At 37.3% G+C, this 107,702-nt stretch carries 108 protein-coding genes and 3 pseudogenes (1 of these 111 running past the window's edge); 17 read left to right on the forward strand and 94 right to left on the reverse strand.

Annotation, left to right across the window (positions count from 1 at the left end; translation table 11 throughout):
* From EUBELI_RS12910 to EUBELI_RS12960, 11 genes are all read right to left on the reverse strand, one after another.
* Positions 1 to 2,841, reverse strand: partial view of an ABC transporter permease gene (locus tag EUBELI_RS12910; RefSeq protein ID WP_012740824.1) — the 5' portion only. It extends 15 nt beyond the left edge of the window; the window shows 2,841 of its 2,856 coding nt (coding positions 1–2,841); it begins with the start codon at positions 2,839 to 2,841; the stop codon falls past the left edge of the window.
* A 65-nt stretch (positions 2,842 to 2,906) separates the two neighbouring features.
* Entirely contained in the window at positions 2,907 to 3,587 is a 681-nt protein-coding gene (locus EUBELI_RS12915; protein ID WP_041688977.1) for a response regulator transcription factor, read from the reverse strand.
* A gap of 56 nt (positions 3,588 to 3,643) precedes the next feature.
* Positions 3,644 to 4,819 carry a sensor histidine kinase gene (locus tag EUBELI_RS12920; RefSeq protein WP_012740826.1) on the reverse strand — a complete coding sequence of 392 codons (1,176 nt, stop codon included), beginning with the start codon at positions 4,817 to 4,819 and terminating at the stop codon, positions 3,644 to 3,646.
* Positions 4,820 to 4,863: 44 nt separating this feature from the next.
* Positions 4,864 to 5,994 carry a YibE/F family protein gene (locus tag EUBELI_RS12925; RefSeq protein ID WP_012740827.1) on the reverse strand — a complete coding sequence of 377 codons (1,131 nt, stop codon included), beginning with the start codon at positions 5,992 to 5,994 and terminating at the stop codon, positions 4,864 to 4,866.
* Positions 5,982 to 8,087, reverse strand: coding sequence for a purple acid phosphatase family protein (locus tag EUBELI_RS12930; RefSeq protein ID WP_041688979.1), 2,106 nt, complete (start codon positions 8,085 to 8,087; stop codon positions 5,982 to 5,984). The genes EUBELI_RS12925 and EUBELI_RS12930 overlap by 13 nt, the downstream gene beginning before the upstream one ends.
* Before the next feature lie 177 nt (positions 8,088 to 8,264).
* Positions 8,265 to 9,617: an aspartate aminotransferase family protein gene (locus tag EUBELI_RS12935; RefSeq protein WP_041688981.1), complete on the reverse strand. Its 1,353-nt coding sequence runs from the start codon at positions 9,615 to 9,617 to the stop codon at positions 8,265 to 8,267.
* 148 nt (positions 9,618 to 9,765) lie between these two features.
* Positions 9,766 to 11,286, reverse strand: coding sequence for an extracellular solute-binding protein (locus EUBELI_RS12940; protein ID WP_012740831.1), 1,521 nt, complete (start codon positions 11,284 to 11,286; stop codon positions 9,766 to 9,768).
* Entirely contained in the window at positions 11,279 to 12,088 is an 810-nt protein-coding gene (locus EUBELI_RS12945) for an ABC transporter permease (RefSeq protein ID WP_012740832.1), read from the reverse strand. The genes EUBELI_RS12940 and EUBELI_RS12945 overlap by 8 nt, the downstream gene beginning before the upstream one ends.
* Positions 12,088 to 12,873: an ABC transporter permease gene (locus EUBELI_RS12950; RefSeq protein WP_012740833.1), complete on the reverse strand. Its 786-nt coding sequence runs from the start codon at positions 12,871 to 12,873 to the stop codon at positions 12,088 to 12,090. The genes EUBELI_RS12945 and EUBELI_RS12950 overlap by 1 nt, the downstream gene beginning before the upstream one ends.
* Before the next feature lie 12 nt (positions 12,874 to 12,885).
* Positions 12,886 to 14,328, reverse strand: a complete 1,443-nt coding sequence (potA, locus tag EUBELI_RS12955) for a polyamine ABC transporter ATP-binding protein (protein WP_012740834.1) — start codon at positions 14,326 to 14,328, stop codon at positions 12,886 to 12,888.
* A gap of 152 nt (positions 14,329 to 14,480) precedes the next feature.
* The gene (locus tag EUBELI_RS12960) at positions 14,481 to 14,825 is read right to left on the reverse strand and encodes a HEAT repeat domain-containing protein (RefSeq protein ID WP_119220123.1); all 345 of its coding nucleotides are present in this window, start codon (positions 14,823 to 14,825) and stop codon (positions 14,481 to 14,483) included.
* Positions 14,826 to 14,933: 108 nt separating this feature from the next.
* Here EUBELI_RS12960 and EUBELI_RS12965 point away from each other — a divergent pair, with 108 nt between their 5' ends.
* A complete protein-coding gene (locus EUBELI_RS12965; RefSeq protein WP_012740836.1) occupies positions 14,934 to 15,821 on the forward strand; it encodes a LysR family transcriptional regulator in 888 nt (295 codons plus the stop codon).
* On the opposite strand, the gene EUBELI_RS12970 is transcribed toward EUBELI_RS12965, so the two are convergent.
* The gene (locus EUBELI_RS12970; RefSeq protein WP_022098909.1) at positions 15,818 to 17,248 is read right to left on the reverse strand and encodes a sensor domain-containing diguanylate cyclase; all 1,431 of its coding nucleotides are present in this window, start codon (positions 17,246 to 17,248) and stop codon (positions 15,818 to 15,820) included. The genes EUBELI_RS12965 and EUBELI_RS12970 overlap by 4 nt on opposite strands.
* 139 nt (positions 17,249 to 17,387) lie before the next feature.
* Positions 17,388 to 17,732 carry an Hpt domain-containing protein gene (locus EUBELI_RS12975; RefSeq protein ID WP_012740838.1) on the reverse strand — a complete coding sequence of 115 codons (345 nt, stop codon included), beginning with the start codon at positions 17,730 to 17,732 and terminating at the stop codon, positions 17,388 to 17,390.
* A 639-nt stretch (positions 17,733 to 18,371) separates the two neighbouring features.
* Here EUBELI_RS12975 and EUBELI_RS12980 point away from each other — a divergent pair.
* Positions 18,372 to 19,694, forward strand: coding sequence for a sodium-dependent transporter (locus EUBELI_RS12980; protein ID WP_012740840.1), 1,323 nt, complete (start codon positions 18,372 to 18,374; stop codon positions 19,692 to 19,694).
* A 113-nt stretch (positions 19,695 to 19,807) separates the two neighbouring features.
* On the opposite strand, the gene pdxR is transcribed toward EUBELI_RS12980, so the two are convergent.
* Positions 19,808 to 21,199, reverse strand: a complete 1,392-nt coding sequence (pdxR, locus tag EUBELI_RS12985) for a MocR-like pyridoxine biosynthesis transcription factor PdxR (RefSeq protein ID WP_041688983.1) — start codon at positions 21,197 to 21,199, stop codon at positions 19,808 to 19,810.
* 153 nt (positions 21,200 to 21,352) lie between these two features.
* Between pdxR and EUBELI_RS12990 the strand changes: the two genes are divergently transcribed.
* Complete coding sequence (locus EUBELI_RS12990; protein ID WP_012740842.1) at positions 21,353 to 22,141, forward strand: SDR family oxidoreductase; 789 nt, start codon at positions 21,353 to 21,355, stop codon at positions 22,139 to 22,141.
* An 18-nt stretch (positions 22,142 to 22,159) separates the two neighbouring features.
* A complete protein-coding gene (locus EUBELI_RS12995) occupies positions 22,160 to 22,492 on the forward strand; it encodes a nuclear transport factor 2 family protein (RefSeq protein WP_012740843.1) in 333 nt (110 codons plus the stop codon).
* Positions 22,493 to 23,074: 582 nt separating this feature from the next.
* Here EUBELI_RS12995 and EUBELI_RS14150 read toward each other — a convergent pair.
* The 5 genes and pseudogenes from EUBELI_RS14150 to EUBELI_RS14515 form a co-directional block, all read right to left on the reverse strand.
* Positions 23,075 to 23,212 (reverse strand): annotated as a pseudogene (locus tag EUBELI_RS14150) (AzlD domain-containing protein); the annotation flags it as partial.
* 112 nt (positions 23,213 to 23,324) lie between these two features.
* Positions 23,325 to 23,786 (reverse strand): NUDIX hydrolase, encoded by a 462-nt coding sequence (locus EUBELI_RS13000; protein ID WP_012740846.1) that lies wholly within the window; start codon positions 23,784 to 23,786, stop codon positions 23,325 to 23,327.
* A 37-nt stretch (positions 23,787 to 23,823) separates the two neighbouring features.
* Positions 23,824 to 24,774, reverse strand: a complete 951-nt coding sequence (locus EUBELI_RS13005; RefSeq protein WP_012740847.1) for an N-acetylmuramoyl-L-alanine amidase — start codon at positions 24,772 to 24,774, stop codon at positions 23,824 to 23,826.
* Between the two features lie 4 nt (positions 24,775 to 24,778).
* Positions 24,779 to 27,262 carry a glycosyl hydrolase family 95 catalytic domain-containing protein gene (locus EUBELI_RS13010; RefSeq protein WP_012740848.1) on the reverse strand — a complete coding sequence of 828 codons (2,484 nt, stop codon included), beginning with the start codon at positions 27,260 to 27,262 and terminating at the stop codon, positions 24,779 to 24,781.
* A gap of 16 nt (positions 27,263 to 27,278) precedes the next feature.
* Entirely contained in the window at positions 27,279 to 27,680 is a 402-nt protein-coding gene (locus tag EUBELI_RS14515; RefSeq protein ID WP_012740849.1) for a hypothetical protein, read from the reverse strand.
* 277 nt (positions 27,681 to 27,957) lie between these two features.
* On the opposite strand from EUBELI_RS14515, the gene EUBELI_RS13020 reads away from it, so the two are divergent.
* A complete protein-coding gene (locus EUBELI_RS13020; protein WP_012740850.1) occupies positions 27,958 to 30,135 on the forward strand; it encodes a sodium-translocating pyrophosphatase in 2,178 nt (725 codons plus the stop codon).
* Positions 30,136 to 30,200: 65 nt separating this feature from the next.
* Here the strand turns inward: EUBELI_RS13020 and EUBELI_RS13025 are convergent, their stop codons facing one another.
* A complete protein-coding gene (locus EUBELI_RS13025) occupies positions 30,201 to 30,995 on the reverse strand; it encodes an AAC(3) family N-acetyltransferase (RefSeq protein ID WP_012740851.1) in 795 nt (264 codons plus the stop codon).
* A gap of 121 nt (positions 30,996 to 31,116) precedes the next feature.
* Between EUBELI_RS13025 and EUBELI_RS13835 the strand changes: the two genes are divergently transcribed.
* Positions 31,117 to 32,070: a M15 family metallopeptidase gene (locus EUBELI_RS13835; RefSeq protein ID WP_012740852.1), complete on the forward strand. Its 954-nt coding sequence runs from the start codon at positions 31,117 to 31,119 to the stop codon at positions 32,068 to 32,070.
* A 35-nt stretch (positions 32,071 to 32,105) separates the two neighbouring features.
* Here the strand turns inward: EUBELI_RS13835 and EUBELI_RS13035 are convergent, their stop codons facing one another.
* The 10 genes from EUBELI_RS13035 to EUBELI_RS13080 all read right to left on the reverse strand — a co-directional run bounded on the left by EUBELI_RS13035 (position 32,106) and on the right by EUBELI_RS13080 (position 45,843).
* Complete coding sequence (locus tag EUBELI_RS13035) at positions 32,106 to 34,958, reverse strand: ABC transporter permease (protein ID WP_012740853.1); 2,853 nt, start codon at positions 34,956 to 34,958, stop codon at positions 32,106 to 32,108.
* On the reverse strand, positions 34,955 to 35,641 hold the full coding sequence (locus EUBELI_RS13040) for an ABC transporter ATP-binding protein (protein WP_012740854.1): 687 nt from the start codon (positions 35,639 to 35,641) through the stop codon (positions 34,955 to 34,957). Before EUBELI_RS13040 ends, EUBELI_RS13035 begins: the two co-directional genes overlap by 4 nt.
* A gap of 60 nt (positions 35,642 to 35,701) precedes the next feature.
* Positions 35,702 to 36,865 (reverse strand): sensor histidine kinase, encoded by a 1,164-nt coding sequence (locus EUBELI_RS13045; RefSeq protein WP_012740855.1) that lies wholly within the window; start codon positions 36,863 to 36,865, stop codon positions 35,702 to 35,704.
* A gap of 18 nt (positions 36,866 to 36,883) precedes the next feature.
* Positions 36,884 to 37,555, reverse strand: coding sequence for a response regulator transcription factor (locus EUBELI_RS13050; RefSeq protein WP_012740856.1), 672 nt, complete (start codon positions 37,553 to 37,555; stop codon positions 36,884 to 36,886).
* Complete coding sequence (locus tag EUBELI_RS13055) at positions 37,552 to 37,911, reverse strand: hypothetical protein (protein WP_041688985.1); 360 nt, start codon at positions 37,909 to 37,911, stop codon at positions 37,552 to 37,554. The genes EUBELI_RS13050 and EUBELI_RS13055 overlap by 4 nt, the downstream gene beginning before the upstream one ends.
* A 5-nt stretch (positions 37,912 to 37,916) precedes the next feature.
* On the reverse strand, positions 37,917 to 39,527 hold the full coding sequence (locus EUBELI_RS13060) for a cellulase family glycosylhydrolase (protein WP_012740858.1): 1,611 nt from the start codon (positions 39,525 to 39,527) through the stop codon (positions 37,917 to 37,919).
* Between the two features lie 85 nt (positions 39,528 to 39,612).
* Positions 39,613 to 40,959: a citrate/2-methylcitrate synthase gene (locus tag EUBELI_RS13065; RefSeq protein WP_041689145.1), complete on the reverse strand. Its 1,347-nt coding sequence runs from the start codon at positions 40,957 to 40,959 to the stop codon at positions 39,613 to 39,615.
* Between the two features lie 41 nt (positions 40,960 to 41,000).
* The gene (locus EUBELI_RS13070) at positions 41,001 to 42,365 is read right to left on the reverse strand and encodes an MATE family efflux transporter (protein ID WP_041688986.1); all 1,365 of its coding nucleotides are present in this window, start codon (positions 42,363 to 42,365) and stop codon (positions 41,001 to 41,003) included.
* Positions 42,366 to 42,572: 207 nt separating this feature from the next.
* Positions 42,573 to 44,408: a beta-glucuronidase gene (uidA, locus tag EUBELI_RS13075; RefSeq protein ID WP_012740861.1), complete on the reverse strand. Its 1,836-nt coding sequence runs from the start codon at positions 44,406 to 44,408 to the stop codon at positions 42,573 to 42,575.
* A gap of 34 nt (positions 44,409 to 44,442) precedes the next feature.
* Entirely contained in the window at positions 44,443 to 45,843 is a 1,401-nt protein-coding gene (locus EUBELI_RS13080; protein WP_012740862.1) for an MFS transporter, read from the reverse strand.
* Positions 45,844 to 46,195: 352 nt separating this feature from the next.
* On the opposite strand from EUBELI_RS13080, the gene EUBELI_RS13085 reads away from it, so the two are divergent.
* Positions 46,196 to 47,407, forward strand: coding sequence for a helix-turn-helix domain-containing protein (locus tag EUBELI_RS13085; RefSeq protein ID WP_012740863.1), 1,212 nt, complete (start codon positions 46,196 to 46,198; stop codon positions 47,405 to 47,407).
* A gap of 53 nt (positions 47,408 to 47,460) precedes the next feature.
* Here EUBELI_RS13085 and EUBELI_RS13090 read toward each other — a convergent pair whose 3' ends face one another.
* The 12 genes from EUBELI_RS13090 to EUBELI_RS13145 form a co-directional block, all read right to left on the reverse strand.
* Positions 47,461 to 48,123 carry a GntR family transcriptional regulator gene (locus EUBELI_RS13090; RefSeq protein ID WP_012740864.1) on the reverse strand — a complete coding sequence of 221 codons (663 nt, stop codon included), beginning with the start codon at positions 48,121 to 48,123 and terminating at the stop codon, positions 47,461 to 47,463.
* A gap of 45 nt (positions 48,124 to 48,168) precedes the next feature.
* Positions 48,169 to 49,776: a mannitol dehydrogenase family protein gene (locus tag EUBELI_RS13095; protein WP_041688988.1), complete on the reverse strand. Its 1,608-nt coding sequence runs from the start codon at positions 49,774 to 49,776 to the stop codon at positions 48,169 to 48,171.
* A gap of 39 nt (positions 49,777 to 49,815) precedes the next feature.
* Entirely contained in the window at positions 49,816 to 50,883 is a 1,068-nt protein-coding gene (gene uxuA / locus EUBELI_RS13100; RefSeq protein WP_041688990.1) for a mannonate dehydratase, read from the reverse strand.
* A 136-nt stretch (positions 50,884 to 51,019) separates the two neighbouring features.
* On the reverse strand, positions 51,020 to 52,234 hold the full coding sequence (locus tag EUBELI_RS13105; protein WP_012740867.1) for a VanZ family protein: 1,215 nt from the start codon (positions 52,232 to 52,234) through the stop codon (positions 51,020 to 51,022).
* 3 nt (positions 52,235 to 52,237) lie between these two features.
* Positions 52,238 to 53,422, reverse strand: coding sequence for a pyridoxal phosphate-dependent aminotransferase (locus EUBELI_RS13110; RefSeq protein ID WP_012740868.1), 1,185 nt, complete (start codon positions 53,420 to 53,422; stop codon positions 52,238 to 52,240).
* Between the two features lie 48 nt (positions 53,423 to 53,470).
* Entirely contained in the window at positions 53,471 to 54,145 is a 675-nt protein-coding gene (locus tag EUBELI_RS13115; RefSeq protein ID WP_012740869.1) for a PBECR4 domain-containing protein, read from the reverse strand.
* 538 nt (positions 54,146 to 54,683) lie between these two features.
* Positions 54,684 to 55,103 (reverse strand): hypothetical protein, encoded by a 420-nt coding sequence (locus EUBELI_RS13120; protein WP_012740871.1) that lies wholly within the window; start codon positions 55,101 to 55,103, stop codon positions 54,684 to 54,686.
* Entirely contained in the window at positions 55,096 to 55,683 is a 588-nt protein-coding gene (locus EUBELI_RS13125) for an HD domain-containing protein (protein WP_012740872.1), read from the reverse strand. Before EUBELI_RS13125 ends, EUBELI_RS13120 begins: the two co-directional genes overlap by 8 nt.
* Before the next feature lie 34 nt (positions 55,684 to 55,717).
* Entirely contained in the window at positions 55,718 to 56,020 is a 303-nt protein-coding gene (locus EUBELI_RS13130) for a Dabb family protein (RefSeq protein ID WP_012740873.1), read from the reverse strand.
* Positions 56,021 to 56,032: 12 nt separating this feature from the next.
* Positions 56,033 to 56,842: a HipA domain-containing protein gene (locus tag EUBELI_RS13135; RefSeq protein ID WP_041688992.1), complete on the reverse strand. Its 810-nt coding sequence runs from the start codon at positions 56,840 to 56,842 to the stop codon at positions 56,033 to 56,035.
* A gap of 17 nt (positions 56,843 to 56,859) precedes the next feature.
* Positions 56,860 to 57,396 (reverse strand): helix-turn-helix domain-containing protein, encoded by a 537-nt coding sequence (locus EUBELI_RS13140; protein WP_012740875.1) that lies wholly within the window; start codon positions 57,394 to 57,396, stop codon positions 56,860 to 56,862.
* A 204-nt stretch (positions 57,397 to 57,600) separates the two neighbouring features.
* Positions 57,601 to 58,884 carry an O-acetylhomoserine aminocarboxypropyltransferase/cysteine synthase family protein gene (locus EUBELI_RS13145; RefSeq protein ID WP_041688994.1) on the reverse strand — a complete coding sequence of 428 codons (1,284 nt, stop codon included), beginning with the start codon at positions 58,882 to 58,884 and terminating at the stop codon, positions 57,601 to 57,603.
* Positions 58,885 to 59,056: 172 nt separating this feature from the next.
* Here EUBELI_RS13145 and EUBELI_RS13150 point away from each other — a divergent pair, with 172 nt between their 5' ends.
* From EUBELI_RS13150 to EUBELI_RS13160, 3 genes are read left to right on the forward strand one after another with little or no spacing between them, the layout of a single operon-like run.
* Positions 59,057 to 60,457 carry an MATE family efflux transporter gene (locus EUBELI_RS13150; RefSeq protein ID WP_012740877.1) on the forward strand — a complete coding sequence of 467 codons (1,401 nt, stop codon included), beginning with the start codon at positions 59,057 to 59,059 and terminating at the stop codon, positions 60,455 to 60,457.
* Positions 60,458 to 60,516: 59 nt separating this feature from the next.
* Positions 60,517 to 60,711, forward strand: a complete 195-nt coding sequence (locus tag EUBELI_RS13155) for a hypothetical protein (RefSeq protein WP_012740878.1) — start codon at positions 60,517 to 60,519, stop codon at positions 60,709 to 60,711.
* Between the two features lie 29 nt (positions 60,712 to 60,740).
* Positions 60,741 to 61,214, forward strand: a complete 474-nt coding sequence (locus EUBELI_RS13160) for a GGDEF domain-containing protein (RefSeq protein ID WP_081458333.1) — start codon at positions 60,741 to 60,743, stop codon at positions 61,212 to 61,214.
* Positions 61,215 to 62,053: 839 nt separating this feature from the next.
* On the opposite strand, the gene EUBELI_RS13165 is transcribed toward EUBELI_RS13160, so the two are convergent.
* From EUBELI_RS13165 to EUBELI_RS13175, 3 genes are all read right to left on the reverse strand, one after another.
* A complete protein-coding gene (locus tag EUBELI_RS13165; RefSeq protein ID WP_012740880.1) occupies positions 62,054 to 62,623 on the reverse strand; it encodes an ECF transporter S component in 570 nt (189 codons plus the stop codon).
* A gap of 222 nt (positions 62,624 to 62,845) precedes the next feature.
* A complete protein-coding gene (locus tag EUBELI_RS13170; protein ID WP_012740881.1) occupies positions 62,846 to 63,160 on the reverse strand; it encodes a type II toxin-antitoxin system RelE/ParE family toxin in 315 nt (104 codons plus the stop codon).
* Positions 63,150 to 63,443, reverse strand: coding sequence for a type II toxin-antitoxin system RelB/DinJ family antitoxin (locus EUBELI_RS13175; RefSeq protein WP_041688996.1), 294 nt, complete (start codon positions 63,441 to 63,443; stop codon positions 63,150 to 63,152). The genes EUBELI_RS13170 and EUBELI_RS13175 overlap by 11 nt, the downstream gene beginning before the upstream one ends.
* A 143-nt stretch (positions 63,444 to 63,586) precedes the next feature.
* Here EUBELI_RS13175 and EUBELI_RS13180 point away from each other — a divergent pair, with 143 nt between their 5' ends.
* Positions 63,587 to 63,871, forward strand: coding sequence for a hypothetical protein (locus EUBELI_RS13180; protein WP_012740883.1), 285 nt, complete (start codon positions 63,587 to 63,589; stop codon positions 63,869 to 63,871).
* Between the two features lie 19 nt (positions 63,872 to 63,890).
* On the opposite strand, the gene EUBELI_RS13185 is transcribed toward EUBELI_RS13180, so the two are convergent.
* The 5 genes from EUBELI_RS13185 to EUBELI_RS13205 are packed head-to-tail and all read right to left on the reverse strand — an operon-like array spanning position 63,891 to position 68,221.
* On the reverse strand, positions 63,891 to 65,033 hold the full coding sequence (locus EUBELI_RS13185; RefSeq protein ID WP_012740884.1) for a Gfo/Idh/MocA family protein: 1,143 nt from the start codon (positions 65,031 to 65,033) through the stop codon (positions 63,891 to 63,893).
* Positions 65,034 to 65,056: 23 nt separating this feature from the next.
* Positions 65,057 to 66,136: a Gfo/Idh/MocA family protein gene (locus tag EUBELI_RS13190; RefSeq protein ID WP_012740885.1), complete on the reverse strand. Its 1,080-nt coding sequence runs from the start codon at positions 66,134 to 66,136 to the stop codon at positions 65,057 to 65,059.
* Positions 66,126 to 66,749: an MBL fold metallo-hydrolase gene (locus EUBELI_RS13195; protein ID WP_012740886.1), complete on the reverse strand. Its 624-nt coding sequence runs from the start codon at positions 66,747 to 66,749 to the stop codon at positions 66,126 to 66,128. Before EUBELI_RS13195 ends, EUBELI_RS13190 begins: the two co-directional genes overlap by 11 nt.
* A 3-nt stretch (positions 66,750 to 66,752) precedes the next feature.
* Complete coding sequence (locus EUBELI_RS13200; RefSeq protein WP_012740887.1) at positions 66,753 to 67,313, reverse strand: carbonic anhydrase; 561 nt, start codon at positions 67,311 to 67,313, stop codon at positions 66,753 to 66,755.
* Positions 67,314 to 67,354: 41 nt separating this feature from the next.
* On the reverse strand, positions 67,355 to 68,221 hold the full coding sequence (locus tag EUBELI_RS13205; protein ID WP_012740888.1) for a deoxyribonuclease IV: 867 nt from the start codon (positions 68,219 to 68,221) through the stop codon (positions 67,355 to 67,357).
* A gap of 272 nt (positions 68,222 to 68,493) precedes the next feature.
* On the opposite strand from EUBELI_RS13205, the gene EUBELI_RS13210 reads away from it, so the two are divergent.
* From EUBELI_RS13210 to EUBELI_RS13220, 3 genes are all read left to right on the forward strand, one after another.
* The gene (locus EUBELI_RS13210; RefSeq protein ID WP_012740889.1) at positions 68,494 to 69,552 is read left to right on the forward strand and encodes a GGDEF domain-containing protein; all 1,059 of its coding nucleotides are present in this window, start codon (positions 68,494 to 68,496) and stop codon (positions 69,550 to 69,552) included.
* Positions 69,553 to 69,693: 141 nt separating this feature from the next.
* Entirely contained in the window at positions 69,694 to 70,401 is a 708-nt protein-coding gene (locus tag EUBELI_RS13215) for an AzlC family ABC transporter permease (protein ID WP_022098841.1), read from the forward strand.
* A gap of 17 nt (positions 70,402 to 70,418) precedes the next feature.
* Entirely contained in the window at positions 70,419 to 70,730 is a 312-nt protein-coding gene (locus EUBELI_RS13220) for an AzlD domain-containing protein (RefSeq protein WP_012740891.1), read from the forward strand.
* A 27-nt stretch (positions 70,731 to 70,757) separates the two neighbouring features.
* Here the strand turns inward: EUBELI_RS13220 and EUBELI_RS13225 are convergent, their stop codons facing one another.
* From EUBELI_RS13225 to EUBELI_RS13335, 23 genes are all read right to left on the reverse strand, one after another.
* Positions 70,758 to 71,474, reverse strand: a complete 717-nt coding sequence (locus tag EUBELI_RS13225) for a phosphatase (protein ID WP_012740892.1) — start codon at positions 71,472 to 71,474, stop codon at positions 70,758 to 70,760.
* A 2-nt stretch (positions 71,475 to 71,476) separates the two neighbouring features.
* Positions 71,477 to 72,082, reverse strand: a complete 606-nt coding sequence (locus tag EUBELI_RS13230; RefSeq protein ID WP_022098838.1) for a cytidylate kinase-like family protein — start codon at positions 72,080 to 72,082, stop codon at positions 71,477 to 71,479.
* A 38-nt stretch (positions 72,083 to 72,120) separates the two neighbouring features.
* Positions 72,121 to 73,479 (reverse strand): ArsB/NhaD family transporter, encoded by a 1,359-nt coding sequence (locus tag EUBELI_RS13235; protein WP_012740894.1) that lies wholly within the window; start codon positions 73,477 to 73,479, stop codon positions 72,121 to 72,123.
* Between the two features lie 199 nt (positions 73,480 to 73,678).
* A complete protein-coding gene (locus EUBELI_RS13240) occupies positions 73,679 to 74,143 on the reverse strand; it encodes a YhcH/YjgK/YiaL family protein (protein ID WP_012740895.1) in 465 nt (154 codons plus the stop codon).
* A 159-nt stretch (positions 74,144 to 74,302) separates the two neighbouring features.
* The gene (gene iolB, locus EUBELI_RS13245; RefSeq protein ID WP_012740896.1) at positions 74,303 to 75,118 is read right to left on the reverse strand and encodes a 5-deoxy-glucuronate isomerase; all 816 of its coding nucleotides are present in this window, start codon (positions 75,116 to 75,118) and stop codon (positions 74,303 to 74,305) included.
* 70 nt (positions 75,119 to 75,188) lie between these two features.
* Positions 75,189 to 75,917 carry a tRNA 2-thiocytidine(32) synthetase TtcA gene (locus EUBELI_RS13250; protein WP_012740897.1) on the reverse strand — a complete coding sequence of 243 codons (729 nt, stop codon included), beginning with the start codon at positions 75,915 to 75,917 and terminating at the stop codon, positions 75,189 to 75,191.
* An 85-nt stretch (positions 75,918 to 76,002) separates the two neighbouring features.
* Positions 76,003 to 76,521, reverse strand: coding sequence for a hypothetical protein (locus tag EUBELI_RS13255; protein ID WP_012740898.1), 519 nt, complete (start codon positions 76,519 to 76,521; stop codon positions 76,003 to 76,005).
* 254 nt (positions 76,522 to 76,775) lie between these two features.
* Complete coding sequence (locus tag EUBELI_RS13260; RefSeq protein ID WP_012740900.1) at positions 76,776 to 77,684, reverse strand: radical SAM mobile pair protein B; 909 nt, start codon at positions 77,682 to 77,684, stop codon at positions 76,776 to 76,778.
* A complete protein-coding gene (locus tag EUBELI_RS13265) occupies positions 77,672 to 78,361 on the reverse strand; it encodes a radical SAM mobile pair protein A (RefSeq protein ID WP_012740901.1) in 690 nt (229 codons plus the stop codon). Before EUBELI_RS13265 ends, EUBELI_RS13260 begins: the two co-directional genes overlap by 13 nt.
* Positions 78,358 to 78,795 carry a radical SAM mobile pair system MarR family transcriptional regulator gene (locus EUBELI_RS13270; protein ID WP_012740902.1) on the reverse strand — a complete coding sequence of 146 codons (438 nt, stop codon included), beginning with the start codon at positions 78,793 to 78,795 and terminating at the stop codon, positions 78,358 to 78,360. The genes EUBELI_RS13265 and EUBELI_RS13270 overlap by 4 nt, the downstream gene beginning before the upstream one ends.
* Before the next feature lie 115 nt (positions 78,796 to 78,910).
* Positions 78,911 to 79,387: a pyridoxamine 5'-phosphate oxidase family protein gene (locus EUBELI_RS13275; protein ID WP_041689150.1), complete on the reverse strand. Its 477-nt coding sequence runs from the start codon at positions 79,385 to 79,387 to the stop codon at positions 78,911 to 78,913.
* A gap of 103 nt (positions 79,388 to 79,490) precedes the next feature.
* On the reverse strand, positions 79,491 to 79,799 hold the full coding sequence (locus EUBELI_RS13280; protein ID WP_012740904.1) for a hypothetical protein: 309 nt from the start codon (positions 79,797 to 79,799) through the stop codon (positions 79,491 to 79,493).
* 127 nt (positions 79,800 to 79,926) lie between these two features.
* On the reverse strand, positions 79,927 to 80,367 hold the full coding sequence (locus EUBELI_RS13285) for an XRE family transcriptional regulator (RefSeq protein WP_228003396.1): 441 nt from the start codon (positions 80,365 to 80,367) through the stop codon (positions 79,927 to 79,929).
* Between the two features lie 97 nt (positions 80,368 to 80,464).
* Positions 80,465 to 80,674 carry an NUDIX hydrolase gene (locus EUBELI_RS14785; protein WP_012740906.1) on the reverse strand — a complete coding sequence of 70 codons (210 nt, stop codon included), beginning with the start codon at positions 80,672 to 80,674 and terminating at the stop codon, positions 80,465 to 80,467.
* Positions 80,675 to 80,686: 12 nt separating this feature from the next.
* Complete coding sequence (locus tag EUBELI_RS13295) at positions 80,687 to 81,199, reverse strand: O-acetyl-ADP-ribose deacetylase (protein WP_012740907.1); 513 nt, start codon at positions 81,197 to 81,199, stop codon at positions 80,687 to 80,689.
* Positions 81,192 to 81,791, reverse strand: coding sequence for a hypothetical protein (locus EUBELI_RS13300; protein WP_012740908.1), 600 nt, complete (start codon positions 81,789 to 81,791; stop codon positions 81,192 to 81,194). The genes EUBELI_RS13295 and EUBELI_RS13300 overlap by 8 nt, the downstream gene beginning before the upstream one ends.
* A 624-nt stretch (positions 81,792 to 82,415) precedes the next feature.
* Positions 82,416 to 82,859, reverse strand: a complete 444-nt coding sequence (locus EUBELI_RS13305; protein ID WP_012740909.1) for a flavodoxin family protein — start codon at positions 82,857 to 82,859, stop codon at positions 82,416 to 82,418.
* The gene (locus tag EUBELI_RS13310) at positions 82,856 to 83,104 is read right to left on the reverse strand and encodes a hypothetical protein (RefSeq protein WP_012740910.1); all 249 of its coding nucleotides are present in this window, start codon (positions 83,102 to 83,104) and stop codon (positions 82,856 to 82,858) included. The genes EUBELI_RS13305 and EUBELI_RS13310 overlap by 4 nt, the downstream gene beginning before the upstream one ends.
* Before the next feature lie 44 nt (positions 83,105 to 83,148).
* Positions 83,149 to 83,685: an RNA 2'-phosphotransferase gene (locus EUBELI_RS13315; protein WP_012740911.1), complete on the reverse strand. Its 537-nt coding sequence runs from the start codon at positions 83,683 to 83,685 to the stop codon at positions 83,149 to 83,151.
* Between the two features lie 74 nt (positions 83,686 to 83,759).
* Positions 83,760 to 84,284: a GNAT family N-acetyltransferase gene (locus EUBELI_RS13320; protein WP_012740912.1), complete on the reverse strand. Its 525-nt coding sequence runs from the start codon at positions 84,282 to 84,284 to the stop codon at positions 83,760 to 83,762.
* Positions 84,285 to 84,306: 22 nt separating this feature from the next.
* A complete protein-coding gene (locus EUBELI_RS13325) occupies positions 84,307 to 84,648 on the reverse strand; it encodes an arsenate reductase family protein (protein WP_041689001.1) in 342 nt (113 codons plus the stop codon).
* A 21-nt stretch (positions 84,649 to 84,669) separates the two neighbouring features.
* Positions 84,670 to 85,134, reverse strand: a complete 465-nt coding sequence (locus tag EUBELI_RS13330) for a YaiI/YqxD family protein (protein ID WP_012740914.1) — start codon at positions 85,132 to 85,134, stop codon at positions 84,670 to 84,672.
* Positions 85,135 to 85,187: 53 nt separating this feature from the next.
* Complete coding sequence (locus tag EUBELI_RS13335) at positions 85,188 to 85,520, reverse strand: HNH endonuclease (RefSeq protein ID WP_012740915.1); 333 nt, start codon at positions 85,518 to 85,520, stop codon at positions 85,188 to 85,190.
* Between EUBELI_RS13335 and EUBELI_RS13340 the strand changes: the two genes are divergently transcribed.
* Together EUBELI_RS13340 and EUBELI_RS13345 are read left to right on the forward strand one after the other, a co-directional pair.
* Positions 85,519 to 85,950: a S24 family peptidase gene (locus EUBELI_RS13340; RefSeq protein ID WP_012740916.1), complete on the forward strand. Its 432-nt coding sequence runs from the start codon at positions 85,519 to 85,521 to the stop codon at positions 85,948 to 85,950. The genes EUBELI_RS13335 and EUBELI_RS13340 overlap by 2 nt on opposite strands.
* Positions 85,951 to 86,037: 87 nt before the next feature.
* Positions 86,038 to 86,238, forward strand: coding sequence for a helix-turn-helix transcriptional regulator (locus EUBELI_RS13345; RefSeq protein WP_041689003.1), 201 nt, complete (start codon positions 86,038 to 86,040; stop codon positions 86,236 to 86,238).
* Between the two features lie 139 nt (positions 86,239 to 86,377).
* Here EUBELI_RS13345 and EUBELI_RS13350 read toward each other — a convergent pair whose 3' ends face one another.
* From EUBELI_RS13350 to EUBELI_RS14905, 15 genes and pseudogenes are all read right to left on the reverse strand, one after another.
* Positions 86,378 to 86,602, reverse strand: a complete 225-nt coding sequence (locus EUBELI_RS13350; RefSeq protein ID WP_012740918.1) for a hypothetical protein — start codon at positions 86,600 to 86,602, stop codon at positions 86,378 to 86,380.
* Between the two features lie 21 nt (positions 86,603 to 86,623).
* Positions 86,624 to 88,336, reverse strand: coding sequence for a methyl-accepting chemotaxis protein (locus EUBELI_RS13355; RefSeq protein ID WP_012740919.1), 1,713 nt, complete (start codon positions 88,334 to 88,336; stop codon positions 86,624 to 86,626).
* Between the two features lie 109 nt (positions 88,337 to 88,445).
* The gene (locus EUBELI_RS13360) at positions 88,446 to 89,660 is read right to left on the reverse strand and encodes an IS256 family transposase (protein ID WP_041687873.1); all 1,215 of its coding nucleotides are present in this window, start codon (positions 89,658 to 89,660) and stop codon (positions 88,446 to 88,448) included.
* A gap of 415 nt (positions 89,661 to 90,075) precedes the next feature.
* Positions 90,076 to 91,890 (reverse strand): ATP-dependent zinc metalloprotease FtsH, encoded by a 1,815-nt coding sequence (gene ftsH / locus EUBELI_RS13365; protein WP_012740920.1) that lies wholly within the window; start codon positions 91,888 to 91,890, stop codon positions 90,076 to 90,078.
* Positions 91,891 to 91,940: 50 nt separating this feature from the next.
* The gene (gene bsh / locus EUBELI_RS13370; RefSeq protein ID WP_008396540.1) at positions 91,941 to 92,930 is read right to left on the reverse strand and encodes a choloylglycine hydrolase; all 990 of its coding nucleotides are present in this window, start codon (positions 92,928 to 92,930) and stop codon (positions 91,941 to 91,943) included.
* A 364-nt stretch (positions 92,931 to 93,294) separates the two neighbouring features.
* Entirely contained in the window at positions 93,295 to 93,867 is a 573-nt protein-coding gene (locus EUBELI_RS13375) for a CDP-alcohol phosphatidyltransferase family protein (protein ID WP_012740922.1), read from the reverse strand.
* The gene (locus EUBELI_RS13380) at positions 93,857 to 94,921 is read right to left on the reverse strand and encodes an FUSC family protein (protein ID WP_012740923.1); all 1,065 of its coding nucleotides are present in this window, start codon (positions 94,919 to 94,921) and stop codon (positions 93,857 to 93,859) included. The genes EUBELI_RS13375 and EUBELI_RS13380 overlap by 11 nt, the downstream gene beginning before the upstream one ends.
* Positions 94,922 to 94,952: 31 nt before the next feature.
* Positions 94,953 to 95,996 carry a HAMP domain-containing sensor histidine kinase gene (locus EUBELI_RS13385; RefSeq protein WP_012740924.1) on the reverse strand — a complete coding sequence of 348 codons (1,044 nt, stop codon included), beginning with the start codon at positions 95,994 to 95,996 and terminating at the stop codon, positions 94,953 to 94,955.
* Positions 95,996 to 96,706 carry a response regulator transcription factor gene (locus tag EUBELI_RS13390; RefSeq protein WP_012740925.1) on the reverse strand — a complete coding sequence of 237 codons (711 nt, stop codon included), beginning with the start codon at positions 96,704 to 96,706 and terminating at the stop codon, positions 95,996 to 95,998. Before EUBELI_RS13390 ends, EUBELI_RS13385 begins: the two co-directional genes overlap by 1 nt.
* Positions 96,685 to 98,118, reverse strand: coding sequence for a phospholipase D family protein (locus EUBELI_RS13395; RefSeq protein WP_012740926.1), 1,434 nt, complete (start codon positions 98,116 to 98,118; stop codon positions 96,685 to 96,687). The genes EUBELI_RS13390 and EUBELI_RS13395 overlap by 22 nt, the downstream gene beginning before the upstream one ends.
* Positions 98,119 to 98,293: 175 nt before the next feature.
* The gene (locus EUBELI_RS13400) at positions 98,294 to 98,719 is read right to left on the reverse strand and encodes a MarR family winged helix-turn-helix transcriptional regulator (protein ID WP_006858455.1); all 426 of its coding nucleotides are present in this window, start codon (positions 98,717 to 98,719) and stop codon (positions 98,294 to 98,296) included.
* A gap of 1 nt (position 98,720) precedes the next feature.
* Positions 98,721 to 100,085 carry a citrate/2-methylcitrate synthase gene (locus EUBELI_RS13405; RefSeq protein ID WP_012740927.1) on the reverse strand — a complete coding sequence of 455 codons (1,365 nt, stop codon included), beginning with the start codon at positions 100,083 to 100,085 and terminating at the stop codon, positions 98,721 to 98,723.
* 248 nt (positions 100,086 to 100,333) lie between these two features.
* Positions 100,334 to 101,893, reverse strand: a complete 1,560-nt coding sequence (gene cls / locus EUBELI_RS13410) for a cardiolipin synthase (protein ID WP_012740928.1) — start codon at positions 101,891 to 101,893, stop codon at positions 100,334 to 100,336.
* Positions 101,894 to 101,928: 35 nt separating this feature from the next.
* The gene (locus EUBELI_RS13415; RefSeq protein WP_012740929.1) at positions 101,929 to 102,609 is read right to left on the reverse strand and encodes a GTP pyrophosphokinase; all 681 of its coding nucleotides are present in this window, start codon (positions 102,607 to 102,609) and stop codon (positions 101,929 to 101,931) included.
* A gap of 38 nt (positions 102,610 to 102,647) precedes the next feature.
* A pseudogene (locus EUBELI_RS14905) lies at positions 102,648 to 102,782 on the reverse strand (linear amide C-N hydrolase); the annotation flags it as partial.
* A gap of 2 nt (positions 102,783 to 102,784) precedes the next feature.
* Here EUBELI_RS14905 and EUBELI_RS13420 point away from each other — a divergent pair.
* A complete protein-coding gene (locus EUBELI_RS13420; protein ID WP_012740930.1) occupies positions 102,785 to 103,495 on the forward strand; it encodes a transposase in 711 nt (236 codons plus the stop codon).
* A gap of 173 nt (positions 103,496 to 103,668) precedes the next feature.
* On the opposite strand, the gene EUBELI_RS14520 is transcribed toward EUBELI_RS13420, so the two are convergent.
* The 6 genes and pseudogenes from EUBELI_RS14520 to EUBELI_RS13445 form a co-directional block, all read right to left on the reverse strand.
* Positions 103,669 to 103,815, reverse strand: coding sequence for a hypothetical protein (locus EUBELI_RS14520; RefSeq protein ID WP_012740931.1), 147 nt, complete (start codon positions 103,813 to 103,815; stop codon positions 103,669 to 103,671).
* Between the two features lie 290 nt (positions 103,816 to 104,105).
* A pseudogene (locus EUBELI_RS13425) lies at positions 104,106 to 104,231 on the reverse strand (helix-turn-helix transcriptional regulator); the annotation flags it as partial.
* Between the two features lie 202 nt (positions 104,232 to 104,433).
* Positions 104,434 to 106,206, reverse strand: a complete 1,773-nt coding sequence (locus EUBELI_RS13430; protein ID WP_012740933.1) for an FtsX-like permease family protein — start codon at positions 106,204 to 106,206, stop codon at positions 104,434 to 104,436.
* Positions 106,193 to 106,954, reverse strand: a complete 762-nt coding sequence (locus tag EUBELI_RS13435; protein ID WP_012740934.1) for an ABC transporter ATP-binding protein — start codon at positions 106,952 to 106,954, stop codon at positions 106,193 to 106,195. Before EUBELI_RS13435 ends, EUBELI_RS13430 begins: the two co-directional genes overlap by 14 nt.
* Before the next feature lie 47 nt (positions 106,955 to 107,001).
* The gene (locus EUBELI_RS13440; RefSeq protein WP_012740935.1) at positions 107,002 to 107,343 is read right to left on the reverse strand and encodes a hypothetical protein; all 342 of its coding nucleotides are present in this window, start codon (positions 107,341 to 107,343) and stop codon (positions 107,002 to 107,004) included.
* Positions 107,344 to 107,389: 46 nt separating this feature from the next.
* The gene (locus EUBELI_RS13445) at positions 107,390 to 107,587 is read right to left on the reverse strand and encodes a nucleic acid-binding protein (protein ID WP_041689007.1); all 198 of its coding nucleotides are present in this window, start codon (positions 107,585 to 107,587) and stop codon (positions 107,390 to 107,392) included.
* Between the last annotated feature and the right edge of the window lie 115 nt (positions 107,588 to 107,702).

Raw genomic sequence — 107,702 nt, forward strand, 5'->3', positions numbered from 1 at the left:
AAATCCTGTAAACATCAGCAGTTCCATTAACAATAACAACGGCATTGTAATCACGCACCATACTGATTCTCGGAGTGCCTCAAGCATACATACTGAAACAATCTTTCCACGTCTCATTCCCAGACTGTGCAGAAGCTTCATTTTCTCTTTTCTTCTGTTAATACGGTTTCTGATAACAATTGCCATAATTAACAGCTGCATAACTATCATTGCAATAATAGTGATTCCGTACTGCAGAATACTGTTGATAAGCTGTGTTCTGTATGTATTCTTGATATCAACATTGCTGCTATAAGAGATATTATTATTGTTGAAATACACACCTATCTTATTATTGGTTGCTGAAAATGTTGATGCTAAGTCATATTTTATGCTTATCTGGTTGTAGCACAGTTCAAAATCCATATCATCGCTTAACTCTTCTCCAATAAGTCTCTCCATAATATCTTTCTGTCTGTCAACCGCCTGCTGTGCCATGTTAGTACTTGCAATTGCTGTATAATAACCAAATGTCGGAATTATTCCATTGAAATCCTCCATAACCTCGTCAGTAACTCTGACAACAGCAGCAACCTGTGGAGCAACGCATGCATCATAATCTGCTTCGAGCTTTTCCATAAGCTTATAATCAGGATTAAAATCATGTGTATTGTTGTAATCTAATAAATACCTGTTATATGCTTTATCATAAGGGAATATTAAAAAATATGAAGGATCAATTATATTACTCTTATCATCATACGTATTCTCATCTACTCTGTAATAATTATAATAAAGTGTATCTCCAGCGTTAATAGTGTCATCATATCCACCCTCTGGCAGATTTCTTAAGAATAATACGACCTGTTTTCCTTCCTTAAATGCTTCATAATCAACATACTCTTTATCAATATATTTTTCCAGTTTGCTATACAGTTCCTTTGTAGGCTCAGTATATTCTGTTGAGAACATATATCTGTCTCCATAATCGTCAATATGCTGCTTGTTATAATGATAATTCACTGGGTGAAATGCAAATGTCTGCATTTTCTCATAATCCTGATTATCCCAGAACCAGGTTCTCTCAGATTCAAATGCTGAATATGAAACTGACTGTATTCCATTAATCTCCATTAACTGGTCAAGAAATTCTTTGGAAAACCCTTCAATAATGTTATTATTAGGATTCTTAAGGTATCCACTGCGTGATATCTGTATCTGTGCACTTTCTCTTCCTATACTGTCTGTATTATTAATTTTGACTGCATTATTGGAATCCCACATTTTTCCTTCTTCAACTAATTCCTTCAGCTTATCAAAATGTATATTATAACGTTTTCTTAATTTTGCTGTATCCTCAAGTTTATCCATTCTGCTCTCACGGCTTTCAGAATACATCGAGGGCTTCATTGGAAGATTATTATAATTCTCAAGATAGTACCAGTACTTCATATACAACTGGTCTTTGTCCTCTGTTCTATCTATATAACCAAATATATCAGTAAGGCTGTCATTATTCTTATATTCTGTAAATGCATTTTGAATCTTCAAAGCCGAAAATATAATTACTCCACATATACATAATGCAAAAAATCTTATTCCCACTGCCATCAAAGCTCCGTCTTTTTTTATAAATCTTGAGCTTACAGTCCTTACCAGATTATGTCTGTTCATGCGGCTCTTATTGTTTTTCACAGTAACAGGCCTGCCCGACCACTTCTTAGAAGCTGGCTTCTTTTTATAAAAATGTATGTTGGATATTATTCCGCTAAGTTCCTCAACTATAATTGCAATTACAACAGAACCAGCACTTTTAATAATAACTTCCATATTCGCCCTGTAGAATTCATAACCGGACTTGGCTTCAAGTGCCTGTCCTGTAAAGTGTCCTGCTGCCAGTGCAAGCAGAATACCAATAATTCCTGCCGGAATCAGTATAAATGCGTTCTCTGTTATATACATTTTACGGATACCTGCTTTAGTCATTCCCATCTGTCTGAACATATTGTATGACTTGCGTCTTGTATTTCTGTACTCAATAAGCTGGTATGACAATGCGAGAATTCCTATAACCATAACAACTATATACATATATGCATATACTGTTTTTGATTTCCACGGAGAATAATCATATACTGCAGCATTATATACAGTCTGGCTTTTTACATCCTCCTTAATCTTTTTATATACATTTGCATAATCCTGTGTCCGCACAGAATCCTTGAATGGATAAATATAGATATTATAAATAGTACATTTGAATTCTTTTAATCTTTCCTCAGTAACAATTGCTCCTGGTATATTTTTCCCATCCTGCCATATATTTGTGTAATTATTTAATATTCCAACCAGTGTAAATGTTGCACTAAGCCTTCCTTTATCTGAATTAATATTGTCATTTTCATAATAATTAATTGTTACCTTCTGTCCTAGCTCCCCCTCATAGCCAAGTTTAAGCAGAGTATTCCAATCCATAGTTATTTCATCTGAAGCCTCCGGCATCCTTCCCTCTGCCAGTCTGATTCTGCCCTGCTTCATAAAATCGTCCGTCATGCTTCCAACATAAAGCTTTGTGTTATTCCAGTCTGAATCAAATATCCGTACCATACTCTCTGCCTTTAAAGGCTTTTCCAGAAAGTCATTCTCATCAAGAACCTTGTTTGGCTCTTTCGTTGTTTTCTCACATATATACCAGTCTCCAAACCTCGACTTATTCGATGACATCTGCCACTGGTACATATTCTCCTGAAATATAAGAACTGCTGTCACGAAAAACACCGCCACCAGTGTCGTAAGCGCCGCCTTCCATATCTGCGGGAACCGTCTCCTTATACTTTTGAAAGTAATCTTTAAAACATTCACTCAAGTACCCCCTGTAAGATTTATGTATATACCTTATCATGCCAACCTTACAAAAACCTTACAACTCAATTAATCTTCCACCGGTAGCCGATTCCGCGGATCGTCTCTATATAAGCTCTGCCGTCCTCACGGTTTCCAAGCTTTGTCTTTAGCCTGCTCACAGTAACTGTCAGCGTATTATCCTCTACAAATGTTCCGTATCTGTCCCACATTTTCTGGAAAAATGTATCTCTTCTTACAATAAGTCCCTTGTTGTTTATAAGTATCTCTAACACATGAAATTCTGTCGGTGACACGCATATCTGTTTATCTGCATGTGTGACTGATTTATTCCTGAAATCTACCGTAAGTGTTCCATCTTTATAAATGTCTGTGCCACCTGATATTCTTCTAACATTAGCCATTATTCTTGATACAAGTTCTGCAACCCTGAACGGCTTCACAACATAATCATCACCGCCGCAGTCAAGTCCTTTAATAATACTGTCTTCATCATCACACGATGTTAAAAATATTATTATCTGGCTTCCGTGTTCTCTTATTTTCCTGCAGACATCAAATCCATTGCCATCAGGCAGATATACATCTAACAAGAATACATCTATTGTAGCTTCTTCCTGTTCATATATTTTATTAAACTGTCCTACGCTTGCCGCTTCCACAACTGAATATCCTTTTTCCTGTAATATTCCTGCAAGCTGCTGCCTTATAAAATCATCATCTTCCAATATAAGTATCTTGGTCATATTCCCTCCCAGCCAGTACATTTTCTATATTGTAATGCACTAACCTTACACATATCTTACAATTCAGCCTTTCTCTTAAGAACATATCTTGGTATCTGTACCCTTATGACAGCACCTTTGCCGTCCTCGTTATTACGCACATCTACGGTTCCATGATGTGCTTCAATAATAAGCCGCGACAGGTTAAGTCCTATACCTGCATGTCCTGCAGCAGCACTTCCTGTTGTCTCGAACCTGTCAAATACATACGGTATCCTGTCCTCCTCAAATCCGCTTCCATTATCCTTAATATTGACTATACATTTGTCATCTCGGCATACAGCCTTAACTTTAACCGTATCGCACAGCTCGCTGCTGTTCTGTATTATATTGATAAATGCTTCTCTTATCCATTCTTCATCGGCATTGATACAATAATCTTCATCATCACATTCCACTGTTATATTGCAGTCGTTCTTAGGTAACTGGCTCACAACATCACATAGCATGCTGTTCACATTAATGTCCTGCTCTGTCATGATTATCTTACCTGCTTCCATTCTGCTTATTGTCATCAGCTTACTTATAAATGACCTGATTCTTTCAATCTGTTCAAAACATCTTTCAAGAAGCCCCCTGTTTTCTCCACTCTCCTCTAACCTATCCAGTGCAAGGCTCAATGCAGTAAGCGGTGTCTTAATCTGATGTGCAATATTCTCTGTAAAATTCTGCAGTTTCTCATTACGCTCAACAAGAAATCTTTCATCCGCTTTCTGCTTTTTCTTTAACTGCTGGTTCTCTGCACCAAGATTAATAACATATGAATAGATATCATTATGTCCGATTTTTACAATCATCCTTATACATGCTGTCATTACAACTGCAATTATAATTATCCCTGCCACTGCAATTATCCACTGACCGCTTCTAAAATACATATATGATGAACCATTTTCTGTATACCCGCACTGCATAACTACATTCTTATACTTTGATACATCACTTAACGAATACCTGTTATAAAACATCATATCTATCAGATATTCTCCTGATTTTTCATCTATATTATAAAGTCCTGCTGCCAGTGCCCTGAATTTTAATTCATAAAATCCAGTCGTAACAGCAACTATAAGTATGGCAATTCCTGCCATAACACAAAAAGCAGCCATCATCTTTTTCCTGATGACGGCTACTTTCCTTTCTGCAATATGTTCTATATCTTTTTCTTCCTCTATTATTACTGTATCTGACATAAATCCCCCTTAACTCCACCTTGGTAGTTTCTGGGAGTATTATATCATTTTTCTTTATGTTTGTCTGTCAGCAGAACTGACATTATCAATGAAGTTATCGGCACTGTAAGTATTATGCCCATTGTTCCTGATATTCCACGCATTATCTCGATTGCAACAGAGTACATGTTAAGAATCTGATGCATCTGGTATGAATAAGCGTATATTATCATGACAAGTCCCAGACTTCCTCCTGCATAAGCAAGAATAAGTGTGTTAGACATTGTTCCTATCATATCACGTCCAATATTAATTCCTGCACGGAATATTTCCTTTGCTGATATGTCAGGTCTGTTTTCTTTAATCTCATGTAATGATGATGAAACTGACATTGCAACATCCATTACTGCTCCTAACGATGCAATCAGTATTCCTGAAAACAGCATACCGCCTATATCAAGCTTTGAATTCTGACCTACATATATAAGATTCTCTATATCATCAACATTATATCCTGTTACATGTCCAAAATGTCCAAAAACAAGTGCTATAAGACCTGATACAACTACTCCGACTATTGTACCAAGCATAGCACCAATTGATTTCTTCTGAAAATCTGCCAGCAGAATAAATGTTATTAGCGTAATTATGACAACTGATAATGTAGCTGCAATAAATGGTGAAACACCTATATACATCATCGGAATATACATCATTACTACAACTGCAAATGTGAATATAAGTGCAAGTACTGAATTGAAACCTTTCTTTCCTCCAACCAGCCACATAAGTCCGAAAAATGCTGCTAATAACGCAATTATCTCCGGTTCACGGTCATAATTATATACATTGGCTGAGAGGTTTCCATTATATTCACTTATATTAGCTATTACCCTTGTTCCAACCTTACAGTTAGCTCCGTACAGATATCCGTTAAGACTGTACGCTTTTACTTCTTCTCCATTGTGGCTTCCTGATTTAATACGTAAAACAACCTCCTGGCTGTCGCCGCTTTCTAAGTCAGCGACAGCCTGAAGGTCTTCTTTATCATTCTGTATAACCACTGCTTTAACAAACTTAGTATTGTCTTTGGCAAGCAGTGGTTTTCTTTCTACACTGGTGTAGAATAGAAACATCGCAATCATAATAAGTGCCACAACAAGGTATTTACCAAATGTGTCTATTATCTTTCGCAAATGTCTTCCTTCTTTCTGATTCCAACTATAACAGCGCCGATACCTGCTGCGGCGGCAGCCATACAAGCATATACTCTTGCAAGCATGTTATCTCCTGTCTGTGGAGCTTTACCATTATCTGTCGAAGAATTATCGGTTGATGAGTTATCTGCTGATGAGACTTCTGCCGGTGCAGATGGTTCTGTTACAGTATCGTTATCATCCTGTACAGTAAGTGCATTAATTGCATTAACAACTGCAGTTTTTGCATCCTCTAATGCCTTGGCATCAATCTTAGGTGCATTCTCTGACTTATAATCTGCAAGCTGTGCCTGTGCACCTTCCTGTGCCTGAATGTATATAGTCTTGTCCAGAAGTGTTGATACGCCCTTCTTAAATCTGTTAACACTCTTTCCGCTTTCAGATGTTGACTTGTCTGCTGCATTCTTTACTGAACCGTAGCCTGATACTCTGTCAGTATCTTTGCCATAATTGGTTGTAATATCTGCAATCATAGGGTCTGAAGCTGTTGTATATGCTGCCTTAATCTGCTTTAATGCTGAAAGCGCATCCTTAAGAGAATTCATGCTGTCTTCTGTATAATTAACCTCTGTGCCGTTAATTAAAGCCTCTGCATTATTAATAACCTCATCCACTGACATATCTGTATTAGTCTTATTGATTGTAAAATCATCAGCATATTTATTACCATTGTAGTCATATGTCTTGATGGTAAGTGAGCCGCTTGAAAAATCAATTGTTGAGAATGATGGGAGGCATGCATTAGTTCTCTCTGCAATGTAGTATGGTGTGTAGTTAAGCAGATTGTAGTACTTAGAACCTGAGCCTGAACCTGTTGTTATATAAAGAGTTCCATCCGGATTAGTTACTGAACCGCTGCTTATATCATAGTCAACTACATTTCCATCAAGAATCTGATAACTTCTTGAAAATGTGTGGTCATGTCCTGTAAGACATATATCAATGTTAAATTCGTCCATTAATGGTGCAAATACAATTCTGTTAGTAGCAGCATCTGTATCTGCATGTGGCTGTCCTGAACCATAGATATCGCTATGGAATATTACAACCTTCCACTTAGCATCAGGATTGCTTGCAACAGCCTTATTCATAAATGTTCTGTGCTCCTCCTGATTACGGTTGTTGCTGTTTAATGAAATGAATAATACATCTCCATAGTTGAAATAGAAATCACTTCCTGCTGCTGTGCTTCCTAACTTATCCTCTGAATTAGGATTGTTAAAATGTGCTGAGTAATCTGAACCTGCCATATCGTGGTTACCGATTGTTGCAGCGATTGGAAGGCTTCTGAATACTGATGGATAAAGATATCCTGCATACTCGCTCTCTCTTGTCTTTTTATCATTATCCTTAGTTGCACCAGACTGGTTAATCTGATCACCTGCTGATAAAAGAAACGATGCATCAGGACATGTCTTTAATGCCTGTTGCATTGTCTTGTTCCAGTTGTATGCATCTCTTGCAACACTGGCATCATTAGCTGAATAATCTGAACTGCTTCCTGAAGCACCAACCTGTGGGTCACCGGTAAGAATAACTGAAAACTTATCCGTTGCCTTAGTTGTATAATCATACTCAGCAGACCATATACTGTCATCTCCTGTGTAATTGTCTGTATACTGGTAATGATACTGTGTGTTCTCTTCAAAATAATCAGCTATGTTTACCTTATTGGCTGCACTGTATGACTTTCCCTGCCAGTTCTCAGCACTGATAGCCTCTGCATTACCTGTTACAACCTTGGCTGATGACTTTGAACCATCCTTCCATACCTTTACTGCCGGTGTTCCTTTTCCAGCTGAATACCATGAAAAATTAAGATCTGCCGCATCTGAACCTGGAGTTAAAGCTACATTTTCAGTCTGTGCATAAGCTTTTTCTCCTCCCTGCCATACATTAGAAAGCCAGTTCTGGAAATCAGCTGAATTATCTGTATCCTGCTTGAATGTACTCTGACTTACATCCGCCTCACCATATGCAAATGCATTAATAAGTGGTACCTGACTTACAAGAACTGTTGACATTGCAGCAAGTGCTGCACCTTTTCTTAATAAATTCTTACTTCTCTTCATTTTTTCCTCCACATAATGAGATATATTTATTCGTATACTGTTGTGCAACGAATTGCCATTACTATATCCCTATGTGGTAAACTTACAATAATTGCCCTGTAAATCTTATGTAAAATTCTTGTTGTAAGCAAAAAAATAAGACACAGATGTTTAATGTCTGTGTCCGATTTTTTCAATTTATTTATTTTCAAGCTTTGTAATACATTTATCCAGAGATGTTGCAAACCAGTCAATATCATTCTCTGAAAATACCATTGGTGGACGAAGCTTTAAGATATTTCCGTAATGACCTATAACTGATGTAAGAATATGCTCATCTCTTAACATCTCTATTACATTCAACGCCATATCTTTATCAGGTGTCTTGTTGCCATCATTCTTAACAAATTCAAATCCTAAGAACAAACCTGCACCTCTTACATCACCTACTGATTCAGGATGACGCTTCTGTACCTCTTTTAGTGCCTTAAGAAGTGCCGCACCTGCTTTCTTACAGTGTTCCTGAAGATTTTCATCCTTAATATATTTAAGAACAGCCTGAGCGGCAGCTATTGATACAGGATTACCACCAAATGTGTTAAAGTAAGGAAGCTTGTCGCTGAAGGCTGCAAGTACATCCTCCTTTGCAGCTAGTCCTGAGATTGGAATTCCGTTACCCATCGGCTTACCCATTGTTATCATATCAGGGACAATTCCGTGTCTTGCAAATCCAAAGAATGCCTGTCCGGTTCTTGCAAATCCCGGCTGAACCTCATCTGCTATAAATACTCCGCCATTCTTATGTACAACATCTACTGTTGCTTTTAAGAATCCTACAGGGTCAGGATATATACCATCTGATGAGAATATTGAATCAGCAAGGAAACAAGAAAACTTATATCCTGCCTCATTTAATTCATCTATAGTCTTTTGCATCTCTGACGCATACCATGCTGTGAATTCTTCTGGTGTTCCACCATGACGGTAATAATCTGGTGCTGTTATAAGCCTTACATTAGGAAGTAATGGCTGACCGGCTCCAAGTGAAGGTGAACAGCCTGATGTTAATGCACTTGTTCCGTGGTAGGCTTCCTGTGTGATAATTATACCGGTACCACCCGTATAGGCTTCTGCCACACGAAGTGCAAGGTCATTAGCTTCTGAACCTGTACACATATACATTATCTTATTAATCTCATCAGGCATAAGTGCAAGCAGTTCTTCACTGTAATCAAGAATTTTTTCATGAAGATATCTTGTATGTGTATTAAGCGTTTTCATCTGTTCTGTAACTGCATTTACAACAGCAGGGTTACAATGTCCTACACCAGCTACATTGTTATACATATCAAGATATTTGTTACCTTCATCATCCCACAGATAATCTCCTTCTCCACGGACAATGTTAATTGGCTTTCTATAAAAAAGTCTGTAAGCACCTCCAAGGTATTTTTCTCTCTTACTAATCATTTCCCTTGTTTTAGGACTTAACATAGATGCATATTCTTCCTTAAAACTGTTAGAGTCCATAATACTTGATTCTGTTGCCATAATTTCCTCCATTCTGCAAAAAGAAAAAGCACAGAACCTCTGATTTCTCAGAAATTCTGTGCTCCTTTGCACTGTCATACAGATTCATTCTGTCTGACATATATAATAGCAACATTTGGTTATTTGTCAATTTATAATCAAATGCTTATTAATCATATTTCTTATTTATCTTAAGTTTTACAGATAATGCTATTAAAGTCACAACAATAATACCTGCAAGAACCCATATCCACACAGGAACATTCTTAATGTTATAACATCTTACATTAATCCACATCTGATTAATTCTTGTTGTCTCTTCAGCATCAAAATACTGCATAATGGCACTTCTATCCATAACCTCCTGCGTAGGATACTGTGCTGATAACTGTCTGTATGTCTGTTCTTCTGGAACTTTAAGTATATATCTTTCATCATCAGAATCACCTGAAAAGAAATATCCCAGAGGATAATCTACAACATCTGTATCACTTTCATCTGCTCCATAATTCCACTTTACATAATCGAATACAACATCACTGTCACCACCTGATATAACTGATGTATATCCAATATAGCTCATGTTTCTTACAGCATTTTCAGGTTTAGACAGAAAGTTAATAAAGCTCTGTGCTGCCTGCTTTTTCTCTGAATTGCCATTAATTCCAGACTTTAACATTACCCAGCCGTCAAAATAAAGGTTAGTACATTCTTCAGGTACTGCAAAGTTAAGCTGGAAATCATCCTCGTCAGCCTGGTCCATAGTATATACAGCATCTCCAGACCACTGATAACCTGCGACTACCTTTCCTGTTATCATATCAGTCTTGGCACTGTCAGTCTCGAATGAATAGGCATTATTCTTAACTGACTGAAGATACTCCTGAATCCTGTCCACATTTGCCTCAGAAGTATCATTCATCTCCTCGGCAAGTCTTTCATGATAATCAGGACTGTTAATGAATGACGCTGACTTTAACTTGTCTGACTTAATTGCACCAACAGCTGCAAACATGGAATCTCTTACATTATCCTTAATTGTTATCTGACGTCTGAATTTGCTGTTATCAATTATCGTCCATGTAGATGCTTCTTTTTCTGTCACCTTATCAGGATTGTACACGATTCCTGTTATACCCCACATATATCCTGCAGCATAGCGGCTCCATGACTCACCATTAATCTTATTCTCGTCAAATGTTTTCTTGATAAATGGAGATACACCCTTAGCATAATAATTATTAGCAATCGATGTATCATAGAAATCATCTGAAAATGGCTCAAGCCAGTCCTCTGCCATAAGCTTCATTATCATATATTCTGAAGGACAGATTACATCGTAATCATCACCCAGAGTAAGCATGTTGTACAACTCCTCGTTAGTTCCAAGACAGCTGTACTGTACCTTAACTTTCTTGCCATAATTCTCATAATACCAGTTCTCGAAATCAGTAATTATCGAATTCTCACCCTTTATGCTTCCGCTCTCAAGGTCAATTATATCATCATCACTCCAGTCTCCTGTATCAATATATTCTTCCCAGTTGCACACACGGAGTATGATTGTATCGTCTGCTGCCACCGCTGTAAGACTGTTTGTATTAAACACTCCTGTTACCGCTGCTGCGCCGCTTACTGCCATTAAAGCTGACAGTATTAACGCATTTATCTTTCCAATAATCTTATTCATCAGCTCCGGCCTCCTCTCGTACAGCTTTTCTTGCTGGTGCAAGATTAATTGCTATCTCAACTACAATAACAATAAGGAATATTATTGTAGATAAAGCCCACAAAGCAGTCTTGATATCAGTCTGTGAACCCTTGGTTGCATTAACAACATAAGTACTTATTGTATCAAATGTTGCAGGCTTAGTGTATGTTGCAACGAAATAATCATCCAGTGATAATGTAACTGCCATAACAAATCCTGATGCTATGCCGGAAGCAATCTGAGGTATTATTATCTTAAAAAGTGCATACACAGGTGTTGCACCAAGGTCAAGTGCAGCTTCATACAGACTTGGATCCATCTGTTTTAATTTAGGAACAACAGCCAGATATACGAACGGTGCACTCAGTATAACATGTCCCACAACAAGAGGAATATACGTATCCTTACTGACACCTAATACGACTACAAGAAGGATACAGATAGAAAAACCTGTAACTACATCTGCATTGACAACAGGAACCTGATTAAGAACTGACATTGCTCCTTTTACTTTTCCCTTTGAATAAAATGCACCTATAGCACCTGTTGTTCCAAGTATTGTTGCAAGTACAGCACTTCCAACAGCAAGCAGCACAGAACCGATTATCATATTAATAAGCTCCGGAGTCGTAAAAAGTGTTACATAATTATGCATTGAAAATGCATGTATTGCTCCTATATTAGCGGCATCCGTAAAACTGTATACTGCAAGCACAAGAATTGGAATATACATGAACAAAAGGACAATGCATATAATCATATATTTCAGAAATTTCTTCATTATACAAGTCCTCCTCTTCCAGCATTTTCTGACTCTTTATCACCCGAAACCAGAGTGACAATACATATAATAACAAGAAGTATCAGTGCTATCATTGAGCCATTGTGCCAGTCATATGCACTGAAATAACTTCCAATCAGACTACCCATAATATATGTGCTGTTATAAAGCATATCAAGAACTACATAGTTAGTCATTGCCGGAAGGAATACCATTGACACACCACTGACAATTCCCGGAACAGACAATGGCAGTATAACCTTGATAAATGTCTGGAAATTATCCGCACCAAGATCCGATGCTGCTTCAATAACACTCTTATCAAGCTTTGAAAGCGTTGTATATAACGGAAGTATCATGAATGGAAGAAAATCGTATGTCATTCCTATTATCGTATTGATAAACGGATAATACGCAAGATTTCCCTCAATCATTGATAATATCTCTTTAAGTGCGGTAATTCTTAATGTGAAATTAATCCACATAGGCATAACAAAAAGCAGAAGTATTACCGCTTTTCTCTTTAACTTACTCTGTGAAAGTATATACGCTACAGGATAAGCAATTATAAGACAGACTGCAGTTGCAACAAATGCAAGTACAAGACTGTAACACAGAGTTCCAAGTGTATTAGGGTCTGTAAAAAAATTCTGCAGATTAACCATGCTGAATTGTCCCTGCCCGTTAGTAAATGCATAATATACAAGGACAAGCAGTGGTGCTGCAACAAATAATATAAGAAACAGCCCATAAGGGATTCCAAGATATTTGCGTGAAAAAGACATATTTCTATCCCCCTACTTCTTCAACTGGAATTTCATCTTCTCTTCAGGCATGATAAGACCAACCTGATCATCCATATTCCAGAGATATTCATCATCTACAATAAGGTCATGACCATACTCAGTTCTTATTACATAACTGTAATGGTCACCCTTATAGATAAGGTTAATAATCTTACCTGACACAAGACCTGCTGTTACATCATCACTCATCTCAATATCATCAGGCTGGATTGAAACAACAACCCTGAACTTTGAAACATCTACATTTTCACCGTTCTCATCAACAAGCACTCCATCTGACATCTTAGTCTTAGGAATAACCTGTGTTAAATCACAGCTTATTATCTTGCCATTAAAGTCGAGCGTATAATCTCCATTAATTGTTGTAACAAAACTTGTGGTATGGTCCTCTGCAAGCATTACATGAATTCCATCAGGCTCAAGCTGCATTCCTACTGTATCACCGACATGATAACACCTGGTAGTTCTTATTATCATTTCATACTTTCCGGATTCAACAGCAACCTCGTAATGCATTCCCTTGAATATAACTGAAGTAACCTCACCAACAACAGTTCCATCCTCCGGCTTTGTAATAATTACATCTTCCGGTCTTATAACAACGTCAACTAAAGTTCCCTCTGGAACATCATCCATTCCGACAAACTCTCCGCCACAGAATCTTACCTTCATGTGTCCTGTCATAATACCTTTGAAAATGTTGCTCTCACCAATAAAGTCGGCAACAAAAGCATTCTTAGGCTCATTATATATATCCTCTGGTGTTCCAATCTGCTGAATCTTACCCTCTGATAAGACAACAATCTTATCAGACATTGTAAGTGCCTCTTCCTGGTCATGTGTTACATATATAAACGTAATTCCAAGCTGGTCATGCATATTCTTAAGCTCAATCTGCATCTCCTTACGCATCTTTAAATCAAGTGCCCCCAGAGGTTCATCAAGCATAAGTATTTCCGGCTCATTGACAAGTGCTCTTGCAATTGCAATTCTTTGCTGCTGTCCGCCTGACAGCGTAGATATCTTTCTGTCCTCAAATCCTTCAAGGTCAACCATATCAAGAACATTTTTAACCTTTTTTCTTATTTCCTCTTTAGGAAGCTTCTTTAACTTAAGTCCAAATGCAATATTTTCATATATATTCATATGTGGAAACAGCGCATAACGCTGAAATACTGTATTAATCGGTCTTTTATTAGCTGGAAGCTGTGATATATCTTCTCCGTTAAGAAGTATCTGTCCGTCTGTCGGAAGTTCGAATCCTGCTATCATTCTTAGTGTGGTTGTCTTTCCACATCCTGATGGTCCTAAAAATGTTACGAATTCCCCCCGCTTTACTTCAAGATTAAAGTCATCAACCGCCTTAAATCCATTATCACTATATACCTTACTGATATGTTTAAGCTCTATTATATTTTCTGATTTACCAGACATATCCAACCTCCGCAATTAACATCCTTTGTTACACCGTCTAACAACTATGCAACCACTTCCTATTTAATATCAAAAACGGGTACAAATCAAGTGATTTCTTGATTTGTACCCATGGTTTTTTCATTATGTAAACAACTGGCAAAATATATGTTTTAAGGTCTGTGATGAAGCTCCTGAACAGTCTTTCCTATTTCGTCCCTTATAGCCTGTCTGTCTTCCGGAATCTTCTGCATTCTTGCAAGCAGATCAGCGGTATCATGCTCAGAGCCAACTTTTCTCAACGACTCACATGCTGCAAATACAACATCATCATCTGCATCATCAACGAATCTCAACAATAAATCTACACTGCTCTGGTCATCGCTTGCCCCAAGTGCCTTGGCTGCTGCAATCTTTCCTTCTTTGCTTCCTGTAATCTCTTCCTGTATTGCATACCAGTCATGATGTTTTACATATTTCTCCATTTTTTCATCCAGTGTCTTTTTCTTAAATAACATACCGATGCCTTCTTTCATCTTTTTCTATATTATAGTATTGCATTTTCGATATGTAAAATGTATATTTAATATGTCACTTATATCATAATTATATATTGGAGAATTACTATGACCTTAGATTATTACAGAATATTTTACTATGTTGCAAAATATAAGAGTTTTTCAAAAGCAGCCCGCATGCTCGATAATAACCAGCCTAACATAACCCGCTGCATGAATATATTAGAAAGCGAACTTGACTGTAAGCTGCTTAACCGTTCTCACAAAGGCATCACTCTTACACCTGAAGGAAATACATTGTATTCTCATGTATCAATCGCAATGAAACAGCTTGAAGACGCTGAGAACGCTATTATCAAAAGCAAAAGTCTGTCCGGTGGCACAATATGTATAGGAGTAAGTGAGATTGCTCTTAGAATATTCCTTCTTAAAAAACTTGAAAAATTCACAGAACTTTTTCCCGATGTCAAGATAAAGCTTACCAACCACTCTACTAATCAGGCTGTTAATGCTCTAAAAGCCAGTCTGGTAGACTTTGCTGTCGTAACCACACCTGTTAATTTAACTGGCGATATGAAATCTGAAAGCCTATGCTCATTCCATGATATACTTATTGCAGGTCCAAAATACAGTCAGCCGGATAACAAAATAATTCATCTGGAAGAATTGCAGGATTATCCTTTCATAAGTCTGGCAGAAGGTACCGGTACACATGACCACTACACCAAATTCTTCTATGACAACAATCTTCACTTTAACCTTGATATGGAGGCTTCAACTACAGATCAGGTTCTTGCAATGGTTCAGGCAAACTTAGGGCTTGGCTTCTACCCAGAGGAGCTTGCCTCTGAATATATAATGCGTGGTGAAATATTTCCTGTAAATCTATACGAATCCGCACCTGACAGAGATATTGTTCTTATACGTGAATCAAGACATACCGAAAGCATTGCAGCCAAAAAACTTATTAATTTCTTAAAGCATACAACTGATTAAAATGTCTTAGTTACGCATTCAAGTGTCGCACAGTAGCCTGTATTATTCTTGCTCTTATACATGGCACTGTCGGCATGTCTGTACAGTTCATCAAAATCAATATCCTTTTCCCCTTTATAAAACGCTTCACCCATGCTTACATATATCTTCTCATCTCCCATCTCTGGGATTCTTATGTCCTTAAGCTTTGCAAATACTCTCATCGTGAAGCTTTCAGCATCTTTAGTTTCTGTTATTCCCGGGATGAACATTGCAAATTCATCACCTCCCAGGCGCATGCATATATCATGTTCCCTGCATACACTCTGAAGACTTCTTGCAACCGCTATAATTACTGCATCCCCGACAACATGTCCATATGTATCGTTAACATTCTTGAACTTATCACAATCAAGAAGGCACATAAGCCCCTTAGTTTCTTCCTTAATAAGGTCTGCAATTGCTTTCTCTCCGCTTCCTCTATTTCTTATTCCCGTCATAAGGTCTGTTTCTGAAAGATATAAAAGCCTGTTCTCCTTACGTTTCTCTGCATCGATAACTTCAACGGCATATACAACATGCCACAGTTCTCCATTGCTATCCTCATCTACCCTTATGAATCTTTCACGACACCATCCAGAGTAATTTCCAAGGAATTCATGAACAATCGTAGTCTTGTTCTTCATTCTCTCCGGAAGTGTTGATATATCAACAAATTCAAGTACACTTTCTACATACTTCCTGGAAGGAAGAATCTTCATTACACTATTTATCTGTTCTGCAAAAGTATGCTCGCCTTTTATCATATTATCCCTTATGAAATCTGTTGACTTTATTTCATGAAATTCCCCTGTCTTTAAATTGATAATATGCATTGACAGATATATTCCGGCAAGTGCTGAATATGCGCTGAACATAGCCTCACGCTTGGATTTTTTAAATACATTTCTCTGTTTTAATAGCAGTACTAAAAATGTGCCTATCATATCAAGAAAGCGCGAAATCTCGTCCATCTCACTTTCTGGTGGATTGTCAACACCAAAGAAGCCATATATCTCGTCCTTATATCTGAATGGACTTACTGCCAGGCTCTTTACATTCTGAACTTTGAGCAGTTCATATGCTGCAGGATATTCATCCTTAATCTCCTCAATATCCTTAGTACTAATATTTCTTCCATCATTAAATGATGTATACCACCAGTCTATAATTGACATATCTACATTCTGAAGAAACTTTATCTGAGGCTCAATCCCATCCGCGCACCACTCATAAGTATTATTAGTAACCTTTTTTCTAATATTGTCTTCAAATATGTATATTCTTTCAGACCCGATATGTTCTCCAAAAAATCTGATAAATTCATTAATCTGATCATCTGGATTTTCATAATTCATTGCTGCCTTCATTGCTTTATTCATAATTGATTCGTACTTTTTCGTCTTCATATGCATCTCCAATTCAATACATTTATAACTAACAACATAGTAACATATATTGACAAAAAACGCACCCTTTTCACACATTAAAATTGTGAAAAAAGTGCGTTCTGATATTAAACAAACCGCATTCGCCGCTAACAATTCTCTACATAGCCTTAATTGCATTCACTGTTATATTGTACTGTTTCTCAACTTCTTCAAATGCTTCCTCAGCTCCTGCGAGTTCTCCTGCACGAAAAATCTCTGTAATAGCTGAACTCGCTTTATAAAGATTATCAAATCCAAGATTTAAGCATACACCCTTAAGTGTATGTGCTGCCCTGAATGCTTCTTCTACATTTCCGGCAGCTATAGCCTCTTTAAGATTGGCGTAGCTGTTGTCATCTAAAAACTTCAATACAAATTTTTTAATAAAAGCCTCATTGGGAAATCTATTCAAAACATTCTGATAATCTGCTCCCATTGCCTCGTAACATTCCTTAATTGTCATGTGCAATACCTGCCTATATATTGTTAAATTATAACTATGCGTATATTGAGTAATATGATATCACGATTAATATAGTATTGTCAAAGAACCGTCTAATCACAGAATAATTATTACTCTATTTTTCTCATTAAGAAACATAACGCCCTAAGGTGGATTCTGCTGCTGTATTCTAACATCATCAAAATTTTAATTTTAGTACATTTTAAATTACTGCATTGGACTTTTAAAGCACTTATTTTCTTCCAAACATCCAATACCTCTCGGAATTCACATCAAATTGGACATTTTCCGCAAATTTTTTAACGAAAAGTCCAATTTCATGCACTTTTCAAGTGATTATGGACTTTTGGAACATTTAACCTGCCATGGAAGTCCAATCTAACACAATTACATTCTCCTTTTGGACTTGTTCCTGCGTGAAATCTCTTCTAACATCCAATCCGCCACAAATATGCTCACCCTCTGGACTTACCTATACATGAAATCTCTTCTAATGTCCAAATGAATCATATCCTGTAATCTCATTATTGTAAATATACTTTAGCAACACATTTTCAGATAATAGTTTTACATATCCGCAAATATACTGTATATTAAATATATTGCTGTCTGGCAAAATATATGCGGGGGAATTGTTTTATGAAAAAACGAGATTCTTTTAACAACAAATGGGGATTCATCCTTGCCTGTATCGGCTCTGCCGTTGGTATGGGTAATATCTGGATGTTCCCAACAAGAGTATCAATGTATGGCGGTGGATCATACCTGATACCATATTTCATATTCGTTGCACTTATTGGTTTCACTGGTGTTATCGGAGAAATGAGTTTTGGTCGTGCTACTAAGTCAGGACCTGTTGATGCATTTGGATATGCATGCGAAACTAAGAATAAGAGAAAGCTTGGTGAGGCTATCGGCTTTATTCCAGTACTTGGCGCACTTGCAATGGCAATTGGTTACACTGTTGTAATGGGCTGGATTCTTAAGTACATGATTGGAGCTTTTACAGGAAAGGCACTTGCACCTTCTGACACAGAAGGCTTTGCTGCTTCATTTGGAAGTATGGCAAGCGCATTTGGTAATAATGTATGGCAGATTGTAGCTCTTGTTATTGGTATTATTATTCTTATGTTCGGTGTCGGACGCGGAATTGAAAAGGCCAATAAAATCATGATGCCTGTTTTCTTTATTCTTTTTGCTGTACTTGGAATATATGTTGCTTTCCAACCTGGTGCGATAGAAGGCTACAAATACATTTTCAGAGTTGACCCTGAGGCATTTGCTGACCCTAAGACATGGATATTCGCTCTTGGCCAGGCATTCTTTTCTCTTTCTATTGCTGGTAATGGCACTCTTATATATGGTTCTTACCTTTCAGATAATGAAGATATTCCTGCTGCTGCCGGACGCGTTGCGCTGTTCGATACTATAGCAGCCATGCTTGCAGCACTTGTTATCATTCCTGCAATGGCAACAACCGGTGCCCAGCTTAATCAGGGTGGTCCCGGACTTATGTTTATCTTCCTCCCGGCACTTTTTAAATCAATGCCTGGCGGATACATAGTCGCAATTATATTCTTCGTTGCTGTATTTATGGCAGGACTTTCTTCTTTAATCAACCTGTATGAAGCACCTATTGCAACTATTCAGGAAAAGCTTCATCTTGGAAGAAAGGCATCTTGTGCCATAATCGCTGCAATAGCACTTGTAGTTTCAATATGTATTCAGGGAATTGTCTCTGGATGGATGGATATACTTTCTATCTACATCTGCCCACTTGGTGCAGGTCTTGCCGGAATTATGTTCTTCTGGGTATGTGGTAAGAAATATGTTGAAACTCAGGTTAATACCGGTCGCGATAAGAAATTCACTGATAAATTCTATCCTATATGCAAATATATTTTCTGCCCTGTATGTTTCCTTGTTCTTATACTTGGAATTGTTCTTGGCGGAATCGGCTGATTAAGATATTATAATAAAAGGAATCCTGTGAGCAGGGAGATGTTGCCTCTCTGCTTATGGGATTCCTTTTTTCATATATTTAATTATGCTATTCATGCTTTGCATCACATTTTTTACAGGAATATTTCCTCAAAAGCAGCAATTACAAGCTTAAGAGTTGCTTCGTCCATATCCGAATAATGAATTACAAGTATTCCATGGTACTTATCCGCATCAGCGAAACAATACTCTGAAAGGCAGTTAATCAGAATCCCCTTCTGCCTGACTGCCCATTTAATCTCAACATCACTTAAGGAAGTCTTCACATGCAGCAGAAAATGTGTTCCCGCATCATCCTGATATATCGTACTTATCTCACTAAGCCTTGATTCGCGAAACATCCTGCATATCTTTTCACGGCGTCCCCTGTAATCATTGACAAGCCTCTTAATGTGGCGCTCAAAGTATCCCTTCTCAATAAATGCCGCCATTGCATACTGCTCAAATCCCGACACAGTACACGAGTAAAAATTCATTGTTGAAATATATTTTTCCATAAGCTTTTCTGGCAGTACCATATATCCTATTCTAAGTGAAGGAACCATTGTCTTCGAAAATGTGTTCATATATATTACTCTGTGACTTCTGTCTCTCGACTGAATGGACGGAATAGGTTTGCCCTGCATACGGAATTCACAGTCAAAATCATCCTCTATTATATATCTGCCTGGCTCCGCCGCCGCCCAGTTAAGCAGTTCCTGTCTTCTTGCAACCGGCATAACAAGGCCAATTGGAAAATGATGTTCAGGACTTACATGTGCTACATTTATATCTTTCATTCTAAGTTCATCGACTTTCATACCCTTATCATCAATATTAACATAATCCCACTCCACACCATTTTCATCATATATCTTGGTAATCTTACGGTATCCGGGATTCTCAACACCAAACTTCACATCTGGACCTAAGAGCTGTAACAGCCTGTTATACAGATATTCCGTTCCGGCCCCTATAATAATATGGTCTGCTGAAACCTGCATTCCACGGTATCTGTTAAGATGGTCTGCAATCGCTTCACGAAGCTGCAACACACCGTTAAAAGGTACAGTCTTAAGAAGTGAAGTATTATAATCGGTCAGGGTTTCCCTCATAACCTTTGCCCATGTAGCAAATGGAAATCTATCATACCTGATATTATTTGCCGTCAAATCAGCAAGATAAGTCTCCTCCTGGAATCTTTTCACAGGAGCAGCATACCCTGGTGCACCACCTGTAACCACGGCAATCTTATTAACATAATACCCTCTTTTTTCCTCAGATCGGATATAACCTTCCAGAAGAAGCTGCTCATATGCGTTCTCCACCGTCTTGACACTTATCTGCAAATGCTGTGAAAGCCCTCGCTTTGATGGCAGCTTCTCATCAGCCTTAAGCTTCCCGTCAGCTATATCTTCCTTAATCAGTTCATACAGATATTCGTACATTGTTTTGTTTCTGCGTTTATCTAAATCATATGTAAGCAAATCTGGTCTCCTATTATATATGCATTTTGGATATTTAAAAGATATCAGTTTTAATTATAATAAGCTCATAAGCAAAAAACAAGGAGGAAAATCCCTCTCCTCACCTGAAGGGTTCGGATTTTTCTTCGAAAAACAAGGAGGAATAGAAATACTATGGGAATCTATGCTATTACTGGTGCTTCAAGCGGTATCGGTGCAAAAACTAAAGAATTGTTAATACATCAGGGACATAAGGTAATTAATATTGATCTTAAAGACGGTGACATCTGCGTAAACCTTGCATCGCAGGAAGGCAGACAGTCTGCTGTTGATCAGTTACATACTATGTGCCCTGACGGACTTGACGGAATGATATGCAACGCTGGTGTTTCAGGCGCATGCGGTAATCTCGGACTCATTATCTCTCTTAACTACTTCGGAACAGTAGCCGTTGCAAATGGTGTATATGACCTTTTAAAGAAGAAGCACGGAAGCTGTGTTGTAACTGTTTCTAACACAATTTCACAGGGTGCAGGCCGTAAGGATATCGTTGATCTTCTTAATAACATCGGTGATGAAAAGCGTATATTAAGCCTTATTTCTTCTATGGACAGCACTAACCTTTCAGTAGGAAACAGTCTTTATGTTTCTACTAAATACGCACTTGCAAGATGGGTACGCCGTGTATCTGCAACATGGGCTGCCAATGGTGTCCGTATAAATGCTGTTGCTCCTGGTAATGTACACACAGCCATGACTGCAACAATGAGCACTACAGCAAAGATGGCTCTTAATGCCCTTCCTATCCCAACCAAGTACGGTCAGGAGTGCCTCATGGCTCCAGAGGAAATTGCTGAGGTTATGGTATTCCTTGCTTCAGATTCAGCAAGAGGCGTCAATGGAAATATCATGTTCGTTGATGGTGGAACAGACGCATTATTAAACACAGAGAAAGTATATTAATTAAGGAGGGCATTAAACATGACAGCAATTGAAAAATATGTAGAAGCAATGGAAAACAAAGATTACGCAGGACTTGCCAATCTCTTTTCTCCAGACGGAATAATCAATGATTATTGTACTAACTCAGCAGCCCAGAACGAATATCATATATATGGACGTGAAGCTATCAACATGTTCTTCCGTAACAAGTTCGGCTTCCGCAAATACTCTATCTTAGATGGTGAAGTTGTGAATTCTACCCAGGCAGAATTCATCGCTAACTTCGGCGGTTACAACATCATGGCCATCGCTACAGTCCGTGAAGTAACAGAAGATGGGCTTATCAAGAGACTTACTGTAAGACCTAAGTAATTAAATATTAAAAATCGTGTATAACCAATCAGGGCATTTGAATTGCAAGTTAATCCCTTGCAATCCAAATGCCCTCATTTTTCTTTTTAACATAAACAATAAACTTTTCAAGAGATGCCTTTTCTCTATCTCGATGTCCAATCTGCCACTTTCTCGCAGTCGATTTGGACTTTCACTTACCTTCTATTCGCTTCTAGGTCCAATCGGTTATACCTGCGCGGACTTTTTGGACATCCACTTGGCTCTTGGATGCTTCAAAGTCCATTTTATTGTTCTGTCATGAATACTTTGGACTTTCTCTTGAATTTTCATCGTTTCAAGGTCCAATTCACCACTTTCTTGCAACTGTTTTGGACCTCCAACAGCCTTTTATCTGCTCCAAGGTCCAATCTGCCACTTTCTCGCAGTCGATTTGGACTTTCAGCAACCTTTTCTCTGCCTCAGCGTCCAATCCACAAAATCCCCGCACCAGCTTACTCACCCAACAAGCAAGTTTTACTCTTCCACCTGTATCTGACAGACCTTCATAGCTTCCAATGCATTGATGTGCGACTTAGGTGTAACTCCGGCACAGTATTCTAATCACCTGAACACCAGTTGCACAAGCAGCATATAACATATCGTTCCGCCTGCGATAGAAACAAGCATCTGCTTTTTCCATTTGTGAAGAAGAACTGTCACAATAATTGCTATCAGTTCTGACAATCCATAACTGTAGCCTGTCACATTAACATTGCATATATGAGATAGAATTTCTTCCACCCCATATTCTTGAACTTGTCAAGCATTGCTGCTAAATTACTCCATCTGTAAATATATTCAAATCTGTATTTTAATACAGATTGACCTGTTTTTCCACAAGTCTGCTGCCTTCATACTTAAGCTTTATCGAGAAAAATCTCTCCTCCCCCGAAAGAAGAAGGTTAAGAAATACCCTGTCACCCTCCCATGTCGGAAGCTCGGGAACTTCTTCTTTATCAACCCAAGCCAGTTCTCCTTCATCACATTCAATAAGCTCACCTGTAAAGCCATCTGCCGTAAATACACACATAAGCTCTGGCTCACATTCATTACTTATAAATGTTACAAGCCCGCGGAATCTGTATGAAGTAAGCGTAAGACCTGTTTCTTCCTTTACCTCACGCACAAGACATTCCTCAGGAGTCTCCTGATTCTCAGCATGTCCGCCTACTCCAATCCATTTACCTTCATTAATATCATTATGCTTTTTCACTCTGTGAAGCATAAGATACTTCCCGTCCTTCTCTATATAACATAAAGTTGTAGTTATCATCAATTCTACCTTTCATGTCCGATTTTTTCAATCAAATTCACCTTATAGATTCAATTATTGCCTCTGCATCTGCTTTCGCAAGTGCGTCAAGTTTTTCATTGGTACTGAGAAAATTTCTGTAATCTCCTTTATTACTCAAAAAAGCATGTTCAACAATAATAGAAGGAAGCCCTGCCTTGGTACCACAATACAACAATGTATAATAATCCGCTAGCGAACCATCAGGATATGTTTCTCCTACTGTTGTTACCCTCTGCAAAATTCCTCCGGTATTTTCAGTATTCCAGTCATTGGCTATTGGAAGTCCTAACACATTTAATTTAGATATTATTGATTTAGCCATCCTCATCTCAGAATCATATACGCTTGCCACCTTTGCATTTGATGGCTGATATCTGCTACAGCTCATAAGAACCATACAACCATGTGAATCAACCTCATCGGTACTTCTGCTGTTAACATGAACAGAAACAAAATAATCTGCATTATTATCAACTGCATACTTAATACGGTTCGAAAGACTTAAATCATAATCACCGTTTCTTGTAAGAATAACCTTAACTCCTTCATTTTGTTCAAGATACCATTTCAGACTTGTTGCAATACGATAGTTAAGATTCTTCTCCATCACAAGAATTCCATCATATTCCTGCTTTGTTCCTTCACTGTCTCCACCATGACCCGGATCAATACATATAACAACCTGCTTTGGTTTTACTTCTTCTGTAGCATCAATATTTCCCTCTGCTACAGCTTCCACAGCATTTTCCAAAGTCGTCTCTTCCTCTGTACATTCTGTCTCTTCTGCAACTTCTTCCAGAGCTGTTTCCTCCTGTGTTGTCTCCTCAACAGTACTAATATCGGTCTGTGATTCATACAAATGTGTCTCATCATGACTACTTTCCATATCTGTCGCAGCATTCTTTTTCCCACATGCACACATACATATAGTAACCATCACCATACAAAAAAACAATTTCTTTTTCATTATATTACGCCTTCACTTCATGTCCGATTTTTTCAATCTCGTATTTCCCGCATACTATATTAATTTCATCAGCATTACCCCAGTCAAGACTTACATACACTTTCTTCTTATCAACATCCCACTTAAGTTCATCAATAGTTATTCCGCATCTTGTACGAAGTCCCTTAACCATGCCGCTTCCCAGCTTGTCTGACCATGCTGGAAGCAGTTCAATTGTGTGTTCATCCGAATATACAAGCATTTCATTAATAATTCCAACCAGTCCAAATGCGGTATCTGTACAAAACACGCCTTTGCTCCTGTCAGTATTGTGGTCTGTAAATAAAGTTGTGTAAAATATGTCACTGTGTACAAGCAGATTAAGCGTATCATATACAGCATCTGCATTTTTAAGACGAGCCTCTACTAACGCCTTATGTATCCAGCCATGTGAAGCAGTATCATCTTTTCCTTTATTCTCATGGTTTCTGTTAATGATTGCCTGGCGACACGCAGCTGCTAACTTACTGTCATGCTGAGTCTGCAAAGCCGGCCATGCCGGATAAAGATGGCTTATATGCCTGTGAGCATTATTCTCGCCATACTCCTTCATAGACCATTCCTTAACTGCGCCTGACTCATCATACATAAAATCAGGTAACATTCTTAAGAGTGCTTCCGCCTCTGATACAGCCTGCTCATATCCATCAACCTTCGTATAATTAAGCATCTCCGTGTACATATTAATTACATCTTTAGCCGCGGAGATATCCATTGCTGCATTGGCAGTAATCGCACTATGATATCCAAAAGGCTTATTCTCCGGTGAAAATGATGGAATAATAAGATAATGCTCACTCTCATTAAGGCTGCATTTACCCTTCTCATACCTTGCATTACCGTCTGTATCTGTGTAATACTCTGGATTTCCAATCTGTTTCCAGAAATTATAAGTCTTTTTAAGTAGTGGCTCATATACATCTTTTCTTACATCAAATGTATCTTTGCCGTACATCTTAATCAGCGCCACATCATCAGTTGTTATCACAGCGTCGCCGTAAGTCTGTAAGAATTCATATATAGGAATAAGTAACCAGCCCGCACCGGCATTCCAGTACTGGAATGGATAATTAATATCGTACTCTACCATCATTGCCCTGTGACCGTCAGTATTAACCGGAATCAGCACTGCATCCTTCATCCCATACACCATTGCTGCATTGTTAACCCAGTCAGGTATCTGCCGCAAAATAAACCACATATAACCAACACCTGCTTCATACAACCCTGAGCCGTTCATTCCCGAAACCTGAATATTAACATTGGCATCCATTGTGTACGCACTTCTCCACAACAGATTCCACTCACCAACCCACAAGCCGCTGAGTCTTGGTGCTGTCGTTCCTGCGCATGCCTGCATTCCATACAGACCGTTATAATATAATTTCTCCAGCAGATGAGGCATAATGTCATATTCATTTTTCTGCAAGTGAAGCAGTTCTTCATTAGCAGACTCGCAAAAATATCCGCCGTCAAGCTTAAGCTCTATATTCTTATGTTCTAAGCTTACCGGTTCTTCCGTTATATCGACACTGTTAACTTTGTTAATACATTTGTCTACCAGTGCAAATGTATCTTTGCCATTAACTCTGTACCTGAACTCACAATATTCCCCCAAATCATCTGTCCAGTCTGTGTAAGTTATAAGTGTTATACTCTCTGCATGTGATATATTAATAACCGGCGCAGTCTCATCAATACAAGTGTACGCCCGGCTGTCTTTAGGCTTTGATGAAACCCTCATATCACCATCTGTCAATATCCTTGTAACACCTGCAAATCCACCCTTTGCAAGCTCACTTCCCTCATATTCAGGATAATGCACAACCGTACCTATTATGTTACCTCTTACAAATCTTGAATACAGCATATTTCTTTCAGGCGCAGGGATATTGTTCTTCTGGACTCCGAATTTCGGCATAGACTCAAAATCATCTATTGATATCGACATATTCACAGACTTTTCAGATATTATTTTAGTTATAATCACATTCTGTTTTCTCGATACATATGTACTTTTTGAAACAGAAGCTCCGTCTGATTTAAATGTAGTATTTATTGTACCAGTCTTATAATCTGTCCATCTTCTGTAACCAGAAATATCCGGCTCTCCTTCAAGTGTCAGTCTTATCATATGGCCTGGATGATAACAGTACATATTCGTTCTTTTTCTATCATGTATATTCCATGTATCATCAAAATTAATAACTGACTGTCTGGCTTCATCTAACTGTGCTGTAACATCGTAAGGCACATGCCTTGGCTCTTCCGATGGCATGACAAATTCAACATTCTGATATATAAGACTGTCCTCTATAGGCGCACATGATTCAAGCACGCCAAGCCTTCCATTACCTGCCACCATAGCCTCATGCCATGGTACATCCGTAACATTATAATCATCATAAGGTTTAATCTGACTGAACTTCTTTGAAAATGAACTATACATTTTTAGACTTCCTTTTCTACTTATCTTGTTTTTCTTCTTTCTCTTCAGTTCCAAATGATTCAGCGTAAAGAAACTTATGTGTTGCAAATAATCCTGCAATTGCAGCCACCCCTGCCAGTACCTCAAATCCCGATACATGTCCTACTATCATCTGCCTTGCAATAGCAAAAAGCAGAACTTCAATAACCGTACCCGGAGTATGAGTGCAAAGCATCTTTACAAACTCAACTCCAATTGCAAATGTCATAACATTCTCAAGGAAGTACTCAAGCGTGGCATTATCACATCCTATTCCCAGTACACTTTCCACAATAAATTTTCCTGCAAGAAATATTATAGCTATCAGTAAAAATGCAGATAACACAATCTCAATATATGAAGCAGCCTGCTGCATAAATTTTCTTAATTTCATTTTCATAGGGTAAACTATCCTTTCAATTAATTTTATATATAGTGCCTTATTTAAGCATTAATTATATCTTATTCTTAATAATTAAGCAATTGTGCCCCTATCGCTTTCATTAAATAATTCAATATAATTATATAGTGAATGTGCATAATTTTATTTGACTTTCATAATGTTTTTTAGTAAACTTTAACAAGTTGGTGTTTTGAAATATGATAATAAATGACGCCACATTTATTATCTCTACAGGCACGCGTAACGGACATAATTTTTTAACGAGGAGAAAAACATGGAAGCTTTATTAATTCTAGTCATCGTTGCAGCCCTGCTTGCGCTCGGCTATGCAGCATTCAACTTCATCGGTGTTAAGAAACTTGATGAAGGAACAGACCGTATGAAAGAAATCGCAGCAGCCATAAGAGTTGGTGCTAACGCATTTATTACATACGAGTATAAGATTATTGCAGTAGTAGTTGTTATTATTGCAATCGCATTTGCAGCTATATTCACTGTCCAGTATGGAGAATTCAGCTGGGAGCCATCTGTATGTTTCATGATTGGTGTTATCATGAGTGCATCAGCAGGCTGGGTAGGTATGAAGATTGCTACTTACGCTAATGTAAGAGTTTCTAATACAGCCCGCAACACTAAGAACATTGGTTCAACACTTAAGGTAGCTTTAAAAGGTGGCTCAGTTATGGGTCTCTGCGTTGGCGGTTTCGCACTTTTAGGACTTTTCCTTGTATACATCATATTTGGATTTGGTCTTAACATGCTTGACATTGAGGCGCTCCGTGGTGCTCATGTATTCACACAGTGTCTTTCATGCTACGCACTTGGCTGCTCTATTGTTGCTATGTTTAACCGTGTTGGTGGCGGTATATATACTAAGGCAGCTGATATGGGAGCTGACCTTGTTGGTAAGACAGAAGCACACATCCCTGAAGATGATCCAAGAAATCCTGCCACTATCGCAGATAACGTTGGTGATAATGTAGGTGATGTTGCCGGACTTGGTTCTGACCTTCTTGAATCATTTGTTGGAGCTATATCTTCAGCAATTATTCTTGCAGTAAGTCTTTACCTTTCAAATGTAGCTAATAACCTTGAAGTTTCAGACGAAATGCTATCTAAAATGATGTATTTCCCACTTGTATTCGCTGCAATCGGACTTATCGCATCTATTCTTGGTATCGCTTATGTTCTCTTAAAGAAGGGTTCTGATAATCCTCACAGAGATCTTAATATCTCAACATGGAGTGCTGCCGGAATTACAATTATCGGCGGATTCGTTGCTACATATCTGTTATTCAATGGCGAGAATGCAGATATTCTTAAGGTTGCAGGATTTAACATTGGTTTCATATCACCTTGGATTGCTGCTTCACTTGGCGTAGTGAGTGGTGTTATCATCGGTGGTATCGCAGAATACTATACAAGTTATGATTACAAGCCAACACAGACAATTGCACAGGCTTCTAAGGAAGGTGCAGCTTTAACTATTACACAGGGTCTTTCAGTTGGTATGAAGTCTTGTATGTACCCACTTATTGTTTTAGGTATTACAACTTATGTTTCATACGCAGTTTCAGGCATGTTCGGTATTGCTATGGCTGCCGTAGGTATGCTTTCATTCGTATCAGCAACTGTTTCTGTTGATACTTATGGACCAATCTCTGATAATGCCGGTGGTATTGCAGAAATGTCAGAGCTCGAACCTGAGGTAAGAGAAATTACTGATAAGCTTGATTCCGTTGGTAATACAACTGCTGCCATCGGTAAAGGCTTTGCTATCGGTTCAGCTTCACTTGCAGCACTTTCACTTATGGTTAGTTTCCTTTATGCATTCCAGCCAGAGGGAAGCAGCCTCGACCTTAACTTCACTAACCCACTTATTCTTGCCGGTGCTTTAGTTGGTGGTGCTCTTCCATATCTGTTCTCAGGTATGCTTATTGAAGCCGTTGCCAATGCTGCCCGTAAGATGGTTGAAGAAGTAAGAAGACAGTTCAGAGACATTCCTGGTATCCTTGAAGGAAAGGCTAAACCAGACTATAAGACATGTATTGAGATATCATCTCAGGGTGCATTAAAGGAAATGCGTATGCCAGCTATCATCTCAATCATCTTCCCTGTAATTGCCGGATTCCTTTTCGGACCTTACTTCGTAGGCGGTCTTCTTATCGGTGCCACTCTTTCAGCTATCATGCTTGCCATCTTTACAGGTAACGCTGGTGGTGCGTGGGATAACGGTAAAAAGTACATCGAATCAGGTGCTATTGAAGGACAGGGCAAAGGCTCTCCAGCACATGATGCAGCCGTTGTTGGTGATACTGTAGGTGATCCATTAAAGGATACTGTAGGACCATCTCTTGATATCCTTATCAAGATTATGTCTACTGTTTCACTCGTTGCCGCAGTAATGTTCTACAACTACAATCTACTTTACCTTATCTTTGGTATAAAATAATATTCCGTATAAAGGAGTTGGGGCGACAGACCATAAAGGTCTGCCGCCCCTGTTTTTATGTATATTTACTTAACAAGTGCTTCCCAGCGCTCCTTTGGAATTGAACTGCTCGTCACAATACATTCAGGGTCTGGTGCAATGACATGCCTTACAACATTAAACACCGCCTGTGCATCACACAAAAGACACTCTGCGTCACCAAATGTTACTTCACGCACAGCCTTACAGTCAAGAAATGCCTGATTAAGCTTAACAAAATCCTCTGATATGTGAGGCTGGTCTGCGTTGTAATGCTTTCTCATATATGAATCCTTAATACTGCCATCAGGCATTACAATCTGTAACTTCATCGGCTTATCTGATAATCTGTGTGGTACATTAAGTACCTCTTCAACACTATGAATAAATGTATTGCGCTCATGTCCTACTCCAACAAGCAGAACTTTTCCTCCACAGCTTCTTAATCTGTCGTAACATCCGCCTGGTGTACACGGTGTATTGTTATTCTCCTCGCTCGCCAGATATTCTGCCGCTTTCTTTCCAATTCCTGCCATGCTGTGTGTAGGATGTAGTGACCTTATTACTCCGTCTCTTTTAAGAAACATATTAGTAAGCAGTCCGACACATGATGGTGTTTCTTTAGGATTATATACCGGTGAGTCCGCATTTATATTCTTCCATGTATGTGTTGGAAGAAGTAAAAGTCCATGTCCGAAATATTCAATCCATGTATCAAGTACTATATCTGCCCCGCCTTCAACTTCACCGATAGATTTCATTGATGAATGAATAAGAATCGTCTCATCACCTGTTAAACCCATATTCTCTAACTGCTTCTTTAACTGTTCTTTTGTATACATATTAGTCCTCGCTTTTCACATATCAATATAGTAAACATATTAGCACATTTATCCTTGAAATATCCAGTAAACAATGCAATAATTACTTTTAAATAATTTAATTGAAAGGAATTAATTCATCATGACTAAAAGACGATTGACACGCAGACAGCGTCAGGTAAGAAGAAACCGTATTATTCTCGCCTGTGCAGCTGCTGCTTTACTTATCATTATTATTGTAATAATATCTGTTTCCATGAAAGGCTGTTCTAAGTCTAAGAACGCAGATAAGAATGGAAAATCTACAACTGCTAAGGTTGAAGAATCAACACAGACAAAAGAAAATGAAAGCACCAGTGAAGAAGTTTCATCAACTGATACTAATACTGATACTTCATCTGCAATTATGTCAGGAGAAGTATCTTCACATGCTTCTTCTGACAGTTCTGAATTCGCCCCTCCTGTAGTTCCATCTGGTAATACAGTTTCCAAAGGTACTACTTCTAAAGGCTTCCAGATTCAGGAAATTAATGGAGCAACTTATATTGACGGAGTACTTATTGCCAATAAGACATATGCTCTTCCTCAGGATTTCATTCCCACTAATCCTGACCAGCCTGTTAATGCAGACAGAAGCTCAACATGTCTTGACAAGACTCTTATGAGTGCATGGAACACTATGTTAAAGGATGCAACTGCTAAAGGTCTTAATATATATATTGCCAGTGGATACCGTTCATATAATTATCAGGTTAATGTATATAACAGATATGTTAAAAGTGATGGTGCTGCTGTAGCAGACACATATTCATCAAGACCTGGCAACTCTGAACATCAGACTGGTTTATGCTTTGACCTTAACACTATTGAGGACAGCTTCCAGTACACTAACGAAGGCAAGTGGGTTAATGATAACTGCTACAAATACGGCTTCTGTATCCGCTTCCCTAAAGGCAAAGATTCTGCTACCGGATATCAGTATGAATCATGGCATCTTCGTTATGTAGGTGTTGACCTTGCCACTAAGTTATATAACAATGGCGACTGGTTATCTCTTGAAGAGTACTTTGGAATTACTTCACAGTATCCGAATTAAAAACATAAGGCGCGGAAAAATCCGCGCCTCAATTGTTATAATTGTTTTACAAATCTTCTTACCATTACCAGACATATCAGAAGCTCTAACGGCATCAGTACTATAAACCACATCGATTGCCAGATACATTCATACATGCATATCATTACAATTTTATCTCTTTCCGCTCCTGTATTGATAAGAAGTTTTATTCTTTCTGTATACCTTTCCAGCCTTCCTTTCAGAATAATTGTACTTACCATAAGATATATTACAATTGCAGCAATTCCTGTAATTCCATATGTCATCAATGCTTCTATTGTCTTATGTCTCATCTGGTTCTTTTCATCTGAATATGATGTATACGCAAATCCGGCTGAACCAAGATATGAAGAAACAACATTATCTGTTGCCATTACAGACGAACCAAGATTATATTTTATATTAATCCGGTTAGGATTCATCTTTAATTTCATATAATCAGGCAGTTCATCAAGAAACAGGTATTTTTTAATAAGTTCATTCTGGCTGTCCAATGCATTATGCAAAAGCTGCGTTGAACCAATTACTGTATACTGGCCAAATTCAGGTATTATGTACTTGAATTTTTCTTTTATTTCATCAGTTACCTTTACTACTTTAACCACCTTAGTACTGGCTGCTGGTACAAGATATGTGTAAAATCCATACTGGCTATACCACCACTCCTGTGAAATAATTGACCTCCAGACACCACTGTAATACTCATCTGAACCTGAAGCATCCAGCAATTGTTCTTTACTTATATCCCCAGCTTTATACTGATTATATATATTCATAATATAGGCATTATCATGTGTCTCGGCATATACATCTAAAATTTCTGTTATCTGCTGGTCAGTTATATTTTTACATATATAATCTTTTATTGATTGTGTATCTGTCTGGCCTTCATATCCATCAATTGTCTCCTCAAGCAATTTATTATAGGCATTGATATATTCATCGCCTGATTCGTAACTGTCATTTCTTTCTAAAACCATTTCATAATTATGAAGTTTAAGAGTAACACCATCCTTCATGCTGTCATCATATACCCCAGAATTATTTACATCCAGAAATACAACAACTTCTGAACCTTCTTTGAATCCATCATAATCCAGATTTCCCCCAGCATAATCATTAAGAGAATTATATATATCCTCCTCCGGTTCCACATATCCGGCAGCAAAAATATATTTTTTATCTGCACCACCTGACTTTAATGATCTTGCCAATGATATACCATTTCCAACATTATCAGTATTGATACCTGTCCATGTAAATGTTCTTGCTGTTTCGTAATATCCCATGGTTATATCATCTACGCCATCTATATTTTTAAGATAATTCAAAACATCATCACTTATATTCCTGTACATACAGCTGTCGCCAAATTTAACATCATTAAAATAATATTCTGATATGGAATGATTCTGAAATGGAGAATACTCCCATGTATCAGGTATTTTTTTCTCTATCTGCTCTGCAGTATACACATCTCCTTTTTTCACAAGACTGGCTGTGTAATCATAATAAACTGTATATGAACGGGGAGTCTCTTTTACCGCATAGCCTACAATATCAGGTTTATCCGTTATCCTTAAGTACTCTCTGTATGCAATGATACAATTAATGGCACATACAACAGTAATAACAGCCATTGCCAGAGAAAACACTCTTATTACTATATTCTGGAAACAGCCATCAGACCACTTAAATCTTTTCGCAGTAGTTTTAACAAATGTTTTTTCTGTCATAACATTTTTAAAATTGTATGTCCGTTTTTTTCGGTTCAGGCTGCTTAATCTGTCCGTAATAATCCCCGCCAGAAAACTGACTGCCACTGCAATTACAAGTGTCAGAATAATCCTTATCAGGGTATATTGTCCTATTGAGAAAAATGACACATTTTTAAAATATTTTATTAAAGCCTGTATGACATACCCTGTTCCAGATGCTATTCCAAAACCAATGACTGCCGAAATTGAAAGTATAAATATATTCTCTGTTAATGTCATAAAAATTATCTGCCCTTTATCAGCCCCAAGGCATTTTTGAATAAATCGGACATTTTTTCTTGTCTTATTATACATTGTAATCTGATATGATATTATCGTTATTCCAACAAGCATAATAAATACATAAATATAATTATTAACTTTTGCATATCCCCACGGCTTATAATCATACACATTACTATTATATGTAAAATTAAACTTAAGGCCTGATTCTTTTCTTAAATTCTCAGCTATACTGCTATAATCCTGTTCATCTAAGAAACTTTGTAATGAATATGCATATATGTATGTTTCATCCGTCGCAATATTGTCTGCCTCATTTTCCGTAACAATAATTCCCGGAAGCTTTTTACCATCATTCCATACATTTGTATAGCTGTTCATTATTCCGCAAAGCGTATATTCTTTATCATTAAGTGTTATATTATCTCCAATGTCTGTGCCCTGCCCAAGCCTGATAAGAGAGTTCCTGTCTATTGCTGCCTCATTGTCATTATCCGGCATCTTACCTTTCTCAAGTGCTATACTGCCCATGCTGATAAAGCCATCTGACATTGTACCAATCATAATATCTGATAAATTGGTTCTATCCTTTACGCTTGTTACAGTTTTTGCAGTGTACACATTTCCGGTATAAGGATGGTTTTTAATGCTTTCGTTTTCCTCTGGCTGTTTAGACCTGTACATTACAAACCAGTCTCCAAAATGCTTTTTATTATCAGCCTTCTGCCAGTTTGACATATTTTCCTGCAATAACAGTACCCCTGTAACAAATGTAAATGCGAGCACTACTAATACCATGGACCTTAAAATGTTTTTAAATCTCCTGCGAAGTCCCCTGAATGTCAATGCTATAATTTTGCTGTTCATACCCCCACACCCCCTGTCACATTTCCATCTGTGATTGTGAGTATGCGGTCTGCATATTCTGCCATCTGCCTGTCATGTGTAACCATAACAATAGTCTGCTGATACTTAGACGCTGCCAGAGTAAGCATTTGGGCAACTGTTTCTGCACTCGCCGCGTCAAGATTTCCTGTCGGTTCATCAGCGAATATAACTGACGGATGTGTAATCAGTGCCCTTGCGATTGCAACTCTCTGCTGTTCACCACCTGACATCTGTGCAGGAAATTTATCCTTACAGTAATCTATGCCAAGTGATTCCATTAATTCAGTGACTTTCTCCTCATCAGCTTGCTCACTGTCAAGAATTAACGGAAGTATTATATTTTCATATGCTGTATATTCAGGAATCAGCTTATAATCCTGATATATGAACCCAATATGCGTGCGTCTGAATTTTGCCAGTTCTGAATTCTTAAGATTATCAATCTCTTTTCCTTCTATGTACACCTTTCCCTCATCTGGCTTGTCTATAGTTCCAAGAATTCTTAACAGTGTTGACTTGCCTGAACCACTCTTTCCGACAATTGCAGTAAATTCGCCCTTTCTTACTTCAATATCACACTGGTTCAGCGCATTAATCTTTACCTGTCCTGCTGTGTAAGTTTTAGATATACCTTTTGCGCTTAATATTATGTCCATATGCATCCCCCTCTCATCCCTGATTTCTATCTGGGATAATTATATCTTGTAAAACTTACATCCAGCTTACATGGACTGATATTTTGTTTTTAATCTGTACATCGGGAGTGTCACAACGAATTCAGCTCCACCATATTTTTCACTGTTACCAGCCTTTATGCTTCCATGATGTGCCTGCACAATAAGCTTTGACAGATTAAGTCCTATACCCGCCTTAAAATCCGCCGCACTGCCATTAGTTTCAAATCTGTTAAATATACTGTTAAACTGCTCCGTACTTAATCCTTTGCCATTATCAGCAATCGTAACTACGCAGTCATCATTCTTTCTTGTTACATCAACATATACCTTAGTATTGTCATCTGCTAAATATTCTGCACAGTTGTCGAGAAGATTAATGAAACACTCGACAATCCAGCCTTCATCTGCGTACATACATAATTTTTCATTGCCATAATCCATAACAATTCTATTTCTGTCGACTACACTGCTGTTAATGCTTTCCTGAAGTATTGCCGCAACATCAACCTCATCACTTGTCATAACAACTTTTCCAGCCTCAAAGCGGCTTATGTCAAGCAGCTTCTTTATAAATGTTTTGATTCTGAACGCATTACCTGTACAATCAGCTATCTCCTTACACTGCGGACTGTCATCACATTTTTCCTCAAGCATTTCCAGCTTCATAGTTATAATTGCCAGCGGCGTATTAATCTGATGTGCAATATTCTCAATAAAATCCTGCATCTTCTGATGCTGCTCTTTATTATAAATGTGTTCATTCTCTAACTGCTTAGAAAGCCTCTCGTTATCTGCATATACATCGCACACTTTCTTTACAAAGTCCTTATGTCCAAGTCTGTAACAGTTATATAATCCTGAACCGAGTGCAATTAAAAGGACAGCTATCATTGCTATTAAAGCGTACATTTCCCCATTAAGTCTGCTCATATACGAAAAACCATGGCTGCCGTATCCGGCACTTTCCATGGCTGTTCTACCTGCTCTGATATTGTTATCCGTTATCCCTGATGAAAACATTTTTCGTACAAATGTTTCACCATATGCATTATCATGTAAATACAATGCACCTGCCAATGCCTGCTCTTTAAGTCTGTAATACACTATAATTCCGGCTATAACAGCCGCATTAATCAATCCATATATAATAACGAAAACAGTCTGTCTTTTCCTGAATGCAGACAGTTTCTTCTTGACCATATTATCCATAAATCCCCCTGAAAGTTATTAGTCAATCCACCTGTAGCCCACATTTCTTATAGTCTCAATGTATTGCTGATGCTTCTCACCATATGTTCCAAGCTTTGCTTTTATTCTGCTCATCGCAACGGTAAGTGTGTTATATTCAACGAAATTACCGTGAATATCCCATATTTTCTCATATATAGCATCACGCCTTACGACTCTGCCTTTATTCTCTATAAGCATTTTTACAATATCGAATTCATTAGTCGATATATTTAGTTCATCACCCTGACGGCTTATCTTATATCTGTCAAAATCAACGACAATATCACCTTTCTTATAGATATATCCTGCATTGAACTTGCTTCTTCTTAAGTTGGCACTTATTCTTGAAAGCAGCTCCTTCGTATAAAACGGCTTTGTTATATAATCATCTGCACCTATATCAAGCCCTGTAACTATCTCTTCCTCATTATCACATGAGGTTAAGAATATAACCGGCACTTCGCTTGATTTTCTTATCTTCCTGCATATATCAAACCCGCTTCCATCAGGCAGTTTGACATCCAACAGAAACATATCTATCTGCGGATTGCCAATAAATTTATCTGCCTCACCGCAGCTTCCGGCAGTAACTATCTCATACCCCTTATCAATCAATAAAAGCTTAAGGCTTTCACATAATTCCTTCTCATCTTCAACAACAGCTATCATAATTTCCGTTCCTTTTCACATATCCTGTCATACTGCTTATACATTTTCTGCACCTCGTTTTCAAGCAGATAATAATGCTTTATGTATGGCACAAGCAGAATAAGTATTGCAATCGTAAGCACAAGCAGTGGCATACTTAATTCAGAGTCAATCGCCCCGACTATCACATATGCACACACTGTCAGCAGTTCCAATATCGCAAATGTTATGGTTACAATCAAATGCACAAGCCTTTCATGCTGAAAGAATGCCACCTGTGTAAGATGCTCCTGCTTGATGTATTTCCAGTCGCAGTCCTTATCTGACTGTAATAATGAATCTATGTATTTTCTGTATGTTAAAATACGGTTTTTCATAACTATCACCTTCCCGATATCGCACTCTTAAACCATCTTCCCGTCTCAGACAAATCACCATCACTCCAGCCGCTCTTGGCACTGCAGCCAGATGATATAAGTGCTGATGTCTCTGCCTTATTGCTAAGACTCCATGCAATAAAACTCAGCTGATTGCTGTTCATGAAGTCAAGCCACTCGTTGGCAGATGCATAATCTATTCCACCATTGCCTGATGCGTCACATATACTACATTCACTGATAAACACTGGAACTCCTGCATTAAGTGCTGTGCTTATCTTATTTCTTATATTTTCTTTATGTGTTCCTGCATAAAAATGTGCCACATACATAACATTTCCATCATCAAGCGTATTGCCAACAACGCTGTCAACATCCTGTGACCATGTGTTAGTTCCTACAAGTATAAGTGCATGATCGTCGAATTGTCTTATTGTGCCTATTACAGTCTCTGCATATGGCTTAATGTCTGAATTCCAGTCAGCACCAACAGGTTCATTACATATTTCATATATTACATTGTCATGGCCTGAATACTTAGATGCCATTTCTGCAAAGAAATCACATGCCTCCTGTGTGTGTCTTGATGGTGCATAATTAAGCACATGCCAGTCTATGATTACATACATTCCAAGCTCTGTTGCATAATTAACACCGTTATCAATAATCTGCTTTAATGCCGCTTTGTCTCCACCTGAAAGATATCCATTATATTCTTCAGGATACATAGCAATTCTCACTACATTTGCACCCCAATCGTCCCTTAAGGTTGCAAATGCATCATAATTAACATAGTCTGGAAACCATGATATTCCGTGTGTACTTACCCCTCTTAGCTGGATAATGTTACCTGATTCGTCAGTTAATTTCGTGCCGGATACCTGAAGTCTTCCTGTTGGAACTGTTGTGACTATGCCTGCATTGCTTCCTGTATCAGAGTTATTTCCTGAATCATTTCCAGAATCACTTCCACCCGGCTGTGCTGTATCATCTCCTGATGCTGTATTTTCCACCACTGTTGATTCTTCACTTGAATCTGCAATTTCTTCTCCCGCTTTATATGCCTTTCCATCATCAGCAAGCACTATCTCCATTCCCGATTCCAGCTTGAAATCAAGTGTATATTTCTTAAGCTCCTCCTTAGACGCGAAACTGATAATAAAGCCCACATTATTCATCTGCGCCTGACTCTCAATTATCTTATTATAATCAACCGGCACGACACTCCATTGTAAATCCGAAGTATCAACTGTACAATTCCAGCTCTGCTCCAATGTAGTGCCATTGGTAGTATTAATCTTAAATGTCCAGTCTGATATCTTTACATCCTCCTTATTATCAATAATAAGGTCGTACTGTGCATAGAATCTGCCATTGCCCTCCCATGAATTAGACTGCTTAAACTGCATTGTTACAGATGTCTGTACCTGTTTTCTCTCATCTGCCTTAGCTGCCTCTGTCACAGAATCTGTCTGTTTCTCGTTATTCACTGTAGTTTCTTCATTAACATTTTCTTTATGTTTACCTGATTTTGATAATACTGCAAATGTAACAGCTAATCCTGTTACAATTATAGCTATAACTATTATTATACATAATTTCTTTTTATTCATCATATGTTTTCCCTCCCCATTTTTTATTATAGCAAAATATACAAAAATACACCATATCCTGCATTATAATCAGAATATGGTGTTAAAATTATCTTTTTTCTCTGTCAATATATTCTTTTTTAGTTACAAGACTCTTATATGCAGGACGTATTATCTTATCTGTAGTTATTAATTCTTCCAGTCTGTGTGCACTCCAGCCAACTATTCGGGCTATAGCAAATAAAGGTGTATATAACTCTCTTGGTATATCAAGCATATCATATACAAATCCACTATAGAAATCTATATTAGGACTTACTCCCTTATATATTTTTCTCTGTTCTGCAATAAGCCTTGGTGCAATTTTTTCAATATTATTATATAAAAGCATATCTTCATTGCGCCCCTTATCTGTTGCAAGCTGCTCCACGAATCCCTTAAACACTTTCTCTCTTGGGTCTGAGATAGAATATACTGCATGTCCCATACCATATATAAGACCTTTTTTGTCAAATGCCTGCTTGTTAAGCAATTTATCCAGATATGCAGCTATTTCTTCTTCATCTGCATAATCTTTAACATGCTCCTTAATATCATCCATCATATTCATAACCATAAGATTAGCGCCACCATGTTTCTTTCCTTTTAATGATGACATAGCTGCGGCAATAACAGAATATGTATCAGAACCAGAGGATGTTACAACTCTTGTAGTAAATGTAGAGTTATTACCACCACCATGTTCCATATGCAGCAGTAATGCAATATCAAGAACCCGTGCTTCCAAATCTGTAAAACATGTATCTGGTCTAAGCATTCTCAGGAAATTCTCTGCTATAGATAATTCCTTTTCTGGTCTGTGAATATACATGCTCTGATCCTTCTCGTAATGATTATAAGCATGATATGCATATGCTGCAATCATCGGAAATGTTGCAATAAGCTGCATACTCTGTCTTAACACATTAGGTATATCTAAGTTGTCTTTTTTCTTATCATATGAGCCAAGAGTCAGAATACTCCTGGTCATTGAGCCCATTATATCCGCTGTAGGAGCCTTCATTATAACATCTCTTGTAAAATTAGTTGGCAGCTTCATACACTCTGATAACTCATCACGGAATTCCTTTAACTGGTCATTGTCAGGAAGTTCTCCAAACAAAAGCAGATATGCTCCTTCTTCAAAAACATACTTTTTCCCTTTGCTTCCTGCAACAAAATCTCTTATATTGTATCCTCTGTATGACAGTTCTCCATCACATGGACACTTTTTACCATCACGGTATTCAAAAGCCTTTATGTCAGATATATTAGTAAGCCCTGTCAATACTCCCTGACCATTTTCATCTCGTAATCCACGCTTTACGCCATACTCCGAATACAGGTTCTTGTTGATACTGTCATTGTTTTCACAAAGAACCGCCATCTGCTCCATGTAATTATCCATATTGTTCATTCCCATTACCCCTTTCCTGCTACTCATTAAAATTTTTTATATTATTCATTTTCAGATAATATATTATTAAACTTAAACATAAATACTATCGTTGTTACAATAGCCGCAATAATATCACTTACCGGCTCTGCAAGAAATACAGCAAATACTTTATCTTGAAAAATCAATGGTAATATGAATATAAGCGGTATCAACAATATAAGTTTCCTTAAACATGCCAGTATAAGACTGACTTTTGCCTGTCCCAACGCCATAAAACTCTGCTGACAGCTTACCTGGAATCCCATTGCAAATATTCCTGCCATATATATTCTCAATGCCCATGCTGTATAATTCACAAGTACTTTGTCACTTGTAAATATACCGGCAAACAGCTGTGGTGTAAGCATCATAATTGCCCAGCTTATACATGTGAATATTACACATGCTTTAAACTGCGTAAAAAATGCTTTCTTAACCCTGTCATTATTCTTTGCTCCATAGTTGTAACTGATAACCGGCTGTCCACCCTGACATATTCCCTGTAACGGCATAACAATAAGCTGATTAGTGCTTGTTATAATTGTCATTGCTCCTACCGCAAGGTCTCCGCCGTATCTGGAAAGACTTGAGGTAAAGCTGATTGACAAAATACTCTCTGTAGATAACATTACAAATGTTGATATTCCGAGTGCAAGACACGGTCCGATTATCTTCGCATCAAGTCTTAGGTTAGCTTTCTTAAGACGCAGTATTGTCTTGTTACCCGTCAGAAAATGCAGAATCCACACAGCTCCGACAGCCTGACTAAGCACTGTTGCCAGTGCTGCTCCTCTTACTCCCATATTAAATACAAATATAAATATAGGATCCAGAACAATATTAATCACTGCACCAATTACTGTAGTCAGCATGCTGATCTTAGCAAACCCCTGTGTTGTGATAAACATATTCATTGCCATAACAATCAGGACAAATATGCTTCCAAGAATATATATTCTTGCATATGACAAAGCATATGGAAGCGTTGCATCACTTGCGCCAAACCATCTTAAAAGCTGTGGTGCTGATACATAAAACACCGCCGTCAATACAACCGCACATATCATTATAAATGTAAAACAGTTTCCTATAATTCTCTCAGCTGTATCATTGTCCTTCTTTCCCATAAATATTGCTGCCCTTGGTGCTCCTCCTGAACCGGCGAGCATTGCGAATGCATTAATAAGCATAAGTATAGGAGTAAAAAGTCCGACCCCTGTAAGAGCATTAGCCCCAATACCCGGAATATGTCCTATATATACACGGTCAACTATGTTATACAGCAGATTAACAACCTGTGCCACAACTGCAGGAATTGCAAGCGAAGCAAGAAGCTTTGATATATTTCCCTCTCCAAGATTTCTTGTCATATTATTATTCTTCATCATAAACCTCTTCGTTCTGTTTAATTGCCAGATGTCTTTCACACATATACTGACCATTAATTTATTTAACTATAATATCATTAATTATTTACATAGTATATAGATTTTTATCTGTTTACGAAATTTTCATAAATATCCACATTATAAAAGCTGCCACTCATTTACTATAAAGTGGCAGCTTTGGTATGACATTTTTATTATACTGATTTATTTGGTCTTATAACCAAATTCAGGAATTGTGCTCCATCTGTTACGGAAGTAGTGTGCAACCATCTTTGGTTTTCTGTCTCTTGTAAACAGTCCCTTCTTATTGCCTTGTACTCTTAACAGGCTCTGGCTTGTTGCAAAGTCTGCGAAGTTCCATGCCTGTTCACCTACAACAAAGTCGAATTCATCAAATACTTTATTATTCATCTCATAATATTCTACCTGATATTCTTCTGTATACATTACAGATGTTGTATCATGGAGTCCGCTCACTGTATCAGCTCCATATTCTGTGAACATAACAGGCTTTCCAAGTTTACCCCAGTCTGAAAGTTCTTTACGAAGTCCAATCTCTGACACCTCAAGATCAGGACCACCAAAATACCATCCATAATATCTGTTAAGACAGATTACATCACTTAATTGAGATGAGCAGTCTGTATCAGCAGTTGTTCCCTGAACACTTACTAATGTACATGGTCGTTTCTGAGGATCTAATTCTCTTGCAAGATCATATAAAGGCTTAAAATAGTCATATGCACCTTCTGCTGCTGAATCAGGTTCATTAGCTATGCTCCACATAACAACACATGCATGGTTCTTATCTCTTGATATCAAATCACGGATAACGTCCTTATGGTGTTCCTGTGTCTGCACTCCATGCTCCTTATCAAATGTTCCTATTCTCTCTCCACCAAAATTAGCTCCTCCACCGAACTGAAGATTGACTCCTACTGCTGTTGTTTCATCAATAACAACAATACCTTCTTCATCACAAAGTCTCATCATCTCCTCGCTATAAGGATAATGACTTGTTCTGAAGCTGTTAGCATGCTGCCACTTCATAATTGATATATCCTTTGTATTCATAGGCAGATTTATTCCACGGCCATTAGGAAATGTATCTTCGTGCTTTCCGTAGCCTTTAAAATAAAATGGCTTTTCATTAATTAAAAACTTTGTACCATCTACTCTTACACTTCTTACACCATATGGAAGTGTATACACATCCTGTCCTGCTGTTACCTTTATCTTATAAAGATAAGCATTTAATGGCTGCCATAATCTTACATTACTTATCTCAAATGTGCCTTCTGAGCCTTCTGTTTCTGAAAGCTTTGTGCCTTCTTCATCAAATAATTCAACTTTACATGTTATGTTGTTGTAATCTTTTCCTTTAATTTCAACATTGTAATTAAGTACTGCCGATGGTTCTTCTTTTGTGAAATCAATATCAGCTGTAACTGTAATATCATTGATATATGTCTCAGGTGTAGTATAGATTTTTACAGGTCTTGTAATTCCACAATAATTAAAGAAATCAAAATTAGGATTGTTCTGTGGTTTGTCAGATGCACCTGCACCCATGCCACCCATCATTCCACTCATCATGTTAGCCTTACCACCAACTGGCAGAGTTGTGTAATCAATAACATTATTAACCGCAATGGTAAGGAGATTATCACCATCCTGTAAATCATCATTTAATTCTACTTCAAATGGAAGAAATCCTCCTTTATGCTCACATATCAGTTTGCCATTGAGATATATCATGGCATAATGTGTAACTGCCGCACAACGTAATACAATTCTCTGGCTCTTTACATATTCTGGAACTGATATATTTCTCTGATAAAATACCCATCCATAATGATCCCTGAAATCTGTTCCCTCCTTAAGATCATTATAAGAAGCTGGCACAGGCATTGTATCCGCATCTTTCAAAGGTTTCTCATACCATTTTTCTTCAAAACCTTTTCCATTATCTAACTTAAAATCCCAAACTCCGCTTAAATCGCTTAATAATCTTGACTGTGTTAAAACTGGATATAACATAATTAATTCCTCCTGATTTATATTTATAATATTTTTACTGCTGTTCCCTAGTTGCTCTTATTTCTTTTAACTTAGCTGCATTTGCTTCTACTCTCTTTTTATTCAAAGGATATAAGAATATTAATGCAAGCAATAATAATGTCATTCCGGCTGCCGGCATAAGACATGTCACATTGTAGATTCCGTCAATAACCTTAGGATCAAATGCTGTAGCTGTTGTATAACCAACAATCGAAAGAAGTACGCCCGCTAAACCTGATGAACATGCCTGTCCTAACTTTCTTGCAAATGAATATACTGAGTAAATTGTACCATCCTGACGTACACCATTCTGAACTTCTGATTCATCGATAACATCCGTAATCATAGCCCATATAACCATGTTAAACATTGAAGTACCGATTGTTGCTATAATTATTAAAGCTATCCAAATCCATACATTATGTGTGTGAATTATAAATAATGTTATAAATGAAGCTGCACTGATAATACATCCTATAACTGACAATTCTTTCTTTCCAATTTTTGATGCAAGCTTTGTAATAAATGTTGAAAGTAAAAGTATTACTATTGTTCCTGAAAGACTTGCAATCGACATTGCTTTTATATTGCCAAAATAATTTGGATAAATATATGCGTTCATGTTACTTAATGATAACTGTGCAAGTAAAAATACCAATGCACATACTATAATGCCTATTAAAGATCTATTATGGGCAAGTTCCTTTATAAGCTCTCCAAACGAGAATTTCTGTGTGTTCTGTCCAACCTTAACTCTTTCCGTTGTCATTTTGTAGCAAAGCATATAGCAGATTACGGCTCCTATTGAACATACCAAAGCACCAAGCATCATTTTCTGACCGGATAATACTGAATTTCCTGCTTCATCTGTATAATACACTACAAGTGGTAATACAACTCCTATCGCAGTCTGAGCAAGTGTAGCTCCTATTGTTCTCCAGTTAGAAAGAGAAGTTCTGTCTGTCGGATTGTCTGAAATCGCTGATGCCATTGAACCATAAGGAATATTAATTCCTGTGTAGCATATACTTCCCCAAAGAAGGTAAGTAAAAAACATCCAGAAAATCTTAAATCCCATCGGCATATCTTTAAACCATGTCGCATACATCAGAAATGATGCTAACGCAACAGGACCGCACATTCGTCTGAGCCATGGTGCAAATTTGCCTTTCTTTCCCGGTCTGCTCCTGTCAACTATCTGTCCCATTGTTACATCAGTTATAGCATCAACAAATCTTGCCGCCATCATCATAAGACCGACCAGTGCTGCTGAAACCCCCATAACATCAGTATAAAACTTCAACAAAAACATAGCTGATAACAAAAAAGTAAAATCGTTACCGAAATCACCAAACATATAACCAAGCTTGTCTTTTATACCAAATGGCCTCACCTTTCCATTGTTATCTGTCATAATAAAACCTCCATCACTTTATTAAATATTATAGATATTTTTTCTTTAAAGACCGTCCTTAAATATTATGTGCACTATTATGTGCTCTCTTTTCTATGTCTTTATATTAACCTATAAATAACATACCCGTTATTACAGATTTTAGTATATCTAGTATTATTTTTACCCATACATTTTTTATGGCAAAAATTGTACTATAAAAAATCAAATCATTACTAACATGTCAGTATTAGTTCTGTAACATGTTAGCATCAGTCAGCATGACATGTCAGTTTATTTTTATGCTTTGAATTTTTGTTTTCTTCTGTTATTATAATATAGTAATAAAAACTGATAGAGATTGGAGGTTTATATGGACTATAAAGTATATCTGGACTACACCATGGAACTATTATCTAAGATAAAAATCCCATCTTATATAATTGACACACCATTTCTCTGGGATGACAGATATGATGGTGAATTAAGAAAAACTATCCTCAGTGATGCATTTTTAATTAATCATAAAGAAACATTTCAGGACTTTATTAACTGTTCTGGCAAAAATAATACAATTCTTCTGATTCATGACAGTTTCGCTTGTGATTATATATATATTAAATTGCCCGACTCAAAAAAAGCTTTCTTTGCCGGACCTTTTTCATTTGAAAAGTTTACCAATCAAAGAATTGATGATTTATGTTCATACAATTCAATACCACCAAGATTTACTGATTTTATGCAGCTTTATTATGCCGCACTCCCGGTATTTGCAGATGAACGATGTATAGAAGCAATTATAAACTGTTTATGTAGTAAATTATGGAGCAGTTACACACTTGAGAAAAAACATTTTCTTAATAAAAATGCTTCTGAATACATGTACAATGATTATACCCCCGAACCGACAAAGCAATCCATTGAGGTTCTAGAACAACGCTATAATGATGAATCTCTTCTGATGGAATATGTTGCTCATGGTGATTTTGAATCAATTGACAAGCTTGCTCATCTTAATTCATCTGGAATTAAGCCCCGCCTGTCAGATTCAATCCGCGATAGAAAGAATTTCATGATAATTCTTAATACCCTTTGCAGGAAAGCTGCCCAATCAGCATATGTTCATCCTATTCATCTTGATGAGATATCACGCAAATTTGCTATCAGGATAGAATCCTGTACCACAATTGCCCAGCTTGAAACCCTGGAAAATGAAATCACGCGTAAATATTGTCTGCTTGTTCAATCTTATTCTTTAAGAAAATATAGCAAACCTGTCCAAAATATTATTAATTATATCTCGTTTAACCTTACTGATGATCTCAGCCTTAATACTATTTCTGCTGAATTTGCTTTAAACAGCAGTTATGTATCTTCTCTGTTTAAACGTGAAACCGGCTCAACGCTCACTAATTTTGTTAATAATAAACGTATTGAACACGCTATCTACCTGCTCAATACAACCAAGCTTCCTATACAGGACATTGCTGTACAATGTGGAATTACAGATGTTAATTATTTCACCAAGCTTTTCAAAAAAATCAAAAACATGACTCCTTCTCAATATAGAGAAATGATTCAATAAATAAAAACAACCATCTGGATACCTGTTGATTTCCGGTATCCAGATGGTTGTTTTTAATTGTTTTCAAAATAATCAGGATAAATTATTCTTAACTTATCAATCTCATTAAAAATTCTGTTAATATGTCCTTTAATAACACGAAGATACATTCTTTTATCTTTTTTCCTTATTGCATCTATAAGCATTTCATGTTCCTCATTAGTTTTAACACTAATAGAACTATTAAGCTCTGCTAAGAAACGTATTCTGTTATAATGACTCATCTGCATTTTAATTATATTAGCAGCAAGCTGTTCTCCTGAGCTTTCATATATAAGTTCATGAAAAGCATTATCGATTTCAATCCTTGGAACTTTTTCGTTACATTTATCATAATTAATGAGACGGCTGTTTAATTCTTCCATCTTATCAAGCATCTCATTGCTGACATGCTCAAAAACCGGGTCTACCATACCCACTTCAAGACTTTTTCTGACAAACCATTCCTGTTCAAAACGTCTGCAATTAATACTTGCAACATATGTGCCTGACTGAGGTATTATTTTGAGAAGTCCCTCCTTTTCAAGATTAACAATTGCCTCTCTTGCCGGTGTTCTCGAAACATTATACCTTACAGCTATCTTCTGTGCACTTATTGAATCTCCCGGTACAAGCTTGAAATTCATGATATCGTATTTTAATTTTTCGTATGTGTCTTCGTTTAATGATTTTTCCATAACCCTGCGGCCTTTCTTATACTATGAGCCTGCTTGTTATATATATTAAAGGTATTTTTTAAGTGTATTTCTTATAGCACCCTTTCCTGCTATCTCTTCAACAAACATCTCTTCTATTTTATCGCCAATTCCTGCTTCATATAAATTTATACCAAATATATTAGCATTTGACAATAAATTCTTAAGCTGTCCTGTATAAGATGATATGTCACCTATTTTTATACCTGATAAATGCTTCTTTAATTCATCTGCCATCGGATCTGGAGACAATTCGAAGCTTTCGCCATTATCATCAATTCCAAGAAGATATCTGCACCATCCTGCAATTGCCAATGGAATCGCTATTAATTCTTTGGCACTTCCGTCCTTTGCAACATATGACTTAATTGTTTCACCATACCGTATTCCTACCTTCTGTGAAGTATCTGTCGCTATTCTTTGCGGTGTATCAGGCATAAAAGGATTAGGTATTCTTACATTAAGAACTTCATCCACAAACTTCTGTGGTGAAATTATCTCCGGATTAATTACCACAGGCATTCCCTCAGATAACCCAATTCGTCTCACAAGCTCTGAAAGTTCCTTGTCTTTCATTTCATCAGCAATCAGATTATATCCTAATAAGCAGCCATATACTGCTAAGGCTGTGTGTAACGGATTAAGGCAGGTTGTTACTTTCATACGCTCAACCTTATTAACTGTCTGTCTATCAGTCATAAACACACCTGCTTTTTCAAGCTGAGGTCTGCCATTAGGGAACCTGTCTTCTATTACAAGATACTGTGGTCCTTCAGCATTTACAAATGGTGCAATATATGTCTTCTTAGATGTTATCACCGGACTCATATCCTCAACACCTGCTTCCTCTAATGCTTTAGCAACACTATCTGCTGGTCTTGGTGTAATTTTATCAATCATAGACCATGGAAATGATACAAGCTCTTCATTATTCACATAATCAACAAAATCATTACCAACAAATCCTTTTTTATTCCACTCACTTACCATCTCGGTTATCGAATTTCTAAGTTTCTCTCCGTTATGTGAGCAGTTATCCATTGATACAACTGCAATCGGTGCCTTACAGGCTTTAAAACGTTCATACAAAAGTGCTGCTGTTACTGCCATTGCTGATGTTGCTTTTTCTGGTCCATTATCAATGTCTTCCCTGATAAAAGAAAAAAACTCTCCTTTAGAATCCTTCAACGCATAACCTTTTTCTGTAATAGTAAATGACACCATCTGAAGCCCAGGGTCAGCAAATATCTCCTTTAATCTTTCCCATTCCTTCTGCGAATATGATTGTGCCTTAATAGCTTCTGTAAGTGAACCAAGTACCTTTTTTTCTGTATTTCCATCCTCCTTCAATGTAACAGCCATAACAAGATTATCAAATGGCTTATATATTTTATCTACTACATCGAAGTCAAATGTTTCAACACATGTAATGCCTTTATCTGAAACTCCTTGTTCTAATAATGAATCTGCAATTCCACCAATGAATATCCTGAAAATATTGCCAATACCAAAATGTACCCATACAGGTGACTTTTTTGTATCCTCTGCAACCTTTTCAACATCATATGAAGGCAGCTTTATGCCAGCCTTTTCCCAATCTGTCGTATTCTTAATACCATTTATTGAAAGTTTCATAATATCCTCCATTATGTCATAAAAACCCAATGTTAATAATTACTTTGATGATTTATCAATAGCTTCCCATAAGCCATTAAGGTATGTTGCACCTAAAGCCCTGTCATATAAACCATAACCTGGCATAGCCACCTCATCCCATATCATTCTTCCATGGTCAGGTCTTATAATGCCGTCAAAACCTGTATCATATAATGTTTTCATAATCTTATACATATCCATAGAACCATCAGATGATAAATGTGCTGCTTCTTCAAAATCCCTAGGTGAATTATATTTAAGGTTTCTCACATGTGCAAATGGTATTCTTCCTCTGCACGCCTTGATAATCTCACAAATATCATTATTCTGGTTAGAGCCAAATGAACCCGTACAAAGTGTTATTCCGTTATATGGTTTATTTACAGCATCAAGAAGTTTTGTAACAGAATCCTTACCTGTCATAATTCTTGGAAGTCCAAATATAGGCCACGCAGGATCATCCGGATGAATACCCATCTTTATATCATACTTCTCACATACCGGACCAATTGCTTCCAGAAAATATACCAGATTATTAAACAGTTTCTCTGCGTCAACATCTTTATACATTTCAAAAAGTTCTTTTAATCTGTCAAGACGCTCTGGTTCCCATCCTGGCATTACGAATCCATTAGACATCTTTGCAACTGATTCCTTCATATGCTCCGGATCAATCATATCAACTGTATCCTGATTATATGCAAGCACCGTTGAACCATCAGCTCTTTCTCTTGCAAGTTCTGATCGTGTCCAGTCAAATACAGGCATAAAATTGTAACATACCACATGAATATCCGCTTCTCCAAGAGCCTGCAAAGTCTTTATATAATTGTCAATGTGCTCATCTGCCTTAGCTGTGCCAATCTTAATATCATCTGACACATTAACAGATTCAATACCAGCGATTCCCAACCCGGCATCTTCAACAATCCTTTTAAGCTCCGCTATTTCCTCTGGAAGCCACCGCTCCCCAGCCTGCTTACCAAAAAGCGTTGTAATAACATTCTTTACGCCTGGAATCTGTCTGATCTGCTTAAGTGTTACGCTGTCGTATCCTGGTCCATACCATCTCAATGTCATATCCATAACAAAAATCCTCCTTTTACATAACAACATTATTATTCTGTACCATATTTGCATAATTATTTGCTATGTGTATACTAACATGTCAGTTCTAACATGTCAATGTATTTTTTGAGTTTATTTTGTTATGTTTTTCAATTTATTTTGATATCTTTTCCTTCTGCTTCACCATATTGACATGAGTAATTCCCATCACCCTGTCATAGAACATCTGCCGTGTACTGCTGAACAGACATAATATGAAATCTATCGCAAAATATGCCGTAACCATAAGGCACAATACACATACTGCTATACTGACAGAGAATCTCCACCCATAAGCCTTAAGTGCCACATGATAAAGATTATATGCATATACAGGAGAAGGCAGGCTTAAAACATACAGAATAAAATATCTTCCCATAAGCCTGAAAACATTCACTCTCCTGTGAGTATCAGCCTCAATATTCTCAGCTTCGTAATCAGCAGCCTTATTATCTCTTTTCTTGCTCTCTGCCCTCACTAGTCTTATATTAACAAGTGCCTTGCCTATAGTTCTTCCCTTAGTAACTGCTGTAACTATTGTAAATGCAATAACTATATATACAGCTATGACAACCAGATATCTTACATCGTACACAGCATTCATAAACTTTTCTTTATCTATTGCAAAAAATACGGCAACCGGAGCCATTATCACAAGCATATCCAACGCCCATGCTATTATTCTTCTGAATTCCGACACAATCTGTCCTCTGTTGTAAGCAACCTCATCCATTCTGTCACGCTTTGGAAGCATGAAAACAACCGCCGGCGCAACCCAGAAGCCCACCATTCCTCCAAGTGTGTTACATATCAGATCGTCCACTTCAAAGAATCTGTATGGATAAGGATATATTCCATACAAGCCTGACAACTGCGTAAGCTCAAAAAACAGGCTGTAGCAGAATGACATTATAAGCACCTGCCACCATTTTCTCTTAAAATAGTATCTCAGATACACACCAAATGGCACTAACAGCAGAATATTGAAAGCAATCTGCCAGAAGTCACCACATTTGAACAGATTAATATATGTTGCCGGATTCGATAAAGTAATATTCACAGTAGCAACAACTCTTCTTACTGCGTCAAATGGCACCAACAGCATACATGCCGAATCCGGTGTCACTGAATCAATCGGAGGCAGCGGAAGCACTGTCATAAAATATGAGGTAAGCATGTAGAATATAAATGTGTACACAACCCCTGTTCTTATTACAAGTATTGAGCCATATTTATGATATTCGTATATTATATATGGCAGTGTGAAAAGCACGGCAAGAACCGGGAACACATAACACGCTGAAATTATCGGTTTTAAGTATATTTCCATGAATTATCTCCAGTCCACATTCTTGGCATTAATCGCTTTTTCTTTAAGTGTTGCCAGTCTCTTTATTGCTTCATTAAGTGTATCGTCCTGCTTTGCAAAATGAAATCTAACAAGATTATGCACATCTTCCCTGAAAAAGCTTGACCCCGGAACTGCCGCCACACCAACGAACTGTGCCATCCATTCGCAGAACTTCACATCATCTTTAACTCCGAATTCACTCACATCAACAAGCACATAATATGCCCCCTGTGGGTCTGTGTATTTTAATCCCAGCTTCTTAAGACCGCCTACAAATACCTCTTTCATATGTGCATAATGTGCGGCAAGTTCATCATAATAGCCATCACCAAACTCTAATCCCACAACTGCTGCCTCCATCAATGGTGCGGCTGCACCAACTGTAAGGAAATCATGTACCTTTTTAACTCTGTCGATTATCTGTGGGTTAGCAATAACATAACCTAATCTCCAGCCTGTTATTGAGTATGTCTTAGACAGCGAATTGCACACTATCGTTCTTTCTCTCATGCCCTCAAGCGACTGCATGTAAATATGCTTATTAGGTGCATACACAATATGCTCATACACTTCATCTGTAACAACATATGCGTCATATTTCTTAGCAAGTTCAGCAATTGTCTGCATTTCCTCCATTGTAAACACCTTACCGCATGGGTTGGAAGGATTACACAGAATTAATGCCTTAGCGCCCTGTCTGAATGCATCTTCTAACTTTTCCTTATCAAAATGAAATTCTGGTGGAACTAATGGAACATATATCGGCTCTGCGCCTGAAAGAATTGTATCTGCACCGTAATTCTCATAAAAAGGCGAGAATATTACAACCTTGTCACCCGGATTAATAATACTAAGCATTGTAGCCATCATTGCCTCTGTACTTCCGCATGTGACAACAATCTCTGTCTCAGGGTCAATCTTAACACCAGAAAAATGTTCATATTTCTTAGCAACTGCATCTCTGAAATTCTTAGCTCCCCATGTCAATGCATACTGATGAGGTCCTTCGCCTGCAACTCTTGCAAGCCTGTCTGTTATAGCCTTTGGTGGGTCAAAATCAGGAAATCCCTGTGATAAATTAACTGCACCATATTTATTAGCAACTCTTGTCATTCTTCTGATGACAGAGTCTGTAAAATTTGCTGATCTGTTACTTAACTCTTTCATGTAAATGTGTCCTCCTTATTCTATACGATATTTTAATTGTAGTTGATACTACATTGTTATTAATTTTTTTAATTCATCTGAAAAGAACTCTTTCTCTGTTTGAAACAAGTCTTTCTTTATTTCATAAAATAATTTATTATATGTACTCTCTCCCTCATATTTCTGCAGAATAAACATTATTTTCTGTGGTCTTGTACAATAAGCTGTAATAGGATTATTCAATAATGTAGTTGGAATCGGGACTTTGGTATTGTCCACAATCTGCGTTCCTTTTTTCTTTATCCTTGAATCATACCCGATTACTCCACATTCATTACCTGTAGCCATTTCAAAATCATTATACCGCGTCACCAAATCTTTTGCGCCTATCTTATAACACTTGCTGTTTCGCAAATTCAACATCTGTTCCATAACAGCTGCTTTTGCATACATAGTATTTGAATCTCTTCTTGGTTTACAATCTTCTCTTTTTATTATTTGCTTTTCACAAGCCTCATAAAATGCTGTCGCACTCAATGTTTCGCTTTTAATTCCTGCCAGATGCATAAAATTATTTTTTCCATATCTTACTTCATAATAATCATATACATCTGACTTTTTTTCTCTAAATATAAATAATAAAGTAGTATCTGCATACTCTGAATACAATTTTGCACTTTTACACAATATCGTTAATAATTCTGTTGGACTCAGCATTCTTGTATTCTGTATTTTATACTTCATAATTCTCCTTAATGTAAAAGAGGAACCTTCCCACCGAAGGTTCCTCAATAACTCAAATCTTTAAAAACTGGTTTCATTATGGTGCTTTGCCACCAAAATCACAGGCTTCTCACCCGTCTGGCTTGATTATCCTCTATGCTTAAGAGTAAATGCAAAGTTTTTACGTTGCCAGTGCAACGGAAGCAAACACCTTATGCTTCATGTCCTGTCATCAGGAAGAGATTTCTCTCTTGGTACTATTATTATACTCAGAGTTTGGAAAATTATCAACTTGTTTTTTACAATTTTTATTATTTTTATCAAATAATATCACTGTTCACAAAATTCTCACAAACTTTCCAACTCATTTTCACATTTCCCATTTAATATAAACAATGTCGAAAGACAACAGACAAACTTTTTCATAAAAAAGATGGCTGTCTAATCTCCCAATGCAGCAGCCATCGGATGTTTGAAAAACATTTTTCCCCCTCATAAAGAGAGCCGGTATATACGAACTTCAACCCCATTGTCAGTCCGTATATCCTGGCTCTCTTATTTAATCTGCTATATATTCTTTCAGCTTTTTCTCGCTGTCTAATCTGCATGCAACAATAGTAGACATTATCATGTATTTTACCACGCCTTTTGCAATATGCTCCTCGTAACGGCATTTCATATCGACAGGATATCCCGATACAAGAAAATGAATCTGGTACTTATCCTGATTTCTTGATATAAATGCACTTACATACAGCCCATTAAGCACTGCCGTAACTATTTCATCATCAGTAACAGGAATGTTTATCTTATAACCTGGTGATGAAAATGAGACTGCTTCGTCTCTGTTATGGAATCTTCCGTCCGCAATCTCTGCTATTGAATATCCGCCAACATGATTCATCATTGCACCAAGCACTGGCATTTCAAGGTCATTCTCAATTATATAATTGTAACAATCTGTTGGAGTATTAAACATTTTCCTTCTCCATCTCTTCATTAATAGTGTCTTCTGAGGCTGCCATTGCTGCAAGAGTCTTCGTCAGAAGTTCATCAAGTCCCCAGCCAAGCTGCTCTGCTCCACGCTCAATTACTTCTCTTGAACAGCCTGCTGCAAAGCCCTTGCTCTTATATTTCTTCTTTAATGACTTAAGCTCCATGTCCTTAGTACTCTTTGATGGACGCATAAGTGCCGCTGCCCATATAAGTCCTGTAAGCTCGTCTGCTGCAAAAAGCACTTTTTCCATCTCATGCTCAGGTGCAACATCAACTGTAATTCCATAGCCATGAGAAACTACTCCATGAATTATATCTTCTGATACGCCGCCCTCTCTTAAAAGTTCTGGTGCTTTGATACAATGCTGTTCAGGATAAAGCTCAAAATCAATATCATGAAGAAGCCCTACAATTCCCCAGTACTCTGCATCTTCTCCATAACCAAGTTCATTAGCATACCATTTCATAACAGCTTCAACTGTTAATGCATGCTGGATGTGAAAAGGGTCTATATTGTACTTTTTAAGTAATTCAAATGCATCATTTCTTGAAATATGTTCCATTGTTAGTTCCTCCAATATTGCTGTTAGTTAATTACTATATTTCGTAATCCATGCATGACCTTACTGCTGTGTAAGGTCTTACCTTGCTGTCTGCAACTGCTACATGCTTAGGATGTACGGCATAACCCTTTAAACTTTCCACGCTGTCAAATGTTGTGTCTAACATTACATCTGCTGTAGAACTTGGAAGACACTCTGTTCTTACTTTTACCTCTATAAGTCCTGGAATCTGTCCTGCAAGACCTTCTAGTCCTTTCTTAATACCTGCCTTAACCTGCTCTTTTTCTTCTCCTGCAAGCTCATCCTTTAATTTCCATAAAATAACATGCTTTACCATAATAATTGCTCCTTATCTAAATAAATATTTGTACTTGTTCATCTGACTGTATATGATTAACTCCACCCTTTTTCTTTCTTCCGGTGGATACGTATCTGCATTATTAACTATATCGCTTACATTCTTTTTAGTAAATAGAAATTGCAGATTCTGTCCGTATAAATTTTCGGCCACATCAAGCTGCTCATCAAAATTCTGACTTACGCTCTTGCTCTTAACTTCTGATATCATCTGATATATATCCTGTTCCATTGGATAATCCATTGTTGTATCTGACAGAAGCCCTGCACCATTATCAAACACCGGACAATATTTATAATCACCTTTTCCATTCATCAAGACAGCAATATTATGCATATACCTGTCCTCATTTAGGAAAAATGCGTCTATTGTAAATAGTCTGCATATATACTCACCCCAATTATTAAGACCTGTTATATTCTTTATAGCATTTACAAGAAATTCAAGCCTTTCCTTCACATCACTCATATGCCACAAAACACTTGTAAGACTTTCATTATATACATTTTTAAATAGTCTCTCCAATGTAATTATCTGCCAGTCGCCATCTATAAAAGTTCTGCTCCTGACACCCTTATATATCTGTCTTTTATATTTAATCTGTTCTGGTTCATATAATACATACTCGTCTTCATTAAGATTGGTATACTTTAATAAATGTGATATAACATATTCCGCTAACCCTTCATATCCGGTATAATCAGCTTTATACCATGTACCTTCGTTTTCCCATTTTAACTGGTTTCCCTTAGATGACTGTCTGATATTGGTTTTTATATTCTGTTTAAAAAGTTCAACCATAAACATTCCTCCATCATCTACTTCTCTATTCTTATCCAGAAATCGTCCTCTGCCATACGCCCCTGCGTCTTTTCTATTATCATAAATGTGTCATAAAACGGAAGTCCGATATCCTCCAGCACAAGCTTCATCTTATCTCTTGTTCTTGGAAAACATCTTGACTCAAGAAATTCCTTATAGTCATTGTAATCAGGATTTTCATTAACGCCAAATGCACGAAACATCAGCTTGTCTGTATAATTCTTTATTCTCACAAGCTGCTTTGCGTCATCAACATCTATCAGTGTACAGATGTCATCCTTATACATATAAAACATTCTGACAGGAAATTCTTTCTCCGGTATTATCAGTCTGTTCACATAATCAGGATAATCATTAATCATCTTAGAAAGTAAAACAATTGGACCTGTAATCTTAGCATTTTCTTTTTCCCATCGTTCTATTGTCGGTTTCGATGTTCCTACAAGACTGGCAAATTCTTTCTGTGTCAGTCCAAGATTCTTTCGCAGATTCTTAATATCCTCAGATGTAATATAATCTTTTAATGCAAACATTGTGTCACTTCCTTTCAGTCCTTGATAAATAATGACTTTTCATAACCCAAGTGTACCATGTACACATTTTATTGTAAACAAAAAGTCGTTAAAATGATGGCTTTTATTTGTAATAATCTCATCATTTTAACGACTTTATTCATATAAAACATTTCAATTTCTTAATTATCCAGATTTATTGGTAACTTTAATTCTCTATTAGAATTATATAGCCTCCAGCGCCTGTGCAATATCCGCAATCAGATCCTTCTTATCCTCAAGGCCACATGAGATACGTATAAGTCCTGCTGGAATTCCAGCGGCTTTAAGCTGCTCATCATTCATCTGTCTGTGTGTTGATGTTGCAGGGTTAAGGCAGCATGTTCTCGCATCTGCTACATGAGTTTCGATAGCTGCAAGCTTTAAATTCTTCATAAACTTCTCTGCAGCCTCTCTTCCACCCTTTAACTCGAATGAAACTACTCCGCAGCCACCTTCTGGCATGTACTTCTTAGCTGTCTCATAGTACTTGTTAGAAGGAAGTCCCGGATAATTAACGAATTCAACCTTATCCTGCTTCTCAAGAAATTCTGCAACAGCCTGTCCGTTTTCAACATGTCTTGGCATACGCACATGAAGTGATTCAAGACCAAGATTTAATATAAATGCATTCTGTGGAGACTGTATGCAGCCTAAATCTCTCATAAGCTGTGAAGTACATTTTGTTATAAACGCACCTTCTTTACCGAACTTCTCGGCATATGTAATTCCATGATATGATTCATCAGGTGTGCAGAGTCCAGGGAACTTGTCTGCATGTGCCATCCAGTCAAAATTTCCGCTGTCTACAATAGCTCCACCGACTGCTGCTCCATGTCCGTCCATATATTTAGTTGTTGAATGTGTTACAATATCTGCTCCCCATTCAATTGGTCTGCAATTAACTGGTGTTGGGAATGTATTATCGACGATAAGTGGTACACCGTGTGCATGTGCTGCATTTGCAAACTTCTCAATATCTAATACTGTAAGTGCAGGATTGGCAATTGTCTCACCAAATACTGCTCTTGTGTTGTCCTTGAACGCTGCATTAAGTTCTTCCTCTGTGCAGTCAGGGTCAACAAATGTTGCTTCAATTCCCATCTTCTTCAAAGTAACATCAATAAGGTTAAATGTTCCTCCATATATAGAAGATGATGCTACTATATGGCTTCCAGCTTCGCAAATATTAAATAAAGCGAAGAAATTAGCTGCCTGTCCTGATGAAGTAAGCATTGCTGCACTTCCACCTTCAAGGGCTGCAATCTTAGCTGCCACATAATCATTAGTTGGATTCTGAAGTCTTGTGTAGAAATATCCACTTGCTTCAAGGTCAAAAAGTTTTCCCATATCCTCACTTGTATCATACTTAAATGTAGTAGACTGGATTATAGGAATCTGTCTTGGTTCACCATTTCCAGGAGTATAGCCTGCCTGGACGCATTTTGTGTTAATTGAATAATTATCCATATTTCCCTCCGGCTTTATATGTTTACATGACATGAATTATATCACAAACGCAAAACATATAACAGCACATTTTAATAATCTGGCTACACATTTATTAACATAATATGTTATGATATCAATTATGCTATTATCAGTTTTTAATAATATTGTATAATAATTAAGAGGTTTTATTATGAATAATCAGTCAGCGACTATGAACACAAAAGATAATCCGCTTGGATATAAAAAAGAATCCACTCTGCTTGTTGGTTTTGCAATTCCATGCATTATTTCAATGCTTGTGACAGCGCTTTACAATATTGTCGACCAGATATTTATCGGCCAGGGAATCGGCATGCTTGGAAATGCTGCGACTAATATTGCATTTCCACTTTCAACAACATGTACAGCTATATCGCTTCTTCTCGGTATAGGAAGCGCGACTAATTTCTCGCTGTATCTTGGTGCCGGTGAAAAAAACGAATCTGAAAAATATGCCAGCAATGGTATTGTGCTTATGGCATTGTTTGGAATATTTCTGTTCCTTGTAACCACTATATTCTTAACACCTATGCTTAAATTCTTTGGTGCAACTAAAGATGTACTTCCTTATGCAAAGGCATATACAAGAATCACTGCGTTTGGCTTCCCATTCTTAATTGCAAACACTGGTATGAGCAAGCTTATTCTCGCAGATGGAAGCCCACGATATTCCATGATATCTATGCTTGCTGGTGCCATAGTAAATACTATTCTTGACCCATTGTTTATCTTTGTCTTTAACATGGGAATGACTGGTGCTGCTCTTGCAACAATTACAGGCCAGATAATTTCATTTTCAATCAGTCTGCGTTATATGTTTCATTTTAAGACAATTAAACTTAGCAGGGAAAGTTTTATTGTATCTGCTGCCCACTGTAAGAAAATATTTATTCTTGGAGCAAGTGCCTGCTTTAATCAGATTGCAATGACCGTTGTACAGATTGTTATGAACAATACGCTGTCACACTACGGCGCACAATCAATATACGGTGGAGACATTCCTCTTGCCTGCGCCGGAATTATAACTAAAGTTAATATGATTTTCATGTCATTTGTTATCGGAATATCTCAGGGAACACAGCCTGTTATAGGTTTTAACTATGGTGCAAAGAAGTACGCACGTGTAAGAAAAACTTATCTTCTTTCACTTGGTGCAGCTTCTGCCCTGTCTTTAATCGCATTTGCATGCTTCCAGATATTCCCAAGACAGATTATCAGCATATTTGGAAACGGAAGTGACCTGTACTTTAAATTCTCTGAAAGATATTTCAGAATATATATGTTTCTGACAATTGTTAATGGCATCCAGCCTGTAACTTCCAGTTTCTTTAACTCAATTGGCAAATCACAGCTTGGTGTATTTATGTCGCTTACAAGGCAGATTATTTTCCTGCTGCCACTTATCATTATATTTCCTATATTCATGGGAATTGACGGTGTTATGTATGCCGGACCTATAGCAGACGCTGCCGCTGCTATCGTATGCGGATACTTTACTATAAGAGAATTAAAAGAATTAAAAAAGCTGGAAATCGATTTAACTAAATGTTAAAATATAAGTTATGCGTGTATTCGTATATTTAACGGATTATTTTTAAAAGGATTTTTAACATGGATAATTTTAATGCTCGATATGAGAAAGAACTTGCCTATCAGGAAATTACCTCGAATAAATACACTCTTTACGGTATTCTGCTATTTATAGGAGTTGAATTACTGATATGGATTCTTAATATAATTGGATTTTTTGAACTTGATAACCAGATAATGTCTGCTGTTATAGGTTCATCTATTTACAGTATATAGTTACCGCCAGCCTGCATGATGCCGCAAGAATTGCCCAGCTTACATATCTTAAAGAAACTGATTCTTTAACCAGGCTTTTCAACAAGAATAAATACAACGAAATGGTATCAATGTATTATCCTAATGTAAATAATATTACTGTTATTTTCTGGGATCTTAACAACCTGAAAATTATTAATGACACTTATGGACATGAATATGGTGATAAAGCACTTTCCGCACTAGCTTCTGTATTATACGCCCATTCAGATGAACAATGCCGCCGTGTTTACAGATTTGGTGGTGATGAATTTGTCATGATAATTGATAACCCACATGACGGTGAAGCTGACCGAATAATATCTGCTGTTAAAGATGAACTTATGAAATGCAGTTATGATATTTCAATAGAAATATCAAGTGCTGTCGGTATTGCATCCGGCAACGGAAGTGATATTATTGAAATAGTAAAAAATGCTGACTCAGCAATGTACGCTGACAAACAGCTCTACCACCATCGGTGATTAGGAGATACTATATATGCGTTAATTTATGCCGCCAGCTTAACTGCTGGCGGTTTTTTCTGATTTTTTGATTGTGGATTGCTGTTCATTTCTAATTATTGCAAACCTCACCTTATATGTTAACTTGATGAAAGCCGTTGGCTTGAATTGCCAGCGGCTTTTTGTATTTTCTCTTGAAATATTGACTTCTTGAAAGCGTTTTTCCTATAAGAAAATAAATATATCTCATCTTATAGGCTGATTTTCCCTCTTTCACCGTCTAAAATGTGATTTTGGAGTTGAATTTCCTATAAGATTCCTGATTATAGTTACTTTATAGGTGTATTTTGTGGCTAATATATTAGTCATTATTATTTTAGACCTATAAGGAATTTAAATTTGCGACTACTGATAGGTATCATGTGTTTTCAATCAACAGGCTTAATATATCTTCTCTGCAATCTGTTCCGTACTATATTCAACACCTATATCCATATTTGTTAAAATCTGTTTGTGTATTGCTGATAAATCTGATCTATTCATGTTTTTTGAATCTGCTGATTTTCTGCTGATTCTGCTGATTTTATACCTCTATAATCATATCATGGTTATAGACAAGAAATAAATTTATCTCCATAATCCTCCATGTCTTAAATTGTTCTTCGAGTTTCTTTCGAGTTTTTTCAAAAATCAACTCGAAAGAAAACTCGAAACACTAAGTCCGCTAAACCATTGTCATCCATACGATGCCCTATTGTCTATTTTTATATGCCCTTCTAAATATCCGCATCAAACCGAAAAAGGGTGATGCCCGAAAGCACCACCCTGTAGACTATATATCTATTCTCCTCTACTTGTAATCAATTATTATTTCTGCCAAGAATCTTAGACATTCCTGTTGCCACAAAAAGATATACAACCATATTAACTACTGATTTAAGAAGAAGTCCTGGTGCCGAAGCTAATCCTGCTGCAAAGCTGCCTGCTATTATTGCACCAAATACAACATATCCTAATGTCATGAAAAGTAATGTAACAACTGCACCAACAATTCCTTTTACTGAAATAACCTTACATCTGTCAAACTTACTTTTCATATTGCCAAATATTGCACATGCTATTATTGGCATGATTGTCTTTATTATAAGTGTTGGAACTGCCCATACTGCAAATCCAGTTAATATATCTGCCATCGCAGAACCAATTCCTCCTGCGAGTGCACCAACAACTGGTCCGAAGAAAAATGCACATATAAGTATTACGCTGTCTCCCAAATGTGCATATCCCAAAGGAATAGGAATCTGTACCACCATTGTTGCAACACATGTAAGTGCCATAAATACTGCTGTTATACACATCTGTGTTACAGTAATATGAAATCCTTCTTTCTTAATCCCCTGCTGTTCTAACTGTGTCTGTTGTGCTTCCATTTTATCTGCCTCCTATATCAACATACTTTAATTGCACATAAGAATAACAGATAAAGTGACATGTGTACATTGTCATTTTGAGTTAAATTTATATGGTCAGATTAAGTTATTATTACCCTTATTTACATAATAACATCTGGTTCCATATATTGTTTTTGTTTTATTCAACCCACTATGTACAATTGTTTTACTAAAATTATATCTTGCCATATTTATTATCCCTCAGTTAATCTTATTCTCAAAATCCTGTAACTCATGAAAAATCCCATCTATATAAACAGTTGTATCTTCCACTCTATACAACATAAAATATCTATGGAATTTAAAGGATATCCTTCTATATCCTAAACTTCTCAATTTTTCGTTATCACATAATTTTAAACTTCCTGCGACCTCTGCTAATATATCTTTAGTATATTCAAAATCATCAAGCAGACTTCCTGCTGCCTGCTGATTCTTTTTTTCATATAAGATGTATTCAATATACTCTTGCATATTTTCTTTAGCATCATTAGTAACAACCACTTTATATGCCATACTTTGTCCTCATATCTGCAACAAAATCACCTGCTTCTGAATATTCTCCATTCTTTGACTGATCTCTTGACTTTGCTAATCTGTCAAGAACTTCCTTTTCCGAAATAGCAATGTAAGGATTAGCTGCCACTTTCTTTATCTCAAATGGAAATCCATTATTAGCAACTGCCTGTGTTAAAAACATTCTTATAGCCGTTGTAGTATCTGTTCCTAATTCTCTAAATAAATTATCTGATTTAATCTTCAAATCGTCATCCACTCTTACTTGAATCGTACTTGACATAAAAACACCTCCATATTCATATAGCATACTATCTTAATGCTATATCATTACAAATGTAATATATCATAATACATTATATTTTTCAAATATTTATGCTATAATAAACAGACATATTACGCACCACAAACAAGGAGTCACATTTTATGAAACCCAAATCAGATTTAAGCAGACAATTATATGAATTAATGCTGCAAAGAGGTTATGAGGAAAATTTCTGTGATATTGTCACTAAGAATCTCAATACTGATTTCACTGCCAGCCGCATGATTGGTTATCTCTATCATTATGACCACCCTCCTGTTGAGGAGATAGCTGATGAAATGATTTCCATTCTAAGCGACAGAAACCGTATCATGCAGAAAAAAGAGCTTGAAGAAACTAATGCCAGGTGGAACGATTTTCTGCTCCACGGCTTTAACGACGAATAAGAGGAAGAATAGACTGAATCTATTCTCCCTCTTCTTTCTTAATCAATTCATCCATAAGCTCTTTATAATCTGAGGCTTCAAGCGGAAGTTCTACTTTTATGCCTTTGCATGCTGAATAATAAGCACTGGCACACAACATGAGAGAATTAATTCCCTCACTGCCCTTAACTGTCAGATAAGACTCATCACCTTTAAGCACCGCATTTGCAAAGTTTTCAAATAACTGTGCATATGGCTCAGATGCCTTCTCGAACTGTATAGTTTCCTCTGCAAATGTCATATTCTGCCTTGAGTTGACTTCTTCGTTCTTGATATACTCACATACATCTCTGTGTCTTGTAATGGTGAGCGTGTCGTCTTCCAGAAGAATTCTTGCCTTCGTTCCTATAATCTCAAGTCGCTCTTCGTGGCAGGCTTCGCCTGTGGATAGTATAAATGTGCCTGTCTTTCCATTGTCGTATTCCATAACGATAGTAGCCTCATCATCTACTATAAAGTCGTTGTATTTTCCAAATGGAATCGCTGCAAAAAGTTTCTGTGGCATTCCAAACAGGTACTGATACATGTCAAGAATATGCTGTCCCTGATTGATTAGTGCTCCACCGCCTTCACCTGCAAAGCTGCTTCTCCATGAGCCAGATTTATGATAGTATGAGGTTCTTAAATATCGTGAATTAATAAGACATACCCGCTTTATATCTCCTAATTCACCATTGTCTATCATCTGCTTAATCCTGATGTATTTAGGGTAAAGCCTCTGGTGAAATATCATTCCATATATTCTGCCACTTTCACTGGCAGCCTTCTGCATTGCAAGTGCCTCGCCAATATCTGCCGCAGCCGGCTTGTCACATAACACTGCTTTTCCCTTTGCAAATGCTTTCAAAGCCAGTTCTTTATGAGTTTTATGAGGAGTTGCTATAATAACTGCATCATAACATGATTCTCCTGTCTCAAATAATTCTTCTGCACTCCTGAATATCCTTGCATTATCACCATCAGTATTAACAAGTGATTCGCCCCATTCAATAAGTTCATCTCTTCTTATAACCACAGCTGATAATTTCATATGCGGAACTTCTCCCGCTGTTATCATTCTGGCATATTTCTTTCCAACACTTCCTACACCTATAAGTGCCACCTTTAACAATTCTTTCTGCATACCATGTACCCCGTTTCATTATATTAACTATGCACCACTTCTCCTGTTTCCACAGCCTTCTTCAGTAAGATGGCGGCATACGCATCTGCAAGGGCATCCTCCATACTATATGGTGCAGACGCATTTCCTCTGCTATACTCTGCCGTATTCTTCATCATCACTGCGATTGCTGTTTCATCTTCTGACAGACCACACAATCCAAATTCCGGCTCATATATAATCTTATTATTAAATGAAATTTTCTTAATTTCACGAATCTTCTCAAAATTAGGATTAGAGTTTCCTGTATTAATCACATGGGAATCCGTTATGATTCTGCCAGTCTGACCTTCATTATTCTCATCAAGATAATATACACATTCATCAATAAGTTCGCCTCTTACACCCTGAACTTTAAGCGTATTCTTTCTGATTGGTGACCTGTACTGCTCCGAATCAAAATCATACCATGCCACTTTCCCGCTTTCGAATTCAAATGTGGCAACGCATCTTTTCTTTCCTGCAATCCTGCCATCAGTGAACTTATCATATCTTGTAAGGGTCTGTGTTGTAGGAAACTCATATGTCTTAGCTGAAACTACATATTTCTCTCCCGGCTTAACACCAAGAAATGCTCTTATAAGACTTATTCCATGATATTCATGCGCCAGTGACACATTTGCACAGCTGACATCACCAATAATTCCTTCATTAATAAGCTTTAATGATGCTTTAATATTAGGATACTCCCTGTACTGTTCAGCAACCACCTGTTTTTTTCCACATTTGTAATAAGAATACAGTTTATTAAGCGAATCCATATCAAGTGCCGCCGGAGTCTCTGATAAAACAGTTATTCCACGGTCAAGCCATTCCATTGAAACATCACATATGGCGTCCTTCTTAACAGCCACAACTGCAAAATCAGGTTTATATGCCACGCATTCTTCTATAGATGTAGTTGTGTGTATCTGATACTGACCGGCAATTAAGTCCGCTTTCTCCTGCGTCCTGCAATACATCGCATCAATACAGAATATTTCAGGCAGAGCCTTTGCTACGCGTACATAATATAAGGCCCGCCAGCCTGAGCCGATTATAATAAAATGATATTTAGATCTCAATATACACCTCTCCCTTAACCCTTCTGTCATATATCTCACCAAGCCACCTCATAATAATCCCCTTTGGCTTTTCAAAAGGTGTCCTGTGACTCAGCATGAATTTCTCCGCTTTAATGTTCTGTAATACATTTATTTCATCTTTTAATATGCCTGCATTGTATAAGTTATGTCCGCATTTCTGCATAGAGTACAATGCATCTCCAAGAAAGCACCACTCGTCATTAACTTCCAACGCAACACAGCCCTTTGCATGGCTTGACGGCAGTGGAAATATATGAAGTCTTGCTTCCCCGTCCTGAATATAAATGTCATCTTCTACGACTGTTCCCATGCCAGTGTGCCTATGGGTATACTTTCCCTGATACACCTCATCAACGCCCATACCCGGAAGATTACCGATATGATCTTCGTGAAAATGTGACAATATAACATTAACATTTCTTCCATCACGGAATTGTTCTATTACCTGTGGAATATCAGGGTGGTTGCCGACATCATACAGCCACAGTGCTTCCCTTCCCTGTATCATCACCACATTTGCAGATAGTGGATTCTCTGTTGGGGATATATACGATATTAAATTATTTAGTCTGATAATGTTACATTCATCCATTCTTTACTCCAAAAACTCCACATGCCCGTCCTCAAGATGGTACACAGCCCCGATAACCTCAAGACCCTTTTCCTCAAGCAGCTTCATATCTGTATTATCCTCTATCACCTTGACACTATGCTTTACATTAAGACATGTTGCAATATACTCATCTTTCTCTTCCTTAATAGCTTCCCTGATATCGTCAGTTATATACTTGATATGTCCGTCGGGGTCATGCTTTATTGCCGCCTCAACTGCACCGCAATGGTTATGTCCAAGTACAACCACCAGCTTACAGTCAAGATGGTCTGCTGCATATTCAATACTTCCAAGCTGATGCGAATCCACTACATTTCCTGCCACGCGGATAACAAAAAGTTCCCCTATTCCCGCTGAGAATATTGCTTCCGGTACCTGTCTGGAATCCGAACAGCACAGAACAATCGCATATGGATGCTGACCATTCTTTAATGTATCCACGCGCCTTTCCAGCGAAACATCTCCTGGATTGCTTGTAGCATTAATAAATCTTTTATTACCCTCTATTAATCTTGACTTTGCTTCATGTGCTGGTATTGACATATTATTATCCCGCCTTTCACAACATACTTTCCTACAGTTTATTAATCTTTAAGCAGCCACGCAATCTCTTCCTTATAAGGAGGCTCTTTCTTATCAGTTCCCTCAACTGCTACCCATGGGGTCTCAAGAATCTTAGGAACATCTAAGAATCTTTCATCATGGACAAGTCTGTGAAGAGTCTCATATCCTATATTTCCTTTATCAATGTTGGCATGTCTGTCCTTATGCGCTCCAAGCGGATTCATGCTGTCATTGATATGAAATACTGCTATCTGGTCAAGACCAATCACTTTGTCAAATTCTGCAAATACTTCATCATAATGATTAACTAAATCATAACCAGCATCATTAACATGACATGTATCAAAGCACACTCTCAATCTGTCCTTCTTGTCAACGCCATCATAGATTGCCTTAAGCTCTTCAAATGTCCTGCCTATCTCGCTTCCCTTGCCAGCCATTGTCTCAAGTGCAATATATACATCATCATTGTTCTGGTTAAGCACTGTATTAAGTCCTTTGATAATCTGTGCGGTTCCGGCTTCAACTCCGGCATTGACATGGCTTCCTGGATGAAGCACCATTATATGGCTTCCCATGGCAGCAGTCCTTATAATTTCTTTTTCAAGAAATTCAACAGCAAGCTCATAAGTCTCCGGCTTAATTGTATTTGCAAGATTTATTATATAAGGTGCATGTACAATAATCTCCTCAATTCCATGTTCCTTAGCATACTTCCAGCCAGCTTCTATATTAAGCTCACTTATTTCTTTTCTTCTTGTATTCTGTGGCGCACCTGTGTATAACATAAATACATTAGCCCCATAAGAAACTGCTTCCTTCGCAGATGCAAGAAACATTTCCTTACCTGCCATTCCCACATGACTTCCAAGCTTTATATTTGACATATATGATTCCTCCAATATTTAACCTGTATAATTTATTATCTGTCCGGTTAGAAAATCCAAACGAATTAATTTTAATATTGCAATAGTTATGTGTCAATGCACAACATATGTATACTTGCATACTGATAAATGTCATTACCACTTTCATTCATTTTCAGTCGGATTCATTCATAATTTACATTTATTGTATTGACATTTATACAGCATATTGATATAGTACTAAAGTACCGATTTTATAGTATTTATGTAACAATTATTTTATAAGGTGAGATATGAAAATACACAAACACGGAAAACATATAAAAACAATCAATACTGTTATTGAAAGCTGTCTTATCGTTATTCTTATTGTTCTTGTAGCAATAATGATGGTTCTTATAGGAAAATTACAGGGAACTGCCAGAGTTATTAACTATACCGGTCTTGTCAGAGGTGCTACTCAAAGAGAAGTCAAGCTTGAAATCACTGGTAATCCTAATGATGAGCTCATCAATTATCTTGATGGAATTCTTGAAGATCTTAAATATAAAGATGGCGATTATAATCTTATCAAACTTGATAACAATGATTATGAAAAAAAACTTGATACACAGACTGCTTTCTGGATTTTACTAAAGGACGAAATATATAAAGTCCGTGAATATGGTTATGAAAACACTGATATTGTAAATCTCAGTGAAGAATACTTCCAGCTTGCTGACCAGACTGTTTCTGCTGCTGAAAAGTATTCTGAAAGAATTGCATGTAATATAAGATTATTTGAAATATTCACAGCAATAGATATGATCATTATAATAATATTTATAATTAATCATTTCATTAATGCAATTGTAATCACCAAAAAGAATAAACAGCTTGAAAAGCAGGCTTTTCTTGACCTGCACACAGGTCTTCCTAACAAGAGTAAATGTGAAGAAATATTCAGAACTTCGCAATTTATTACTGATTCTACTGCATGTATTATGTTTGACCTCAATAATCTTAAGAAGGTCAATGATACACTTGGTCATTCCGTTGGTGACCAGTTGATTCTTAATTTTGCAAGGCTTTTAAGAAATGCTGTTCCTTCTAACGATTTTGTTGGGCGATATGGTGGCGATGAATTTATTGCCGTAATATATAACACTACTAAGGATGAAGTTACTGATATTCTCAGACAGCTTGACAAAGAAATATCCGAATTCAATGAGCTTGGAAAAGCTTTTAAGATAAGTTATGCTCATGGTTGTGCATTCTCTTCTGATTATGAGAATTGCACATTAAGGACACTCTTTGATAAAGCAGATAAAAATATGTACAATAACAAACAGGCAGAGAAAGCTGGCAGATAGCCGCTTTCTCTGCCCTTTTTAATATTATGTATTCATCAATTTATTAATATTTCTCAAGTGATTTTATGGCAAATGTATGATAGAATATAGAAATGACTTTACTATATTAACCTAGACATTGTATACATGGAGATAAATAAAATGAATAATTATAAACGCGGACTAATAACCGGCATACCAATTGCACTCGGATATCTGTCAGTTTCTTTTACCTTTGGAATTATGGCTGTATCCTTTGGTCTTAGCTGGTGGCAGGCCGTTCTCATATCTATGACAACAGTAACCTCTGCCGGACAGTTTGCAGGAATCGGCATTATGATTCATCCAGGACAGTACATTCAGATGCTTATATCACAGATTACTATTAATATAAGGTACTCTTTCATGTCTATATCAATCGGACAGAAAGCTGACAGCCGTTTCAGTGGCATATACCGCTGGCTTCTCGGTTTCTTTATAACTGATGAAATATTTGCAGTAGCAACTAAAGAAGACGAAATCAAGCGCAGCTACTTTGCAGGACTTGCTACCCTGCCTTATCTGGGCTGGGCATTAGGCACATTTATTGGTGCTATTCTTGGAAATATTCTTCCAGACCGCCTTATGAGTGCTTTAAGTGTTGCAATCTATGGAATGTTCGTTGCCGTGGTTGTTCCAGAGATGAAGAAAGCTCGCCCCGTCCTGATTGTCGTAATCATTGCAATTATACTTAGCTGCTTATTCTACTACATACCGCTTCTTTCTAAAATTTCCAGCGGTATAACAATAACAATTGTTGCTATCACAGCTGCCATTATCGGTTCAATATTCTTTCCGGTATCTGATGAAGCTGATAACAGCAATAATTAATCTTATTGGAGGAACTTATGAAAAACAGTATTTTCTTTATATATCTGCTTATACTTGCAGGCACAACCTACCTTATAAGAGTTATACCTTTCACTGCAATTAAGGAAAAGATTAACAACCGCTTTGTCCGTTCTTTTCTTTATTACATACCTTATGCAGTTCTTACAGCAATGACAATTCCTGCAATATTCTATGCAACCAGCTGGTGGGTTGGTGCAGCTGCAGGACTTTTGACAGCCGTAATATTTGCTTTGAAAGGCAAAGGTCTTACAACTGTTGCTATAGCGTCATGTGTAGCAGTATTTCTTGTTGAACTTATAAGATTCTAATAATTCATAATAGAAATAAAATGGATTTTAATTCTTCTTTCCAATATATGATTCATATAAACTGTAATCACTATTAACAATAAGTTCTTCTGGGAACTGTGTATCTTCTATAACCTTATAGGCTCTGTCAAATTCACATATTCCCTCTTTTATATGTGCATCACTTCCTATAGATATGCAGACTCCTAATTCCTTACATATGTTAAGCATCTTAACATCATTCTCAAAAGCTCCCTGTCTTGGGCCATCCGGATTCAATGATGTATTATTAAGTTCAAGAAGCACATGCTTTTCCTTAGCGGCCTTTACAAGCTTTTCATAATCGACAGGATACCTTGAATCATCAGGGTGTCCTATAATATTAACATATGGATTATCCATTGCTTTAATTAATGCATTCGTATTCTGCTCTATACTTCCGGGCTTGATACATGGAATATGAAGGCTTGCTATTACAACATCACAGCCCTTAAGTCCATATTCTTTAAGATCAATATTTCCATCATAGTCCATAATATTAGCTTCACAACCCATATATATCCTGACACCACATTTTTCTCTTGGAATTATCTTCATATTAGAAAAATATAATATACCTGCGCTTCCCGGCATCTTGGGTGCATGGTCAGTTATCGCAAGGTGCGTAACTCCTATACCTGCTGCGTAAGCTGCCATCTCATCAATTGTGTTATATGCATGACCGCTTACAAGTGTATGAGTATGTGTGTCTATTGTGTATTTCATAATTAAAGCTCCTGATTACCTGTTCTTTCTTTCACATAATTCTCCAGAACATTAACAGTTTTCTCTATTCCCAGAGGACTGCTGTTGATACACATGTCATAATATGTTGCATCTCCCCATTTACCTTCTGAGTATCTGTTATGATACTGTTTTCTTGTTCTGTCGTGTCTACGCATTTTAGTATATGCCTCTGATTCGGATAAGTCAAAATGCTCCATAACTCTCTGTATCTTATGCTCCTTATCACCTGTTACAAATACGGATATAAGGCAGTCATAATCTTTCAGTACATTCTCTGAACATCTGCCGACTACTACAAATGATTCTCCGCTCTCAGCTTTCTTACGGATATAATCAAACTGAAACTGGGCAATAATCTCTTCATAAGAATTGGTGTGATTACCTACACGCCTCGACAGGAGACGGTTTCCCGGCTTCTCATCATATTTGTGAAAATCTGACACATCAGCATTCATCTGTTCTGCAATCTCGTCCAACATGCATCTGTCATAAAATGCAAGTTCTAATCTGTCAGCCAGCTTCCTTGCTATCTCATGTCCTCCACTTCCATATTCACGACTTATAGAAATAATCAACTGTTCTCCCATAAAACCCCCATTTCTGTACACATTTTGTGCACGAAGAATTAACAATACCTTACAAATATGCACACCATAGATATAAGCACAACTATTATAGTTGCCGGAACAGCTGTGCGGCAATACTTACCCCAACCAATCATATAACCATTCTTAGCTGCAACTGATGTTCCGACAACATTAGCAGATGCACCTATAGGTGTTGCACTTCCACCTACATCAGTTCCCATAGAAAGTGCCCACGCAAGAACAGAAAGGTCAACCCCTTGTGTCGCAGCCAGACTCTTAATAACCGGTACCATAGTTGCTGCAAAAGGAATATTATCAATAAGTGCACTTGCACATGCTGAAATAATAATAATAATTGCAACCATAAGCTTAAGATTACCCTTGCTCACACGACCTATAAATGCAGCAATAATCTCTAATATGCCCGTCTGTTCAAGTCCACCTACAACAATAAACAGTCCTAAAAAGAACAAAATTGTTTTATAATCAATAGACTTCAACATATGTAAAGCCTTCCTGCCTGATACAATAAGTGAAAATATTGCTATAACAAGTCCTATAAATGCAACCGTAAGTCCTGTCAGCGCATGCGTTACAAGCATTACAACTGCACACATGAATATAACACAGCTTAATGCAAAATCTCTTCTGTTAGTAATAGTCTCTGCCGGACTTGGCATAGATTCAGCCAGTTTATCAATATCTGGAGATGATTCCAGTTCTTTTCTATATGCTATAAGAAAATATACCACAATAAATACCAGACTGATTACTGCAATCAGTCCTGTATGCGTAATAAATGTTGAAAATGAAAAATTAAGTGACGTACCAATAATTATATTAGGTGGATCCCCGCACATTGTTGCCGAACCGCCCAGATTAGCACAGAATATCTCTGATAAAATCATTGGCACTGGGTTAAACTTTAGCAGCTTGGCAAGCTCAATAGATACAGCTGCAAGAAACAATATAACCGTTATACTGTCTATAAACATAGCCAATCCAAAAGACATTATCATAAATGTAATAAACAATGCTCTTGTACGATAGTGTACAGCCTTAGCCAGAAGCATACACAGCCATCTGAAAAATCCGGCGGCAGCCATAACCTCAACCATAATCATCATACCCGCAATAAATATAATGGTCGACCAGTTAATCCCTGTTACTGCCTCTTCAGCAGCTCCGGACTGATACCAGAAACCTGATGTAAAAATGCTTCTTAAATTAAGAGTACTAATAACCGCCTCCGGCGACCTCATGATAATTCCAAATACCCCAATCAGCGTCAATGCCCCACATCCAAGCGTCACATAATGCCTCTCTATCTTATCAAGAACTATCAATACAAACATAGAAATGAAAATAATTAATGCCAATACCTGCTCTGCTAACATATTAAATAACCCCCATCACATGTTAAATTAATAACAAACTTTTAACTGTATTATACAAACATATATAACTAATAGCAACATTTTTCCATTTATTCTGTCCTTTATTAATACAAAAAACACCATAAGAATACATTGCATTCGCTTCTTATGGTGCTTCTGTTTTAAATATTATATTGTATCAACAAGTCAACTATTCCAATTACTTAATAAGACTTTCCTTAATCTTAACAACTGCCTTATGGATATTAACAGGCTCATCCATTGTACAATTAGGGCGATGAATATCATTAGTAAAGTATACTGTAAATTCACCAGGATGTAATGTAACGAACTGCTCATTCTCTACTGTCTCATAAAAGATATTGTCTTTACCAGCTGGCTCTTCACCTGTAACTCCTGGAAGAAGTGGTGCATATCCCTGAACTTCTTTTCCTGTGAAAAGATACTGGATATCAATATAATTTCTGTGACTTTCTGCACGCTTATTCTCAACTGGAGCTGTTGTCTGATCCTGAATAAGAACAAAAATGTTATCTCCATCAAGTTCATATCTTCCTACTGGAAGCTCAGCTGTCTCTGGCTTTGCAAGAAATTCAAGTGCAGTATTAATAGCTGCTGGGTACTGGTAGTTACCTTTTTTTGCATTAAGTGATGCGTAAATCATTATTATTTTACCTCGAATCTGTTAAAATTTTATACACTAAATATATCATTATCGATAAAAAGTTTCAATATTTTTCTTAATATTCAGCCTTTAATGTTCAGCTTTTAATTAAGCCTTTTAATTCATATCTGATTCCACATATGCCTTGTTCAAAATACATTACACCATCTTCTCAACAGCCTTTACCCATGCGTGGTCAGGGTCATCACAAGGTGTAAGCTGTCTTGTATCAACACCTGCCATTACCCAGAGATAATATACCTGATATCCCGGTGCTGCTGCTACCGGATGATAGCCATTCTTAATCGCTACGCTGTCACCATTCTTTATTATGTAACTCTCTCTTAATGACATATCGTCACTATACATTACCTGAATACCAAAGCCCTGACCTGGATTCACCTTGAAATGATATATTTCCTCCATATTTACCTCAAATGGAAGATTATCTGTATCATGCTTATGTGATGGATAACTTGACCACTGCCCCGGCATGCTGTAAGTCTCGCCAAGCACGATTCTGTCAACCTTTCCCTCATATTTTGAAGTGATAATATCATTAACATCTCTCTGCCAGTTAAGCTTGCCTCTGTGTTCAGTTGTAACATCACCTGCATCTATTACAAAAGCTTCATACTTCTTTCTTGCTTTAACCTTGCACACACCGATTTCAAGCATCATGCTTCCGGTTGCTGTAACTTCATACTTAGAATCTCTTGGAACATAAACAGTTGTTGGCTTGCCGTCAAACACGCTTCTTCTTGAGCCAAGCTTGTCAAATGTGACATCATCAACCTTAACACTGCATGTTCCCTGTAAAATAACAAGTCCTATTTCATATTCCCCTGATTCATAAACCGCATTTTCACCCGGCTCAAGTCTTATCAAATCAAAACCTATTAATTCCAAGCCAGCTTCTTTATCTACAACTTCCTGATAACCCTTGTTATCATTGCCTTCATAAAATCTTCTCATGTTCGTATCTCCTTATAAATAGATTTAATATTATTCTATTATCTCATTGGTGTTGTATCAACAGTTATTTTCAATTTCTATGCACTTCTGGCCAGTCCTCAAATCTTCCGTTCACAACTGCATGCATAATTCTGTCCTTAGTTCCCGGATTTTCTCTATTAATCTGCTCCATAAGCTGCTTGGCATATTCCCTCTTAGTTGAACCATCAACCGGACAGGTGTTCTTAACAACCTTGATTCCCTGATTAATCACAAAATTAGCCACACCCTTTTCCGGTGCATACATCATTGGCCGTATAACCGTAACCCCTGCCTCTGGCAGATATGTAACTGGTGGAAATGCGTAAAACCGCCCTTCATATATAAGAGACATTAATGCTGTTTCTATAAAATCGTCCTTATTATGTGCATATGCAATCTTATTGATTCCAAGCTCTCCAAGCCTCTTATACATTGCGCCTTTTCTAAGCTTCGCACACAGTGAACATGGTCTTTCGTCTTTATTATCCTCAAAGACAATCTTCGCAATCTCTGTATCAACCTGTTCATATGGCACATTTATACTCTCACAGAACTTCCTCACTCCTGTAAAATCCATTCCCTCAAATCCAACATTACAGGTAATTGCATACAGTTCAAACTTCTTCGGATAAAATCTGTTAAGTATCTTCATTGCATGCAGCAACGCAAGCGAATCCTTGCCACCTGATACTCCAACGGCAATCTTATCGCCTTCCTCTATCATGTTGTAATCTTCTATTGCCTGTCTTATAAGGCTTAATAATTTCTGTTGTTGCATAAAATATATCCTCTGTTGTAAAAAATAGCCACCATCTCATCTTCAGTATCAACTAAAATCCATTCTCCCTCCCCCGGTTACACTATCATATATTAAATTGTATAATATCCTTATGTGGATTAGTCTGTGACAATCCAACCATTACTATTTTCCCTTTTATTGGAATAAAATGTGTCTGTAATACTCTCATTGCCATTATCATCTGTTCTTTTTCAAGTTTCTTTCCCAATGTTATGTGTGGAAACCAGTTATATGGTTTGTAACAACGATTAATTGTTACATCTTCTCTTGCAGAAAATATATCATACACCTCATTGGAAAGATGCATTAAATATTCGTCCAGAACAGGTGTAGCATACATAACATACGGCAGAAACTGCCCGATTGAAAATATATTTATCTCTCCTGCACCTATTTTATTAAGCTTCATGAATTCTTCCTTAAGATTATCAGGTTTTCTTGTTTCGAAGCTTGAAATTGTCAGATGCGGAGGAACATTATTCTCAATCATATAAGTATTACCTGTTTCTTTTGCAATATTATCAATTAACCTCTGCAATCCCTTTGTTACATGTTCATCAAAATATGCTGATATAAGATACATATGCCGCCTCATTATTATTAATCACCTATGCCAAACTCTCTGGCAATTCTACATCTATTACTACTTTTCTTTATCTATGTGTGAAGCAATAAATTTCCCAATGATTGCAATTATCAAAATAGAGACATAAAACCTCGGATCACGATGTTCTCCATATAAAGCAAACCAAATAACGATTGAAAATACCACTATAGTGTATACTTGAAAAAAGAATTTTTTCATAAGTACTGCTCCTTTATTTGGCAAATCCGAAGTTAGCGATTTCTTTTTCCGGTATTCTCTGTCCCACGGATTTCCTCATGATAGAAATAATCTACGATCACCGGATGTCCATGCGGGACTCTGCCATAAGGCATTTCATTATCCACAAAGGCACAATCATACTTCTTAGCCATTTTCTCAGCTTTTACTTCAAGTGCTTCAAAGTAGCTGCGGTTATGCTTGTTATAGATCTCGTCGTAAAGTGGTACAAGATCAGGATATTTTCCGGCGATATAATCCATAATTGTCTTTTTGAAACCGCCTCGAAGATTGAGATTTTCGAGCCAGAACAGATCGCACTGGTCCTTTACCCGCTCAAAGATTGCTTCAAAATCCGTGATTCCGGGGAATACCGGGGATACAAAACAGACTGTACGGATACCTGCCTCATATACCTGCTTCATAGCAGCGATACGGTGCTCAATGCTCGAAGCAGAATCCATATCGTTCTTGAAATTTTCATCTAGTGTGTTGATCGACCATGAAACGGTTACACGTCCAAGCTTCTTCAACAGATCAATATCCCGTACCACAAGATCCGACTTTGTGCAGATCAGAATATCTGCGTCACTACCGATCAGCTGCTCCAGAAGTTTTCTGGTATTCCCGAATTGCTCCTCCTGTGGATTGTAGCCATCTGTCACAGAACCGATGACCACCCGCTGTCCGGCATATTTCTTCGGATTTTTAATTTCCGGCCAATGCTTCACATCAAGGAAAGTGCCCCATTCCTCCTTGTGCCCGGTAAAGCGCTTCATAAAAGAAGCATAGCAATACTTGCAGGCATGTGTACAGCCCACATAGGGATTGACCGAGTAACCGCCTACCGGCAGACTAGACTTAGTCATGATATTCTTTGTTTCCACCTCACGAATGAGGATTCCATTTATTACTTCTTCCATGATTTCTGTACCTCTAACACTTTATTAAATTCTTCCGGCATTTCCTGAATCATATTTTCATCCCCTATGATAGGGACAAGGTCTTCCTTCATAAACACCGGAATGCCAAGCTTATGTGCCTGGTCCGTCAGAGACCATGCCCATTCCGGCTCCGTATGAATCTTCCTGCTCTGCGCTCCGGTCATGGTGCCGACAACGATCCAATTGATTCCAGAAAGGTCAACTGTGCCGGGATCATCAAATAACGGCTCAAAGGTAACATGGTAATGTTTTGCTCTAACGTTTTTCCGAAGGGCGTCGGTACGCCACAGTTCTGCTTTCCTCGTCACCGTAACGCCAAACCATGCGTTTTCCAGATCGGTATCAAAATCCAGCAAATCAGGTCGCTTGGTAAGGAACAGGAACTGATGCTGTGGATTTTCACGGATCTTTGCAAATACCTCGTCTCTCCATTCCGGCTTCCATCCAGAGAGATCGCTCATGCCGGTAAGAAGAAAGTTCTGCGGACGTTTCTTTTCCATCATCTTGAGCTTACCCGGAAAGAATTCAGGGTCAGCGAAATCATCAATCATATGCCAGCGTTTCACGTTGTTGCAGGCATAGCAATATGTACACCCCACTGTGCAGCCAATGACGATATTCATGTTCTGAATCTGATCTTTGATACAAATACTCATGGCTTCTGCCACTCCTCAAGATTCTTTCTGATGCGGTCGAGGCATTCCTCAAACCTGGTAATTTCTTCCTCTGAAAAACCTTTGTAGTAAATACTGCCCATCTCATCAGATACAGAATCGTACTCGCCCTTTAAGGCATGTGCTTTCTCAGTCAGAAACAGGAGCGTTTTCCTTTTGTCCGTTTCAGACTGAACACGGCTTATCAGCCCTTGATTTTCCATTCTTTCCAGCATCGTAGTAAGAGATGTTATCGCTAATCCGCATTTAGTCGAGAGTGACCTGATTGAAATACCATCCTTCTGCCACAGCACATAAAGAATACGCCCTTGGGCTCCATTAAACGCATCAATATTCTTTTCACTGAGAATCTTCTCGAAAATCCGGTCTCCAAGCTGTTTTATTTTGGTAACAAGAAATCCTCCATTCATTTCCATACAAAAGCTCCTATATAGTAGTTTATTAAAAACATACTATATAGGAGCTTTATTGTCAAGAGTTTATATGTCTTAATAGGTAAATTCCGTTTTTTTCAATTCTTCAAACTTGAATTTATCGTTCCTGTATTTCCTTACCGCTGAGGTGCTCCACTTTTATTTCGAAAATTTGCACAGCCTTTCCTGCGTGGGCAATTTCCTCATCAACTAACTGTTCGCTGGGATAGTATTTCATTGCAAATCGTTTTAACAGAGTTGTTGCTCTTGCACCGGATTCTGCGAGGTAACATCGGCCGAACACCACAACGCTCTGCACAAACGGTGCCCAATCTTCTTCTTTAATGGTTTCATTTCCATATACCGTGAAGCATACTTTGTCACAGGCACGCAGTGCATCTACTTTATGACCTACGCGTGCTCCATGAAAATAAATTTTCTGCGCATCGTCATCGTAGACATAGTTGATAGGAATTGCATAGGGATATCCGTCATCTCCATTTACGGCAAGAACGCCACGTCGGCTGGACTGCAAAAGAGCCTTTGCCGTGTCGATGCTGATTTCATTTTTCTTTTTACGAATTGTTCTGAACATGATATTATTCTCCTTCTTATGCTGATACAACTCCCGATTTTTCAAACTCTTTATATTGGTAATACAGAAATCGCCCATATTATCTAACCTAACAATTTCTATTTTAGCAAATAAAATGTTCAAAATTCAAACCACTTTTGATATGATTGTTAATCATATTCCTTTCGCATTGACCAAATAATTCTTTTGCCTTATCAATAACTTCCGTAACATCATCACTTTCAAATATTACCTCTTTTTCTTTGTTTAACAACTGCGTTGACATCCACACATATGGCGGCAATTTTTTCTTAAGCGCATTATAAACAACTAATGTCGCTTTGACATCCTCTAAACTATCGTGAGCCAACTCATCAAAATTATAACCATAATAATTGTTCCATTCTTCATATATCTTAGCAAATTCTATCATTGGATCGTATATTATAGTACCATGTTTAAACCTAATTCCTGCATTAGCTAAAAATGCATAGTCAAAATCAACATTATAGGCTATCAGCTCGACACAGCCATTAAATACAGCTTATCTTACAGAAATATTAGTTATTACTCCTTTGTAATTTTCTTTTATTATATGCATCTTCATCAATAGCCCCAGAAGCCAACATTCTTTCTGACCATAACTGAAGTGTTTCAACATTTACCGATATTTTTTCTAATTCCTCCTTAATATATATGAAATCATCTAATTCGTCGTTATCAATTATACCATCAGCTGTAATCTCAATGAGGCACTCCTGCTTCTTGTTCATCTTATTAAGAGAAGCTACCGTTTCAAGTATAATCTGAGGGAGCTCTTTCATTTTAATCTCTGGAACATATTGCTGTCCAATTGGACACTGATTTGAGCAATAATAATTACACAATTCCGGTGATTTATACTTATCAGCCATTATGAGTACTTCTTCCGGATGTGGCAGCACCTTCTCACTGTCTATTTTTTCAATTCTCTCTGGAGGCACGCACTCTAAAAAGTTCACTTGCCTTTTCTCGGCTAAGTCCTAGCTCCTCTCTTTTTAACTAGTATACATTCTTATTCTCTTTAATTGATTCTCTTCCCATTTCTTATTCCTTCACTTAAAATCTTACTGTATCTTTGCTATAATTCCTTCTTCTGTTATAGTTTGCAGACATTCCATAGGCACATCTGAATGCATTATCTGCCTCTACATGACCACCTGGGAAAGTCGTACCAGAATAATTCTTGCCCACTTTATCCAAGGCCAGTACATTTCCTTTATTATCACTAATCATGCACATGTTCATGAATACTACTTTTTCTATCATCTGTTACTCCATTTAATATAGCTTATCAACTTCTTTTTCATATGCTGATTCTGTATCTCTGTCAAACAGAACAAAATATATTTCTTCTATTTGCTTTGGAAATTCCTGCTCAAATCTTGCCACAACATTTACAGCAATGTGTGCTGCCAGTTTAACAGGAAAACCATAAACACCTGTTGATATAGATGGAAACGCTATTCTTTTTATACCTTTTTCCATTGCAAGTTTAAGCGAATGATAATAACAGCTGGCAAGCAACTGCTCCTCATTATCCTTTCCGCCTCTCCATATAGGTCCGACTGTATGTATAACATAATCACATGGCAGATTATAGCCTTTGGTAATCTTTGCTTCTCCTGTTTCACATCCATGAAGCGTCCTACATTCTTTTAAAAGATCAGGACCTGCTACCCTGTGAATTGCTCCATCAACACCGCCACCACCTAAGAGACTGTTATTTGCTGCATTTACTATAGCATCAACATAATCTATTTTTGTTATATCACCTAGAACAGTTTTAATCATCGTAATTTCTCCCAAATATTTTCTTTAAATAATTTCCCATTATACCGTCAATTGTACCACCGCCAATATCGCCTTCAATTACTCTTTTTCTTCCATCCTTATAAGTAATCTGCAAGGTATATCCATATCCGTCGCAAACTTGTGCTTCCATAATATTCTTTTTCCATAATGGTGCACCAAATAACTTTTGATATTTATTGTATAATCTTAATACATTCTCTTTTTTTGTTACGCATATGTCTTTGTATGTGTAACGATTAGATTCTCCTTGATACATATATTCAATCCACCTACCATCCGGATATATCTCATACACATATCTTCTTTTCATATCTATTGTTCCTAACCCGAAATCTTCTACCTTAAAGCGTATTTTCTTAATATACATTCCCGGCAACAAATCTAGCGACCATCTGTATCCGCATTCCTGACAGCCATAATCTTCGTGCGGCTGGTCATCAAGCATAATGCTACCACCATATATTATTTTATTGTTATCAATTAATTCTCTGATTTCATTATTGTCAGGTTGTATCCCATAATATATTGGTGCTACATTCTCTGAATCACACTTAGGACATTTCACTATCATTTATCTGCTTCTTCCTTACTATATTGACAATTCCTTCTTCAGCTACTTCCCAAACTTCAATATCTTCTAATAAATGTCCGTAGATACGGCAATAGTACTCCGCAAGACTTTCACCTATCCTAAAACCAATATAGTTATTATATCAGATTTGTTACAACATGTCCTTTTAATTAGATGTTTTGTTACACTTAAAATTTTAGGTATGTAACATCCATATATTCATCAGAAATTTTGTTACCACAGTAACAAAAAAAATGGCTTGTTACTACACCTTAACAAGTCATTTTCAATCTGATTAATATATAAAAAGATATATTTTTACATGGTGCCATAATATAAGCTAAGAAATCTCCTTGCAAGATTCAATTCTGTTTTCTCACACATAATCACATTTTCAATACATATGAATATTCTCTTATTCTTAATGAGCTTCACTTAAAATTTAAATATTCAAGCTCCGTTAAACACAAATTTCCACAACTCCTTGACGAATAAAGATGTATCAATTAATATGAAATCAGGGTAGTTATAATATTCTTATACAAACCTTTGCAGAGACTCCGTGGGAAGAGTCTCTGTTTTTTGTGCATAGGTGTATACCATATACATGATGATACTTTTAAATCACTTTCCCTTTTCCAACTCTTTGAAAAAAGCCTTTGCATTATCCAAATCATTCTTATCCGGATGTCCTTTTGATATGCCTCCAATAAGTTTGAATGGTCCAAATGTGTCAAATCCCTTACAAGAAAATTCTCCCACAATTCTTCCCTGCTTTTCTTTTACAATTTTCTTTATAGAATCAAAGACCGGCTTTCCGCCATAAGTACACATAAGAAAAACATCCTTATTCTCTGGAAGATTTACTTCTGCAAAGTTAATTACGGACTGATGCATCTTGCCAAAATAAATACCAGAAGCAAAACCTATAAGATCATACCCTGATAAGTCCTTTTCAGTAATCTTAGCTGCATCAACTACATCAATATCATTTTCAGCTGCTATTGCACATACCAGCTCTTTTGTATTATTGTGATGAACCGACGCGTATATAATAACTGTTTTCATATCTGCTTCACTCCATTATTTCTTAGTTTAAAATCCAATCTCATCTGGTGCCACAGGACATTTCCATGAGTAGATTTATCAGTTATACCCTCATCAAACATAAGCCAGAAATGATTCCCAAAATATTTTATTCTTTGCTCAAATTCTTCTTTAGTTGCTGCCTCTAAGACAGGAAAACATACAGATTCAACCGATGCAATATCGTCTAAATCAGCCATTGTTGCATATCTTATATTCACAATCATTCCTTCTTTACTATTGCTTTTTACATTTAGTTCTTATCCATATATTACAATATTTTGCTTAAATACTCTGCCGGAACAGCCTTCGTAAGCCATACTCCATTTACAGATAAGAAAAACTCATATCCGTCATCTGCCATCTTTCCGGCTGCCACCCTATACACCATAGGCTTTCCGTGCCTGCTGCCTACCTTAACTGCTGTATCAGTATCCTTTGATAAATGAACATATAACCTGCTCTTAGAAAGTAATCCTTCTTTATCTATCGATGCAACAGACTTCTCTCCCGTTCCATGGTAAAGAAACTCTGGAGGAGTTTTCTTTTCAAGTTCAACATCAACAGGTATTGAATGTCCCTGGTTCGCTCTGATCAAGGTCTTATCTTCATTAAATGAATACCGCTGCTTGTTGTCGGTTCTTACAATTTCTTCAAGCATCTTCATATCAAATGGTCTTGTTTTGCTTATACCTGATATTAACTCAGATACATCTGCCCAGCCATGCTCATCAAGCTTGATTTCTATTGTTTCCGGCTTGTGCCGCAAAATAAGACTTAAAAATTTGCTTGTGTCCGTTAATCCCATTGTTATCCCCCTTTAGTTTTCTTTTATAGCTGTAAGGCAGATACTGCACATTATATGCGTATTTCTAATACTTTCTACTCTATCACATACTCATACATTCTAAACTGCCTGTTTCCAACTACCTCATAAAAAATGTTTTCAGTACTTACATATTTAAAGCCAGCTCTGATATATAACTTGTCAGCTAGTGTGTTCTTATCTATTACATCAAGATGAATGGCTTCAATGTTTTCTAACTTAGCATATGATATTAAGTTTTTTACAAATTGAGTAGCAAGACCCATACCGCGGTACTCATATCGCACTGCAAGAGCATGGATTATCCATACATTATTATCCCTTTCATTTACTTTCCACGCTACCCTTTTATACTCTTTATTAGAATTACTGTTAACTATGGCACACGCCTTAATAATTCCTTCATCTCTTAATACGAACAACTCTTTCTGAACAATACCAGCCATTAAAAAATCTGCTGAAGGATGTACACCCTTTTCCCAGTCAGGAAAAGAAGGTTCTTCTTTGCTTTTATCTATTAAATCCCAATAGAGATTTTCTATCTCATTAAAATCCTCCAGGCATGCTAATTCAAAATTCATATATCTGTCTCCTAATTTTTATTTAACTCCAGTTCTTCCAGACATCCGGCTGGTATCCGAGTGTTGATGCTTTTCCATTTCTTACAACAGGAGTCTTAATAACTGAAGGATTTTCCATTACCTTTTCAAGTTTATCTTCATCAGCTGTGTATTTTATAAGCGCAAGCAGATCTTTGTCTTTTCCATCCCAGTTAATCATTCCCTGTAACCCGCCATTAACCTGAGCCACAGAATTAAACTCCCCCTTGCTCATTCCTTTTTCCTTCATATCTATAAACTGGTACTTTATGCCTCTTTCCTTAAAGAAACGCTCTGCCTTCTTTGTATCATTGCATTTCTTAGTTCCAAATATCTGTATATTCACAATAGTTTCCTCCAAAATTTATTAATCTTTTCCTGCATTTTCCTGTAGCAGCTTTTCCACTAGTCTCTCAAAAGAGACTTCAAAGTTATAATCATCCTTATCACTTCTTTTTCTTGGACCTTTCATGTGGTTTTTACTGCTTGCCCGCCTTGCCTTCTTACTTATATGTCTCTCCATTAACATAAGATCAATATTTTCATTTGTATACCATTTCCCGGACTGATGAATGGCATATGCACCCTTACTTAATGCCATGGCAGCTACACCATAGTCCTGCGTAACTACTAAATCTCCTTTTTCACAAAGGCTTATTAACTTAAAATCAACTGCATCAGCTCCGGCACCCACATATACCACTTCTGAATAGTCTGATGTAAGATAATGATTAGTATCACACAAAAGCGTTACGGCAATATTATGACTCTTAGCTATTCTTTCAACTATCCCAATCACAGGGCATGCGTCAGCATCTACATATATATGCATACTCTTATCTCTTTCATTTACAATCAATTGTTATATACATTTAGGAACTGTCTCTATTTCATTCCCACAGATAACTTATACCAGCGTTTTATGTATGGGTCATCAAAAAGCTCAAGGTCGTTTTCTGTAAGTTTCACAAAAAGATCAGTAAGCCCGTCATACTCATTAATATCTCCTGCAGGATACAGTTTCCAGTTTAGCTGCTCTATTGTCCAGTTACTCTTAACTGAATTGTGAAACATAGACGTTGTCGCATAATTAGACAGGTTATCCTCTCCTCCAATGGCAATAGGAATGATGTGGTCAATTGTTGGGACCAGCTCCCAGTAGGCACTGTGACATTCTTCCATCTTCCAATGGCTCTGATATGGAAATGCATCCGGCATGTATGAAAAGCAGACTGCTAAGATAATTCCATTCCGTAGCATTGATATTTTTGAAAATGCCGTATCAGCCGGAACCGGTAACTTCCTTGTAGACGGACCGAAAGAGACTGTACGCATAGATGAATCTATCCTGCCGGAAGATACTACTTTCGGTGTTCGCATTAGTGGTGACAGTATGGAACCTGAATTCCACGATGGTCAGATTGCATGGGTATTACAACAGGAATCTGTTGCTAATGGAGAAATCGGCATCTTCGCTCTAAACGGAGAAGCCTACATCAAGAAATTACAAAACGATAAAGACGGAATTTCCCTTATCTCGCTTAATGAAAAGTATGCACCTATCAAGGTTGGAGAAAACGACCGCTTAGACATATTTGGAAAAGTTCTTGAAAAATCTAATGCTTCTGCTATCACAGGACATTGCTGATAAAATTGCAAGTCCTTTTTATTGGACACATTATTTTGCATAATTGAAAATAAGAAAATATCTATAGAACTGAAAGAAGGGATTTTTATGGCGGTTACTAATAATATCAGAGAAATCCAGGAACAGCGTGGCATTTACCAGGATGACCTTGCCGCTGCTATCGGATACAGCACCAAAACTGTCGGCAGGATAGAACGTGGGGACAGCACCCCATCTGCCGAATTTATGCTGCGGATATCAAAGTACTTTAATATGCTGGTCGAAGATGTATTCCATGTGGAAGATTGAGCTGGGTATTTTATCCAGCTCAATCTTCCGCTCCCTGTAAATGAGAATTTGTCCGCTCCTTTATATAAAATAATTCCATTTTTCAGAACTACTAACTATTTTTCTTATCTAAATGACATTGATTATCTAATTAACTACATTATTTTCTGTCTAAAATATCCATAAATTCGTCACCTGTAATTGTTTCCTTATTCATAAATTTATCAGGAAGCATAAAACGCTCTACCGCTGACTGTGATATCCTCAGTGTATCATTCTTCAAATCTATAATATACAGATAATCATCCATACAAGGTGCAATTAAGTCAATCATACTTCCTGCTTCCCGCTCGTCAAGTATTTTATATGCATCAAAAGCCATCATCAAAATTCACCTTCCATTGTATTACTCTTCAATGTCTGAGATTTTGAATTTCGCTATCATTTCACTCAGATTTTCTGATTCACTGCTCATCTGCTGGCTCGCAGCCGCACACTCCTGTGATGTTGCTGAATTGGTCTGTACAACATCATTGATCTGCTCAATTCCTTCGTTAATCTGCTTGATCTCACTGGTCTGGGTCTCAAGTGTATCAGCTATATTAATCACCTCTTTTGTAATCACCTTAGAGTTCTCTGCTACTTCTTCAAGCTGTGAGGCTGTCTGCTCTGCAATATTCATGCCTTTTTCAACAGCCTGCACAGATGCCTCTATAAGCGCAGCTGATTCCTTTACAGCCTGTGCACTTTGATCGGCAAGAATATTTACCTGATTTGCCACAACCGCAAAGCCTTTTCCTGCCTCCCCTGCCCTTGCCGCCTCAATAGAAGCATTTAATGCGAGCAGGTTGGTCTGTGATGCAATATCATTAATAGTTGATATAATCTGATCTATCTGTTTAGAGGCTTCGTTTATTTCATGCATAGATGCAACCATCTCCTGCATCTTTCCATTGCTTTCCCAAATTGCACCTCCAAGTTCGTCCACTTTTCCACTGATTTCCTTTGCACTCTTTGAATTCTGCTCCACCTGTTCTGAAACTCCCGCAACTGTCGCTGTCAGTTCCTCTACAACCGCAGCCTGATTGGTTGCACCGTCTGCAAGGTCATTTGAGCTTGCAGCTACCTGCTCTGCCGCACTTGAAACCTCGCTTGATACATGCTGGATTCCCTTTATGGTGACTGCCATACTTTTTTCAAATTCCATAAATGAATTTAAAATACCTACAAAATCGCCTTTCCACTCTACTTCCGGCTGTGCATCAAAATGTCCGTCCGCAAAGAGCTTCATCGACCTGTCTATATCATCCACATATGAGCCGAGAATACGGATAGACTTTCTCATGCTGTGTGCCAATCTACCGATTTCATCCTCTGAATGGTACTCAAGTGTGCTGTGAAGATTTCCTTCTGTCAGCTCCTTTGCCACATCCTCGATTGCATGTAACGGCTCAAGGATTGTATCAAGCACGATCTTTCCTGTTCTCTTTGTCAACCGCCATGCACATGTCAGACAGATAATGATGACTATGAGTCCGACTGCAGCACATACGTATGTACTTACAACTGCCTGAAGGCTTCTTTCGTCAGTCAGCTTGTCGATTTCCTTTGCAAGCTCAACAGTTTTATTTAACTTTGGTGTACACTCATTGATAATCTGATCAACAGCCCCATCCTTCTGTCCGGCTTTAATCTTATCCATGATTGAGTATCCGGTATTCGCCCAGTCAGAAAGAGCCTTTGAATATTCATTATACTGATTCTCCGGAACAACACCTGATTTTTTTATTGTTTTTAACTGCACATCAATATCCTCGAGCAAAGTTTTTGCACCCTGCTCATAATCTTCATACGTAGACTGGTCAGGATTAAGTGCCATCTCTCTTACATTTCTTGCCGCTGAAGTTACATTTATTCTACATACCTTAACCGCCTGATCAGAAGCATTTACCTTGTTTACATAGTTTAACATATTGAAAAACAACACACCAATGACCGCAATCGAAAGCAGTCCCGAAATAAGCATCATGGTAATAACCATTTTGTAACCATAGTTGATTCTTTTACCCAAATGCATGTTTTCCAATTTCTTTTTCATCGCACCTTTTTTTGAAGACATAATTTGTTATTTCCTCCTATCTTATGATACCTTTTGACTCTTTAATCATATTATTATTAGTCAAGTCCAAATTTGTGTGTAAATTCATCTTTCAGTTATGTGGTTTTATCTACGCTACTTTTATCTTCAAAAGATTTGACTGAATGGAGCTTAGTTTATCATAGTACTCTTTCATATCAAAGATTTTATGACCTACACTCCATTCATTATGATCATCTTGAAGGACTGCACCAATTAATCTAATAATAGATTCTGTATTTGGAAAAATCTGAATAACTTTTTCGCGTCTTCTGATTTCTCTGTTCTCGCGTTCTATTATGTTGCTGGTTCTTAATGCTATACGATATTTTGAGGGAAGTGCCATGATGGTAATACTATCTTCAAATCCTTCATCAAGGACAGTCATTGCTTCATTTGCAACATCCTGATATTCATCGTATATAGATTCTTTTAAACGACGGGCCTCTTCAATAGTAGCTGCGTTAAACATGTCTCGTAACTCAGAAGCTAAACCAGTGCTGTATTTTTTAGGACACTTATTTATGATGTTTCTTGTAAAGTGAGCCTGACATCGCTGCCATGAAGAGCCAGAGAAACTCTCCTTTATTGCTTCAACAAGCCCCGCGTGTGCGTCAGATATTACAATATCTACACCGCGCAAACCGCGACTTTTAAGATTTTCAAAAAAGTCTCTCCAGGTGTTCACTTTCTCTGAATCATAAACTTCAAATCCCAGGACTTCTTTGTGCCCGGTATTGTTTATTCCAATTGCAACAAACAACGCTTTTGATTTAACACGATGATCTTCACGAGCTTTTAAATATATCGCATCAACAATAATAAACGGATAGTGTTCCGGCAATAAGCGCTCCTTGAAATGCTTAACAGGGACATCTAGTTCCTTGCAGATTTCAGAAACAGCAGATTTTGAAAAAGATTCTCCACAAAGCTCTTCAGTTACTTTTTTTATATTTCTGGTTGATACGCCTTGCACAACCATTTCCATCATTGTTGTAATTAAAGCCTGTTCATTACGCTGATAATTTTCGAACAAGGAAGTTTTAAATGGAACATTACGATGTCTTGGAACCTGTAATTCAATCTTTCCAATACGGGTGGTTAATGTTCTTGTCCTAACTCCATTTCTATAATCAGAACGTTCTTGAGATCGTTCGTAATTACTTGCTCCAAGCTGTTCAGTAGATTCAGCCTGAAGAACCTGATTAAGTAAAGCTTCCATAAGTTTGCCAAAAGCTTCATCCTTAGTTTCTGAAAAAAGTCCTACAAAAAAATCACTATCTAATGTAAAATGTAATTGAGCCATGAGTTTCATCCTTTCAATTATGTTTTTGTGTGGTAACTTAATTATAACTGAAAGATGAGCTCTCGGCTCTTTTTTATATAAATTTGTAATTTACACCATTATATGGACTTTATCTTATTATTTATACTCAAGTCCGAATTCATCAGACTAATTTAATATAGTACTTTTTTCTAAGGACACAATACTGTATTCTCAATAATCTTTATGTGAATCTTTCTATTAAATATGTGGATTTGCACAAAATGGTATAATTTTTCGTAATCCCCCTTAAAATACATATTTTACGAACTGTTTGTATTTTTGGTCAGTTTTGCAAACTTGAATTTGTCCGCTCCTTTATATAAAATAATTCCATTTTTCAGAACTACTAACTATTTTTCTTATCTAAATGACATTGATTATCTAATTAACTACATTATTTTCTGTCTAAAATATCCATAAATTCGTCACCTGTAATTGTTTCCTTCTCATACAGGTACATAGCCAGTTCGTCCAGTTTTTCCCTGTTTTCAGCAAGGATTTTTCTTGCTTTTTCATGCTCTGCTTTTACGAGATGCACGACTTTTTCATCAATTTCCTTCTGTGTATCTGCAGAACAGGAAAGAGACGTATCGCCGCCAAGATACTGGTTGGTCACGTTTTCCATTGCCACCATGTCGAATTCATCTGTCATGCCGTAGCGGGTGATCATCGCTCTTGCAATTTTTGTTGCCTGTTCGATATCATTGGAGGCTCCGGTCGTGATCTCACCAAATACGATCTCCTCTGCCGCACGTCCGCCTGTAAATGTAGCAATCTTATTCTCAAGTTCTTTTTTCGTCATCAGATATTTATCACCCTGCTCAACCTGCATAGTGTAGCCGAGTGCACCTGAGGTACGCGGGATGATTGTAATCTTCTGGACCGGTGCTGAATGACTCTGTAATGCAGCTACCAGAGCGTGTCCGATCTCATGATATGCAACAACCTTCTTCTCTTGATCTGAAAGAACCGCATTCTTCTTCTGATATCCTGCAATAACCACTTCTATACTTTCTTCGAGATCAGATTCATTTACAACGGTCCTTCCACTACGGACAGCACGTAATGCTGCTTCATTTATAATATTGGCAAGCTCCGCACCGGATGCCCCCGATGCCATACGTGCAATCGTATGCAGGTCAACATCATCAGATGCTTTTATCTTCTTTGCATGAACCTTTAAAATTGCTTCACGGCCTGCAAGATCCGGCAGTTCAACCGGCACACGTCTGTCAAAACGTCCCGGACGTGTAAGTGCCGGATCTAACGACTCCGGACGGTTCGTTGCAGCAAGAATGATGACACCATTATTTCCTTCAAATCCATCCATCTCTGTAAGAAGCTGATTTAAGGTCTGCTCCCTCTCATCATTTCCGCCCATTTGTCCGTCACGCTTTTTACCAATGGCATCAATTTCATCAATAAACACGATACATGGTGCCTTTTCCTTTGCCTGTCTGAAAAGATCTCGAACCTTGGAAGCTCCCATACCGACAAACATCTCTACGAATTCTGATCCGGACATTGAGAAAAATGGTACATTTGATTCACCTGCAACTGCTTTTGCAAGCATTGTTTTACCAGTTCCCGGAGGTCCTACAAGAAGGACACCTTTTGGCATAGACGCACCTACATCGGTATACTTCTTCGGATTGTGAAGATAATCAACGATCTCTGAAAGGTTTTCTTTCGCCTCATCTTCTCCTGCAACGTCTGAAAAACGGATTCCCTCACTGGATTGCACATAAATCTTCGCATTGCTTTTTCCCATTCCAAAAGCCATCGAATTTTTTCCTCCGGCATGCTCCATCAGTTTCTTCGCCATATAATTTCCCAGTGCTATAAAAAGGATCAATGGCAAAACCCCGGTCAGCAGGAAGCTGATGATCGGTGACATCTGCTTATCGATATCTTTTGCGAATACTGCTCCACATTCATATAGCCTGTCCGTCAGGTTCGGATCGTTCATCAGACCTGTTTTATAAATATTTTTTTGATCTTTATCTGTAAAGATGATCTGATTGTCCTTAACTTCTACTTCACCGATATTCTTCTTCTCGATCATGCTCATAAAAGTTCCATAATCCGTTTCCTTTACCTGATGCTCCATAAGGATTGGTGTGACAACCAGATTAAATACGATCAGCACTATTAACACAATCCCATAATAATATGCCAGTGGTTTTTTCGGTGTTTTAACTTCTTTCATGGTCTTTCCTCCTGTTGTTCTGCGTTATGCTTTCTCCGTGCATTTTCGTATTATTTATTCTGCCATCTGACTTCGCCCTTGGACAGAAGCGGATAACAGATCAGCTGATCTGAATCCAGATTTTCCGCATGCATGTCAACCGCTGTGATCTGATGATTATCATAAGTCGTATAATAATAAATACCTTTTGCTGTATTACAACAGGACGTGTATATCGTGATCTCATATTTGCCTTCTGTCACCTCACAGCATCCACGCTGCTGATCTACGGATCCTAAGATATGGAAGAACTGGCTTACACTCTCATCCTCTTCTTCACCGGAGATCGAATTTAATTTTGTAAAGGCAACTTTCACAAATCTTGACTGGCTGGAAAGATCTCCAGGTATTCCCATTCCACCCATTCCTCTGCTATATGCATCAAGCTGTAATACTCCTGCAAAAGTACTCTCCGGCTGTTTTCTGGATACTCCGGCATAATTATTCAGTGCAAACATCTGACTCGGGAATGGTGGATTATTGGTAAGCACTCCTACCGGATTATCATATACATGCAGCCCATCCTTCATAGACTCAACAACGATACAGGAGTCTTTGTCTGCAATGATCCAGTGAAGCTGTGCTGTCGGCAGCTGTTCACTGAATGCTGTACCTGTCAGTCTCATTGCTGCCAGCTTCTCTCTCGCCTCTGCTACAGTAGCACACTGTGTAAGGATCCATGGGATGAACTCGAACTGTGCCACCTGGCTGACTTCTGTTTCATCTTCCGGCAAAGCCTCTTCATATGCCGCATTGCCGACAAAATTAAGACCTGCCATTCCAAGGCCTTTTTCATTAACAGCATCATAATAAAGCGGATAACCTTCTGCAACAAATGCCATTCCGATCAAAGCATAATGGCTTTTTATCTTCCCGGCAAACCGGAAATCAAATTCGTAATTTCTTGGCGTTATCGTGATCTGTTCCCCATAGGAAAATTCATAATCAAGCGTTCTGCCCATATAAAAATCTTTTGTTTTGTAAGTTGCTGCTGTACACATATCGAACACCTCTTCTTTCTGCTATAATAGTCCTGCAAACAATCTCATAAACAACTGTCCGATCCGTAAATATGCACTCCGTCCTGTGCGGTACTTTTCGGTCACTTCCCTGCATTCATTCATTGTTGCTCCAAGATCATCTCTTATATCCAAAACTGTCTGACTACCATTCTACTGCATTATAAGGCAGATAAGCAATCTGTCTTTTTGTCATAAAAAACCTTATCTAAATGACATTGAATGATTTATTTTCTATCTAAAATTTTATTAAACCGACTAAAGACTCCATAGTTTGTGTGTTTGACTTACTGTTTATATCTATCTTCTCCTAAATATTTTTCTAGTCATTGCAATATAAAATTGCTTATACCGTCTCTCCCTTAAGAGTCCTGGTATTCTGGATAACATACAGAGCGACCGATATGACCATCATTATAGCGCACAAACCAATCAACAGATCTGATACCATCGGTGTAATTTGGAACCATATAATATGAACCGCTGCAGTTCCATATAATAAAAAGGTTACTATCTTTCCATGCCAGTCTGCACCATGTACTTTTCCTGTCTTTCGTATCATAAGACATCCACTGACTACCATATACAGTTCCTTACCTGCCATTATTACGATTAAAAGAAGCATATGCGGAAAACGAGTAAACAGACAGATTAACATCGCTGCCTGTGTCAGCTTATCAGCCACCGGATCAAGTATTTTTCCTAAATTACTAATCCTATGGAATCTTCTTGCGATATATCCATCAGCAAGATCCGTAAGACCAGACAGCAATAAGATTTCACCAGCTAACAGAGGATTTTTCTTTACACAATAACTCCATATAATTACCGGAATCAGACAAAGCCGAAAAAAAGAAAGAAGATTAGGAACCGTAATAATTCTATTCAAATTTTCTTCCTGATTCACTTCACTCTGCATGTACGATCACATCACTTTCCTTTTTTTTAGACATAAACCAATAAAATATAACACAAAATGCTAAAGCAAACACAACACCAAAAACATTTTGAATCACTCTAAGACTAACCGCTCCTTGTAGTCCATAAGTCTCTGCAGCAATGGCTAAAGCACCAAATGTGTTAAATACTGCCTGCCAGCCATATTGTGCTGAAAATCCTACACCGATTCCTCCAAGAATTCCTATATATGCATAGATTGACGAAGGAAGCAGAAAATATAACACTGTAAAACATATAACACCTGCAATATTTCCGACAATCCTTTTACGGACTCTGTAGTGCATATCTTCCATAAATGGCAAAATCGCGGACATGGCTGCAATACCAGCCCACATTGCACGTGGCATATTACAAAGTTCTGCAATGCAAAGGACAATCGGCACGCATAAAATCTGACATATCTGCCATTTTGTTCTGGAAGAAGTGATATCAAATTCTTGTATCAGATCTTTCAGATTTCTTTTATAAGTTCTGTTTTTATGATTTCGATAAAATACGAAGCAGGTAAGTGCTGCACCTAAAGCCATTCCGACTAATCGCATCTGATAGCTTTTTCCCGTAACATCATAACCATATAGCAGTAGATACCCAAGAACCAATGTAGATTGATTAAACATGAATGGATTATGGCATCCGAACAGAATCAACACAGCCAGTGCCGCAATATTTAACAGCATTCCCAATACCGGTGAAAACTGATTTGCTAAATGCGGACATACAGTCATAATTACAAAGAACAAAGCCAAAAGCATCGTAGATTGTCCGGTGTGGATCCCCAGATCCGCATTCCGAAATACCATAAGGCATAATAAAACTACTACACCCACAATACTATTCTCATTTCCAAATAAGATACTGAAAATAGTAACAAATAAAAAACAAAATGCCATTGTAACAGCTATCTTTACCAAATATACCAGTATATGATATGATTTTTCTTTCACTGTTTCACTCTTTTTCAACAGATTTTTAGAACCTGCCTGATTTAACTGCAATTCCTGATAAAATGTCATGTAATTCCTCCTCTATCTGTTTTTCTTAAACTTATATGGCCTCATCTTTCTGTATTGGAAGCTCTACAACAAATCTGCATCCACCATATTCACGGTTTTCTGCTTTGATTGTTCCTCCGGCACTATCTACAATCCGTTTTACAAGTGCAAGACCTAGGCCATTTCCTTCTGCTTTATGAGATCCATCTACCTGATAGAACTTGTCAAATATTCTGGATTTTACATCATCCTCTATTCCTGGTCCTTCATCTTCCAGAATGAACTTAACAGAATCCTGTTCTTGTTTCAGAAACATCGTAATTGTCCCCTTTGATGGGCTGAACTTAATCGCATTATCCAAAAGATTTATCCAGATATGCATAAAAAGTCCTTCATTCCCAGTATATTTAACTTCCTCCAGCTCTACCTGAAAACCAATTTCTTTTTCTGTCCATTTTGTTTCCAATGAAAGAAATGCCTGGCGGATCTGTTCATCCAGACGATATTCTGTTTTTTTCATTGGTATATTCTGATTCTCTAACTTGGATAACAGCAAAATATTTCCAACCAATCCGGAAAGTCTTTGGGTGTTAAATAAGATTTTTTCTACATATTCCTCTTGATCCGGAGACAGTTCTTCTCCCTGAAGCAGCATTGTATATCCTTCAATGGCATTAATCGGGGTCTTAAACTCATGAGAAACATTAGATACAAAATCCATCTGCAGCACCTCTGTTGCACGAAGTTCTTTTGTCATAACGTTAAAACTTTGATAAGATTCTCCAACTTCTGCTATACGGCTGTTCGTTTCCAAATGCTGTTCAAAATCTCCCCGAGAAACTTCCTTCATTGCTTTACTAAGCCTAGTAATTGGTTCCAGTAACTTTGCATTAATAAAGGAAGTGATCAGCCCTGCAATCAATGTATTGAAAATCAAAAGCCAGCCAAGCACAGGTATACTGCCCGGCAGATTAAAAAAATGATTCAAAATAGCAAATAATAAAGCAGATATAACTGTTGAAAATACAAGTGCCAGCCAGATTGCACCAGTCAGACAGGATCGGATCCGCAATCCTTTTTCTTTCTTTTGTTCCATTATTTTTTCACCACCTTGTATCCAATTCCACGCATTGTTACGATTTCAAAATCAGGGTTATCTTTAAAACGCTCTCTGATTCTTCCTATATGTACCTCTATCGTATGTGGGTCTGCCTCCGTCTCGTATCCCCATACTTCATCCATCAACTGTTGTTTTGTAAATGTTCTGTCTGGCGAAGCTGCAAGCTTATATAAAAGCAGGAATTCTTTTTTAGGCAAAACAAGACTTTCCTTATCAGTTGTAACCGTCATTGCATCATAATCAAACTCTGTTGAACCGATCACAATTTTGTGTTCATTCAGTATCTGTGCACGGCGAAGCAGTGCTCCGACTCTTAAAACCATTTCATTCACATTTACCGGTTTTACCATATAATCGTCACTTCCCGAAAGAAATCCCTGGCGCATATCATCAAAGGAACCTTTCGCAGTGATCATAAGCACTGGTATCTGATATCCTGCTGAACGAAGTTCTGACACCAGTTCATAGCCATCCATAACCGGCATCATAATATCAGAAATGATCAGATCAATATATTCCTTATCCAATACTTCTAATGCCTGTGCTCCATCCGATGCACTTTTGACTTGATATCCATTCTTCTCAAGCACTTTTTGGAATAGCTGGCTTAATTCTTTATCATCTTCTACAATCAATATTTGAAACACGTTTTCCTTCCTCCTTATTAAAACAGATACCTTGCCCATCCAAGCAGATGCTGTACCAAAAATATTTTTCTCTGACGCTTCTTTGTCAATTCAATTGGCTCTACATGATACGGATCACGATAGGTTCCATCTTCCAATACCTGTCGGGACACTCTTTCATATTCCATCATGCCCTCTTCCAACTGTTTATTAATATCTTTACTGCGAATTACAAGCATCAGTTCCGTATCCAGATATGCACTTCTCATGTCCATATTAAAGGAACCGATTACAGACAGATCATCGTCAATCAGAATACTTTTTCCGTGGTATGAATAACCGCCTTCATATTCCCAGATATTAATTCCTGTACTTAAGATTCTATTTCTGTTTTTCGCATAATCGGCAGCCCCAAATGGATTCCCATTATTCGCAACTGAATTTGTCATGATAGAAAAATCTGAAACGTTCTCTGCAATCTCCTCCCATGTATTATACATCATATCATTACAGATAATATATGGCGTGTGGATCTTCACACGATTTTTTGCATTTTTCATCAATTCTCCCAATTGATACCACACTACTGGTTCTTTGGAACCTGTGTGAATAGGATTTGACACTAATGCAATCTTTTCTGTCTCAAAAGTTTCGTCCGTGTAATCGGTATCGCAGATTCTTTCCTTATTCTCTTCAAAATATTTCTGATAGCCGTTCTGCAGCTCTAAAACTGCGTTCTTTACAGATTTTCTATTTGCCAGTTTTTTATTGTCATGAAAATAACCACTGTCTTCTTGTTCCCATATCGTTTCAAAATACTCTAACAACTGGTTAACTGAATTTTCTTTCTCAGGTTCATCGCAAACCACTAACACGTCTCTGTCATAGTTCTTATGTCCCGGAAAATCACCCAGGAAATAATTGTATGTATTTCTTCCGCCAAGAATATATGTCTTACCATCTGCAATCAAATATTTATCATGCATTCTACCCATCATTTTCCATGGTTTCAACGGATTGGCCTTATTATACAGTTTAATTTCAACATTCTCATGGGAAGATAATCCATAGAAATACGGATTTCCTTCCATATCAATCCAGCTCTCCATTCCATCTACTAACAGACGAATATGTACACCTCTGTCTGCCGCATCATGCAGTGCTCCTAAAATCAATTTTCCACTTTCATCGGATTTAAATGCAAAAGTAGAAAGAATAATTTCCTTTTTTGCATTCTTGATCAAACGCACTCTTTGTAAAAGCGCTTCTGGATTCTTTTCTATGATTACTGCCCGTTCTGTATTTTCACTGCATTCGTTCCATGACCCATTTTTTGTTTCTTTTTTGGTTGTATTGGACACTTCCGGCTGCTTTTTATATGCAACGCAGATTCCGATCAATTCATAAAAAGCCACACATAAAAAAATTGCCAGTATAACAAGAAGGATTTCACATATTTTATACTTTTTCATTGTACATCACCTGATTCCTTTTTATTTCATACTTATACAATACAAAGTCAATCTCAATTTAACCTCAACAAAATTTATTTTTCATAAAAAAATATGACAGGCTTCTTTTTAAAGAAACAGTCATATTTTTATTCTAATATATGAATGAGCTTTTCTTACTCCGTTTTATTAATCACTATTTTATTTCTTCCATAAGCTGTCGGATTTTTCTCAATGTACATCGTGTAACTGCCAGGTCATCTTCTTGTATATTCGATATGATTTTTTCATAAGCTTCTATCATTTTTTCTTTCTGACAATTACTTAATTCAATTGCCTTGTTCGTCAAAACAAGGTACGTTCTTTCTTTTTTCTCATCTAATTTCCAGATAATATATCCTTTATTTTCAAGACTTTTTACCATCTTAGATGTTTCTGGAATCGATAATTTCATGTATTCTGCCACTTCTGAAAGATATACTCCTTCATGACAGTCTGATTTTTCAACACATTCCTTTATACTATAAAGGAACAAATAATCTGTTCTTTCGACAAATTCAAATATGCTTTCAACATTGATGCTCTTTAAAAAAAACTCCTCTGCACTGGTTCCTGCTCCCATATTATCGTTCCTCTCTTTCTATATATTCTTTTTTGCTGACTAGACTCTTATATGCCGGGCGAATGATCTTATCTGTAGTTATCAATTCTTCCAGGCGATGTGCACTCCAACCAGCAATTCTTGCTATCGCAAATAATGGCGTGTACAATTCTCTTGGAATATTCAACATGTCATACACAAAACCACTATAGAAATCTATATTAGGACTTACTCCTTTGAATATCTGACGCTGCTTTGCAATCAATTTAGGTGCAATCTTCTCAATATTGTTATAAAGGGTCATATCTTTCTCACGTCCTTTATCCCTTGCGAGTTGTTCTACAAAGCCTTTGAACACCCTTTCTCTCGGATCGGAAATAGAATATACAGCATGTCCCATTCCATAAATAAGTCCCTTCTGATCAAACGCCTCTTTCTTCAAAATCTTACTCAGATATGATGCAATTTCCTCTTCGTCTTCATAATCTTTCACATGACTTTTAATATCATCCATCATATTCATTACCATCAGATTTGCACCGCCATGTTTTTTTCCTTTTAAGGATGACATTGCTGCTGAAATAACAGAATAAGTATCTGAACCTGAAGATGTTACTACTCGTGTAGTGAATGTAGAATTGTTACCACCACCATGTTCCATATGTAACAATAATGCTATATCCAGTACTCTTGCTTCCAGTTCTGTGAATTTTGTATCTGGTCTTAATAGGCGCAGGAAATTTTCAGCAATAGATAAATCTTTTTCAGGTCTATGAATATACATACTTTCGTTTTTTTCATAATGACAATAAGCATGGTATGCATATACTGCTAACATAGGAAATACTGCGATCAACTGCATACTCTGCCTTAGCACATTCGGAATTTCAAGACTTTCTTTCTCCTTATCGTAAGAGCCCAATGTAAGAATACTTCGAGTCATAGAACCCATAATATCTGATGTAGGTGCTTTCATAATGACATCTCTGGTAAAGTTAGTCGGTAGTTCCATACAATCAGATAGTCTTCCCTGAAATTCCATTAACTGTGTATCAGTTGGCAATTCTCCGAATAAAAGAAGATATGCTCCTTCTTCAAAGACAAACCTTTTTCCTTTACTTCCTGTTACTAAATCTTTTATATTATAACCACGATAAGATAACTCGCCATCACATGGACTCTTTACTCCATCATGATATTCAAAAGCTTTTATATCAGAAATATTTGTAAGCCCCGTCAACACACCTTGGCCTTTTTCATCTCGTAAGCCTCTTTTTACACCATACTCTGAATACAGATTCTTACTAATGCTATCATTTTGTTCACAAAAAATTGCTTGCCGTTTCATATAATTTTCCAAATTGCTCATTTGAATCGCTCCTTTCATTCTGTTACGAACTTACATACTATACTCAGATATTCTTGTTTCCAGAGCATTCAGCATTGTCTGTTCTTATTCTTATTCATTAGCAATACAATACAATGGAAAACTCAATTTAACCTCAATAAGGTTTGTTTTTTCATCCATGCAAAATCTTCTTTGTACAACAGACTGTTAGATATAGCAAAAACGGCCTTTCAAAAACAGTTAACTTCTAAATCAACTGTTTTTTGAAAGGTCGTTTCATCAGATTCTTATAGCAATCCAGCAAATAATCTCATAAATAATTGTCCCAGTCGCAAATATGCACTTCGTCCGGTTTGATATTGGTCTGTCACATCACGACATTCTCCCATCGTTCTTATCAGATCATTTTTTATATCCACAACTGCCTGACAATCTGCCATAAAACAGCCGTTTTCAAAATGGTGATATAAACTTCGATAATCCAAATTAATTGTTCCACAAGTTGCCATACAGTCATCTGCCACACTCATTTTCGCATGACAGAAACCAGGAGTCCACTCATAAACACGAACACCATGTTTAACTAATCCATGATAAAAAGAACGAGTTATATTATAAATGAATTTTTTATCAGGGATACCAGGTGTGATAATTCTTACGTCTACCCCTCGCTTAGCAGCCAGACATAACGCATGCGTCATTTCATCTGTTATGATTAGATATGGAGTCATAAACCAACAATATTTTTCAGCTTTATTTATCATACTGATATAAACTTCTTCTCCTACTTGTTCATTATCCATAGGGCTGTCTGCATAAGGTTGAACAAACCCAGTTTGCTGTGCCGCATAATCATAGTGGAAAAGGTATTTACTAAAATCAGGATCATTAGCATCCTTAGCACTTACTGCATTCCACATTTCCAAAAATGTCACCGTAAGCGACTGAACAGCATCTCCTTCTAAACGAATACCTGTATCTTTCCACTGTCCATACGGGTGTGTGTAATTAAAATATTCGTTTGCTAGATTATATCCACCTGTAAATCCGACTTTTCCATCAATAACTGTTATTTTTCTATGATCACGATTGTTCAAAAACAGATTTAAACCTGGCATAAACGGATTGAATACACGGCAATGAATTCCTATTGCCTCCATCTTTTTCACAAAATCTGTGTTAATAAAGCCTATAGAACCCATATCATCGTAGAGTACTCTAACTTCCACACCTGCTTTTACTCGCTCTTCCAGAACATCTTGAATCTTATGCCATGCTTCAGCGTCTTCTATCGCATGATATTCCATAAAGATAAACTTCTGTGCTTTCTCCAAATCCTTAAGCTGTGCCTCTAATCCTTTCACTGCTTCATCAAAATACACAATATCCGTATTCTGATAGATTGGATACTGCGAATTTCTTTGTATGTAACTTGCTATATTTCCTGCTTTCGGAATTGTTTCTTTTATTCTGCTCAAACACTCCTGACTGTCCGGAAGCATTGGTAACAATTTGCTATCAATTTCTGCATATCGCTCACGCATTTTATGTGTGCCACCATTCAAACCAATCAGCAAATACAGGCCTACACCCATAATTGGGAAAATTAGAATTAAGATGACCCAAGGCATTTTCATAGAGGATGTCTTATTTGATGCGTACAATCCCAAAACCAAGATCCCACTCAAAATCCTTGTAAATAAATTTATGATTTCTGCATATTCATTCAAGCGTGTTACGATAGTAATAATAAAAATCACTTCCAGAAGAATGCAGATTATGGAAAAACACAGCCGTTTTACCCCATTTTTTGTTTTTGCTTTGCCCTCTAAAGTATCTTGTTTCATATATATTCCACCTTCCTACTTGCTCAGTTTTCTCCCTAAATTTCGTAGAACATACCAATTTTGTCTTTTATTCTCTGCATTTCATTATCTGCTTCAATGATTGCTCTTGCAGAATGAAGTAATTCTTCACTTATCTCATCATAGCCAGGCATTTCTTCAATTCCTTTTTTATAGCGAAGTTGATGTTCCAATGTTGCCCAGAAATCCATACCATTGGTTCGAATCTGTAATTCTACACGCATAGGTGTTTTACCCTTAGCAAAAAATACTGGTATTTCAACAATCATATGATAGCTTCGATAACCATTCGATTTTGGATTTTTTATATAATCTTTTATTTCAATAACTTTAATATCATCCTGTTGGGTAATCAAATCTGATATCATATAAATATCGTCAATAAACGCACAAACTATTCTAACGCCTGCTACATCATTGAGATATGTCTGTATATTTTCTGTTGTAAATTCATATCCCATCTTCTGCAGTTTATCGTAAATACTATTGGGCTGCTTAATTCTTGTTTTTATAAAAGAAATAGGATTTCGATTGTTCTCAACTGAAAATTCATCATCCAAAACCTCAAGTTTAGTTTGTATCTCCCGAATAGCACAACGATACATCATCATTAAATTATAAAATTTTGTAGCATTATTTAAAAACTGTAGTGATTCCGGACTGTTCATCCTGAGTTTTTTTACTTCATCTTTTGTCATGGAACTTTCCTTTCTACCTCATCCCTGATTTCAAAACATTATTTATTTTGATAGTTGATTCGTTCTCCTTGAATTACTGGATAACAAATCATTTTATCACTATCCAGATTTTCTATATTCATATCTACTGCACTGATCTGATGTTTTTCATAAGTATTGTAATAATACCATCCTTATGGCAGACAGTGGTTACGAAAGTTTTAATACCTTTGCACACCTGATCTGGAAGGGAATGTATTTCGTTATCCGCATGAAGGATATCAACAGTAATGGTATCCTTTCCTCTTATGATTTGCCTGACAGCGAATTTGATACTCATATAAGGACAACACTTACCAGACGCCATACGAAAGAAACACTGGGGAATCCTAACACCTATACCATACTTCAGCCTTCTACCGATTTTGATTTTCTTGATGAAAACTGCATGTATTACGATATTGAATTCCGTATTGTACGTGTTCACCTTGATAATGGAACCTATATCTGTATTGCCACCAATCTTTCAGAAGAATTTCCTCTGGAAGAAATCAATAAACTTTACCTGATGCGCTGGAGCGAGGAAACAAGCTTCCGTGAACTCAAATACACCATCGGTCTGATCAACTGGCACAGCAGCAAATATGATGGAATCCTTCAGGAAATCAATGCCCATATGATTCTGTATAATTTCTGTGAATTAGTGACTTCTCACGCTATGGTAAAAAAATCTAAAAATGCCAAACACGTCTATAAAATTAATTTCGCCATCGCAGCAAACATATGCAGGGCGTATCTCAAACACAGTGGTAACGAAACAGAGACCATGCTTCTCATACAAAAGTATCTGACACCTGTCAGGTACAATCGAAAATATCCTATCCCCCCTCCGTCCAAAGAGAAATAGGGATTTCATGTATCGGGTTGCATAAATTTCGTTACCATTATACTGCATTATGAGGCAGATATGCAATCTGTCTTTTTGTCATACACAAAAAAATGATTTGAACTCATCATACACCTGCTTTCTACGCATTAGTGCACCAAAAAAATACAGCATTTCTTAACTGAACAGTATTTTCAATGCATGAACGCATATGATATACTGTTTTCATCATAAAAAACCTTATCTAAATACAGTTCATCACTCTCTGCCTTAACTTTCATAAGACAGTAGAGAACCACTGTACTAATAATGATTACGAACCAAATTAACACTTTGCCCATTCGACCACTCCTCTCAAATAAATAGAGGACCAAACCAGCTGATGGAATATTCCATCTCAAGTGCTAATTTAGTCCTCACTAAATGTTTTAATATAAAATTGTACCTAATCTAAGCACACAGATTCACTCTCAGACTGATTGCGGACATCTGTGATACTGACTTGGTTTTTCGGTTTTGATATAACAGCGCTGCCTTATCTACCGCTAAATTGGTATAAAAATAAGGACTAAATTAGGCATAACCCCTTGATTTTACTGTGTTTCATCTAACTTGGTCATATTATAACTCAAACACCTGTTTCCCATCTAGAAACCGTTCGGCCTGAAACTTTTATCTTTTCGGCAAGCTGTTCCTGTGTAATATCCTTTTCTTTCCTAAGTTCTTTTAAGAAACGTCCAATCTTTTTCTGATCCATACTGTTTCCTCCTTTCATTGACAGAGTAATATTATTCTACTAAACATAACACGACACAAAGCGAGAAAATGCCGTATTTACGCTATTGGACAAACCTGTCTAGTATTATTTATATTGGCTTTAGCCCTAAAAACTTCGAGTTGTCTCTATCTTTATCTTTTAATTATAAACAGGATTTGAATCTTTTTCTACTTATCTATAATCAAAAAATCCTCTCGAAAAATCCTCTTCCTTGTATTATAAAACCGCTTTCATAAAATTTTTCTTCTTTTTCAGAATACCTGCGTATCACTACGAATATTCCGACTGTCAAAATCACTCCAAATACGATTCCTGCCAGAATTCCATTCGTCCCCATTCCATAACTCTCATTCAGATAATAAGATGGCAGGAAAGAAAGGATTGTTCCCACAACCGATGGCGGTATAAATCTTAGAAAATTCTTATAGCATAGGCACTTTACCATTTCCTCGTCTATCATTCCCAACATTCGCAAACTACAAACGACCCTGCTATTTTCTTCCTTCTCTGCCTGGATACGTGAATGAATTAACAGAAACTCAGCCATTATCATAAGCCCTATCACAAATGCCATCAAAAATAATAAAAATTGCCCTGATTTCTTTGCATCCTGGTATTTCTCCACTTTCGAAGACAATTCATAATATGTCTGCTCATCTTCATTCAACTGATTGCTTTCCTGCAGATATTCTTTTACTTCACATACTCCCGCATAAGAATCTTCCCAATTCTGAAACTGAAACAAGTTTGCGATACCAGCACTACCTGTTATATCTGCACTTAATTTTTCGAAATCAGAATCGTTTATGATCAGTGTTTTATCTGCAAAGGTCGGATTTTGATTAAACAGTATCTTTACATCTGTTCCAACAGACTGCAGCTTTCTGTCCCCGGAAATCGTTACAGTAGATACTGGCTGTATGTTATGTTCATACCCATCTTCCAGATTGTACTGAAACAAATTCAAAAACTCGCCTTCCTGAATCTGATAATCACATCCAAAATCCCGGTTTATTTCTGTCACAGGAAGATAATTAAAAACATCATCTCTGATATAGGGAAGCTGAATGACCTGTTCTACAGTAACACCATTTTTCTCCAATATATGAAGGACATCCTGTACTGAAACCTGATTCATTCCATAGATTTTTGAGTACACCATGTCATAGGGAGAATAACTTTTTGCATCCTGTAGAAAAGCCGGATATAAAGTCACACATACCCCCGTAAGCATAACAGATACCGCTATTATGAGAGATGCTAAAACATACCTACATCCCCATTCTTTCTTGTGTCTGCGGACAAATGACCATTCCACCAGATGAAACCTCATGTAGTTGGGTGCAAGTCTGCATAAGAACGTACCGATCTTTCCTGTTTTTTCTGCCCGATATTGTGCTTTTAGCAGGGTTCCAATTTTATCCAGCATAAGTCTCCCGGCATTCAGGATAAAGGCAACTGCCACCACTACTGTATATAGAACTGCTGTAAGCTTATATGCTTCCGGGCAAAACTGCCATTGCACTCCGTGAACATCTATTGCATAAATGATAACGGAAAAAAATAAAAATGACAGCACAGTTCCTGCCGCAAGTGCTATTGCTAATGCCAGCACGGATATGATCACATTTTCAAAAAGTAAGTTTCTAAACGCTTCCTTCCGGCTCATGCCAAGAGAAAACATCACGCCGTATTCCTGTTTTCTTGATGCCAGAAATGCCTGACACGAAACAGGAAGAAAAAAAAACAGAAACACTGCAGACAGAAAAAATGGAAGATAAATGTTATTGGATATTGATGAATTTACAATCGACGCATTCATAAACGTCCTGTTTGTGGAAATAACTGCAAAACAACAGAATAATGCCGTTGCAGATAAATTGCATAGAAAGTACAATCGATATTTGTAAAAACCAGCTTTCAGCATCTTTCGGGAAATATCAAAAAAGGTCATCTTTTCCACCTCCCAAACCGCACAGCGTTTTCCATATATCTTCTCTGAAATTATCGGCAGTGTTCTCTTTCTTTACTTCTTTTGCCAGATTCCCATCCTGTAGAAAAAGTACCCGGTCACAAAAGGATGCCGTATAAGCATCATGTGTTACAAGCAGAAAGCTGATGCCAGACCGTTGATTCATCTGTTTCATACATCGCATCACATCCCCGGTGGTCTTTCGGTCAAGGCTTCCTGTTGGCTCATCTCCAAAAATAATATCCGGTTCATTGATCAGCGCCCTGCCAATCGCAACTCTCTGTTTCTGACCTCCCGATATTTCCGTAATTCCTTTGTCAGCTAATTTTTCAATGCCGAGCACATACGCTATTCTTGAAAAACGCTCTTGCTGGATGTCTGCTTCTTTTCGTTCAAGAATGAGTGGTAACAATATATTTTCTTTTACTGTCAAACTCTCCAAAAGCTGGAAATCCTGAAAAATCATTCCCATATGCTTTCTGCGAAAAAATGCCTTCTCTTCTTCCGTAAGCTCTGAAAACGTTTCTCCTCCTATTACGATTTCTCCATCGTCCGGTGTGTCAACCCCGGTCAGCACATGGAGCAGAGTAGTCTTTCCACTGCCGGATGGTCCCATAATAGCAACCATTTCTCCTTTCATAACTTGCAGATTCACATTCTGCAAAATCCGCATAGTTTCTCCTGCAGTTTTATAACTTTTTGAAATATGATTTGCATTTAATACATACATCGAAGTTCCTCCTGATAATAAATTTTAAATTTGATTATCAGAAGTATTTAATCATCCATCCGAACCGATAGACTGCAAAGGGTAACTCCCGGTCTGAAAGAAAACTCACCTTGTCCGAGGTCTTTAAAGCCATCATATACCCAGAGCACCATTATTTCTATTCCACCGAAACATATACACTCATAGAAATGCAAACATATACTTTCGCTTATATCGTTTTCACTATTTGACTTTTCCAAGCATTCCATCTGCTGTATGACTATACTTTCCAAATCCCCTTCTGCATAATATCCACTCCAGATTCGGAAATTTAGCGACAAAAGTAAAATCAGCATGATGGAACTTAAAACCATAATAGCAGCAATTCTCTGTTTTTTTACTGAAATCATATGAATCAAACCCTATACTTCTGCTTTATCATCTGGAAGTTATCGCTTAATCTTTCAAATTAGTTAAATCTTCTAAATACATTTCTATATTACCACACTCTGGACAGACCGCAACTTTTACATCATCTATAATTTTTGCCTTTTGTTTTTCATCTACATGAACAACAATCCCATAGCCCCCACCATTTACTTTAAGTCTTAAATCTGACATCATAACTTTTCCGCATTTTGCACATTTTCTCATTGTTTACCACATCCAAATGTATAAATTAAATTCCGATTTGCAGGGAACAATTCCTTGTCCCCTACACCATAATTACTATGTATTTGCATCTACAAACTAGAATTTGGAACGTGCT

Origin of the sequence: [Eubacterium] eligens ATCC 27750, from assembly GCF_000146185.1 — a bacterium.
In the GTDB taxonomy this organism is placed as follows: domain Bacteria; phylum Bacillota; class Clostridia; order Lachnospirales; family Lachnospiraceae; genus Lachnospira; species Lachnospira eligens.

Excerpts from the sequence above, each read along its gene's own strand:
- EUBELI_RS13070 (WP_041688986.1), bottom strand. The coding sequence starts at position 42,365 with ATGAAGAATAATAATATGACAAGAAATCTTGGAGAGGGAAATATATCA.
- EUBELI_RS13205 (WP_012740888.1), bottom strand. The coding sequence starts at position 68,221 with ATGTCAAATATAAAGCTTGGAAGTCATGTGGGAATGGCAGGTAAGGAA.
- EUBELI_RS13120 (WP_012740871.1), bottom strand. The coding sequence starts at position 55,103 with ATGTTTAATACTCCAACAGATTGTTACAATTATATAATTGAGAATGAC.
- EUBELI_RS13240 (WP_012740895.1), bottom strand. The coding sequence starts at position 74,143 with ATGATTTACGCATCACTTAATGCAAAAAAAGGTAACTACCAGTACCCA.
- EUBELI_RS13145 (WP_041688994.1), bottom strand. The coding sequence starts at position 58,884 with ATGGATAATTATTCAATTAACACAAAATGCGTCCAGGCAGGCTATACT.
- EUBELI_RS13125 (WP_012740872.1), bottom strand. The coding sequence starts at position 55,683 with ATGGAACATATTTCAAGAAATGATGCATTTGAATTACTTAAAAAGTAC.
- EUBELI_RS13065 (WP_041689145.1), bottom strand. The coding sequence starts at position 40,959 with ATGAACAATATGGATAATTACATGGAGCAGATGGCGGTTCTTTGTGAA.
- uidA (WP_012740861.1), bottom strand. The coding sequence starts at position 44,408 with ATGTTATATCCAGTTTTAACACAGTCAAGATTATTAAGCGATTTAAGC.
- iolB (WP_012740896.1), bottom strand. The coding sequence starts at position 75,118 with ATGAGAAGATTTTATGAAGGCAATGATAACAAGGGTTATCAGGAAGTT.
- EUBELI_RS13055 (WP_041688985.1), bottom strand. The coding sequence starts at position 37,911 with ATGAAAAACCGTATTTTAACATACAGAAAATACATAGATTCATTATTA.
- EUBELI_RS13395 (WP_012740926.1), bottom strand. The coding sequence starts at position 98,118 with ATGAAAAAGTATAAAATATGTGAAATCCTTCTTGTTATACTGGCAATT.
- EUBELI_RS13090 (WP_012740864.1), bottom strand. The coding sequence starts at position 48,123 with ATGGAAAAATCATTAAACGAAGACACATACGAAAAATTAAAATACGAT.
- EUBELI_RS13170 (WP_012740881.1), bottom strand. The coding sequence starts at position 63,160 with ATGGCATATAAAGTGGTTGTTACTAATGATGCTAAAGAAAATATGCAA.
- EUBELI_RS13045 (WP_012740855.1), bottom strand. The coding sequence starts at position 36,865 with ATGGATAATATGGTCAAGAAGAAACTGTCTGCATTCAGGAAAAGACAG.
- EUBELI_RS13385 (WP_012740924.1), bottom strand. The coding sequence starts at position 95,996 with ATGGAACAAAAGAAAGAAAAAGGATTGCGGATCCGATCCTGTCTGACT.
- EUBELI_RS12950 (WP_012740833.1), bottom strand. The coding sequence starts at position 12,873 with ATGTCTTTTTCACGCAAATATCTTGGAATCCCTTATGGGCTGTTTCTT.
- EUBELI_RS13000 (WP_012740846.1), bottom strand. The coding sequence starts at position 23,786 with ATGATAACTACAACTTTATGTTATATAGAGAAGGACGGGAAGTATCTT.
- EUBELI_RS13345 (WP_041689003.1), top strand. The coding sequence starts at position 86,038 with ATGGCGGTTACTAATAATATCAGAGAAATCCAGGAACAGCGTGGCATT.
- EUBELI_RS13270 (WP_012740902.1), bottom strand. The coding sequence starts at position 78,795 with ATGGAAATGAATGGAGGATTTCTTGTTACCAAAATAAAACAGCTTGGA.
- EUBELI_RS13400 (WP_006858455.1), bottom strand. The coding sequence starts at position 98,719 with ATGGGAGCAGGAACCAGTGCAGAGGAGTTTTTTTTAAAGAGCATCAAT.
- EUBELI_RS13380 (WP_012740923.1), bottom strand. The coding sequence starts at position 94,921 with ATGACATTTTATCAGGAATTGCAGTTAAATCAGGCAGGTTCTAAAAAT.
- EUBELI_RS12915 (WP_041688977.1), bottom strand. The coding sequence starts at position 3,587 with ATGACCAAGATACTTATATTGGAAGATGATGATTTTATAAGGCAGCAG.
- EUBELI_RS12975 (WP_012740838.1), bottom strand. The coding sequence starts at position 17,732 with ATGACAATTAAGGAATGTTACGAGGCAATGGGAGCAGATTATCAGAAT.
- EUBELI_RS13060 (WP_012740858.1), bottom strand. The coding sequence starts at position 39,527 with ATGATGAATAAAAAGAAATTATGTATAATAATAGTTATAGCTATAATT.
- EUBELI_RS13415 (WP_012740929.1), bottom strand. The coding sequence starts at position 102,609 with ATGACAAAAGATGAAGTAAAAAAACTCAGGATGAACAGTCCGGAATCA.
- EUBELI_RS13135 (WP_041688992.1), bottom strand. The coding sequence starts at position 56,842 with ATGGTTGAACTTTTTAAACAGAATATAAAAACCAATATCAGACAGTCA.
- EUBELI_RS13155 (WP_012740878.1), top strand. The coding sequence starts at position 60,517 with ATGGATAATTTTAATGCTCGATATGAGAAAGAACTTGCCTATCAGGAA.
- EUBELI_RS13210 (WP_012740889.1), top strand. The coding sequence starts at position 68,494 with ATGAAAATACACAAACACGGAAAACATATAAAAACAATCAATACTGTT.
- EUBELI_RS13080 (WP_012740862.1), bottom strand. The coding sequence starts at position 45,843 with ATGACAGATAACAATGGAAAGGTGAGGCCATTTGGTATAAAAGACAAG.
- EUBELI_RS12995 (WP_012740843.1), top strand. The coding sequence starts at position 22,160 with ATGACAGCAATTGAAAAATATGTAGAAGCAATGGAAAACAAAGATTAC.
- cls (WP_012740928.1), bottom strand. The coding sequence starts at position 101,893 with ATGAAACAAGATACTTTAGAGGGCAAAGCAAAAACAAAAAATGGGGTA.
- EUBELI_RS13150 (WP_012740877.1), top strand. The coding sequence starts at position 59,057 with ATGAATAATCAGTCAGCGACTATGAACACAAAAGATAATCCGCTTGGA.
- EUBELI_RS12920 (WP_012740826.1), bottom strand. The coding sequence starts at position 4,819 with ATGTCAGATACAGTAATAATAGAGGAAGAAAAAGATATAGAACATATT.
- EUBELI_RS13310 (WP_012740910.1), bottom strand. The coding sequence starts at position 83,104 with ATGATTGTGAATATAAGATATGCAACAATGGCTGATTTAGACGATATT.
- EUBELI_RS13025 (WP_012740851.1), bottom strand. The coding sequence starts at position 30,995 with ATGTATACAAAAGAACAGTTAAAGAAGCAGTTAGAGAATATGGGTTTA.
- EUBELI_RS13200 (WP_012740887.1), bottom strand. The coding sequence starts at position 67,313 with ATGTCAATACCAGCACATGAAGCAAAGTCAAGATTAATAGAGGGTAAT.
- EUBELI_RS13010 (WP_012740848.1), bottom strand. The coding sequence starts at position 27,262 with ATGTATAGTTCATTTTCAAAGAAGTTCAGTCAGATTAAACCTTATGAT.
- EUBELI_RS13220 (WP_012740891.1), top strand. The coding sequence starts at position 70,419 with ATGAAAAACAGTATTTTCTTTATATATCTGCTTATACTTGCAGGCACA.
- EUBELI_RS13300 (WP_012740908.1), bottom strand. The coding sequence starts at position 81,791 with ATGATAGTGAAATGTCCTAAGTGTGATTCAGAGAATGTAGCACCAATA.
- ftsH (WP_012740920.1), bottom strand. The coding sequence starts at position 91,890 with ATGAAAGAAGTTAAAACACCGAAAAAACCACTGGCATATTATTATGGG.
- EUBELI_RS12945 (WP_012740832.1), bottom strand. The coding sequence starts at position 12,088 with ATGAAGAAATTTCTGAAATATATGATTATATGCATTGTCCTTTTGTTC.
- EUBELI_RS13835 (WP_012740852.1), top strand. The coding sequence starts at position 31,117 with ATGACTAAAAGACGATTGACACGCAGACAGCGTCAGGTAAGAAGAAAC.
- EUBELI_RS13320 (WP_012740912.1), bottom strand. The coding sequence starts at position 84,284 with ATGAATTTTGAATTAGCATGCCTGGAGGATTTTAATGAGATAGAAAAT.
- EUBELI_RS13255 (WP_012740898.1), bottom strand. The coding sequence starts at position 76,521 with ATGTATCTTATATCAGCATATTTTGATGAACATGTAACAAAGGGATTG.
- EUBELI_RS13095 (WP_041688988.1), bottom strand. The coding sequence starts at position 49,776 with ATGAAACTTTCAATAAATGGTATTAAGAATACGACAGATTGGGAAAAG.
- EUBELI_RS13250 (WP_012740897.1), bottom strand. The coding sequence starts at position 75,917 with ATGCAACAACAGAAATTATTAAGCCTTATAAGACAGGCAATAGAAGAT.
- EUBELI_RS13235 (WP_012740894.1), bottom strand. The coding sequence starts at position 73,479 with ATGTTAGCAGAGCAGGTATTGGCATTAATTATTTTCATTTCTATGTTT.
- EUBELI_RS13035 (WP_012740853.1), bottom strand. The coding sequence starts at position 34,958 with ATGAACAGCAAAATTATAGCATTGACATTCAGGGGACTTCGCAGGAGA.
- EUBELI_RS12980 (WP_012740840.1), top strand. The coding sequence starts at position 18,372 with ATGAAAAAACGAGATTCTTTTAACAACAAATGGGGATTCATCCTTGCC.
- EUBELI_RS14520 (WP_012740931.1), bottom strand. The coding sequence starts at position 103,815 with ATGGGCAAAGTGTTAATTTGGTTCGTAATCATTATTAGTACAGTGGTT.
- EUBELI_RS12990 (WP_012740842.1), top strand. The coding sequence starts at position 21,353 with ATGGGAATCTATGCTATTACTGGTGCTTCAAGCGGTATCGGTGCAAAA.
- uxuA (WP_041688990.1), bottom strand. The coding sequence starts at position 50,883 with ATGGATATGACATTGAGATGGTATGGACCAGGATACGACAGCGTAACA.
- EUBELI_RS12965 (WP_012740836.1), top strand. The coding sequence starts at position 14,934 with ATGACCTTAGATTATTACAGAATATTTTACTATGTTGCAAAATATAAG.
- EUBELI_RS13215 (WP_022098841.1), top strand. The coding sequence starts at position 69,694 with ATGAATAATTATAAACGCGGACTAATAACCGGCATACCAATTGCACTC.
- EUBELI_RS12970 (WP_022098909.1), bottom strand. The coding sequence starts at position 17,248 with ATGAAGACGAAAAAGTACGAATCAATTATGAATAAAGCAATGAAGGCA.
- EUBELI_RS13185 (WP_012740884.1), bottom strand. The coding sequence starts at position 65,033 with ATGCAGAAAGAATTGTTAAAGGTGGCACTTATAGGTGTAGGAAGTGTT.
- EUBELI_RS13330 (WP_012740914.1), bottom strand. The coding sequence starts at position 85,134 with ATGCATATATATGTAGATGCTGACGCATGCCCTGTGATTGGGATAGTT.
- EUBELI_RS13005 (WP_012740847.1), bottom strand. The coding sequence starts at position 24,774 with ATGAAAAAGAAATTGTTTTTTTGTATGGTGATGGTTACTATATGTATG.
- EUBELI_RS12935 (WP_041688981.1), bottom strand. The coding sequence starts at position 9,617 with ATGGCAACAGAATCAAGTATTATGGACTCTAACAGTTTTAAGGAAGAA.
- EUBELI_RS13340 (WP_012740916.1), top strand. The coding sequence starts at position 85,519 with ATGTATGAAAAGCAGACTGCTAAGATAATTCCATTCCGTAGCATTGAT.
- EUBELI_RS13315 (WP_012740911.1), bottom strand. The coding sequence starts at position 83,685 with ATGGGATTAACGGACACAAGCAAATTTTTAAGTCTTATTTTGCGGCAC.
- EUBELI_RS13230 (WP_022098838.1), bottom strand. The coding sequence starts at position 72,082 with ATGGGAGAACAGTTGATTATTTCTATAAGTCGTGAATATGGAAGTGGA.
- EUBELI_RS13440 (WP_012740935.1), bottom strand. The coding sequence starts at position 107,343 with ATGATTTCAGTAAAAAAACAGAGAATTGCTGCTATTATGGTTTTAAGT.
- EUBELI_RS13355 (WP_012740919.1), bottom strand. The coding sequence starts at position 88,336 with ATGTCTTCAAAAAAAGGTGCGATGAAAAAGAAATTGGAAAACATGCAT.
- bsh (WP_008396540.1), bottom strand. The coding sequence starts at position 92,930 with ATGTGTACAGCAGCAACTTACAAAACAAAAGATTTTTATATGGGCAGA.
- EUBELI_RS13280 (WP_012740904.1), bottom strand. The coding sequence starts at position 79,799 with ATGATAGAATTTGCTAAGATATATGAAGAATGGAACAATTATTATGGT.
- EUBELI_RS14785 (WP_012740906.1), bottom strand. The coding sequence starts at position 80,674 with ATGATAGAAAAAGTAGTATTCATGAACATGTGCATGATTAGTGATAAT.
- EUBELI_RS13305 (WP_012740909.1), bottom strand. The coding sequence starts at position 82,859 with ATGAAAACAGTTATTATATACGCGTCGGTTCATCACAATAATACAAAA.
- EUBELI_RS13430 (WP_012740933.1), bottom strand. The coding sequence starts at position 106,206 with ATGACCTTTTTTGATATTTCCCGAAAGATGCTGAAAGCTGGTTTTTAC.
- EUBELI_RS12940 (WP_012740831.1), bottom strand. The coding sequence starts at position 11,286 with ATGAATAAGATTATTGGAAAGATAAATGCGTTAATACTGTCAGCTTTA.
- EUBELI_RS14515 (WP_012740849.1), bottom strand. The coding sequence starts at position 27,680 with ATGAAAATGAAATTAAGAAAATTTATGCAGCAGGCTGCTTCATATATT.
- EUBELI_RS13180 (WP_012740883.1), top strand. The coding sequence starts at position 63,587 with ATGAAACCCAAATCAGATTTAAGCAGACAATTATATGAATTAATGCTG.
- EUBELI_RS13050 (WP_012740856.1), bottom strand. The coding sequence starts at position 37,555 with ATGATAGCTGTTGTTGAAGATGAGAAGGAATTATGTGAAAGCCTTAAG.
- EUBELI_RS13165 (WP_012740880.1), bottom strand. The coding sequence starts at position 62,623 with ATGGAAGCACAACAGACACAGTTAGAACAGCAGGGGATTAAGAAAGAA.
- EUBELI_RS13435 (WP_012740934.1), bottom strand. The coding sequence starts at position 106,954 with ATGTATGTATTAAATGCAAATCATATTTCAAAAAGTTATAAAACTGCA.
- EUBELI_RS13115 (WP_012740869.1), bottom strand. The coding sequence starts at position 54,145 with ATGAAGTATAAAATACAGAATACAAGAATGCTGAGTCCAACAGAATTA.
- EUBELI_RS13040 (WP_012740854.1), bottom strand. The coding sequence starts at position 35,641 with ATGCATATGGACATAATATTAAGCGCAAAAGGTATATCTAAAACTTAC.
- potA (WP_012740834.1), bottom strand. The coding sequence starts at position 14,328 with ATGTCTGGTAAATCAGAAAATATAATAGAGCTTAAACATATCAGTAAG.
- EUBELI_RS13130 (WP_012740873.1), bottom strand. The coding sequence starts at position 56,020 with ATGGTAAAGCATGTTATTTTATGGAAATTAAAGGATGAGCTTGCAGGA.
- EUBELI_RS13420 (WP_012740930.1), top strand. The coding sequence starts at position 102,785 with ATGGCAGACAGTGGTTACGAAAGTTTTAATACCTTTGCACACCTGATC.
- EUBELI_RS13175 (WP_041688996.1), bottom strand. The coding sequence starts at position 63,443 with ATGTCAAGTACGATTCAAGTAAGAGTGGATGACGATTTGAAGATTAAA.
- EUBELI_RS13390 (WP_012740925.1), bottom strand. The coding sequence starts at position 96,706 with ATGGGCAAGGTATCTGTTTTAATAAGGAGGAAGGAAAACGTGTTTCAA.
- EUBELI_RS13105 (WP_012740867.1), bottom strand. The coding sequence starts at position 52,234 with ATGGAAATATACTTAAAACCGATAATTTCAGCGTGTTATGTGTTCCCG.
- EUBELI_RS13020 (WP_012740850.1), top strand. The coding sequence starts at position 27,958 with ATGGAAGCTTTATTAATTCTAGTCATCGTTGCAGCCCTGCTTGCGCTC.
- EUBELI_RS13295 (WP_012740907.1), bottom strand. The coding sequence starts at position 81,199 with ATGATTAAAACTGTTCTAGGTGATATAACAAAAATAGATTATGTTGAT.
- EUBELI_RS13260 (WP_012740900.1), bottom strand. The coding sequence starts at position 77,684 with ATGGAAGAAGTAATAAATGGAATCCTCATTCGTGAGGTGGAAACAAAG.
- EUBELI_RS13350 (WP_012740918.1), bottom strand. The coding sequence starts at position 86,602 with ATGATGGCTTTTGATGCATATAAAATACTTGACGAGCGGGAAGCAGGA.
- EUBELI_RS13360 (WP_041687873.1), bottom strand. The coding sequence starts at position 89,660 with ATGGCTCAATTACATTTTACATTAGATAGTGATTTTTTTGTAGGACTT.
- EUBELI_RS13110 (WP_012740868.1), bottom strand. The coding sequence starts at position 53,422 with ATGAAAGAGTTAAGTAACAGATCAGCAAATTTTACAGACTCTGTCATC.
- EUBELI_RS13265 (WP_012740901.1), bottom strand. The coding sequence starts at position 78,361 with ATGAGTATTTGTATCAAAGATCAGATTCAGAACATGAATATCGTCATT.
- EUBELI_RS13445 (WP_041689007.1), bottom strand. The coding sequence starts at position 107,587 with ATGAGAAAATGTGCAAAATGCGGAAAAGTTATGATGTCAGATTTAAGA.
- EUBELI_RS13225 (WP_012740892.1), bottom strand. The coding sequence starts at position 71,474 with ATGAAATACACAATAGACACACATACTCATACACTTGTAAGCGGTCAT.
- EUBELI_RS13275 (WP_041689150.1), bottom strand. The coding sequence starts at position 79,387 with ATGTTCAGAACAATTCGTAAAAAGAAAAATGAAATCAGCATCGACACG.
- EUBELI_RS13195 (WP_012740886.1), bottom strand. The coding sequence starts at position 66,749 with ATGGATGAATGTAACATTATCAGACTAAATAATTTAATATCGTATATA.
- EUBELI_RS12960 (WP_119220123.1), bottom strand. The coding sequence starts at position 14,825 with ATGTTATTTAAGAAAAAGACACTGGATGAAAAAATGGAGAAATATGTA.
- EUBELI_RS13085 (WP_012740863.1), top strand. The coding sequence starts at position 46,196 with ATGGACTATAAAGTATATCTGGACTACACCATGGAACTATTATCTAAG.
- EUBELI_RS12930 (WP_041688979.1), bottom strand. The coding sequence starts at position 8,087 with ATGAAGAGAAGTAAGAATTTATTAAGAAAAGGTGCAGCACTTGCTGCA.
- EUBELI_RS13405 (WP_012740927.1), bottom strand. The coding sequence starts at position 100,085 with ATGAAAGGAGCGATTCAAATGAGCAATTTGGAAAATTATATGAAACGG.
- EUBELI_RS13335 (WP_012740915.1), bottom strand. The coding sequence starts at position 85,520 with ATGCCGGATGCATTTCCATATCAGAGCCATTGGAAGATGGAAGAATGT.
- EUBELI_RS13375 (WP_012740922.1), bottom strand. The coding sequence starts at position 93,867 with ATGCAGAGTGAAGTGAATCAGGAAGAAAATTTGAATAGAATTATTACG.
- EUBELI_RS13140 (WP_012740875.1), bottom strand. The coding sequence starts at position 57,396 with ATGTTTGCATTAAAAGATTATATTACATCTGAGGATATTAAGAATCTG.